At 41.1% G+C, this 115,343-nt stretch carries 113 protein-coding genes and 2 riboswitches (1 of these 115 only partly in view); of the genes, 46 read left to right on the top strand and 67 right to left on the bottom strand.

All coding sequences use genetic code 11. From position 1 onward, the window contains the following. The first annotated feature begins 68 nt into the window (after positions 1 to 68). Positions 69 to 437: a DUF779 domain-containing protein gene (locus tag IEV27_RS09695; RefSeq protein ID WP_188377257.1), complete on the top strand. Its 369-nt coding sequence runs from the start codon at positions 69 to 71 to the stop codon at positions 435 to 437. A gap of 387 nt (positions 438 to 824) precedes the next feature. Here IEV27_RS09695 and IEV27_RS09690 read toward each other — a convergent pair whose 3' ends face one another. Next, complete coding sequence (locus IEV27_RS09690; RefSeq protein ID WP_188377256.1) at positions 825 to 1,607, bottom strand: DUF4037 domain-containing protein; 783 nt, start codon at positions 1,605 to 1,607, stop codon at positions 825 to 827. 108 nt (positions 1,608 to 1,715) lie between these two features. Further along, positions 1,716 to 2,432: a GNAT family N-acetyltransferase gene (locus tag IEV27_RS09685; protein WP_188377255.1), complete on the bottom strand. Its 717-nt coding sequence runs from the start codon at positions 2,430 to 2,432 to the stop codon at positions 1,716 to 1,718. Positions 2,433 to 2,551: 119 nt separating this feature from the next. Between IEV27_RS09685 and IEV27_RS09680 the strand changes: the two genes are divergently transcribed. Then, positions 2,552 to 3,553, top strand: coding sequence for an NADP-dependent oxidoreductase (locus IEV27_RS09680; RefSeq protein WP_188377254.1), 1,002 nt, complete (start codon positions 2,552 to 2,554; stop codon positions 3,551 to 3,553). 22 nt (positions 3,554 to 3,575) lie between these two features. Here IEV27_RS09680 and IEV27_RS09675 read toward each other — a convergent pair whose 3' ends face one another. The 4 genes from IEV27_RS09675 to IEV27_RS09660 all read right to left on the bottom strand — a co-directional run bounded on the left by IEV27_RS09675 (position 3,576) and on the right by IEV27_RS09660 (position 7,192). Further along, entirely contained in the window at positions 3,576 to 4,418 is an 843-nt protein-coding gene (locus IEV27_RS09675) for an STAS domain-containing protein (protein ID WP_188377253.1), read from the bottom strand. A gap of 63 nt (positions 4,419 to 4,481) precedes the next feature. Then, positions 4,482 to 4,853, bottom strand: coding sequence for a thiol-disulfide oxidoreductase DCC family protein (locus IEV27_RS09670; protein WP_229735083.1), 372 nt, complete (start codon positions 4,851 to 4,853; stop codon positions 4,482 to 4,484). Between the two features lie 9 nt (positions 4,854 to 4,862). Continuing rightward, the gene (gene pabB / locus IEV27_RS09665) at positions 4,863 to 6,590 is read right to left on the bottom strand and encodes an aminodeoxychorismate synthase component I (protein WP_188377251.1); all 1,728 of its coding nucleotides are present in this window, start codon (positions 6,588 to 6,590) and stop codon (positions 4,863 to 4,865) included. After that, positions 6,587 to 7,192, bottom strand: a complete 606-nt coding sequence (locus IEV27_RS09660; protein ID WP_188377250.1) for an anthranilate synthase component II — start codon at positions 7,190 to 7,192, stop codon at positions 6,587 to 6,589. The genes pabB and IEV27_RS09660 overlap by 4 nt, the downstream gene beginning before the upstream one ends. Before the next feature lie 240 nt (positions 7,193 to 7,432). On the opposite strand from IEV27_RS09660, the gene IEV27_RS09655 reads away from it, so the two are divergent. From IEV27_RS09655 to IEV27_RS09620, 8 genes are all read left to right on the top strand, one after another. Next, the gene (locus tag IEV27_RS09655; RefSeq protein WP_188377249.1) at positions 7,433 to 9,169 is read left to right on the top strand and encodes a carbon starvation CstA family protein; all 1,737 of its coding nucleotides are present in this window, start codon (positions 7,433 to 7,435) and stop codon (positions 9,167 to 9,169) included. 89 nt (positions 9,170 to 9,258) lie between these two features. Continuing rightward, on the top strand, positions 9,259 to 9,642 hold the full coding sequence (locus IEV27_RS09650) for a hypothetical protein (protein ID WP_188377248.1): 384 nt from the start codon (positions 9,259 to 9,261) through the stop codon (positions 9,640 to 9,642). A gap of 28 nt (positions 9,643 to 9,670) precedes the next feature. Next, a complete protein-coding gene (locus tag IEV27_RS09645; protein WP_188377247.1) occupies positions 9,671 to 9,937 on the top strand; it encodes a cory-CC-star protein in 267 nt (88 codons plus the stop codon). 16 nt (positions 9,938 to 9,953) lie between these two features. Then, positions 9,954 to 10,904: an ArsA family ATPase gene (locus tag IEV27_RS09640; RefSeq protein ID WP_229735080.1), complete on the top strand. Its 951-nt coding sequence runs from the start codon at positions 9,954 to 9,956 to the stop codon at positions 10,902 to 10,904. 2 nt (positions 10,905 to 10,906) lie between these two features. Continuing rightward, entirely contained in the window at positions 10,907 to 11,899 is a 993-nt protein-coding gene (locus tag IEV27_RS09635) for a zinc-binding dehydrogenase (protein ID WP_188377245.1), read from the top strand. A gap of 171 nt (positions 11,900 to 12,070) precedes the next feature. Next, on the top strand, positions 12,071 to 12,691 hold the full coding sequence (locus IEV27_RS09630; protein ID WP_188377244.1) for a response regulator: 621 nt from the start codon (positions 12,071 to 12,073) through the stop codon (positions 12,689 to 12,691). Between the two features lie 264 nt (positions 12,692 to 12,955). Continuing rightward, positions 12,956 to 14,077: a S8 family peptidase gene (locus IEV27_RS09625; RefSeq protein WP_188377243.1), complete on the top strand. Its 1,122-nt coding sequence runs from the start codon at positions 12,956 to 12,958 to the stop codon at positions 14,075 to 14,077. Between the two features lie 120 nt (positions 14,078 to 14,197). Next, entirely contained in the window at positions 14,198 to 14,959 is a 762-nt protein-coding gene (locus tag IEV27_RS09620; RefSeq protein WP_188377242.1) for a class I SAM-dependent methyltransferase, read from the top strand. Between the two features lie 471 nt (positions 14,960 to 15,430). On the opposite strand, the gene IEV27_RS09615 is transcribed toward IEV27_RS09620, so the two are convergent. The 3 genes from IEV27_RS09615 to IEV27_RS09605 all read right to left on the bottom strand — a co-directional run bounded on the left by IEV27_RS09615 (position 15,431) and on the right by IEV27_RS09605 (position 18,074). Continuing rightward, on the bottom strand, positions 15,431 to 15,574 hold the full coding sequence (locus IEV27_RS09615) for a hypothetical protein (protein ID WP_188377241.1): 144 nt from the start codon (positions 15,572 to 15,574) through the stop codon (positions 15,431 to 15,433). Between the two features lie 77 nt (positions 15,575 to 15,651). Then, entirely contained in the window at positions 15,652 to 17,073 is a 1,422-nt protein-coding gene (locus tag IEV27_RS09610) for an amidase (RefSeq protein ID WP_188377240.1), read from the bottom strand. Positions 17,074 to 17,111: 38 nt separating this feature from the next. Further along, positions 17,112 to 18,074 carry a Gfo/Idh/MocA family protein gene (locus IEV27_RS09605; protein WP_188377239.1) on the bottom strand — a complete coding sequence of 321 codons (963 nt, stop codon included), beginning with the start codon at positions 18,072 to 18,074 and terminating at the stop codon, positions 17,112 to 17,114. A gap of 256 nt (positions 18,075 to 18,330) precedes the next feature. Here IEV27_RS09605 and IEV27_RS09600 point away from each other — a divergent pair, with 256 nt between their 5' ends. Continuing rightward, positions 18,331 to 18,951, top strand: a complete 621-nt coding sequence (locus IEV27_RS09600; protein ID WP_188377238.1) for a hypothetical protein — start codon at positions 18,331 to 18,333, stop codon at positions 18,949 to 18,951. Between the two features lie 37 nt (positions 18,952 to 18,988). Here IEV27_RS09600 and IEV27_RS09595 read toward each other — a convergent pair whose 3' ends face one another. The 4 genes from IEV27_RS09595 to IEV27_RS09580 form a co-directional block, all read right to left on the bottom strand. Beyond that, on the bottom strand, positions 18,989 to 19,720 hold the full coding sequence (locus IEV27_RS09595) for a CAP domain-containing protein (RefSeq protein WP_229735072.1): 732 nt from the start codon (positions 19,718 to 19,720) through the stop codon (positions 18,989 to 18,991). A gap of 426 nt (positions 19,721 to 20,146) precedes the next feature. Beyond that, the gene (locus IEV27_RS09590) at positions 20,147 to 21,286 is read right to left on the bottom strand and encodes a DEAD/DEAH box helicase (RefSeq protein ID WP_188377236.1); all 1,140 of its coding nucleotides are present in this window, start codon (positions 21,284 to 21,286) and stop codon (positions 20,147 to 20,149) included. Positions 21,287 to 21,407: 121 nt separating this feature from the next. Beyond that, entirely contained in the window at positions 21,408 to 21,863 is a 456-nt protein-coding gene (locus IEV27_RS09585) for an SRPBCC family protein (protein ID WP_188377235.1), read from the bottom strand. A 68-nt stretch (positions 21,864 to 21,931) separates the two neighbouring features. Continuing rightward, positions 21,932 to 22,321 (bottom strand): hypothetical protein, encoded by a 390-nt coding sequence (locus tag IEV27_RS09580; RefSeq protein ID WP_188377234.1) that lies wholly within the window; start codon positions 22,319 to 22,321, stop codon positions 21,932 to 21,934. Positions 22,322 to 22,439: 118 nt separating this feature from the next. Between IEV27_RS09580 and IEV27_RS09575 the strand changes: the two genes are divergently transcribed. The 4 genes from IEV27_RS09575 to IEV27_RS09560 all read left to right on the top strand — a co-directional run bounded on the left by IEV27_RS09575 (position 22,440) and on the right by IEV27_RS09560 (position 26,463). Further along, entirely contained in the window at positions 22,440 to 22,856 is a 417-nt protein-coding gene (locus tag IEV27_RS09575) for a VOC family protein (RefSeq protein ID WP_188377233.1), read from the top strand. A gap of 99 nt (positions 22,857 to 22,955) precedes the next feature. Continuing rightward, the gene (locus IEV27_RS09570) at positions 22,956 to 24,368 is read left to right on the top strand and encodes a Na+/H+ antiporter NhaC family protein (RefSeq protein WP_188377232.1); all 1,413 of its coding nucleotides are present in this window, start codon (positions 22,956 to 22,958) and stop codon (positions 24,366 to 24,368) included. 144 nt (positions 24,369 to 24,512) lie between these two features. Beyond that, positions 24,513 to 25,427 (top strand): hypothetical protein, encoded by a 915-nt coding sequence (locus tag IEV27_RS09565; RefSeq protein WP_188377231.1) that lies wholly within the window; start codon positions 24,513 to 24,515, stop codon positions 25,425 to 25,427. A gap of 505 nt (positions 25,428 to 25,932) precedes the next feature. Beyond that, positions 25,933 to 26,463, top strand: a complete 531-nt coding sequence (locus tag IEV27_RS09560) for a hypothetical protein (protein WP_188377230.1) — start codon at positions 25,933 to 25,935, stop codon at positions 26,461 to 26,463. 97 nt (positions 26,464 to 26,560) lie between these two features. Here IEV27_RS09560 and IEV27_RS09555 read toward each other — a convergent pair whose 3' ends face one another. Next, entirely contained in the window at positions 26,561 to 27,634 is a 1,074-nt protein-coding gene (locus IEV27_RS09555) for a glycosyltransferase family 2 protein (RefSeq protein WP_188377229.1), read from the bottom strand. Between the two features lie 159 nt (positions 27,635 to 27,793). Here IEV27_RS09555 and IEV27_RS09550 point away from each other — a divergent pair, with 159 nt between their 5' ends. Next, positions 27,794 to 28,672, top strand: a complete 879-nt coding sequence (locus tag IEV27_RS09550) for an alpha/beta hydrolase (protein WP_188377228.1) — start codon at positions 27,794 to 27,796, stop codon at positions 28,670 to 28,672. Positions 28,673 to 28,973: 301 nt separating this feature from the next. On the opposite strand, the gene IEV27_RS09545 is transcribed toward IEV27_RS09550, so the two are convergent. The 6 genes from IEV27_RS09545 to IEV27_RS09520 form a co-directional block, all read right to left on the bottom strand. Next, positions 28,974 to 30,077, bottom strand: coding sequence for an NADH:flavin oxidoreductase (locus tag IEV27_RS09545; protein WP_188377227.1), 1,104 nt, complete (start codon positions 30,075 to 30,077; stop codon positions 28,974 to 28,976). A 583-nt stretch (positions 30,078 to 30,660) separates the two neighbouring features. After that, positions 30,661 to 31,446, bottom strand: coding sequence for an SDR family oxidoreductase (locus IEV27_RS09540; RefSeq protein ID WP_188377226.1), 786 nt, complete (start codon positions 31,444 to 31,446; stop codon positions 30,661 to 30,663). Positions 31,447 to 31,606: 160 nt separating this feature from the next. Continuing rightward, positions 31,607 to 33,073, bottom strand: a complete 1,467-nt coding sequence (locus IEV27_RS09535) for a protein adenylyltransferase SelO (protein WP_188377225.1) — start codon at positions 33,071 to 33,073, stop codon at positions 31,607 to 31,609. A gap of 297 nt (positions 33,074 to 33,370) precedes the next feature. Then, a complete protein-coding gene (gene purT / locus IEV27_RS09530; RefSeq protein WP_188377224.1) occupies positions 33,371 to 34,567 on the bottom strand; it encodes a formate-dependent phosphoribosylglycinamide formyltransferase in 1,197 nt (398 codons plus the stop codon). Between the two features lie 179 nt (positions 34,568 to 34,746). Next, complete coding sequence (tenA, locus tag IEV27_RS09525) at positions 34,747 to 35,424, bottom strand: thiaminase II (protein ID WP_188377223.1); 678 nt, start codon at positions 35,422 to 35,424, stop codon at positions 34,747 to 34,749. Then, entirely contained in the window at positions 35,424 to 36,713 is a 1,290-nt protein-coding gene (locus IEV27_RS09520; protein ID WP_188377222.1) for an acetylornithine deacetylase, read from the bottom strand. The genes tenA (IEV27_RS09525) and IEV27_RS09520 overlap by 1 nt, the downstream gene beginning before the upstream one ends. A gap of 85 nt (positions 36,714 to 36,798) precedes the next feature. After that, positions 36,799 to 36,903: riboswitch (TPP riboswitch) on the bottom strand. A 341-nt stretch (positions 36,904 to 37,244) separates the two neighbouring features. On the opposite strand from IEV27_RS09520, the gene IEV27_RS09515 reads away from it, so the two are divergent. Continuing rightward, the gene (locus tag IEV27_RS09515; RefSeq protein ID WP_229735070.1) at positions 37,245 to 38,291 is read left to right on the top strand and encodes a metallophosphoesterase; all 1,047 of its coding nucleotides are present in this window, start codon (positions 37,245 to 37,247) and stop codon (positions 38,289 to 38,291) included. Positions 38,292 to 38,406: 115 nt separating this feature from the next. Here IEV27_RS09515 and IEV27_RS09510 read toward each other — a convergent pair whose 3' ends face one another. Then, the gene (locus tag IEV27_RS09510) at positions 38,407 to 39,111 is read right to left on the bottom strand and encodes a Type 1 glutamine amidotransferase-like domain-containing protein (RefSeq protein ID WP_188377221.1); all 705 of its coding nucleotides are present in this window, start codon (positions 39,109 to 39,111) and stop codon (positions 38,407 to 38,409) included. Between the two features lie 367 nt (positions 39,112 to 39,478). Here IEV27_RS09510 and IEV27_RS09505 point away from each other — a divergent pair, with 367 nt between their 5' ends. Beyond that, positions 39,479 to 42,271, top strand: coding sequence for a gamma-glutamyltransferase (locus IEV27_RS09505; protein WP_188377220.1), 2,793 nt, complete (start codon positions 39,479 to 39,481; stop codon positions 42,269 to 42,271). 40 nt (positions 42,272 to 42,311) lie between these two features. Here the strand turns inward: IEV27_RS09505 and IEV27_RS09500 are convergent, their stop codons facing one another. From IEV27_RS09500 to IEV27_RS09445, 12 genes are all read right to left on the bottom strand, one after another. Further along, on the bottom strand, positions 42,312 to 43,211 hold the full coding sequence (locus tag IEV27_RS09500) for a LysR family transcriptional regulator (protein ID WP_188377219.1): 900 nt from the start codon (positions 43,209 to 43,211) through the stop codon (positions 42,312 to 42,314). Positions 43,212 to 43,443: 232 nt separating this feature from the next. Further along, positions 43,444 to 43,896 carry a hypothetical protein gene (locus tag IEV27_RS09495; RefSeq protein WP_188377218.1) on the bottom strand — a complete coding sequence of 151 codons (453 nt, stop codon included), beginning with the start codon at positions 43,894 to 43,896 and terminating at the stop codon, positions 43,444 to 43,446. Between the two features lie 351 nt (positions 43,897 to 44,247). Next, positions 44,248 to 45,195 carry an ornithine carbamoyltransferase gene (gene argF / locus IEV27_RS09490; protein ID WP_188377581.1) on the bottom strand — a complete coding sequence of 316 codons (948 nt, stop codon included), beginning with the start codon at positions 45,193 to 45,195 and terminating at the stop codon, positions 44,248 to 44,250. Positions 45,196 to 45,209: 14 nt separating this feature from the next. After that, positions 45,210 to 48,233 carry a carbamoyl-phosphate synthase (glutamine-hydrolyzing) large subunit gene (gene carB / locus IEV27_RS09485; RefSeq protein WP_188377217.1) on the bottom strand — a complete coding sequence of 1,008 codons (3,024 nt, stop codon included), beginning with the start codon at positions 48,231 to 48,233 and terminating at the stop codon, positions 45,210 to 45,212. Beyond that, positions 48,226 to 49,290: a carbamoyl phosphate synthase small subunit gene (locus IEV27_RS09480; RefSeq protein ID WP_188377216.1), complete on the bottom strand. Its 1,065-nt coding sequence runs from the start codon at positions 49,288 to 49,290 to the stop codon at positions 48,226 to 48,228. The genes carB and IEV27_RS09480 overlap by 8 nt, the downstream gene beginning before the upstream one ends. Positions 49,291 to 49,397: 107 nt before the next feature. Next, a complete protein-coding gene (argD, locus tag IEV27_RS09475) occupies positions 49,398 to 50,552 on the bottom strand; it encodes an acetylornithine transaminase (RefSeq protein WP_188377215.1) in 1,155 nt (384 codons plus the stop codon). Further along, the gene (gene argB / locus IEV27_RS09470; RefSeq protein ID WP_229735057.1) at positions 50,549 to 51,367 is read right to left on the bottom strand and encodes an acetylglutamate kinase; all 819 of its coding nucleotides are present in this window, start codon (positions 51,365 to 51,367) and stop codon (positions 50,549 to 50,551) included. Before argB ends, argD begins: the two co-directional genes overlap by 4 nt. Continuing rightward, on the bottom strand, positions 51,330 to 52,556 hold the full coding sequence (gene argJ / locus IEV27_RS09465) for a bifunctional ornithine acetyltransferase/N-acetylglutamate synthase (RefSeq protein WP_188377214.1): 1,227 nt from the start codon (positions 52,554 to 52,556) through the stop codon (positions 51,330 to 51,332). The genes argB and argJ overlap by 38 nt, the downstream gene beginning before the upstream one ends. Positions 52,557 to 52,580: 24 nt before the next feature. After that, positions 52,581 to 53,615 carry an N-acetyl-gamma-glutamyl-phosphate reductase gene (gene argC, locus IEV27_RS09460; protein WP_188377213.1) on the bottom strand — a complete coding sequence of 345 codons (1,035 nt, stop codon included), beginning with the start codon at positions 53,613 to 53,615 and terminating at the stop codon, positions 52,581 to 52,583. A gap of 358 nt (positions 53,616 to 53,973) precedes the next feature. Beyond that, positions 53,974 to 55,287 (bottom strand): lysine N(6)-hydroxylase/L-ornithine N(5)-oxygenase family protein, encoded by a 1,314-nt coding sequence (locus IEV27_RS09455; RefSeq protein ID WP_188377212.1) that lies wholly within the window; start codon positions 55,285 to 55,287, stop codon positions 53,974 to 53,976. A gap of 413 nt (positions 55,288 to 55,700) precedes the next feature. Beyond that, complete coding sequence (locus IEV27_RS09450; RefSeq protein WP_229735055.1) at positions 55,701 to 56,147, bottom strand: hypothetical protein; 447 nt, start codon at positions 56,145 to 56,147, stop codon at positions 55,701 to 55,703. Positions 56,148 to 56,431: 284 nt separating this feature from the next. Then, on the bottom strand, positions 56,432 to 56,602 hold the full coding sequence (locus IEV27_RS09445; RefSeq protein ID WP_188377211.1) for a hypothetical protein: 171 nt from the start codon (positions 56,600 to 56,602) through the stop codon (positions 56,432 to 56,434). A 113-nt stretch (positions 56,603 to 56,715) separates the two neighbouring features. Here IEV27_RS09445 and IEV27_RS09440 point away from each other — a divergent pair, with 113 nt between their 5' ends. Together IEV27_RS09440 and IEV27_RS09435 are read left to right on the top strand one after the other, a co-directional pair. Beyond that, on the top strand, positions 56,716 to 57,168 hold the full coding sequence (locus tag IEV27_RS09440; protein WP_229735053.1) for a GNAT family N-acetyltransferase: 453 nt from the start codon (positions 56,716 to 56,718) through the stop codon (positions 57,166 to 57,168). Positions 57,169 to 57,182: 14 nt separating this feature from the next. Then, on the top strand, positions 57,183 to 57,389 hold the full coding sequence (locus IEV27_RS09435) for a PspC domain-containing protein (protein WP_373868087.1): 207 nt from the start codon (positions 57,183 to 57,185) through the stop codon (positions 57,387 to 57,389). A 37-nt stretch (positions 57,390 to 57,426) separates the two neighbouring features. Here the strand turns inward: IEV27_RS09435 and IEV27_RS09430 are convergent, their stop codons facing one another. Genes IEV27_RS09430 through IEV27_RS09420 form a run of 3 tightly spaced genes read right to left on the bottom strand, consistent with a single transcriptional unit; the run spans position 57,427 to position 60,970 of the window. Beyond that, a complete protein-coding gene (locus tag IEV27_RS09430; protein ID WP_188377209.1) occupies positions 57,427 to 58,827 on the bottom strand; it encodes a PTS transporter subunit EIIC in 1,401 nt (466 codons plus the stop codon). Positions 58,828 to 58,855: 28 nt separating this feature from the next. After that, positions 58,856 to 59,602, bottom strand: a complete 747-nt coding sequence (chbG, locus tag IEV27_RS09425; RefSeq protein WP_188377208.1) for a chitin disaccharide deacetylase — start codon at positions 59,600 to 59,602, stop codon at positions 58,856 to 58,858. Between the two features lie 42 nt (positions 59,603 to 59,644). After that, positions 59,645 to 60,970, bottom strand: a complete 1,326-nt coding sequence (locus tag IEV27_RS09420; RefSeq protein ID WP_188377207.1) for a 6-phospho-alpha-glucosidase — start codon at positions 60,968 to 60,970, stop codon at positions 59,645 to 59,647. A gap of 234 nt (positions 60,971 to 61,204) precedes the next feature. Here IEV27_RS09420 and IEV27_RS09415 point away from each other — a divergent pair, with 234 nt between their 5' ends. Both IEV27_RS09415 and nagB read left to right on the top strand, forming a co-directional pair. Next, complete coding sequence (locus IEV27_RS09415) at positions 61,205 to 61,921, top strand: GntR family transcriptional regulator (RefSeq protein WP_229735051.1); 717 nt, start codon at positions 61,205 to 61,207, stop codon at positions 61,919 to 61,921. Positions 61,922 to 61,939: 18 nt separating this feature from the next. Continuing rightward, positions 61,940 to 62,671, top strand: a complete 732-nt coding sequence (nagB, locus tag IEV27_RS09410; RefSeq protein WP_188377206.1) for a glucosamine-6-phosphate deaminase — start codon at positions 61,940 to 61,942, stop codon at positions 62,669 to 62,671. Between the two features lie 109 nt (positions 62,672 to 62,780). On the opposite strand, the gene IEV27_RS09405 is transcribed toward nagB, so the two are convergent. Next, complete coding sequence (locus IEV27_RS09405; protein WP_188377205.1) at positions 62,781 to 63,491, bottom strand: GntR family transcriptional regulator; 711 nt, start codon at positions 63,489 to 63,491, stop codon at positions 62,781 to 62,783. 145 nt (positions 63,492 to 63,636) lie between these two features. Here IEV27_RS09405 and IEV27_RS09400 point away from each other — a divergent pair, with 145 nt between their 5' ends. Further along, entirely contained in the window at positions 63,637 to 64,986 is a 1,350-nt protein-coding gene (locus IEV27_RS09400) for a 6-phospho-alpha-glucosidase (protein ID WP_188377204.1), read from the top strand. An 83-nt stretch (positions 64,987 to 65,069) separates the two neighbouring features. Continuing rightward, complete coding sequence (locus IEV27_RS09395) at positions 65,070 to 66,626, top strand: PTS transporter subunit EIIC (protein WP_188377203.1); 1,557 nt, start codon at positions 65,070 to 65,072, stop codon at positions 66,624 to 66,626. Positions 66,627 to 67,597: 971 nt separating this feature from the next. On the opposite strand, the gene IEV27_RS09390 is transcribed toward IEV27_RS09395, so the two are convergent. Next, positions 67,598 to 68,056, bottom strand: a complete 459-nt coding sequence (locus IEV27_RS09390) for a cupredoxin domain-containing protein (RefSeq protein WP_188377202.1) — start codon at positions 68,054 to 68,056, stop codon at positions 67,598 to 67,600. Positions 68,057 to 68,219: 163 nt separating this feature from the next. Here IEV27_RS09390 and IEV27_RS09385 point away from each other — a divergent pair, with 163 nt between their 5' ends. Genes IEV27_RS09385 through IEV27_RS09375 form a run of 3 tightly spaced genes read left to right on the top strand, consistent with a single transcriptional unit; the run spans position 68,220 to position 70,644 of the window. Continuing rightward, positions 68,220 to 68,942 (top strand): ABC transporter ATP-binding protein, encoded by a 723-nt coding sequence (locus tag IEV27_RS09385; protein ID WP_188377201.1) that lies wholly within the window; start codon positions 68,220 to 68,222, stop codon positions 68,940 to 68,942. Continuing rightward, entirely contained in the window at positions 68,939 to 69,955 is a 1,017-nt protein-coding gene (locus IEV27_RS09380) for an ABC transporter permease (protein WP_188377200.1), read from the top strand. The genes IEV27_RS09385 and IEV27_RS09380 overlap by 4 nt, the downstream gene beginning before the upstream one ends. 32 nt (positions 69,956 to 69,987) lie before the next feature. Continuing rightward, positions 69,988 to 70,644 carry a TetR/AcrR family transcriptional regulator gene (locus tag IEV27_RS09375; protein WP_188377199.1) on the top strand — a complete coding sequence of 219 codons (657 nt, stop codon included), beginning with the start codon at positions 69,988 to 69,990 and terminating at the stop codon, positions 70,642 to 70,644. A gap of 26 nt (positions 70,645 to 70,670) precedes the next feature. Here IEV27_RS09375 and IEV27_RS09370 read toward each other — a convergent pair whose 3' ends face one another. After that, positions 70,671 to 72,491, bottom strand: coding sequence for an ABC transporter ATP-binding protein (locus IEV27_RS09370; protein ID WP_188377198.1), 1,821 nt, complete (start codon positions 72,489 to 72,491; stop codon positions 70,671 to 70,673). Beyond that, positions 72,491 to 74,200 (bottom strand): ABC transporter ATP-binding protein, encoded by a 1,710-nt coding sequence (locus IEV27_RS09365; RefSeq protein WP_188377197.1) that lies wholly within the window; start codon positions 74,198 to 74,200, stop codon positions 72,491 to 72,493. Before IEV27_RS09365 ends, IEV27_RS09370 begins: the two co-directional genes overlap by 1 nt. A 240-nt stretch (positions 74,201 to 74,440) precedes the next feature. Here IEV27_RS09365 and IEV27_RS09360 point away from each other — a divergent pair, with 240 nt between their 5' ends. Together IEV27_RS09360 and IEV27_RS09355 are read left to right on the top strand one after the other, a co-directional pair. Then, complete coding sequence (locus tag IEV27_RS09360; protein ID WP_188377196.1) at positions 74,441 to 74,644, top strand: hypothetical protein; 204 nt, start codon at positions 74,441 to 74,443, stop codon at positions 74,642 to 74,644. Positions 74,645 to 74,654: 10 nt separating this feature from the next. Continuing rightward, positions 74,655 to 75,050: a winged helix-turn-helix transcriptional regulator gene (locus tag IEV27_RS09355; RefSeq protein WP_188377195.1), complete on the top strand. Its 396-nt coding sequence runs from the start codon at positions 74,655 to 74,657 to the stop codon at positions 75,048 to 75,050. Positions 75,051 to 75,077: 27 nt separating this feature from the next. Here the strand turns inward: IEV27_RS09355 and IEV27_RS09350 are convergent, their stop codons facing one another. The 10 genes from IEV27_RS09350 to IEV27_RS09305 form a co-directional block, all read right to left on the bottom strand. Continuing rightward, positions 75,078 to 76,061, bottom strand: a complete 984-nt coding sequence (locus IEV27_RS09350) for a Gfo/Idh/MocA family protein (RefSeq protein ID WP_188377194.1) — start codon at positions 76,059 to 76,061, stop codon at positions 75,078 to 75,080. 94 nt (positions 76,062 to 76,155) lie between these two features. Next, positions 76,156 to 76,857, bottom strand: coding sequence for an SGNH/GDSL hydrolase family protein (locus IEV27_RS09345; protein ID WP_229735048.1), 702 nt, complete (start codon positions 76,855 to 76,857; stop codon positions 76,156 to 76,158). Between the two features lie 287 nt (positions 76,858 to 77,144). Next, positions 77,145 to 77,855: a CAP domain-containing protein gene (locus tag IEV27_RS09340; RefSeq protein ID WP_308808310.1), complete on the bottom strand. Its 711-nt coding sequence runs from the start codon at positions 77,853 to 77,855 to the stop codon at positions 77,145 to 77,147. A 112-nt stretch (positions 77,856 to 77,967) separates the two neighbouring features. Further along, positions 77,968 to 79,416 carry an aldehyde dehydrogenase family protein gene (locus IEV27_RS09335; RefSeq protein ID WP_188377192.1) on the bottom strand — a complete coding sequence of 483 codons (1,449 nt, stop codon included), beginning with the start codon at positions 79,414 to 79,416 and terminating at the stop codon, positions 77,968 to 77,970. A gap of 15 nt (positions 79,417 to 79,431) precedes the next feature. Then, positions 79,432 to 80,484 carry a homoserine dehydrogenase gene (locus tag IEV27_RS09330; protein WP_188377191.1) on the bottom strand — a complete coding sequence of 351 codons (1,053 nt, stop codon included), beginning with the start codon at positions 80,482 to 80,484 and terminating at the stop codon, positions 79,432 to 79,434. A gap of 11 nt (positions 80,485 to 80,495) precedes the next feature. Beyond that, the gene (locus IEV27_RS09325; RefSeq protein WP_188377190.1) at positions 80,496 to 81,665 is read right to left on the bottom strand and encodes a M20 metallopeptidase family protein; all 1,170 of its coding nucleotides are present in this window, start codon (positions 81,663 to 81,665) and stop codon (positions 80,496 to 80,498) included. Between the two features lie 19 nt (positions 81,666 to 81,684). Beyond that, the gene (locus IEV27_RS09320) at positions 81,685 to 82,884 is read right to left on the bottom strand and encodes a cystathionine gamma-synthase family protein (protein WP_188377189.1); all 1,200 of its coding nucleotides are present in this window, start codon (positions 82,882 to 82,884) and stop codon (positions 81,685 to 81,687) included. Then, a complete protein-coding gene (locus IEV27_RS09315; RefSeq protein WP_188377188.1) occupies positions 82,871 to 83,854 on the bottom strand; it encodes a cyclodeaminase in 984 nt (327 codons plus the stop codon). The genes IEV27_RS09320 and IEV27_RS09315 overlap by 14 nt, the downstream gene beginning before the upstream one ends. 4 nt (positions 83,855 to 83,858) lie before the next feature. Continuing rightward, positions 83,859 to 85,073, bottom strand: a complete 1,215-nt coding sequence (locus IEV27_RS09310) for a M24 family metallopeptidase (RefSeq protein WP_188377187.1) — start codon at positions 85,071 to 85,073, stop codon at positions 83,859 to 83,861. A gap of 805 nt (positions 85,074 to 85,878) precedes the next feature. Next, positions 85,879 to 87,036, bottom strand: a complete 1,158-nt coding sequence (locus IEV27_RS09305) for an FtsW/RodA/SpoVE family cell cycle protein (RefSeq protein WP_188377186.1) — start codon at positions 87,034 to 87,036, stop codon at positions 85,879 to 85,881. Between the two features lie 244 nt (positions 87,037 to 87,280). On the opposite strand from IEV27_RS09305, the gene IEV27_RS09300 reads away from it, so the two are divergent. The 4 genes from IEV27_RS09300 to IEV27_RS09285 all read left to right on the top strand — a co-directional run bounded on the left by IEV27_RS09300 (position 87,281) and on the right by IEV27_RS09285 (position 89,408). After that, positions 87,281 to 88,309: a DUF2332 domain-containing protein gene (locus IEV27_RS09300; protein WP_373868086.1), complete on the top strand. Its 1,029-nt coding sequence runs from the start codon at positions 87,281 to 87,283 to the stop codon at positions 88,307 to 88,309. A gap of 25 nt (positions 88,310 to 88,334) precedes the next feature. After that, positions 88,335 to 88,532 (top strand): hypothetical protein, encoded by a 198-nt coding sequence (locus tag IEV27_RS09295; RefSeq protein WP_188377184.1) that lies wholly within the window; start codon positions 88,335 to 88,337, stop codon positions 88,530 to 88,532. Positions 88,533 to 88,826: 294 nt separating this feature from the next. Next, the gene (locus IEV27_RS09290; RefSeq protein WP_188377183.1) at positions 88,827 to 89,057 is read left to right on the top strand and encodes a hypothetical protein; all 231 of its coding nucleotides are present in this window, start codon (positions 88,827 to 88,829) and stop codon (positions 89,055 to 89,057) included. 30 nt (positions 89,058 to 89,087) lie between these two features. Further along, positions 89,088 to 89,408: a CHY zinc finger protein gene (locus tag IEV27_RS09285; RefSeq protein ID WP_188377182.1), complete on the top strand. Its 321-nt coding sequence runs from the start codon at positions 89,088 to 89,090 to the stop codon at positions 89,406 to 89,408. A 74-nt stretch (positions 89,409 to 89,482) separates the two neighbouring features. On the opposite strand, the gene thiE is transcribed toward IEV27_RS09285, so the two are convergent. The 5 genes from thiE to thiW are packed head-to-tail and all read right to left on the bottom strand — an operon-like array spanning position 89,483 to position 92,890. After that, positions 89,483 to 90,100 (bottom strand): thiamine phosphate synthase, encoded by a 618-nt coding sequence (gene thiE, locus IEV27_RS09280; RefSeq protein ID WP_188377181.1) that lies wholly within the window; start codon positions 90,098 to 90,100, stop codon positions 89,483 to 89,485. A gap of 3 nt (positions 90,101 to 90,103) precedes the next feature. Continuing rightward, positions 90,104 to 90,874 carry a hydroxyethylthiazole kinase gene (thiM, locus tag IEV27_RS09275; protein WP_188377180.1) on the bottom strand — a complete coding sequence of 257 codons (771 nt, stop codon included), beginning with the start codon at positions 90,872 to 90,874 and terminating at the stop codon, positions 90,104 to 90,106. Continuing rightward, complete coding sequence (thiD, locus tag IEV27_RS09270; RefSeq protein WP_188377179.1) at positions 90,859 to 91,677, bottom strand: bifunctional hydroxymethylpyrimidine kinase/phosphomethylpyrimidine kinase; 819 nt, start codon at positions 91,675 to 91,677, stop codon at positions 90,859 to 90,861. The genes thiM and thiD overlap by 16 nt, the downstream gene beginning before the upstream one ends. Beyond that, positions 91,674 to 92,363 (bottom strand): thiaminase II, encoded by a 690-nt coding sequence (tenA, locus tag IEV27_RS09265; protein ID WP_188377178.1) that lies wholly within the window; start codon positions 92,361 to 92,363, stop codon positions 91,674 to 91,676. The genes thiD and tenA (IEV27_RS09265) overlap by 4 nt, the downstream gene beginning before the upstream one ends. 32 nt (positions 92,364 to 92,395) lie before the next feature. Then, positions 92,396 to 92,890, bottom strand: coding sequence for an energy coupling factor transporter S component ThiW (gene thiW, locus IEV27_RS09260; RefSeq protein ID WP_188377177.1), 495 nt, complete (start codon positions 92,888 to 92,890; stop codon positions 92,396 to 92,398). Positions 92,891 to 92,978: 88 nt separating this feature from the next. Next, positions 92,979 to 93,087, bottom strand: a riboswitch (TPP riboswitch). 112 nt (positions 93,088 to 93,199) lie between these two features. Between thiW and IEV27_RS09255 the strand changes: the two genes are divergently transcribed. Next, positions 93,200 to 93,733, top strand: a complete 534-nt coding sequence (locus tag IEV27_RS09255; protein ID WP_188377176.1) for a DUF3221 domain-containing protein — start codon at positions 93,200 to 93,202, stop codon at positions 93,731 to 93,733. 439 nt (positions 93,734 to 94,172) lie between these two features. Here the strand turns inward: IEV27_RS09255 and IEV27_RS09250 are convergent, their stop codons facing one another. From IEV27_RS09250 to ku, 5 genes are all read right to left on the bottom strand, one after another. After that, a complete protein-coding gene (locus IEV27_RS09250; protein ID WP_188377175.1) occupies positions 94,173 to 95,861 on the bottom strand; it encodes a PucR family transcriptional regulator in 1,689 nt (562 codons plus the stop codon). A gap of 26 nt (positions 95,862 to 95,887) precedes the next feature. Then, positions 95,888 to 96,847, bottom strand: coding sequence for a pyridoxal-phosphate dependent enzyme (locus IEV27_RS09245; protein WP_188377174.1), 960 nt, complete (start codon positions 96,845 to 96,847; stop codon positions 95,888 to 95,890). 87 nt (positions 96,848 to 96,934) lie between these two features. Continuing rightward, a complete protein-coding gene (locus IEV27_RS09240; protein WP_188377173.1) occupies positions 96,935 to 97,534 on the bottom strand; it encodes a Fic/DOC family protein in 600 nt (199 codons plus the stop codon). After that, positions 97,527 to 97,706: a hypothetical protein gene (locus IEV27_RS09235; protein ID WP_188377172.1), complete on the bottom strand. Its 180-nt coding sequence runs from the start codon at positions 97,704 to 97,706 to the stop codon at positions 97,527 to 97,529. The genes IEV27_RS09240 and IEV27_RS09235 overlap by 8 nt, the downstream gene beginning before the upstream one ends. A gap of 104 nt (positions 97,707 to 97,810) precedes the next feature. Continuing rightward, positions 97,811 to 98,653, bottom strand: coding sequence for a non-homologous end joining protein Ku (gene ku / locus IEV27_RS09230; protein WP_188377171.1), 843 nt, complete (start codon positions 98,651 to 98,653; stop codon positions 97,811 to 97,813). Positions 98,654 to 98,753: 100 nt separating this feature from the next. Here ku and ligD point away from each other — a divergent pair, with 100 nt between their 5' ends. Further along, positions 98,754 to 100,520: a DNA ligase D gene (ligD, locus tag IEV27_RS09225; protein ID WP_188377170.1), complete on the top strand. Its 1,767-nt coding sequence runs from the start codon at positions 98,754 to 98,756 to the stop codon at positions 100,518 to 100,520. Positions 100,521 to 100,679: 159 nt separating this feature from the next. Here ligD and IEV27_RS09220 read toward each other — a convergent pair whose 3' ends face one another. The 5 genes from IEV27_RS09220 to IEV27_RS09200 form a co-directional block, all read right to left on the bottom strand. Then, positions 100,680 to 102,233 (bottom strand): fatty acid--CoA ligase, encoded by a 1,554-nt coding sequence (locus tag IEV27_RS09220; RefSeq protein ID WP_188377169.1) that lies wholly within the window; start codon positions 102,231 to 102,233, stop codon positions 100,680 to 100,682. Between the two features lie 42 nt (positions 102,234 to 102,275). Beyond that, positions 102,276 to 103,043, bottom strand: coding sequence for a 3-hydroxyacyl-CoA dehydrogenase (locus IEV27_RS09215; RefSeq protein ID WP_188377168.1), 768 nt, complete (start codon positions 103,041 to 103,043; stop codon positions 102,276 to 102,278). 3 nt (positions 103,044 to 103,046) lie between these two features. After that, a complete protein-coding gene (locus tag IEV27_RS09210; protein ID WP_188377167.1) occupies positions 103,047 to 104,201 on the bottom strand; it encodes a thiolase family protein in 1,155 nt (384 codons plus the stop codon). 19 nt (positions 104,202 to 104,220) lie between these two features. Next, positions 104,221 to 105,372 (bottom strand): acyl-CoA dehydrogenase family protein, encoded by a 1,152-nt coding sequence (locus tag IEV27_RS09205; protein ID WP_188377166.1) that lies wholly within the window; start codon positions 105,370 to 105,372, stop codon positions 104,221 to 104,223. A gap of 232 nt (positions 105,373 to 105,604) precedes the next feature. Next, on the bottom strand, positions 105,605 to 106,342 hold the full coding sequence (locus IEV27_RS09200) for a Cof-type HAD-IIB family hydrolase (RefSeq protein ID WP_188377165.1): 738 nt from the start codon (positions 106,340 to 106,342) through the stop codon (positions 105,605 to 105,607). 181 nt (positions 106,343 to 106,523) lie between these two features. Between IEV27_RS09200 and IEV27_RS09195 the strand changes: the two genes are divergently transcribed. Further along, positions 106,524 to 106,907 (top strand): DUF302 domain-containing protein, encoded by a 384-nt coding sequence (locus IEV27_RS09195; RefSeq protein ID WP_188377164.1) that lies wholly within the window; start codon positions 106,524 to 106,526, stop codon positions 106,905 to 106,907. Between the two features lie 28 nt (positions 106,908 to 106,935). Here the strand turns inward: IEV27_RS09195 and IEV27_RS09190 are convergent, their stop codons facing one another. After that, the gene (locus IEV27_RS09190) at positions 106,936 to 107,658 is read right to left on the bottom strand and encodes a DUF421 domain-containing protein (RefSeq protein WP_229735046.1); all 723 of its coding nucleotides are present in this window, start codon (positions 107,656 to 107,658) and stop codon (positions 106,936 to 106,938) included. 137 nt (positions 107,659 to 107,795) lie between these two features. Between IEV27_RS09190 and IEV27_RS09185 the strand changes: the two genes are divergently transcribed. The 7 genes from IEV27_RS09185 to IEV27_RS09155 are packed head-to-tail and all read left to right on the top strand — an operon-like array spanning position 107,796 to position 111,736. After that, entirely contained in the window at positions 107,796 to 108,053 is a 258-nt protein-coding gene (locus IEV27_RS09185; RefSeq protein WP_188377163.1) for a metal-sensitive transcriptional regulator, read from the top strand. 57 nt (positions 108,054 to 108,110) lie between these two features. Beyond that, positions 108,111 to 108,590 carry a DsrE/DsrF/DrsH-like family protein gene (locus IEV27_RS09180; protein ID WP_188377162.1) on the top strand — a complete coding sequence of 160 codons (480 nt, stop codon included), beginning with the start codon at positions 108,111 to 108,113 and terminating at the stop codon, positions 108,588 to 108,590. Between the two features lie 17 nt (positions 108,591 to 108,607). After that, positions 108,608 to 108,895 carry a rhodanese-like domain-containing protein gene (locus IEV27_RS09175; RefSeq protein WP_188377161.1) on the top strand — a complete coding sequence of 96 codons (288 nt, stop codon included), beginning with the start codon at positions 108,608 to 108,610 and terminating at the stop codon, positions 108,893 to 108,895. 19 nt (positions 108,896 to 108,914) lie between these two features. After that, positions 108,915 to 109,475: a sulfurtransferase TusA family protein gene (locus IEV27_RS09170; RefSeq protein ID WP_188377160.1), complete on the top strand. Its 561-nt coding sequence runs from the start codon at positions 108,915 to 108,917 to the stop codon at positions 109,473 to 109,475. 39 nt (positions 109,476 to 109,514) lie between these two features. Next, the gene (locus tag IEV27_RS09165; protein WP_188377159.1) at positions 109,515 to 110,642 is read left to right on the top strand and encodes an MBL fold metallo-hydrolase; all 1,128 of its coding nucleotides are present in this window, start codon (positions 109,515 to 109,517) and stop codon (positions 110,640 to 110,642) included. 37 nt (positions 110,643 to 110,679) lie between these two features. Further along, positions 110,680 to 110,907, top strand: coding sequence for a sulfurtransferase TusA family protein (locus IEV27_RS09160; protein WP_188377158.1), 228 nt, complete (start codon positions 110,680 to 110,682; stop codon positions 110,905 to 110,907). A 52-nt stretch (positions 110,908 to 110,959) separates the two neighbouring features. Beyond that, positions 110,960 to 111,736 (top strand): sulfite exporter TauE/SafE family protein, encoded by a 777-nt coding sequence (locus IEV27_RS09155; RefSeq protein WP_188377157.1) that lies wholly within the window; start codon positions 110,960 to 110,962, stop codon positions 111,734 to 111,736. Positions 111,737 to 111,785: 49 nt separating this feature from the next. On the opposite strand, the gene IEV27_RS09150 is transcribed toward IEV27_RS09155, so the two are convergent. After that, on the bottom strand, positions 111,786 to 113,690 hold the full coding sequence (locus IEV27_RS09150) for an LTA synthase family protein (RefSeq protein ID WP_188377156.1): 1,905 nt from the start codon (positions 113,688 to 113,690) through the stop codon (positions 111,786 to 111,788). A gap of 270 nt (positions 113,691 to 113,960) precedes the next feature. On the opposite strand from IEV27_RS09150, the gene IEV27_RS09145 reads away from it, so the two are divergent. The 3 genes from IEV27_RS09145 to IEV27_RS09135 form a co-directional block, all read left to right on the top strand. After that, positions 113,961 to 114,419, top strand: coding sequence for a DinB family protein (locus IEV27_RS09145; protein ID WP_188377155.1), 459 nt, complete (start codon positions 113,961 to 113,963; stop codon positions 114,417 to 114,419). Between the two features lie 95 nt (positions 114,420 to 114,514). Then, complete coding sequence (locus IEV27_RS09140; RefSeq protein ID WP_188377154.1) at positions 114,515 to 115,084, top strand: biotin transporter BioY; 570 nt, start codon at positions 114,515 to 114,517, stop codon at positions 115,082 to 115,084. 115 nt (positions 115,085 to 115,199) lie between these two features. Then, positions 115,200 to 115,343, top strand: partial view of a CapA family protein gene (locus tag IEV27_RS09135; protein WP_229735038.1) — the beginning only. It continues 981 nt past the right edge of the window; the window shows 144 of its 1,125 coding nt (coding positions 1-144); its start codon is at positions 115,200 to 115,202; its stop codon lies beyond the right edge, outside the window.

Here is a 115,343-nt window from a genome sequence, read left to right as displayed (position 1 = left end):
TGAAAGGGGGATTATTTATACCGCCCCCTTTCAATGCTTCTAAAACTAAAATCGGAGGTGAATAGCTGATGGTTGAACGTGTTATTGCAACTGACGCTGCCCTCGAACTTTTGTCCACGCTTAAGGAAAAGCACGGACCGCTGATGTTTCACCAATCGGGTGGATGCTGTGATGGGAGCTCCCCTATGTGTTATCAGCAGGGAGACTTACTCATTGGAAGTCAGGATGTAAATTTAGGCGAAATTGGAGACACACCTTTTTATATGAATAAAAAGCAATATGATTATTGGAAACACACCCAATTAATCATTGATGTGGTCGATGGCCGAGGTGGGATGTTTTCGTTAGAAGGAGTAGAGGGAAAACGGTTCTTGTCCCGGTCACGTGCTTTTACGGATGAAGAATATAAGCAATTGAAAGAGGAAGAAGCCTTTTAGAAAATGCACCTCTCCAAAGGCGAGGTGCAGACTGTCGAGAAAGTCTCGACAGTCTTTATTTTTTCTGGAACTTTCATTTTTCACCGTGTGCATTTGATACACCATAGGTAATAACTTTCTAAGGCGGTGTTAGTTGTGTTTCACTCTAGAAAAGAACGCCAAGGTGAAGGAGAGTCTTTTTCGGTTAGGGACGGGCGAATACCGCGAGACTCCTGCGGAAAAACGGGCGATCCGAGACCCCGCAGTGTGGGTTTTCACGAGGAGACTCGGGCGTTCGTCCGTGGAAAACGAGTGGTATTCACCCGCCCCGTGCGCACAAAAAACTTGTAGAAAAACAAGAGGTTTCTCTACAAGCTGCACCTCGCCAAAGTCATGGTGCTTTTTTCATCATAAGGAAGTATCCTTCTCATCAATCAATCGCTCCACGTCTTCAATCACTAACTCTAATTCTTGAAGACCTTTAGCAGGACTCGATAAGAATACACTTTCTAAACGTTCATTTATACGATCGGGCTTAATATTCATCAAATCTAAGCTCTGTTTTTGCCATTTGTAGGCGGGGTGGTGGACATACATACAATTGAGTCCAAATAAGAGCCCCATCACCTTTTCCTGGGTACTCGTTAACAAAGCATAAAACATAAGCCAATCTTCTCTTTCCAGCAGGGTGTGGCGGTGCTTCCATCTCGGTCCAAAGTCTAAATGGGCGTTGATCATGTTGATGCTTAGAGATTCAGGGTAAACAAGTACTTTTGCTTTAAGTCCATCCAGGACTTCTTCGCCGTATAATGGAATACCATAATGAATAGAAGCCGCGATACTCTGATCCTCTATATCAATTCGGAATTCTTTAGTCACTCGTTGAATCTTCTTAAGTATTGTTTCTGTCAAAAAGCTGCTGATTTCAATTTTAGCTCCATCCACTTTATACGATTCGGACCATTCTTCCTCTTCGTAATCGTGAAAATCAATGATGCTGCCGTTCAGTTCGTCAATGACGCACTTACGATCTTCATCACTAGGAGGCTCACTCCAACAAATATTTAACTCAATATCAGAGTATTCATCTTCCCACTCCCTGGATAGGGAACCAGCAATGTAAATCGCTTCAACTTTTGAGTTGTCTTTATAAGCATTGGCCACCTTAACAGCTATCTCTTTTAGGATCATTGCCTCTCTCCAAACTTTTATATTCTATCGATGCTGTTCTTTTTTACTAACACCCTTACACCTTATCAAATATTTACCAAAATTTCTATATGTCTACCTTTTTTCTCTCTATTTAAGTTTTCTACTTTTCATGAATGCATTTTTTTTCTCTTTTACTTCACAACCATTGGCGGAAAACACCTTTAACATTGGTTCATTATTTTGACTGGTTGCTCCAATATAAGTAGTGGCTCCAAAATCATTTCTTAATCTAGTTAAAGCAAGGTGATGGAGTTCTCTTCCTTTATGACTCCCCCGGAACTTTGGGAGTAATCCGAAGTAAAACAACCGCCCTTCTTCCTTCGTCCCTTGTTCTATATGAGGCATCATCACTCCGATCGGTTCTTCATTTTCAAAGGCAGTGATACACGTCTTCCCATAGCTTGTACCAATCTCTTTTTTAACACTTTTCATTTGTTCTTCCATGTTCAATCGCGACCCACCATTTAGAGAACCGATCATGGACTCTTTCCACACGTCTAGAAAAGCAGCTTCAGAGTATGTTTCTAAATCTTTTAACTTTATCGAACAGGGATGATCTTCTAGTTGAATAAGATTTTTATGTACATAAACTGTTGTTTCTGCCCATTGATAGCCTTTTTCAAACAGCACCCCTTTGACTTGTTCTGTTTGAAACTCACTTAACAGAACAGTGAAGTGTTCAACCTTCTTAAAGTTTGCTTCGATCTCATCTAAGAGCACTTTCATCTTTACGGGGTCAAGTTGATCTGCTTCTTCGACAGTAACAAAATTCTCTCCTTCTACTATTTTTACTTCCTTGTTCATTTCCTTTTCCCCTTTTTCTACTACTCTATCATGAATGGGCAATTTTAGAGCTGATTATTTTATGAACATTGATTCCACCGTTACAATGAAAAGACCTTAACATAAAGGAGTGGAAAATATTGAACCGTGAAATACATTTAGTTAAAAGACCAGAAGCTACACCAACGCATGAACACTTAAATATAGTCGAACAAAGTAATCCCAAGCCTGAGGAAGGAGAAGTATTGTTAAGAACTCTATACGTCTCCGTTGACCCTTACATGAGAGGCCGTATGAGCGATGCTAAATCATATATTGAACCTTTCCAATTAAATGAACCCATATCCGGCGGCGCGATCGCTCAAGTGACAGAATCCCGCTCCGAACAATTTAATCAAGGAGATATCGTAACAGGGGCACTGGAATGGAAAGAGTACTCGGTTGCGGATGAAAAATCCTTAAGAAAAGTCGATCCCTCTCTAGGCCCTGTCACTACCTCGTTAGGTATTCTTGGGATGCCGGGCTTGACTGCCTACTTTGGCCTTATCGATATTGGGGCGCCTAAAGAAGGCGAAACCCTTGTCGTATCCGGGGCAGCAGGTGCCGTTGGTTCAGCCGTTGTTCAAATTGGAAAAATTTACGGGTGTCGAGTGGTTGGTATTGCAGGCACTAAGGAAAAGACGCGTTATCTTACTGATGAATTAGGGGTCGATGTCGTCATTAATTATAAAAATGAGAATGTCGCTCAAGCATTAGAGGAAGCTTGTCCTAACGGCGTGGATGTCTATTTCGACAACGTAGGCGGGGATATTTCTGACTCTGTTTATCCATTACTCAATAAATTCGCGCGCATTGTACAATGTGGAGCCATCTCCTCTTACAATACACCGAACGATCAAGGACCAAGAATTCATATGCAGCTCATTAAATCAAGTGCTCTTGTAAAGGGGTTCACAGTTGGTGATTATCAGGAACGTTTTAGCGAGGGCTTCCAGCACCTTTCTAAATGGCTGCAAGAAGGAAAGCTTACGTATGAAGAAACAATTGTCGAAGGATTTGATCAAATTCCAGATGCTTTCTTTGGTCTCTTCAAAGGGGAAAACTTAGGGAAGCAGCTTGTAAAAGTAGCAGATCCAGAATAAACAAAAAGCGTAGGAGTTCCTCCTACGCTTTTTCCACACTAATTCCAATTTCATTTAAGGCTTGTTTTAAATTTGCTCTTGTTTTGACTTGAGTAAAGTCAACCCCTCTTTCTACAACAGAGCGGGCAATTTCCGGACGGATTCCTGTTAACGTAGTGTCCACTCCTACTAACTCCAACGAATGGCTTACCTGAAAAAGAAAATGGGCTAACGTTGCATCAATTTCTGGCACGCCGGAAATATCGATAAGTAAGTATTGAAGCTGGTATTTAGAACTTTTCTCCAGTGACTTTTCCATGATAAGCTGAGCCCGCTCTGGATCCAGTTCGCCAATGACGGGCAGCACAGCTACACGATCTGCAATAGGAACCACAGGAACAGATAATTGAGTTAATTTATCTTGCGCCTTCTCGTAGGCCTCGTTATTATGGCGGATATAAATTTGACTAAATTGAAAAATCACTTGGTCTAATAATGGATTGATAAATTTATTCACATCTAAAACTGTGATGGCTGCAAATTGATTTTCCTGCAGTTCTTTATCAAACGTTTTCCAAATCAACGTTCGATAATATCCCATGGTGGCAATGGTTTCATTAAGAGGAATCCCTTTATCCACTGCTTTCTCACCAATTTCATTCGCCCAGTTCGTGACTTTTTCTTTCACTTCTTCGTAATTTTCGAACAACGATTCACCAAGCAGCTGAAAAAAATAAGAACGCCACTCTCTAATTTGTTCCCTCGTTAAATCAGATTGGTTAATACTTGATACATAGGATTCTTGTTCATAATTCTCAATTTCTAAAGTAAGCTCATGTCTAAATTCAATAATACGGTTTCCTATATACTTCAATTCTTCCTTCATAAGTAAAGAAGCTCCTTCGTTCTTTTTTTATTATAAGTATTTTTCAAAGAGATTGTAAAAAAATCAGTCATACCTCGGTTGATCATATTGACCAAACCACTCATAACGTCTGCTGGAGAACCATTTATATAAACGTACTCCCCATACTTTCATGCCAGGTAAGTATAATAATAAACCAGGCATAAAGAAAAGAGGGAGCTGTAACAAGATGAATCGGATCGAATGAAACCCTTCGACTACTTTTCCTTGATCGGTTAAAAGGTGAATCTCATCAAGCAGCGGCCGACCCTCCAAGTAAGGATACCGCCCGTTCTTATATACTTCCTGAACGGAAACCCATTTCATATTAGCGTTCCAATCCAAGCGTTGAACCCACTTCTTAACATAATAGCAAAAAGGACACTGCGCATCGTAAAAAACGATATGTTTCACCATTCGGCCTCCTTACACTAGATCGACTTTAATCCACCCCCGTACCCCATTAATCATCCACACCTCTTCACAAGTGTCCAAGTCACTTTTATAAATCTTTTTTTCTTTTATCTTTCTTTCTGACAGCAATAATTCCCGAAACGCCCCCCTTAATAAACCTGAATTTACTTGCGGAGTGAAATATTCTCCACCTTGCTTGACGACTACATTAGCCATCGTAAACTCGGTCAATTCATCCTTTGAATTCCATAACAATACGGCAAAAACACCTTCTTGCTTGTGAGCTTCATAAACAGCACGATGTGTCGTTTTGTGATATAAGAAAGGGTTGTTTTCGTCCACAGGGTGTTTCGCAAGAGCACAAATTACCCGTTCGGGAGGTGGTTGGATGGATTGCACTTCCCCTCCCACTGTTCCACTTTCATCGAGAAGCAGCCTGACTTTAAAAAGGCCTCGGGGATTTTCTTTTCTCCATTTATTAAGAATGTCATATACAGAATTTTCATCGTAGCTAAAATTAAAATATTGAGCGGATTGTTTAAGTCGGTCAATGTGATAAGGGAGAAGCGGATATTCTCCTCCCTCTAATTTCATCGATTCCAGCAATTGAAATTCGGGACGTTTCTCCACCAGCAACTGCGCTTTTGCCTTTATTTCTTCAAACTCGTTCATTGGAGTTGAGTCCCACGTTACGCCTCCTCCTGTACCGTAAGAAGCTTCGTCTCTATCCAGCATTACGGTTCTTATCGGAACATTAAACACAGCTTCTCCTTGAGGGGTCATAAATCCGACGGCTCCACAGTATACCTCTCGAGGTGAAGTCTCTAAATCAGCTATGTATTCCATCGTTCTCACCTTTGGAGCTCCTGTAATAGAACCGCACGGAAATAACGCTTTAAAAATACCCCACATGGAATGATGGTCTTCAAGCACTGCTTCAATCGTAGATGTCATTTGATGGACCGTAGGGTACGTTTCAATCTCAAACAACTTAGAAACGTTTACGGATCCAGAGACAGCCACCTTCCCAATATCGTTTCGTAATAAATCTACAATCATAACGTTCTCGGCTCTCTCTTTATCTGACTCTAAGAGGTACTGCTTTTGTTTTTCATCGTCTTGCAGCGTGCAGCCTCGTCGCGCTGTTCCTTTCATCGGTTTAGTTTTAATTTTTCTTCCATTTTTTCGAAAGAACAATTCCGGAGAAGCAGAAACTATCCGGCGTCCGTTACCGAAGTTCAAATAAGCACTATAGCCGGATTTTTGATTATTGGTAAGCTGTTTATAAAAGGAGAGATCATGTCCTTTAAAAGAAGTTCGGAGCTGCGTTGTATAATTAATTTGATACGTATCTCCGCGTTTAATGGCTCTTTTAATTTGATTGATGCCCTTCGTATAGCTTTCTAAGCTACCTTCCATCTTCCATTCCGAAACCGCATAATCACTCACGCCGATCTCTGACTCTTCAGTCACCGGCTTTTCAAATACTCCAAACCAGGCAAGCGGCCACTTGGAGCCATTTTTTACTTTATAAGACGAGTCAAAAGCTGGTGCCGCTTCATAGGAAACGTACCCCGCAACATAACAACCTTCTGACAGAGCTTGTTCAACCTTTGTGAAAGCAGCTTCTACTTCATCTATTTTATAAGCCTCGATCACAAAAATAGGGTGAGAAAATTGCTTGGGTTGAATCTCTCCATTATCTTCTTCAAATTCAAACATCATGTGAACGTTACTCATACTGATGTCCCCTTTGTCTTTTGGTTCATAAACTCAACCGCGTGATTGTAGAAATTTTCCAGCATTTCAAACCCACGCTCCGTTAAAATAGCTTCCGGGTGAAATTGAAGCCCTTCAATGGGATGCAAGTGATGGCGTACCGCCATCACAACTGAATCTTCAGACATCGCACTAATTTCTAAACAAATGGGCATGTCTTCTAAAGGTGTATGCAGGGAATGGTAACGAGCCACTTGAACAGGAGTTGCCAATTTTTGAAACACTGTTCTTCCGTCATGAGTAATTTTAGTTACTTTTCCATGCATGGGCTGTACGCCCTCTTCCGTTCTTCCACCGAAATGCTCGACAATTAATTGATGCCCCAAACAAACCCCCAATATGGGAACGGAGCCTGCAAAGTGTTGAAGTACTTTTCTACAAACCCCGGTCTCATCAGGCCGGCCTGGTCCAGGAGAAAGAACGAGAAGTGTCGGCTTCTGTAAAATCAATTGTGCTAACGTGACTTCATCATTCCGAAAAACAACAACATCACTTTCCAATTGTTTGAAATATTGAACCAAGTTGTATGTAAATGAATCATAGTTATCAATGATTACAATCATAGTAAACACCTTCACTTTAAAAATTATACCGCTTTCTATTATATCTATCCTGTCCATACATTTCACGCTAGATCTTTTTTCCTATTTAATCCAATTTAACTATAATTCCACATAATTGTATATAATATTTTGATAAATCAGTTATATATATTGAAAGATTTTTAAAAAACATAGTATAATGAACTATGTGTAAGCGTATACAAAAATAATTTACACATACCAATTATAGGAGGGGTTAATATGAGTGCGATCTGGCTGGCTGTAGCTGGAGGTATCATCTTCATTCTAGGTTATAAGTACTACTCAAAATTTATCGCAGAGAAAATTTATCGATTAGATCCAAACTATACAACTCCTGCCCATCAATATAAGGATGGTGTAGATTTTGTTCCTACGAACAAATTTGTATTGTGGGGGCACCACTTTACCTCCGTTGCCGGCGCGGCTCCCATTGTAGGACCTGCCATCGCAGTATATTGGGGCTGGCTCCCTGCACTACTATGGGTCTTGCTCGGTACTGTCTTTGCGGCTGGTGTCCATGACTTTGGAACACTTGTTTTATCCGTACGAAACAAAGGTCAATCCGTCGGGACTTTAGCTAATAAATTAATTGGCCAACGAGCTAAAATACTGTTCTTATTCATTATCTTACTACTCGTACTCATGGTAAACGCTGTTTTTGCCTGGGTTATTGCTAACTTGTTTATTTCATTCCCTGCTAGTGTTCTATCCGTGTTTATTCAGATTCCTCTAGCGATTTGGATTGGCTATAGTGTATACAAGCGGAAGAAGAGTATGCTGCTCCCTTCCATTGTAGCTTTAGGTGTCATGTATCTTGCAGCTATCGTCGCAAGCTATGTACCCGCAATGCAAATTGATTTAGTTCGCTATTTCGGCGGAGAAGAAGCTGCAGGAATATTTGGTTTAAGTGCTACGGCCTCAGCATTCTTTGTATGGATTATAGTGCTGATGGTTTATGTATATATTGCTTCTACTCTACCCGTTTGGAAGCTGTTGCAGCCTCGTGATTATATTAACTCTCACCAGTTAATTGTAGGTTTAGGATTGCTTTATTTAGGTTTATTATTTACAAACCCAGAAATTACGGCACCAGTCAGCAACACTTCTGCAGATACTTCATGGTTTCCGCTTCTCTTTATTACCATTGCGTGCGGCGCCATTTCCGGGTTCCACGGCCTCGTTGCTTCTGGTACATCTTCCAAGCAGTTAAATAAAGAAACGGATGCTCGATTTGTTGGATATTTAGGTGCTGTCGGTGAAGGGGCGTTAGCTCTAATCGCCATCATTGCCGTAATTACGTTTTTCCCTAGTACTGCTGAATTCTCTGCCACATACAGCGGATTTACGGCTGCAAATGGCGAAGGTTTAGGCGTATTCATTCAAGGTGCAGGAGCTCTAGCTGCCGGCTTAGGTATCCCTGCCTCTGTAGCATCGACGATTGTTTCTGTTATTGTTGTTAGTTTTGCAGCAACGACACTCGATTCATCTGTACGACTCATGCGCTATATTATTGCTGAGCTTGGTACAGAATACAAGGTAACTCCATTAACAAAGACTCATGTTGCCACTACAGTTGCTGTTGTATCTAGTGCAGCTCTCACTCTTATCCCAGAAGGTCCAAATGGCTTTGGTTCCGGTGGATACTTGCTGTGGCCATTGTTTGGTACGTCCAACCAATTACTAGCTGGAATTAGTTTACTGTTAATCGCGATCTGGCTGAAACGTCAAGGTAGAAATTATTGGCCGGCTGTGATTCCAATGGCTTTCCTTATGTTCATGACCCTTTATGCCATGTTCCTTCAAGTTATGACGGAATGGGCACCATGGGCCAACCAAAGTGACTGGCTGCTCTTCACGTTCGGGGCGATTATCTTCGTATTTGCTTTGTGGATTATGTTCACAGCTGCTTCTGCTTTAATGAGCAGCAATAAAGATCGTATAGAAAAAAGTGCCTAATGATATGTAGAGAGTCGCGCATTTGAATGTGCGGCTTTCTCTATTTAACTTGTCCTAATTCTTATGTTACGAGAAAGGAGTACGTGGTTATGGTAGAGGTTGTAATTATACGTCCTGAAAAAGAAATAGGAATGGGTTGTTGTGGAGGCATATGTGGAGAAGGATTCATTGAAATGAAAGACGAATTTAACCACCATGATGAAGATCGTCAACGGATGGGAGAGTTGTACCGATCACTAACTAACCAGTTTGGTGAGCAAATTGAGATTACGTATTTAGATCCAAGAAATTTGTTTGCCATTACCCTCTACTTTATAAAACAATTAAAATATCGTCACATTCCTTTAATAGAGGCTGGTCAAAACTTAAGTCGTCACATTAAATACAATGCCGTTTTCGTAAATGGCAAATACTCTGAAGGTACCAAGGATTGTGATACACTTATTAAACAAATGTTAACTCCCGCTCAATAACGAACCTTTTTAAGAAGAGGTGAACGAGATGGCTGATCGTAAATTTTCATTAAAACGTCTATTCCAATTCTATGATGAAGTTTTAAGTCTCCCCCATAAGAATGAAGTAGCTCGAGAATTAAGAGATGAAGATGATCTTTTTCTTCTGCTCGTATACTCTGACATGCTCGGCATTCCTAACCCAGCCTTTTATTATACGTTAGAGCTTTATCCTTTTATTATTGAAAGGTTCCATGACTGGCACTTACGAATGGGAATGGAGAAATCACCATTGGACGGAATTAGATGCTGCTAAGGAAGGAGTGTCTAACGTGACTGACTTACCATCAAACAAAATTCTTTTTGTCGGCGGCAAGGGCGGCGTAGGAAAATCCACATCTTCTGCCGCTTTAGCTGTCGCCTTTGCAAGAGCAGGTCATAAAACGTTAGTGGTCTCCACTGACCCTGCCCATAACTTAGGAGACATTTTCCACAAAAAAATAAAACATGAGAAAACCTCGCTGGAAGAAAATTTGTGGGGGATTGAAGTTGACCCTTCGCGAGAGTCTAAACGTTACATTCAAGGTGTGAAGGATAACTTGCAAGGATTAGTAAAATCTCGAATGGTCGAAGAAGTTCACCGGCAAATTGATATGGCCAGCGCTTCTCCTGGAGCAGATGAGGCAGCGTTATTTGACCGGCTCATCTCCATTATTCTAGAAGAGTCCGATCAATTTGATAAAATCGTATTTGACACCGCGCCCACAGGTCACACCATTCGACTGCTTACGCTTCCGGAACTGATGAGTGTTTGGATCGATGGAATGCTTGAAAGAAGACAGAAAATCACGGACAATTATACTCAGCTGCTGAATGACGGAGAACCTATCGATGACCCCATTTATGATGTGTTACGAAAAAGGAAAGAAAAATTCGCCGCTGTGCGTGATATCATTTTAGATCGTAAACAGACGGGATTCATTTTTGTACTTATTCCCGAACGTCTCCCTATTTTAGAGACACAGCAAGCGATTAAACAGCTCGATCAGCACCATCTGCACATTAAAACGTTAATCGTCAATAAGGTGCTTCCTGAGCATGCGGATGGCGCTTTTTTAGAAAAGCGCAGAAAGCAGGAAAAAAATTATTTAGATGAGATTGATCGAGTCTTTAAAAAGCAGAGGCTCATTAAAGTACCTCTTTTTGAAGAGGATGTTTCCGATATGGACAAGCTATCCATTTTTGCAGACCATTTAAGCAATCTAATGAAGGAGGACACGTAATAATGAAAGCCATCAACCACTCAAAACTTGAAGGGCTAAACGGATTATCCTATGAAGAAATGGACCTCCCCCCTGTTGAATCAAATAAAGTGAGGGTGAAACTGAAAACGGCCGGGATGAACCGTAGAGATGTAGCCGTTACGAGCCGACACAAAACGGATGAGCCACCGCTTATCTTAGGATCGGATGGAGCGGGTATTATTGATGAGGTCGGAGCTGAAGTCGAACATGTGCAAAAAGGAGAAGAAGTCATTATCAACCCTGGTCTAGGCTGGAAACAAAACAGCGATGCTCCCCCAGCCGGCTTTGAAATTGTTGGACTGCCAGATCACGGCACATTCGCTGAGTACATTACGATCCCGGCTGATAATGTAGAACCGAAACCAAACCATTTAAACTGGGAAGAAGCAGGTGTACTTTCTCTTGCTGCCCTTACTGCTTACCGCGTATTGTTCACTCGTGCAAAGATTAAACAAGGGGATACCGTCATGCTGCCTGGCATCGGAAGCGGCGTACTTACATTCGCCTTAAAATTTGCGAAAGCTGCTGGAGCACGTGTTATCGTCACCTCTCGAAGCGAAGAAAAACTTGAAAAAGCAAAAGAACTCGGAGCGGACGCAGCGATTTTAACGCAATCGGATTGGAATGAAGAATTAAAAGACGAGCAAGTCGATGTATTGGTTGAAAGCATCGGGCGTGCTACTTTTGATAAATCATTACAAATCATTCGTAAAGGCGGGACGATCGTTACGTTTGGAGCGACAACAGAAGATGAGGTTACAATTGATATTCGGAAGTTTTTCTACGGTCAATACAACCTCCTTGGCTCAACGATGGGAAGTGCCGAAGAATTTAAAGCGTTACTTCAGTTTATTGAACAGCATGACATTAAACCAGAAGTCGATCGCATGTTTGAGCTTTCTGAATACAAGGAAGCTTTTGAATACCTTCGCGATTCCAAGAACTTTGGAAAAATCGGTTTCTCTATCAGCTAACCTGAACCCTATGACGCGACTCGTCATGGGGTTTTTCATCATCTCTCTCACTTACCCATAAATCTTCTAATTTTCTCTACATAAACCATTGCCAACCCAAGCTTTAAATTATAATATTAGTAGTATTGACATTGTGAATCGGTAAAGGATACAAAAAAGGAGGGTTCTGCAGTGAGGTTATTAATTGTCGATGACGATGAAGCGATGAGAGAAATGATGAAGGATTTATGCGAAAGAGATGGTTTAACCGCTGACACTGCCGTGGATGGACGAGATGGTTTATACTTATTTAACAAAAATCACTATGATATCTTAATCGTTGATTACCATATGCCTATTTTGGATGGACTAGAGATGGTCAAACAAGTACGCTATGAAAATCAACAAATACCCATTCTCGTTTTAACAGAAGATGATCGTTATGAAACGGCGGAAGAATTCCTCCAGGAAGGGGCGACAGACTTTGCTTTAAAGCCGATTAAAGCTCTCGACATCATCTCTCGCATTCACCTCCACATTCAAATTGTAAATATGAGAAACCGATTAAAGATTGAAGAGGACGTGTACACGGCTAAAGGGATAAGTAAAGGGACACTGGATTCAATTGCTGCTTACTTAAAGGAGCATCACACGCCTAAATCAGTGGATGAAATCTCTTCAAGTGTTGGTTTGGCCTACCCCACGGTTTACCGTTATCTTATGCATTTGCTAGAGGATGGAAAAGTGAAACAAGTCGTGCGTCACCAAAAAATTGGTCGTCCTAAAAAGTTATATGAATGGTATACCCATTAAAAAATCGCCCTCCGTTAGGGCGATTTTTTAATGAACATTTTGAGCGAAATATGAACATTTGCGAGATATTACGAACATTTCACTCCTTGATTACCAAATACTTGAACAAGTGGTGTCGAAATATCATCCTTTACGCCTCTAAAACCCCCTCCTCTTTCCCAATAACAATTCGTCTGAAACCATGTTATCATAAAATTGTAACAATTTAGATATTACATAATTTTTGCCCGGGCTTTTATGTAATCAACACAAGGAGGACATTTAATGAAGAAGCAATGGAAGTGGATAGGATACATCCTATTATTAGCGCTTGCTTTATCCGCAGCACTAGGAAGCGCCGTAAGTGCCGATTCTAAAGAATCTCCAGTTAACGATTACTTAATTGGTTTTAAAAATGATGTTCAATCTAATGCTGTTAAGAATGTAGGAGGAGAAGTCGAACATCAGTATAAACATATGAATGTAGTCAAAGCAAAACTGCCTGAACAGGCAGTTGACGCTCTTTCCAACAATCCTAATGTAGATTTTGTTGAAAAAGACCAAGAAGCAAAAGCTTTGGCACAAACGACACCAGAAGGCATTGAGCAAGTTAATGCAGATGATGTCCAAGACAGCGGAAACACAGGATCTGGTGTAAAAGTAGCTGTTTTGGATTCTGGAATCGAAGCTGCTCATGAAGATCTAAATGTTGCAGGCGGCGAAAGCTTTATTAGCGAAGAGCCGGATCCATTTAATGATCAAAATGGGCATGGTACACATGTTGCCGGCACAGTAGCTGGCGTCGATAACGACCTTGGTGTTCTAGGTGTAGCTCCCGAAACTGACCTTTATGCTGTTAAAGTACTTGACGGCGAAGGAAGCGGTTCTTACAGCGCTATTGCTGAAGGGATAGAATGGGCCATTGACAATGATATGGATGTTATTAATATGAGCCTTGGAGGGTCAATCGGATCTTCTGCCCTTGAGCAAGCGGTCAATAACGCGGATGACAGTGGTGTACTTGTTGTAGCTGCAGCAGGTAACGAAGGATCATTCGGTCCATTCAACACGATTGGATACCCTGCAAAATATGATGCAGCTATGGCTGTTGGAGCTGTAGACAGTGATAATAATGTTGCTTCTTTCTCCAGCCGTGGAAATGAATTAGAAGTTATGGCTCCAGGAGTAGATGTATTAAGTTCGATCCCTGAAAACTCTTATGATGAGTTTAATGGAACATCTATGGCCAGCCCGCACGTAGCTGGTGTGGCGGCTCTCGTTTTTGCTGATGATTCAAGCTTAAGCAATGATGAGGTTCGCACAATTTTAAACGAAACCGCTACCCCACTTGGCGATTCCTTTGACTATGGCAATGGACTCGTCAATGCTGAGGCAGCTGTTCAATAAATTACCCCCCCTTTTATTCCTAAAAACTTTGTCCAGTAACCTTTGATGGTTACTGGTCTTTTTTTTGAGTGATCATGTTATGATAAATAGAATAGAAGTTGGAGAAAGAGAGGGACAAGGATGCTGAACTTTTATAACCGAATGTCTTCTGAGATTTATGACATCGATAAACCTATTGGTCATTCATTTGGCGATGTAGAGTTTTATAAAGAATGTTTGAGTGGAGTCTCAGGGCCTATTCTAGAACCTGCTGTAGGGACAGGAAGAATACTCATTCCATTACTTGATGCAGGATTAGACGTGGAAGGGTTTGATCTATCTGATGAAATGCTGGCCATTTGTCGTAAAAATTGCAAAGAGCGTGATCTTTCGCCTCGCTTATATCAAGGAAGGATGGAGAGTTTTCCTACGGATCGAAGCTATGATGCGATCATTATCCCAACAGGTACCTTCTTACTTCTGCACAAGCGCAAAGAATCCATTCAAGTTCTAGAACAATGTTACTCCCACTTAAACAAAGGCGGTAAGCTCATTCTTGATCTCTTTGTGCCAAAAGAATTCTCTATAGGAAGAGCTTCTACAAGAACATGGCATTTAGCCAATGGAGATATTATTACATTGGAAGACAAGCTGGTTGAAGTAGATTTCATTAACCAATACACGATTTCTCACAATCGCTATGAGCGCTGGAGAGAAGGAAAGCTCGTTGCAACCGAATTGGAACAGTTCCCACTGCGATGGTATGGGGTAGAAGAGTTTCGCCTTTTGCTAAACAGCCTTGGCTTTAAGGAAATCACTATTTCTAGTGATTACTCACGTCACAAGTTCCCTGATCCATCCACTGAGATCATTACTTTTGAGGCTACAGCCGTGCATAAATAAAAAAGAAGGTGAACTTTAGTTCACCTTGAGGCTGTCGAAAAAGCTAAGACGTACTTATGGAGAAAGGAACAGGAAAAAGCGCCGCTTTCCGCGGGGCATGACGGAAAATCTCCTCGGTCTGCGACCTGCGGAGCTTCTCCTGTCTGCTCGTCCCACAGGAGTCGGCACTTTTTCCGTTCCTTTGACCAGAATGGAATCTTGAAACCCTCGTAGAGTGAATGCCCTTTCGCAAACGCTGTTTTCATAAGGGCACAGCTTGAGTAAATGATTTTGCCAGTTATTTCGAAAAAGGATTGTAGAAAACGGCGAGACTCCTGCGGGAAAAGTGAATAAGGTGTGACCCCGGAGGGCTGATAAAGCCATCAGGGGTCACACCATTCGCCCGCTGAAAGGGAGTCGTTTCCTTCAACCCTTTACTCTCTCTAACGTACTCTCTACAAGCTGAAGGTGAACTCCAGTTCACCTACTTTATTATCTGCGTCGAAAAAATTCAAAAAACTCTATAAATGCATGAAACATTGCCATGGATTGAAAAGTGATAAGGCTCAACGCTGTTAACGAGAAAAACCCAATAAATAGAAATCTAGCAGCATGGATTCCATGTAACCAAGCCATATTAATTCCCCCTTATGGATACACCCTCTTCTAGCGGATATACTTATTCTACTCCTCTTTCGTTAATTTTCAAGTACTTAATTTGTCGAGCGCCGCTCGTCAATTTCTTGGTACCTCTGAAACCAGGGGCGTGCACGCTCAAGCTGGCCAGCTAACTGAAATAACGTGGCTTCATCTCCAAAACGCCCCATAAAATGAGAACCAATCGGCAAATGGTGTTCCCCCCAATACAACGGCACACTCATCGCTGGTTGTCCGGTTACATTAGCTATTGGAGTTAAATGTGCGTAATTTGCGGAAACTTGTAATATCTCATCGACTGTTTTTTCATTTCCATTGTACTCCCCTAGTGGTAAAGGGGGTTTTAAATTAACGGGATGAAGCAACACATCATACTTTTCAAAAAAGTGATGAACTTTCACACTTTCATCAAATAGAAACTGTCGGGCTTCTTCGTATTCAAAAACCGTATATCGACTGCTTTTGTCGATAAGAGTATGCAGCAGCTTCTCCAAGGTATGCGAGTTAGCTTCTCTTCCGTTTAATCGAGCTGCATTCTTTACAGCTATCGCCCCGCCTACTACCCATACGATCACGTAAGCTTCCATAAAGCGGTGGATATCAAAATCTGGATAAGCAATTTCTACGTGATGCCCCAGCTCTTCACATAATGTCGCTGTTGATTCGACCGCTTTTTGAACTTCCGGTTCGATCTTCATAACATCTCCAAAATCAGCCATATACGCGATTCGCAAAGGGTTGGGATCTCTTTCTACGAATTTTTCAAAAGGTGCTTCTTCGTTTGGTGTGGAAAACGAATCACCAACTTGCGGTCCTTCCAATACGTTTAATAAAGCAGCACTATCCCTGACCGAGCGAGTTACAGCATGGTGAACAGCGACACTATTAATGCGCATAGATAAAGGAGTTCTGCCCCGCGTCGGCTTCATGCCAAACACACCGCAACATGAAGCTGGAATTCGGATAGAACCTCCCCCATCGCTTGCGTGGGCAAATGGAATCATCCCGGAAGCTACGGCCGCTGCTGCTCCTCCGCTAGATCCACCTGGTGAAAAGTCAGCGTTCCAAGGATTTTTAGTAAACCCTAAAAAGCTAGACTCCGTAGCTGGTGTAAACCCAAACTCTGGCGTGTTCGTTTTCCCAATGATCGACAGCCCTGCACGTTTGTAGCGTTTCACTACTTCATCGTCCCACGAAGCTATAAACCCTTCCATTACTTTGGACCCGTACGAGACAGGCGCCCCTTTCACTGCATTTAAATCTTTAATTAAAAAAGGGAAGCCTCCAAATCGACCAGCATTTGGATTAAATTCTTTAGGGAGATCTTCAAAAATGGTATGAACAACTGCATTCAGGTGAGGATTACGTTCCTTTATTTTTTGTTGATAATAGTGCGTCAGTTCACTAAGTTTAATCTCTTTCTTTTGTAGGAGTGCGAGCTGAGCTAATCCATCAAGCTTCCGAAGTTCATTGAGCATTAATTCACACTTCCTTTAAAAAGTTCGTGGTACGTAACTTATTTCTTTATTTTTTCTTGAATAGCTTCCATAGCCCCTAAATACCTTATTGTTTCTTTGTGGTACGTTTCCAGAGACTTTTTGTTCACAATAGCTTTCATGAAATTCTCAACTTGGAGACTGTATTGATCCCCTTGTTCAACAAATTCTTTAACGCCTTGCTCATTTTCTACCGTTATTTTTCCTTCATGATTCTTTTTATCAGGTCGGTAGGCATCGTGAACCGTAATGACTCCCTCTGATCCAATTACTTCATATGTGTTTCTTGCCGCAGCATCGAAACTACAGTCGACCTGTACAATGACACCATTTTCTAATAATAATGAAGCAGACGAAGTGGTATCTACGTGATACTCTTCATCCAATTTGGCCGTCGCTGTCACACGACTCACCTCTTGATCGATGAGGTGAAGAGCAGAGTGGACTCCATAACACCCAACGTCCCAGAGCGCTCCTCCCCCTTTACCCGCATCAAGTCGAATGTTGTAATTTGACCGATAAAAGTAAAAGGAAAAACTTGCCCGAACTAAACTAACATCTCCGATTACCCCTGAATCTATCAGTTCTTTTACTTTTTGATGCTGTGGGTGGAACTGGTACATAAATGCTTCTAGAAAATATACACCGTTCTGATTGCATGCTTCAATCATTTCATTAACATCCGATTGATGGATAGCTGCAGGCTTCTCACAAAGGACATGTTTTCCCGCTTCCGCTGCTTTAATGGTCCATTCTTTATGTAAGTGGTTGGGTAAGGGAATGTAAACCGCCTCTACGTTTGGATCGGCTAAAAGAGATTCATAGCTTTCATAAGTTTGAGGAATCTCAAACTGCTCCGCAAACTCCCTTGCTTTGCCGCTCTGGCTTGCAATGGCAAAAGCTTCTGCACCTTCTGTCCGTTGAATCGCTGGAATTAAAGCCTTTTTTGCTATATTGGCTGCACTCAATATGCCCCATTTCATCAATATCTTCCTCCCTGTTAGCTTTTCATAAGATTATAACATTCCTGTTTTTAATTTGTTATTAATTACCTTATTTCAACATGGACAATGGAACGAGTTGTATAACTTCGTTTAATATCGTTCGATCTTTAGCCAGGATGTTTATCCCCTCCCGCACTATACTACCTATTATTTTTATTTCAAACTACTCAAAATGCTCGGTTTATTTCGTGTCCAATCGGGAAACTTATAAGCAAAGCGTTAGGAGATGATAATTGTGAATGGCACCTCACTTCGTTCCTCCCCTGTTTTTATTGCAATCGTCTGTGTAGGTACAATGACCTTCTTTTACACAAACGGATTCTTCATCGAAAATTTCATCCGCAGTTTGATCGCATTTTTTTTAGTTCCGCTTGCTATTCTCTTCGCGAATTCCCGTCACTTATGGTTTTTGCACTCCTTCCGTTGGATGGTTTATTTTAGTCATAAGCTTCTTTTAAGTATGAGTATTTTTATAGTTGGTGTTCTGCTGAGCTATGAGCTCTTAAACCTAATGTCTTCTTCTATTGGTTTTATCATTCATGGCTTCCTCTTGACCATTAGCTCTATGATTTACTGGGCTCCTTTACTCGTAAAATGTCCTTTTCGCAAACCTAGAGAGTATTCGGACAAAGTCGCTTATTTTTCTGTCACTTGTTCCCTGTTTTTTATCTACCACCAAGGGGCGTTTCTTTACTACGACAGCACACCTACTCTCAGCTTTATGATTGCCGGGTTAACGGTTATGCTCATCACCTTGCTCTACTTATTTATTGCGTGGTATCAATCGGAAGAACAGATCGATCGTCCAACGGTAGAAGGTTACATCCGTTCCATCCCAACTGAAAAAAAATCATAAAAAAAGACAGACATAGACGTCTGTCTTTTTTATGAATTTAGCCTCGCGGAGTCATGAACATTTGGGTCCAATACGTGCCATATCGGTCGCCGCTCTCTTCTACATATCCGACTCCAATATGAGTGAAGTCTTCTTTCATTATGTTTTCGCGGTGACCAGGGCTATTCATCCAACCTTCAACGACTTGCTCAGGACTACGCTGCCCGGCTGCAATATTTTCTCCTGCTGACCAATAGGTGAAGTCATACTGATCCATCATTTCAAAAGGAGATCCGTAGGTAGGGGACGTATGATCAAAGTAATCATTATCCGCCATGTCTTGTGATTTAAGTCGAGCTAAATCGCTTAATCGATCGTACATTTCTAGAGGCTCTAGATCCTCTTTTGCGCGTTCTTCATTGACTAACTCAACCACTTCTTCTTCAAATTGTGAAGGGTCTTCAGCCTCTAATGAACTTTCCGAAGCTTCTTCTTGATCATCCTGAATATTTTCTTCCTCTTTCAACTGTTCATGCAGCTCTCTTTGCTTCGGCTGCCCATCTTCAGTTGCAGGAAGCTCTTGAGGATTAAATAAATTCTTCAGGTTGGATTCGAACTCTTCCACTGTCACATCTCTTTCGGCTAACCAATCCTTTATTTGCATCGACCATTTCTCGAAAGTCGCTGTTCCCTCATTTTCTTTCTTCCACATTTGCTCAGCTAATGCGGGAGTGGCAACAGATACCATAAACAACACACCAATAAAGACAAGTACATATTTTTTAAGCATACAAGTCCACTCCTTCATGCTTGTTACCATTCAGTATTTCATTTCCAATGATTGACGTCTAGAGGATTTCCATTCATTTTATGATAAAAACTTATGGTATTGTCACCAATTATTTCTACTATTCCCTTTCGACCCTATATCTAAAACAAATAAGCTCCCTATAAAATAGGGAGCTCAGCTTGTAGAGAAGCTTCTTTCTGCAGAAATCCATCAGTTTCTTTCAAAAATATAGCAAAAAGCTGCGGGAAATAGATCGCTTTCCATGGGCGTACGGTGAGCTTCCTAGGGCTTTGCCCTCGGTGATCTCACCTGTACGTTCTTCCCATAGGAGTTTCACCATTTCCCTTCGCCTTCTCCTCAGTCTTGTTTTCTTCCAAGGCGAAGTTTAACCACAGCAGAGTTCCATATAAAATAGCGAGATACATTTTAGCGGTACTGTAATTTCCCTTTAATTATTTCACTCCGCATTAATGGAAAATCATGATCACGTGCTATTTTCTTTAATCTTTTTTCTTCCACAGGATTAACAAGGGAGATCACGACTCCTGAAGATGAACCGACTCTTGCGGTTCTGCCTGCCCGATGAACATAAGATGAAAAGTCTTTAGGCACATCAAAGTTAACAATGTGGGTAATGTCCTGGATATCTATTCCCCTTGCAGCTACATCTGTAGCAAGAAGAAGGTGGTATTCCCCGTTTCGATATCCTCTTAAAGCTTTCGCTCGCTGTTCTTTTTTAGCATCGCTGTGGAGAACTCCGAGATCAATTCCTTTATATCGCAGCTTTTCCGCATATACGTTTAAGTTACCGATATCGCGCATAAACGCCAGTCCTTTAAAATGATCGGTGTGCGCTAATTTCCTTAATACTTCAACCTTATCACGATCTTCACAAGGTATATACAAATGCTCGACATCCGGCTTTTGTGCTTCTTCCTTCACCCGTACAATTTTCGGCGACTTCATAAACTCTGAAGCTGTCTTCTCTACTTCTTCAGGCAAAGTTGCGGAGTACAGCAAAATCTGGCGTTCCTTCAAGGTACTTTTAATAATATTTTGCACCATTTTTATGTGCTCCGGTACGAGGAGCTGATCCGCCTCATCTAAGACGATCGTTTTGATTTCATGAGCTTTTAATTTTTTCTTTTGCATCAGCTCAAAAACTCTTCCTGGAGTACCAATGACCAGCTGAGGTTTCTTTTTCAATTTTTCTATTTGCCGTTTTACATTCGCTCCGCCAATTAGTGTGGCACTTTGAACCCCACTGTTCTTCGACCAAGTTTGTACTTCCTGATGAATCTGCATGACGAGTTCATGAGAAGAAGCGAGAATAAGTACCTGCGTATGTTTTTTGTTTGTATCAATGCTCTGAAGCATAGGCAGCAGATAAGCAAGGGTTTTACCGCTTCCTGTGGGTGCTTCAGCGATGACATCTTTCCCCTCTAAAACAAGAGGAATGCTTTCATTTTGAATCGTTGTAGGCTGTGAGAATTGCGATTGTTTCCAAGCCGCTTTAGCAAATGGCAGCATTTCTTGCAGCCATACAGGTGTAGTGGTGTTAGTCATTATTTTCAATCTCCTTTTCGTAAGGTGACACTTGTGACGATTATTAATAAAAAAGAGGCCCCCCTTACAAAGCGAGACCTGTTTCCGTACATTATCGTCCTTCGATTATAACATTTCCTATTTAGTGGTTTCCACTATCACTCTCTTGCTCTATAAACTCTTTTAAATTATCTAAATGATTTTCATCTTCTTTTTTAATGATTTTCTTGATCAGTGGCTGAGCTAGCTTGTTGCGAATCCCTTTCGTAAACAATTCTCCTACAAATTCGATCTTCGTACCTTCTGTCGTTTCTACGAACGTGTAGTGGTAACGGAGATCAAGGCCGTTCTGCTCACTGCTTGCGGTGTAGGATTTATTTTGCTCGAAATCGGTTATTTCAATCGTGGAGGCTGCCTTTCTCCCTCGAATTTCCCGTACTTCTCTAAATTGATAGCCTTTACGTACAGGCCCTTCTGTTAAAGGTTTTACTTCGACAACCGCATCCATGATTTCGGGACTTTTTGTAAAATCTGTTGCGATTTGAAAAACTTCTTCTAACGGTTTCTTAATAATAACTGTACTTTCAAGGAAAGCCATAACGTTTCCTCCAATCTTCGGATATACTCTCTAACTAATTCGTCACGATTAAACAAATTCCTTTTCTTTTACGGTGCGAACCCATAAAAAGCAAGGATAAAGATGAATAAGGAAACATAGCCGCACCCAGCAATCGTAATCGCGATTGCCCCTTTAATGAGAAAAAGATTTTTTATATCTGGTTTCCACTTATAAAGTTTATAAAACAATAAAAGGATCGTTGGGATTAAAAAAGCATAACCAAAACTCATCACCCACTCGAAGAGAGCCGCAAAACAACCTTCTATCGGACGATCATATAATTGGTAGCTGGAAGAAATATAAAAGAGCCCTGTCATAAATACAATCGACAGCGAGAGAAAGTAAATGTAAGTTGGATACTTCAGCTTTGGCGTCTCCCGTTTAAATAAACTATAAACCCCTGCGAGCAACACTATGAATAAGAGAATTTTAAACAAATCAGCCACTCCTCAAAAACTGGAAAACATCTCCTTAAAGGTTACCATAGTTGCTCACGTAGCAAAAAAAGAATTTACTATGATAAAATGAGGCCATTCTAAATGAAGGAGAATCTTAATGAAAAAGACGCTTGACCACATTGGTGTAGCCGTTCGTCAGATCGATGAGGCGATCGACTTTTATATACACGTTTTAGGCGCCACTATGATTGACCGTTACCGCAGCGAAGCACCGGGGGTAGAAAGTGAGATTGCGATTATGGACGTGGAAGGTGATCGCACAGAATTATTATGTCCGACCAATAATACAACCTCCCCTATTGCCCGCTTTATTAAGCAAAAAGGCAAGGGGGTGCACCATATTGCCTACCGGGTAGACGATTTAGATGCTGCCATTAATGAAGTAAAAGAACAAGGCATGCGAGTAATGGAGGATACGCGGCGGACGAATAAGCACGGAAGACGATTGATTTATTTAAACCCTGCGGATACAGAAGGTACTATTATTGAATACTGTGACTATCCGAACGGCTAGAAGGAACGCTCCTTCTAGCTTTTTTATTATTAAAATGCATACTATTCCTGCTCTTCACTCAAGCTAATGAGGTACAAGAGCTATGGAAGAGGTGGCAACATGGACTTTATATCAATCATTCCTTTTATTGTTGTAATTATTGCTGCAATTTGGACAAAACAGGTTATCCCCAGTCTATTATTTGGAGTGGTTGTCGCTGGATACCTTGTGGACCCCCACTGGCTTAACGGAATGATCAAAACGCTGCAGTTCATTATGGAAGGGTTATCGGACGAAAGTAACTTAAAAATTATTATTTTCTTATACGCCTTTTCTGCTTTAATCGGACTCGTGCGGATGTCAGGCGGTATTAAAGGCTTTGTCAAAGCTGCCACAGAACGAATTGAAAATAAACGCGGTGCTTTTATATTGACATGGGTTTCTTCCGTAGGTACTTTTGCTGCTCCCAGCTTTCGAATTGTGACAATCGGACCCGTCATGAAGGCCATGCGCAAGAAAATCCCGATGGCTAAACAAGAGCTTGCTTTCGTCATTGAAACCACAGCTACTCCACTAGTCGTATTAATTCCTGTCGCTACAGCATTTGTCGGGTACATGACTTCGGTTGTAGATTTATCCTTACACCAAGCTGATGCAACAGGAGATGCTTATACTCTTTTTCTTCAGAGCATTCCGTTTAACTTTTTTGCTTTTGCTATGCTGATCCTTGGATTTTATTTGAGTTTTTTCCATAAGAGTAAAAAGCCAGCGAATGATAAAGAAAAAACACCAGAAGAAAAACAAGAGGAAGAGGACGATCAATGGGAGGACTGCCACCCTGCCGTGATGCGAGATCTACCTGCTAAACCATGGAACTTAATCATTCCTCTCTTTAGTGTCATTGCTCTCACCTTCCTCTTTATGTATGCGGTAGGGGTGGAAAATGGCAAGTCTGGTTTTGGTGCTTTAATTAATGATGGTGTATTAGACGCTATGGTTTTAGCGGTTGTAGTAACGATCGTTTGGTTTGTCGTCTATTTAAAGTTCAAAAAAGAACATTTAAAACGCATGATGGATGGTTTAATAGACGGTGGAAACGACATGATGAACGTCATTCTCTTACTCGCGATGGTATGGGGGCTGAGTAAGGGAACCGAAGCCCTTGAATTTGCGGATACCATCTCTGAGTGGTTCGATTGGATTCCCGGAAACTTCGTAGCTGTCGTTATTTTTGTCGTGGGTTGTGGGTTATCTTATTTCATTGGCTCAGCCTGGGGAACATGGGGGATTCTCATGCCGGTTGCCCTGTCCATTGCTGTTACAGCTGGAAGCTCGCTTCCAATTACGATCGGAGCCGTGTTTGCAAGCGGTACATTCGGTGCCTTTTCCTCTCCTTTAAGTGATGACACGAATACATCTGCAGGTATTTTAAATTTAAATACGATAGAATATGCAAAATTCAAGTTAAAGCCGGCATTAATTGCTGCGGGTGTTGCTGCCGCAGGATATCTCGTATTATCTTTCTTTGTTTAGGTTTTAGTACAAATCACACCCTCTTAATTCGTTTGTAAGTGTCGTATAGTCTAATTAGCTTTCACATCTAGGAATTTTGGCCGATATAGACCATAGAGCTTACATTCAGACGAAGACCTCATATTAATAGTTGGAGGGTGAACGATGAAGTTATTATTAGGAAAATGTAAGAAGTCGCTTATCATGATGACAGCGTTCCTCATAATTGGAACAGGGGGTTCAATATCCACAGTTCCTATTGAAGTACAGGCGGCAAGCTGGAAGCATGAGCTAGCACAAGAGAATGCGGAAGACCTTAAGTATCCAAAAGAGATTGTAGAAGGTGTATATAAGGACTTAAGAAAAGAGACACGAGGTCCGCTTTCTTTCTCTGAAGCACTAGGGAAGATCGATACGATGAGTAAGGTCGATGTGATGGACAGTTACTTAGGTCATTACGGAAAAAAAATCTCACCTGAAGAAGTCCGCCGTATCGTCAATCAAATCTACGGTATTGATTTGGATGCCGTGTCTGACCTAGGGGCTGGTAATGCTAACGGGTACCCGGATGAAATTGTGAAAGGTGTTAAAGAGGCGCTGGATTTACACAAAGTGAATGAGGATTACATCATGAACCTGTCAAAAGTAGAAGTGATGGATTTGTATGTTCAATCGTTCAGAAAAAAGATGTCGGGACCAGATATACGAACAATAATCAATGGGATCTTCGGAATTAATTTAGACGGGATCTCTGGTTTGGAAGGCACCGGCGTATCCCTCTTTTCTAAAGAACAGTGGATCTCTCAATATGAGCGTGATCTTTTCGTCGTTCATACAGGGATAACCGACGTTGATGTTTGGGTGTATCCAACTGACTACTTTACGCAGCATACTGGTTTAACTGAACTGCCTTTGGAGCTCCAAGAAGCACTTAAGAACATAGGTTTTAGTTATAACGAAGAGGTGGAGGCCTTTTATTACAGCCACCCGACTGGTGAGTCTGTACCAGACGATTTTAAAGGCCAGACGCTTGGAACGATCATTGCTGTCGTGCATACTTATTATGAAGAGTTGAAATAAAGCATCCTCTCCCATGAAAAGAATAGGCTGGGACAAAACTGAATAAAGCATAAATTAATCCGAACGCTTCTGAAGAAATCCGTTCGGATGATTTATGTGAAAGAGAATTTACACCATCGCTTCGTCAAAATACTTCGCTAATGATCTGCGTATATACAAAGGAAGTTCGATTACGTTCGGCACATCACGTGCCAACATTAAACGCCCCCACGTCGTGTAGGGCCTGGAAAGAGATTCGTTTCCTACAACCCTTTCCTTTCCCTCATGCAAGTAATGTTTATACTGTTGAGATAAAAAAGAGAACTAAAGTTTCTCTACAAGCTGAAGATCAGAGCTCAAGCAGCTCTGATCTTTTTATTTGGCCAAAGGTCGAATCATGGTTCATTTTGTAAAAAAATATCAGTAATTGTAAAACGATTAAAACAGGGTTTTTATTTATTTTGTAGAAGTCATTAGTATAAGGTTACGCCCTCACATTAGTCACAAAAATAGGAAGGTGAATATTATGTTTAAAAAAGGTATGTTTAAGAACGTTTTATACAAGTGGATGCCGCACAAAGAACAATATATTTGCGAAAGAAAGCTTATAAGGGTGATCAAGCGTTTAAAAATTGAGGATTTTAATTTTAATTGGGATCGCAGCAGCTGCTTTATTGAATTTCATTATCAGGACACGCCTTACAGGTTGGAACACTCTATTGAGAAAGCCAAAGAAAGAGGTATTATCTTAAGGAATGGATTGGATTGTTTAACGGAATTGACCTTATCCCTAGAAGATCTGTGTGAAATTATTGATAGAGGGACTTATAATTTCGAGACATGGATATCTGGCATGAAACAGGCGTCTTCACCCCATGAGGTCCCTGAATTTCAAGAAGAGTTTCATATAAGATATAAGTCCTCAGGGAAACACACCCATCCCGAATTAAAAAGGGATGAGGAGTTTATGCCCTTTCCACCTGAATCATCCTCTCTAAAGGAGTTTGATCCGGAGAAGATTAAAGAGCAGGTTAACGAACGCCCTCAACTTAAATAGAGAACATGATCAGGAGGATAAGCTGTAGAGAAACCATCTGTTTTTCTACAGCTTTTTTTATTAACGAAAAAAGAACCCTTGTCTTTTTACTTCGTCTCTATTTCTTTTTTCCTGTAATATTACGTCCTTTCCACGTCGTTTGTTTAAACAAAAATGTCTTCAAGAGCGAATAGGCAAATAAAATAACAAAAAAGATAAAATGCAAAGGAAAAAGAAGAGCATCATACCAGCGGAAATTCCCAATATCCTGCAGGACTCGATACAGCCAAAAAGCAAGAAGAAGATAGCCAACTACACTCCACCAGCCCATTTCAGGTATATTAATAAGGTAAGAAACAATAGCTGTAATCCATACAATATTCGCTACTGTCATCCACGGCGATGCGGTTTTCGCTCCAGAGGCAAAGCTTTTCGACCATCCTTCTATGACTGCTTTCAGGCTTGCTTCATACATACGCATATTGACAACCCTTTTGCCACTAAACGCATACGTTCTAATGCCTTTTGATTCAGCCCGCCTAGCCAGTGCAAGGTGTTCCACAATTTCACTACGAATAGCGTGGTGCCCTTCCAGTTCCCAATAGGTGTCGGCTTTAATGAGTAAGCAAGGACCGAACCCTCCCCTTGTACCGATTTGATCTCTAAAGATTGTAGTAATTCCTGATGAAGCAAACACAACTAAGTGAAAGACAGCAGAAAGCTTTTCCCAAAAAGATTTCATGTAATGGTAAGGATGAACCGTAATTAAAACGTCCTGTCCCTTTGTTTCTAAGTATTGAATGAGCTTATTTGTACCGTCGGGAGAAAACCACGTGTCCGCATCAAGAAACACCAAAGATGTACCTTTGGCTTCTTTGGCACCGTTATAGCAGGCCCACGATTTCCCCATCCAGTCTTCAGGCAAAGGAGGATTGCTTATGACTTTTACTCCATAGGCTTCAGCAGTTTCTCGCGTTCGATCTTCTGAATGATCATCAACTACGATCACTTCTCTATCTTCATTTTCATCGTCAAGAATGGACGTAAGCAGCCGCTTCAAATTCTTTTCTTCATTTCGGGCAGGGATAATAATTGAATACGACGATGTGCTTTTCTGTTTTTGGATAGGGAAAGAAACCCTCTTCCCAAAAAGTAAAAGTGTAGCTGCGACAGCCGTAATCATAAACCACATGGCGACTCACCTCATACTTTTTCAGTTTAGTCATGAAATCTATGTATTTGTTATTCGTGTACCCTTTTTTCTGTTCCCTTACTCAAAAAACTAAAGGAGCATTTCCGATTACATCGGCAGGATAGTGGGTACAAGTAAAAATAAAAAAGAGGGATGTACATGCTTACTCATATTGTTGCAAGATCGCTTCGCCTTTTACCCAATCAGGAAAAAAAAGCCCCTATGGTTCCTTGCCAAGAGGTGAAAGAAATAAGAGAAATCATGATCGAAACAAGCGTAAAAGATACATATGTTTCCTGCTATTATCCGTTAGGAACATCAGTTAAAAAACTGCCCGTATATATGAATTTTCACGGCGGAGCTTTTATTATGAACGATAAAGAAATGGATGATCCCTATTGCCGGCAGCTAGCTAACCACACTGGCAGCATGGTTGTAAATGTTGATTACGCAAAGGCCCCGGAACATCCTTTTCCAGAGCCTGTTGAGCAGGCTTATGAACTCATTCAATGGATCAGAGCAAATGCCGGCTCTCTCGGCATCGATCCTGAAAGAATAGCCATCGGCGGGCAAAGTTCTGGAGCCAATATTGCAGCTGCGCTCTGCTTATTATTAAAAGAGCGCCAGGCTCCTCAACCCACCCTTCAGGTTCTTTGCTACCCGATGCTCGATTTCGTCACTCCACATGCAGACAAACCAGAGCCCGACCCGAGGCGAGCGAAATTTCCTCAGGTGGCAAACTTTCTAAACAAATGTTATGTACCAGGTCAAGAGCAGGCTGAGCATCCGTTCGCATCTCCCGTATTAGCTGAAAATGTTGAAGGTATAGCAAATGCTCTAGTCATTGTGGGAGAGTATGATGCTTTTAACCCAGAGGCCGGAAGATATGCAGAGAAATTGAAGAATGCAGGCGTACCAGTCCGGCATGAAGTGTTCGAAAACTGCACCCATGCCTTTACACATTTAGGACCAAAACAAAAGGCTGAAGAAGCATGGGCGTTGATTGAAGAGGAAGTAAGAAAAGCGTATCGATCTTAGGTAAAACTACCTTTACACAATGGATGCGTTAAAAGTTGGTGTTGATATTTCGAGAACAGTGTAGTGAGGTTCCGTTACTTTTGCGAAAAAAAAGAGGTGCTTTCCGCTGCCTTGCACGACGCAGGGTCTTTCGATGTCGGCACTCTAGAACTACTTCGGCTTTTTTGAGGACGTGCCGAACTTAATTGAACGTCCAACCAATACTGAAATTTAACAAACAAAAAAGCAGGTATCCCACCAATAACATTCACTGGAGGAGTACCTGCTTTTTTATAGATGGCCGGTGTTCAACTATTGAAGACTAGTATAACTTTTGAAGTGCTTCTTTATTAAAAGACAATAAATCATTTGCTCGGCCCTCATACACTTTCTTTACCCACTCGGGATCCATTAATAGAGAACGTCCAATAGCTACCAGATCAAACTCTTCTTTATCTAGTTTTTTAATAAGACCATCTAAACTAGTTGTGTTGGCACCGGAAAAGCTTGTAAATTCTCCATCAAGTCCTACGGAGCCAACAGAAATCACGGGTTTACCCGTTAGTTTCTTTGTCCACCCTGCTAAATTCAAATCAGAACCTTCAAATTCCGGCTCCCAAAATCGACGGGTAGAACAGTGGAAAATGTCTACCCCCTCTTCTACCAGAGGCTGTAGGAAACGCTCCAATTCATCCGGTGTTTCAGCAAGCTTAGCTTTGAAATCATTCATTTTCCATTGGGAAAATCGGAAAATGATTGGAAAATCAGGGCCTACTTCCCGACGGCACGCTTCGATCACTTCAACTGCAAATTGCGTTCGTCCAACGAGATCTCCGCCATAACGATCCTTACGCTGATTTGTCTTTTCCCAGAAGAATTGATCAATTAAATAACCATGTGCTCCGTGAATTTCAATCCCGTCGAAACCGAGTCGTTTTGCATCAGCCGCTGCTTGAGCATAAGCTTCTACCAATTCGACAACCTCTTTTTCTGTCATTGGCTCCGTTACTTTTTCGCCGTCCAAGCTCAGACCTGATGGTCCAACAGGTAAGGCTTCTTGATTTGGAAGGTCTCCCTTTTCACGGGTCATCCCCACATGCCAAAGCTGTGGCACAATTTTTCCGCCAGCCTTATGAACTTGCTTCACCACATTGGCCCAACCATTCAATGAGTCTTCTCCATAAAAAACCGGAATACTAGCACCTGACACAGAAGCCGGGTGATTAATCCCTGTCCCTTCTGTAACGATAAGGCCTACTCCATTTTCAGCTCGGCGCCGGTAATAGGCTGCCACATCTTCTCCAGGTACTCCCTCAGGTGAGAATCCACGTGTCATTGGGGCCATTACTGTTCGATTTGATAATTTTATTTTTTCATTCGCAAATGTTTGAAATAACGGTTCAATAGATCTATTTGTATTACTCATTTTAGGTCCTCCTCTTTATTGGTCCAATACGTATTATTTCAAACACCCTCGAGGAAGAAAAGATATCTGTTTATCAATTGTTTTCATTCATTATAAAAAAATTTAGTAAAAGGACGTATCATCGTCCTCAGGCTGTCGAAAAACATAGACGGATTTAATATGAAATTATAGAGTGGTTCCTTCCTATGGTATGGAGAAAAGGAACAGGAAAAAGCGCCGCTTTCTGCGAGGCATGACGGAAAATCTCCTCGGTCTGCGACCTGCGGGGCTTCTCCTGTCTGCTCGTCCCGCAGGAGTCGGCACTTTGTCCGTTCCTTTCAATATGATGAGGCTAAACGGAACCATTGCTACTAGTGAATTTTATTGAAAAAGGGTTCTAGGTAACGATGACACTCCTAGAGGAGATACGAATAAGGTGTGACCCCGGAAGGCTGATAAAGCCTGAGGAGGCACACCATTCGCCCCTGGAAAGGGAGTCGTTTCCTAGAACCCTTCTCTCTTCATAATGCAAGAAAAGTCTACACTGTTGAGATTAAAAAGAGCAACTAAGGTTTCTTTACAAGCTGACGTGTTAGTCACTAGCTTACACTTTTTCTTCCCAGTTTTTCTTCTCTTCCTCTTTCATCATATCCTCTGCTTCCTGAGGATAAGCTGTACGGAAAGCATGATGATCGGCTTCGATAACTTCTACCATCTTATCGATCATGTCTTGTGGGTCATACTGCTGGTCAAGAATCTGCTCTGTTTCTGCAATCGACTCTCTAGGCGTGAAGTTTTTATCTTCGTCGTACCATTTATGTTTCTCCTCAAACATCCGATCATTAAAGCCGGTTTCGAACGGTCCCGGATTAATCGTAGCGACCTGCACACCAAATTCTTCAAGCTCGGCTTTCATCGTTTTCGCAATTGCTTCAATCGCATGCTTAGAAGATACATAAGCGCCCAAGTAAGGCATACCAACGATGCCAACGATTGAGCTTAGAAAAATAATTTTGCCTTGTTTCTTGTCTACGAATTTCTTCGCAGCAATTTGTGCATTTTCAAGCGTACTAAATACATTTGTTTCATAAACGTCTCGTACACGGTCTACTGGAATTTCAGCAATCGGTCCGCCTTCGCCTATAGCCGCATTGGCTACAAATACATCATAATCGTACTCAGCAATCAATTGTTGGTCACGCTTGCTCTTAATATCTAATTTAATGACCTCTAATTCAACGCCCGCTTCTGAAGCCGCTTCACGTAAACTTGTAATTTGAGAAATTATTTCAACAGCTGCAATCACACGGTGGCCTTTTTCAGCTAAGACGATCGCTGTTCCTTTGCCTAAACCGGTGCCTGCACCAGTAATAAAGATCGTTTTGCTCATTTCATTTTTCCTCCTTCATAAAATAGCAACGTGTTAAAGGATTACCCGCCTCCGTTTTTTCTAAAACTTCCCAATAGTATGGACCCCTTTGCTGTAAACAGGATCCTTAAACAAAAAAGTACTTGCTTCCTAAACGGAAACAAGCACTACCCTTCTCTTATCATGTTCCACAAAACGTTCGGTACGGCTGGCGGGACGTCTCGGGTAATTTAGCGTACTCCTCTTGTTCAGGCGAATACGCATAGGGATCTGAAAGCACATCCATTAACCGCTCCATCACGCTGTAGTCTTCTTTTGCTACGGCAGCTTCAAGTGCTTCCTCTACTCGATGATTACGGGGAATAACCGCCGGGTTCGATTTCTTCATCAATTGAGAAACCGCAGCCTTCGATGCCTCTTGACGGCTCAGTCTCGCCTGCCACTGCTTATACCAATGACTAAATTCAGTCGTGTCATTCATTGCCGTGTTCTCTGGCTTATCTAACGTTAAAGCACGAAATGTGTTTGTAAAGTCAGCACGATGCTTTTCCATAATGCGAAGAAGGTCTTCAATTAATGGTTCGTCCTGTTCTTCTTCGTTATGAAACCCTAGCTTGTCTCTCATCCCTGACAGCCAATGAGCATGGTAGAGCCTCTCATACTTCGAATGGACCTCTACAGCCAGCTCAACCGCTTTTTCTTGGTCATCATGAAGAAGCGGCAATAGAGCTTCTGCAAAGCGAGCAAGATTCCACTGACCAATCGGCGGCTGGTTTTGATAAGCGTATCGGCCTTGCACATCAATGGAACTGAATACCGTTTTTGGATCATATTCATCCATAAAAGCACACGGGCCGTAATCAATGGTTTCACCACTGATCGTCATGTTATCCGTATTCATCACCCCATGGATAAAGCCGACAAGCTCCCATTTTGCAATCAGTGCGGCCTGACGCTTAATCACTTCTTCAAACAGAGCAAGATAGCGATCATCGTTATCTTCAATATCAGGATAATGGCGATGGATCGCATAATCAGCAAGCATTCGGAGCTCTTCTACACTGCCCCACCTTGCCGCATATTCAAAGGTACCGATACGCAGATGACTGGCCGCCACACGAGTCAGGACGGCCCCCGGCAGCTCGGTTTCGCGCCGAACAGACTCTCCAGTTGTAACCACCGAGAGACTGCGATTCGTAGGAATACGAAGCCCATGCATGGCTTCACTAATTATATATTCACGAAGCATTGGTCCAAGGGAGGCTCGACCATCTCCCCCGCGCGAGAATGGCGTTCTCCCTGAACCCTTAAGCTGAATATCGAAACGTTCACCAGAGGGCGTGATCTGCTCGCCAAGCAGCACAGCACGTCCGTCCCCGAGCATCGTAAAGTTCCCAAATTGATGGCCGGCGTAGGCCTGAGCAATCGGTTGGGTGCCTTCAGGAACCTCATTGCCAGCTAGAACATTTACTCCTTCTTCACTTTGCAGATTCTTAGAATTCAACCCTAAAGATTCGGCCAATGATTGATTAAAAATGACCAGATTTGGTGAATCTACAGGGGCTGGCTCAATACTTTCAAATAAAGTCTCTGGAAGACGGGAATAGCTATTATCATAATTCCAACCTATTTCTTTATTCTGTATCATCGTATCTCCTTTGTTTGGTTTGTCATATTTATATCCACTTCTATTCTTCTACAAAAAACAAAATATCATCGCACAGTAAAGAAAAATATATCTGTTAGGATTAACTTTTCCATATAGAAAACACCTAAACCACTTAAACAACATCCATTCTTTCAGTCATAAAATCATAGTTGAAAAGGGAATTGTTCTTCTATTATCATTTACCCTTCCAGGGATATTTTATAACTAAAGTGCAAAGATATAAAAACGGGCACCATCTGTCTACTCAGATGTGCCCTGTTTATACGAACCATTCAACTAATTTTGATTTACATATTCTCTGCTCACCACATCCATACGGGATGCCGCATCCTTCGCCTGATCACATGCATTTTCAATTCGATCACCTTTACTAAGTACCACGGCCATACGGCGGCCTAATTTTGCAGAAGGCTTCCCAAATAAGCGTAACTGAGTGTGTGGAACTTTTAAGGCATTTTCAACACCGGTAATTTGATAATCACTTGACTCCACCGATGATTTGACCGCGTAACTTGATCCCGCAGAAACGAGCTGAACATCTTCGACCGGAAATCCTAAAATCGCCCGCACATGAAGCGCGAATTCCGATAGATCTTGAGTTACTAATGTAACCATCCCTGTATCATGCGGCCTTGGGGACACTTCACTAAAGTAAACTCCATCTGAAGTAATAAAGAGTTCTACTCCAAAAACCCCGTAACCACCAATTTCATCGGTAACTTTTTTGGCAATGGCCTCTGCTTGTTTTATGTGTTCCTCACTCATTGGATGGGGCTGCCATGATTGGATATAATCTCCGTCCTGCTGAAGATGGCCAATCGGAGGGCAGTAAAACGTACCCGTAGAAGAGCGTACAGTTAACAGCGTAATTTCCGAATCAAAATGAATAAATTCCTCTACAATCACTCGGGTGCTATTCCCCCGTCCGCTATTGATGGCTTCCTGCCAAGAACTCTCAATATCTGCTTCTGTTCGGCATAGGCTTTGCCCCTTTCCCGAAGAACTCATAATCGGTTTAATTACACACGGAGTACCAATGGTCGCAACCGCCTCTTTTAGCTCACCTAAAGAGTTGGCAAACTCATATTTAGCTGTCGGAAGTTCTAATTTTTCACTTGCCAACCGTCGAATACCTTCGCGATCCATCGTCAATTGGGTAGCGTAAGCAGTGGGAATAATATTATATCCTTCCTGCTCTAACTCTAGAAGTGTCGCTGTCGCAATGGCTTCTATTTCAGGAACGATTAAATCCGGTTTCTCCTGTTCGATCACCGTGCGCAATTTTTCACCGTCAAGCATATCAGTCACATGAAAACGATGAGCCACCTGCATGGCAGGCGCACCTTCATATCGATCAACTGCAATGGTTTCTATCCCTAGACGCTGAGCCTCTATAACTACTTCTTTTCCTAACTCCCCTGCCCCTAACAGCATCATTGTTTTTGCATAATTCTGATTCGGTGCTCCAAACATGTTGCAACCCCTCCTGAATATTTTGATTTACAGTTATTTTAGCGTCTTCTGTCAGCCTAAATCAAGGGTACTAAGGTTAATTTACGAACATTTTTAAAAAAATAGTTAAAAATGTTCACCTTTATCTTGCGCTAGCCTCAACTAACGCCCTTTAGGTATGTTCACTCCGGAGATAGATTCTACAGGTTCGAATCCTCCACCCACATTTTCTTCTTGTCAGCCATCTCCCAAAATAAGTATTCCAGTTTACTCGTATGAAGGAAGATTTCTTCTAGATGAGCTTTTTCTCGTTCTGGCTTATCATCGGCAAGCTGGTTCATAAGCTGTTTCATGTCTTCAGCAAGATTGGTAAATTCATCTGACGCGTACATCTTGATCCAATCCCCGTAGAATTCATGTTCACTTGCTCCCTCTTTTTTATTCAATGCTAAGCCTATTTCATTGTAGCTCCACGCACAGGCAAGTACACAGGCAACGACCTCCGCTTCCGACCCCTGCTGCGCCTTGTTAAGCATGTAGCTTGTATAAGCAAGAAGCGTAGCAGATGGTTTTGTGTTTTCCAATTCTTCTTTGCTGATACCAATTCTTTCGGCATATTTTCGATGAAGATCCATTTCTTCGTTCAATGTTGAATGCAGCATATCAGCAAACATAGTCATCGTTTCTAATTGATTTGCTTTTACACTTCCTAAAGCAAATACGCGGCAATAGTCGATTAAATATAAATAATCCTGTTCCATAAAAAACTTAAACTTCTCAAGTTCTAAACTTCCATCACCAATCCCTCTGACAAAAGGGTGTTCGAGGTACTGATCCCATATAGGCTTAGCCTTTTCATAGAGTCGATCTGTAAACATTACCTATCATCCTTTCTTTCTGAATGTTGAAACCAGTCAAATAAAAAAGCGACCATCGTTTTCGTGAATTGCAGAAGCTGCTCCCTTTCAAGTGACTCATTAACAGCGTGTGCTTGTTCGAGCGTACCGGGACCGTATAAGACCGTCGGGATGTTGGCCTCCGCTAACCAGCCACCATCTGTTACGGTAGGAGACATTGAATAGTCTACAGGTGTCTCGTGAATAAGTTGATGCGCACGAGCTAACTTTTGAATACCGGAGTGACTGGAGTCCACGGAAAAGGCAGGAAATATTTCTCCCTGGTCCTCAATCATAGACGTCCCGCCCCATGAAAAATGAGGTGGGTGGACTTTTAACCATGGATCAGCCTTTGCTGCATAATTGATATGTTCTTCGATCTCCCTGATCACTTCCTCATAATGTTCTTCAGGATAATAATGCACCGTTATCCATAGCTTGCAGCGATCTGCGATGAAAGCAGCATGCCTGCCGCCTTCAATGACGGCAGGATTGATTGTATTTGAGCCAGGGGTAAAGCCAGGACTCGATTTAGTTATGGCCCATTGCCGTTCCAGTTCTTGTAAGGCGCTTATGATTTTCATCATTTTCTCTATCGCGCTGGCACCATGCAGTCCGCCACCAGCGTGGATCATGGAACGTCTGCTGGCATCATGGAAAGTTTGAGGGCTTTCGATTGTTATCCAGCCGGTAATTACACCACCCTGCCCTTGAATACTACAATCACTTGTATCCACGACTAAAGCTAAGTCAGCACGATATCCTTTTTCACAACAGGACTTCGTACCCGCTTCTCCAACCTCCTCGCCGACCACGGATTGGAAATAGATGTTTCCGCCAGGTTCTATCCCAGCCTTATGCAGCACTTTCATGGCAAACAGTACCCCGGCTATTCCGCCTTTCATATCGGCTACCCCGCGCCCAAATACTTTATCTTCCGTTACCGTACATACAAAAGGATTATAATCCCACCGCTCATTCTGCTCTATAGCAGCTACATCAAGATGACCGTTGATGATGAGACTTTTTGGTTGATTCTCTTGTTTCCCCCTTTTTGTACCCACCACTACAGGATCTCCTGGATAAAGCTCCCATGAATCAATAGTAAAATTGAGTTCTTTTAGTTGATGAACAACATATTCTTGAGCACTCTTTGCATTACGAGCAGGTGGACTCATGGTCGGATAGGCTACTAAATCAGACAATAGATCAAGAAGCTCCCCTTCTCTTTCGTCCACTTCATACAATAATTTGGTTAACTCATGATTCATATAAAATCTCCTCTTCAATAAAAAAAGCTCGCTCCTAGTGAGAAGGAGCGAGCTTTTTCATAAGAATTTAAAATGATATGTAGAGTGACCACTCGCTTCACTTCCCTACGCTAGTATGATCTAGATCAGGTCATAAGGGTCAAAGCTTCCTGCTTTTCTCAGCCGAATGACGGCTCCCCTAGTGAAGAGTCTTATATATTTTGTTAACCATAATTAGAACATACTAATACAAAAATAACAAGAAGCCCTTTATTTGGAAAAGGCTTTCTTGTGATTTTGCATGAACCTCTATAAATAATGACCTGCATCATTCTTTTTCCCAAGGAATTACAGCTTTAATAGTCGTTTGCTCTATTCCCCTCTTATTAATTAAGTCGACTTCGCATAATAAACCCACGACAAGAAAAACTATAGGTTAAGCACCTCTACCCATCAGCATGATGCGGATTAAGGCGTTTTCTAACAAATTTATACATAACTAAATCCACCATTTCACATAAAGGAACTTACTTCATACAGGGGGGGATATCAGTGGATAAGAAAACCCGACGAATGATGACCGTTGCATTGTGTTCCGTTGTCCTTATCATCAATTTCTTACAGGTAAACGTTGCCTCCGCTCCTTCTATCACTCAAACTACTAATAAACCCTTAGACGAGAGTTATCAGACGGTTTATAAGGCACTTGAAACCGAAGCACCATTTGATTACACATTTATTTGGATGTCCGATACCCAGTATTATTCCAAACGTCACCCAAACATTTATAAAAGCATGGTCGAATGGATTGCCAAGAATAAAGAAGAACTATCTATCCCTTATGTCATCCATACTGGCGATATCGTCCACAACTGGGATGACGAGCGACAATGGCAGTACGCTGATGAATCCACGAAAGTATTAGAAAACGCCGAGATCCCCTATGGAGTTTTGGCAGGAAATCATGATATCGACTTAAAAAATAAAGATTACACTCCATTCTCTAAGTATTATGGTCACTCAAAATTTAAAAATCAGCTATACTATGGCAGTTCGTATAAAGACAATCGAGGTCATTATGATTTGGTAAGTGTGAATGGCAATAACTTTATTATGATTTACATGAGCTGGGGAATTGGGCAGGAAGAAATTGATTGGGTTAACGAAGTATTAGAGAACCACCCTGATCATATGGCCTTTATAAACCTCCATCAATATTTATTACCTACTGGAAAGCGAAGTCGACTTGGTGAAGACCTATACGAACAAGTCATTGAGCCTAACGAAAATGTGGTAGCAACCCTTAGCGGGCACTACTACGGCACGGCAACAAAGGTGGATGCCATTGATGATAACGGCGATGGGAAGCCCGATCGCAAAGTTCATCAGATGTTCGCCAATTACCAGGGCGGTCCTGAAGGCGGACAAGGTTATATGCGCTTATTACATGTAAATCAAGAAGAAAACAAAATTCATGTAAAGACCTACTCTCCCTATCTGAATGACTATAATTATTACGATATCGAAAAATATCCCGGAAAGGATGAGTTTGTTATTGAGCTTCCATTGAAATCAAAAGTAAAAACTAATCCAACATAGACAAGTGAATCTCAAGATAGGTTTCAGTATCTTACAGCTTATACATTTCCCCCCCTCTTGAACCATAGTAAGAGAGGGTGTTTTCGTTTATTATTCAATTTTTTGCTACTTAAGATCATAGAAAATTAGCACCTAAATATTTTACTGGAAGTACTTCTTCTTTCATTTCCTTATTAAAAGAGACACGATAAGCTTTAGCTGTGGGGTGTGAACTTACGATATCCTTTATCTCTTGATTTATATAATGAATGGCCACACCATCATCTGCTGCAATACCGGGCTTTATTTTTCTTGAACGAACAAAATCCGTATAAGCAGGCCGTCTCTCGGCTTCTCCATCGTAATGTGGACAGTTACTTCCTTTTAAAAAACCTAAGCATGGTAAAGGTTCAAGACCATCACCATATGAGTCAGTAACTCCTTCTTCAAACCAGCAAATCGAACCTGCGCTTATACCAGCTAGAATGATTCCTTGATTCCATGCCTTTTTCAATATAGAATCTAGTCCCCAATCCTTCCACAACACTAAGAGATTTTTGGTGTTTCCTCCCCCCACATAAATGATGTCTTTTTCTAATACAAACCCCTCTAAGTCACGTGTAGGTGGTTTAAATAATGATAAATGGGAGGGCTCACAGTCTTGTTTTTGAAAAAAATCATAGAACCTTGATATGAAGTCTTCTGAGTCCCCGCTTGCTGTAGGAATAAAGCATATTTTGGGGTGGGGCTTGTTCGACTGATTGAGTATATATTCGTCTAAATAAAGATTCTCTGGCTCCATTAAGAATCCTCCGCCTCCAAGAGCAATGATTTGCCTCATGTCTAAAAACTTCCCTTCTTCCTAATGAGGTTATTTTCGCCATCTGAACGATCGAGAAAACCGGTGACTGATTATCATTTCTGTTGTACTCCGAAGAAAACTCTCCTTCTATCATATCACGCCACTTTTTTTCCATGCCTTCAGGACATTTTTCATTAAACAACAACGCTCTCGTAGCACCTTAGTTACACTAACAAGAATTATAGTAAGTTTAGATCTACTAAACGCCTAGAAAACAGTTTAAATAGACTCAAGACTTTTGGATTATATAAGCTCAGTGAATAACTGTATAACTTTTTCGTATTTAATCTAATTTCAACTAGAATATAAAATGTAAGAATATTACGAAAAAAGGAGGTCGCATTATTTGAAATATAAAAAATGGTTTTCATCCTCTGCGGCTATTCTGCTGCTAGCCTCTACTTTTGCTTCTCCACAGCAAGCATATGCGACAGAGATAAAAGAACAGGACTCTTCTGTTACAGGATATGGCGGTGCCGTTGCATCAGAAGACCCAGATGCCTCAGCTGCAGGCATGGAGATTCTTGAACAAGGAGGCAACGCAGTAGATGCTGCAGTGGCCGTCGCAGCTGTTCAAGGAGTGACGCGTCCGTTTTCTGGCGGCATCGGCGGTGGCGGCATGATGCTTATTCATATGGAAGATGAAGAAGAACCGATTGCCATTGACAGTCGTTCGATTTCACCACAGGCTTTTGACGATGAATCCTACATGGATGAGGAGACTGGCCTGATCGCTCCTTCCGCTCAACGTATCTCAAGTGGTGCAGCATTTTCCATACCTGGGACGGTAAAAAATTGGGAGGAAGCTTTAGAGTCATATGGCACGATGTCTCTCAAAGAAGTGTTGGCCCCTGCCATAAAGGTGGCTGAAGAAGGTTTTGAAGTGGACGCTAACTTTTCTAGGGAAGTTGAAGAAAATGTGGAACGATTCCGGCTTTTCACTTCTACTAAAGAACTATTCTTAGACGAAGAAAGCAATCCTCCTAAGCCAGGAGATATTTTAACGAATGAAGATTTGGCTCATACATACCGAATGATCGGTGAAGGCGGCAGTGAAGCTTTTTATGAAGGAGGAATAGCGGATGAAGTAATTACCACCATCAATACCCCTCCTCTTGTAGATGATCCTGATTTCTCTGCAGTCAGCTCCCTTTGGGATGAGGAAGAAATAATTGAAGGTGATTTAACACGAGAAGATCTGGCAGATTATGAAACTAATACGTACGATGCCACAAAATCTGATTATAAAGGATACGATATATACGGTGTACCTCCATCATCAAGCGGCGGCATTACGATAGGCGAAACGTTTAACATCTTAGACCAATATGATCTCAGTGAAATGTCTAAAACCGATGCCTACCATTATTTTATGGAGGCCACTCGACTTGCCATTGCAGATCGCCGCGAATATATAGGTGATCCGGAAAAGGGTTACGTTCCAACGACAGGTATGCTTTCTAAAGGATATGCAGAGGAAAGAAATCATCAGATCAAAGACGATCGGGCTGCTCATGGACAAATCGCTCCAGGAAATCCATGGCCCTATGAAGAAAATCCCGACCTAAAACCGGATGCACCTATTCAGGAAACGGAATTCTCTTATGATTTTGATGGAGATGACGGCGATGCGTGGAGTAAGGAGAAGTTTCACCGTCTTGATACCGGCCCGCAAAGCAGTCCATATGATTCTTCCCTTGTTATTGAAAATAACACAGGAAAACTATCTTTAAATGAAAAAAAGGAAGGCAGAGGCAGTGCCTATGGTCGTGCTACCGCGAACATGGATACATTTGACAACCCAGAACTCACAATGTCATTTCGAGCTTCCGAGGTAGGAAATGACCAGCGTCTCAGAATTTGGCTGCAAGGAGATGTCTGGAGATCGGGCAGCTCTATTCCTGAGAATGGATATGGACTTGAAATTAATACAGAAACGGAAGAAGCTGTGCTTCTGCGTTCGAAGAATTCAAGATTTTCCACGCTCGAACGTTTTGATTACCCGCTTACTACAGAATGGTATAATCTTCGCTTCTTAGTGGACCAGAATGTATTGAAAGTCGGTATTTGGGAGAATGGTGAAGAAGAACCAGAAGAATGGCTTGCAGTTCATACCTTAGAAGAGGAAGACCAGCTTCCGTATTCTGAAGGGAAATTTTTATTGAGCGGTATTAATTTTGAGTCGGACTCTGATATTGATTTCTTTATGGATGATGTTCGCGTTGAAGAGTGGAAAGAAGGTGATGAGCCGGAAGAACCGGCTACAGCTGATGCTAAAATGTTTGAATCACCTTCTTTAAATACCTCTACTTCCATTGAAGAAGAAGAAGCATTTATTGAAGAAGAACAACAGAGATTAGAAGAAGCAGGAGAACAAAACTTAGAAGCAGATGAATCCACCATACATGCCTCTGTTTCGGATCGTGAAGGAAATATTGCCAGCTATACAACAACGATTGTCTCCATCGGTGGGAACGGTATGGTCGTTCCAGGGCACGGTTTCTTATTAAATAACGCTCTTTATGGGCGAATCCCAACGGAAGACCGCTCTCATCCAAACTATCCACGGCCGGGTATGCGTTCATTAAGCAGCATGTCTCCGACCTTAGTAATGGAAGATGGAAATCCGGTCCTGACGCTGGGAGCGCCAGGAAGTGACACGATACTCACGACTGTCTCACAAATTATGATGAGTCATTTAGATTTTGGTATGTCTCTTCCTGAAGCGTTTGCTGAACCAAGAGTCAGTCAACGTAACAATTTTAACAGCAGAGCCGATTACGAAGAGAATTACTGGAATGGCGAATTTGATGCGATGAAAGACGAATGGGAAGCAATGGGTCACCGATTTTCAGCCGTTACGGCCGAACAGGGAATTGGTGCTGCTACAGGCATAGAATTTCTTGAAAATGGCCAGGTGACTCCAACTGCCGAAGAAGTAAGACGCGGTGGAGGTAGTGCTGTCGTCGAATCGGATGAACCAATCGCAGAAAACGAGAAACCAGGAAATGGTCCGCCTGACGATATTCCAGGTAAAGGTCCCGATGGAAATCCCGGCCAAGGACCTCCAGATGAGACGCCTGGTAACGGTCCGCCAGATGATCTACCTGGGCAAGACCATCAAAAGAATAACAAATAAAGAAAGAACCGTTGCACCTTTTTTGAGGCAACGGTTCTTTTTACACTTCCACCATATCCAGAATCGAAACAGCTGCCTCTGTGATCTGACGATAGTTCTCTTCATGCCAAATGAGGGAAAGAGAACTGAACAGATGGATATCTTTTAGGTCAAGTCCAATGACATCCCGGTCGTTCATTAATTCGATCATATCTTCCGGAAGAAGCGTAATTCCGATGTCCTCTTTAATTAAGTTTGCGATCGTTAAGATTTCCGGACCAGTTCCCACAGTTTTTGGAACAAATCCTGCGGATAGACAAGCGTGCTCCACAAGCGAATATAAGGCTGGTGAATGATCAGGGTCAAAATGAAAAAAAAGTTCTTCTGCAAAATCTTCTAAATTAACAGTGCTGTTCAAAGCAGAAGGATGCTTACTAGAAACGGCCAACTTTAGCTCATGCCGTTTAAATTCCTTCCACTGCAATGGTGAGCGAATTGTTCGTTTTACATCAATCGGTGTGCGAATAAAGGCAAGGTGATACTCTCCACTGTGAACCAGTTTTACCGCGTGAACCGAAGTTGTTTCTTTAATAAAAAAACTAATTTTGGGGTATCTTCTTTTTAACTCCTTGAGTAAATTTGGAACAATATGGCTAGCAGCTGAAGGCACCGTTGCAATTTTAATAGTCATATGAGCAGTCGCACCGATTTGTTTTAATTCATTTACACTATTTTGAATGCTCTCAAAAGACGGTGTTAACTGCTGGTAAAGAAACTCCCCCTCTTCCGTTAAGGAAACTTGTCTGGTCGAGCGTTTTAATAGTTTTACATCAAGTTCTTTTTCTAATATGGCAATTTGCTGACTCAGCCCGGGTTGTGAAATATGTAAAGCTTCAGCAGCCTTGCTGAAATTTAGATGGTAAGCAATGCTCAAGAAATAATGCAAGGACAAATAATTCATTACAGACTCCTCCTTTCTACTAAAAACCTCCATTGTTAAATGTATATATTTGTATTATTCAACAACAATAGGAAAAAACCTTTTTAAAGCTCAATCATCTTTTCATTGAATTTTTCTAACTGACATATATAAGGTTTCATTATCTGCCAACGCATATATAAATAAAGCCATCCCCCATCTAGTAAGGGGATGACTCTTTGTTAAAGAAGTGACATTCTCCGCTCTCTTGGTTTTATAAAATCAGAGTGCTCTTTAAAGCTGCAATCAATAGCTCAAAATCTTCGTGCATTTGGTTGGAGATTTCTGGGTCTTTATAATTTTTATCGTGTAAGAGTGAAAGACGGGGTTCAATTTCCAGCACACGACCTCCCATAAACACAACTTCTATTTTTCCAGGAGCTGTATTGTCTACCAGGCTGTAGTCTTCAAAATATTCCTTCATAGAGATGATTCGTTCCGTAAACAACGTTTCTTTTGTCACGTTCATTTTCGAATCAATACTAAGAATCGTCAGTGTGCGGTCATTTCTATTCACGATGAATAGTTGATGCTGTTCTGAGGTGAGAACTTCTAAAGATCGGTAGTTCCCTGACTCGAACACTTCCTCTGTGAACTCTAGGACAGCTGCCGTACGCAAATTTTCCAAGCCAGAAGTAGTTAACCTTTCACTAACCGTAATACCCATTATTTTAAAAACCTCCTCAAAATTATCTTACATTGTCAAAATTCCCGTCCTCAGGCTCACGAAACCTAAATAATGGTAAATGAATGGATATATCTATTCCCCGTTTCACGCTAACACGACCAAAGATATACACACGATTTTTCTCGACAATATTATGTAAAACTAAGTAATCAGTTCACCTTAAAAGTAATGAAAAAACGAACGATAAAAACTGAATCGCATAAACACAAATCATCCGAACTGATTTCAATAGAATCGTTCGGATGATTTTATGATTTATTCAGTTTTGTTCCAGCCTCGTTCAGTCATTACTTTACTATTTAACTAGCATACACAAGCATCCCATTCTTTCTATGAATTAGGGTTTCCAATCACTGATTGCAAGATCGCTTTCTGAACGTGCAGTCTGTTTTCCGCTTGCTGGAATACTGCTGAATGAGCCCCATCGATCACGGATGCCGTCACTTCTTCTTCTCTGTGAGCAGGAAGGCAATGTAAAAAGTGAACATCGTCTTTTGCGATTTTAAGCAGGTCGTCATTCACTTGATAATCAGCAAGAGCTTTTAAACGTTCTTCCGCTTCCGCTTCTTGCCCCATACTGGTCCAAACATCTGTATAAATGACGTCTGCTCCATGTACAGCTTTGGCTGGATCATTCTCAACTTTAACAGAACCGCTGTTTTCTTTGGCAACCTCTTCTGCTTTTTTCACGATCGCGGGGTCGGGTTCGTATCCTTTCGGAGAAGCGACAACGACCTCCATGCCCATCATGGCAGATAAGATCATTAATGAATGAGCGACGTTATTGCCATCGCCGATATAAACGACTTTAACGCCGCATAAACGGCCTTTTAACTCAAGGATCGTAAATACATCGGCTAGTGCCTGACACGGATGATAAATATCGCACAGTCCGTTAATGACTGGAATCGAAGCGTGTTCAGCCAGCTCAGCTAGCTTTTCATGCGAAGTTGTACGGTACATAATAGCGTCTACGTAGCCTGATAGCACTTGGGCAGTATCGGCGATGGTTTCACCGCGTCCGATTTGAATATCACGGCTGTTTAAATAAAGGGCATGCCCTCCCATCTGCACCATCCCCACTTCAAAGGAGACACGTGTGCGGGTAGAGGATTTTTCAAAAATCATCCCTAAGGTTTTTCCACTTAACATACTGTTGTGCGGGTTCTCTTTTAGATCCTGTGCTTGCGCGAGCAGCTGTGATACATCGGTTTGAGTGAAATCCAACCAGGTTAATACGTCTTTACCTTTTAAGGTGTGGTTAGAAGTTGTCATCATTTCCATTAAGTTCATTACACGCACTCCTTTTCTTTACTCCCAGGCAATGGGGTTGGTTGATAAGGGTTGTGGGCTAGTGAATCGACGTAAGCATTAAATGTTGTGGCTTGCGTAAATACAGTCACCCCAGCTTTTAATGCTTGAATTCTTTTTATTGAATCTTCCTCTGTATTTCCATTGTTCATATAAACCTTAGCTTCTTTCAATTCAAGCCATTCAGCAAAATCCCAATCGCTCGACTTTCCTTTTAAAAAGCTATCAGATTCGATTAAGCATACGTTCTCCTTCTCATACAGGTTAGGAAGATGCTCAAATACTTTAGCCATCGCTTCTTCTGCTGTATCGGCAAGGCACATTCCTTCACCCGTGGAAAGCATGTTGGCGCCGAGCTTATGATCAAGCTCAGGCAGCGCGTGAGAAGAAAATAACGGGTATTTCACGGCTGCTTTTAGAATGGACGGCTGTGGTGTGTCCTTAAGAGAGTTTCCTGACTCATGCACCAGAACTTTTACAGCGAGATCGACCATCGACACGTCAGATACTTTGCTAATAATCGGAACAGTACGGCTGGCACGCGGGTTCACTTCTAAGACGTATACGGTTCCTTCTGAAATTAAAAATTGAATGTTCATTAATCCTTTATAGTTCACCTTTTGCACAATTTTTTGCGCATAATCTTTAAGAGTAGCTTTAACGGCAAGTGATAGGTTTTGAGCTGGGAAGAGTGCCATGCTGTCACCTGAGTGAACGCCTGCCGGCTCCACATGCTCCATGATTTCTGGAATAAATGTGTTCTCTCCATCCGCAACTAGATCAATCTCCGCTTCGCTTCCCGTCATAAACTGATCGAGTACAATTGGATAGTGCCGATCATCTGTTTCCTCTAAAGCTGCTTTTAATTGCTGTTCATTTTCTACCTTCACCATACCTTGGCCGCCAATGACGTACGATGGACGGCAAAGCAGCGGATATTCGTATGAACTTGCCGCTTCAAGCGCTTCGCTCATCGTATGGCACATCTCTCCTGGAATATGCGGCACATCTATGCTTTGCAATACAGAATAAAATTGTTCCCGATCTTCAAGTTGAGCAATGGTATCTACATTAACTCCAGCGAGAGGGATCCCTGCTTCACTTAATTCATCTGCAATATTAATGGCTGTTTGCCCTCCAAATTGAGTAAAGACGAGATCAATACCTTCATGCTCAACAATGGATTCAATGACCTCTTTATTAATCGGATCAAAATATAGACGGTCTGCTGTCGTATAGTCGGTGCTGACGGTTTCTGGGTTGTTGTTAATCATCACCGTTGTCCAGCCCAGCTTCTGCAAGCTTTGTATTGCTTTTACTGCACTATAATCGAACTCGACACCCTGACCTATTCGAATGGGTCCGGAGCCAACTATTAATGCTTTTTTATTTGCAGAAAGCGGCTCGATTTCGTTCGTGCCTGCATAAGTGGTATACACATAGTTCGTAGCCGCTTCAAATTCAGCTGCACATGTATCTACCATTTTATAGCTTGGCGTAACTTCGAATTGAGTACGAATCTGCTTCACTTCAGTTTCACTTATACCTTTAAGCTCGGCAATCTTCTTATCAGTGAAACCTTGAACTTTAGCAGTTTTCAATACTTTTGCATCTAGATCCTGCGTTTTGATTTGCTGCTCCATCTGCACGAGATTCGCAACAACCTGCAAGAAAAATAAATCAATCGCCGTTTTTTCATGAATTTCTTTTATCGTATACCCCTGCTTCAACATTTCTACAATCGTGAAATATCTTAAATCTGTTGGCTTGGTTAAATGTTCTTCAAATTGCTCTTCAGGGATTTCAGGAATGGTTTGATCAAGTGAGGCTACAGCCTTTTGGAAAGCTCCTTCGAGTGTGCGATCAATCGCCATGACTTCACCTGTGGCTTTCATTTTCGTACCTAGTTTACGATCAGCATTGGAGAACTTGTCAAACGGCCACCTCGGGAACTTTACGACAACGTAGTCCAGGGCTGGCTCGAAGCTCGCATATGTTGTTCCTGTTAATGGATTGATTAGTTCATCTAATTTAAAGCCAAGCGCCAGTTTCGTTGCCATTTTAGCGATCGGATATCCTGTTGCTTTAGATGCCAGCGCGGAAGACCGGCTGACACGTGGGTTTACTTCAATGACGTAATATTTTTTACTATAAGGATCGATCGCAAGTTGCACGTTACAGCCACCGATAACATCGAGAGCTGAAATGATCGTAAAGGCCGCGGTTCTTAGCATTTGATATTCCTGATCCGTAAGCGTCTGAGACGGAGCGACTACGATTGAATCTCCTGTGTGCACCCCAACGGGATCAAAGTTTTCCATATTACAAACACTGATGCATGTGCCATTCACATCTCGCATTACTTCGTACTCTACTTCTTTAAAGCCGGCGATGCTTTTCTCAATGATGACCTGGCCAATTGGACTTGCCTTAAGTCCGTTCGCAACCAATTCTGTTAACTCTTCCTCATTATCAACAATACCGCCTCCACGGCCCCCTAATGTATAAGCCGGACGGCTGATGACGGGATAACCATATTGAGCGGTAAAGTTCAGTGCTTCTTCCACACTGGCAATGACTTCACTTTCTGGTACCGGCTGCTGCAGTTCATCCATTAGTTCACGGAACAGCTCTCGATCTTCTCCTTGTTGGATCGATTGGACACTCGTTCCAAGGAGCTCAAGATCATATTTTGCAAACAAATCATGCTTATTCATTTCTACGGCTAAGTTCAGCCCCGTCTGACCGCCAAGACCAGCCAAAACAGAATCTGGCTTTTCTTTTTTTATAATGGCTTCGACGCTTTGAACCGTTAATGGTTCACAGTACACCTTATCGGCAATTTCATTATCTGTCATGATGGTCGCAGGATTGTTATTAACGAGTACTACTTCATGGCCTTCTTCTTTGAGTGCAAGACAGCCTTGTGTGCCCGAATAATCAAATTCTGCTGCTTGACCAATAACAATTGGTCCTGATCCTATAACAAGAACTTTCTTAGGCATACATCTGCACTCCTTTCTTTTTGTTCACACTTGTGAAAAATTCATCAAATAACCACAAGGCATCTTCTGGTCCTGGATTGGCTTCAGGGTGGAACTGAGCCGATAGAATTGGTTTAGACGGATGCATCAATCCTTCTACTGACCCGTCATTCACGTGACTAAAACTTACTTCCAGCACGGTATTTTCTATACTCGCATCATCTACGACATAGTTATGATTTTGGGAGGTGATAAACACACGTCCTGTTTGAACATCTTTTACAGGATGGTTTGCCCCGCGATGTCCAAAAGCAAGCTTCTTCGTATCTGCTCCATAGGCTAAAGCAATCACTTGATGACCAAAGCAAATACCTAACGACGGATACTGCTCGAGTACTCCTTTTATCTCTGATAAGAATTTTGTCGCGTCTTTAGGATCGCCTGGTCCATTCGATAAAACGACCCCATCTGGATTTAGCTCGTGAACCTTATGCACATTCGTAAAAGGAACGACTGAAACCCGCACCCCTTTTTCTACGAGCTGATCCACAATTGACCCTTTATAACCAAAATCGATCACTACAATATGCTGAGATCCCTCACCATAAGCAGCCACTTCCTGTTTTGACGCTTGAAAGATTTGACCAACTGTTTTTGTATCTGAAGGTTTTAGCGATTGGTGATCCATTACGGCCTGACACGTACCTTCACTGCGAATAGATTTCGTAACTTCTCTCGTATCCACTTCCGTTAAGAACGGGACGTTCCATTTATTCAAATAATCTTTTAAAGAAGTGGTCGCCTGGTAATGATAAACTGCCTCCGCACATTGCATCATGACAACTCCGCTTACTTGCGGCTTTTCACTTTCAAAGTCATCTTCATTGATTCCGTAGTTACCGATCAACGGATAGGTAAACACAACGATTTGCCCTTTATAGGAAGGGTCTGTTAAAACCTCTTGATAGCCTGTCATACCAGTAAAGAAAACAACCTCTCCCTCTACCGGTGTCTCCCAATGGCCAGAAGCCTCTCCTTGAAAGCTCTGACCTTCTTGTAATGTTAAGAACCCCTGCATCTTCTACACCTCGCTGTATTTTTATTAATTACTCAGTATTATTATACATTCATTTGCGTAAAAATACTTTGCAGGGTCGAGTACTCTTCCCTGACAAAGCATTTGAATTACGAATGATTCGCTTTCTCTAATTGAAGTACACCTTCAAGAATCGATGCTGCTTTGTCTAATTCTTCAATCGTTACGTTTAAGGGAGGAAGCAGTCGAATAACATGAGGGCCTGCAAGTACAGCTAACAAGCCTTTTCCACGGAGCTTATGAATAAAGTGTATCGCTTCCTGATCCACCTCAATACCTATCATAAGTCCTCTTCCTCTAATTTCTTTAACTCCCTCCAAAGGCAGCAGCTTTGACTCAAGCAATTCGTTTAAATAGTCACTTTTCTCTTGTACTGATTGTAAGAACTGCTGAGGGAAAATCGTTTGAAGAGTCGCTTTCACCGCTGCAGAAGCTAACGGATTCCCACCAAATGTAGATCCGTGAGAACCAGCTGTAAATGTCTCAGCGAATTCAGCTTTTCCAAGCATGGCACCGACAGGAAAACCGCTTCCCAATCCTTTAGCTGAAGTTACGATATCCGGATCTAACTCATAATGCTGATAGCCAAATGGTTTTCCCGTTCGGCCGATGCCTGTTTGCACTTCATCAATAATCAACAAAGCACCTAGCTCCTTACATTTATTTTGAACAGCCTGTAAGAAAAGCTCTGTTCCTTCGATGACGCCGCCTTCTCCTTGAATCACTTCTACCATAATAGCCGCTATGTCTTGATCATGAATTTGGGAAACTTCCTCAGCATCGTTATAAGGCAAATATTCAAAAGTAGGAAGCAGTGTGCCAAACCCTTGATGGACTTTTTCCTGCCCCGTCGCGCTCATCGTTGCAAAGGTTCGACCGTGGAACGACTGCTTAAACGTAAGGATTTTTTCTTTACCTGTATGCTTGCGGGCAAGCTTTATTGCCGCTTCGTTTGCTTCAGCCCCGCTATTACAAAAGAAAGCATAATCTAGATTTGTCACTCCTGTAAGAAGTTTGGCAGCTTCTTGTTGAAGAGGGATCTCGTATAAATTCGAGACATGCCACACCTTGCCCAGCTGTTCTTTGACAGCTTCTTCTACTGCGGGTGGGCGGTGGCCCAAGTTACATACTGCGATACCTGAGACAAAGTCTAAATACTGATTTCCTTCATTATCGGTAACGGCTGTACCTTCTCCCGACTCAATGGTGAGGGGAAAACGATTATAGGTTGGAAAAACACTCATTTGACGACACCTTCCTTAACATCCTGGTAGATCGTAGTCCCTTTTATAACGTTTCCTTGGACTAATGATTGTTCTCCGCTTACAATGAGCACTTCATGTAAGTGTTCAGATAGCGCATTGACAGCGGATTTTACTTTCGGAATCATTCCTCCGTAAATCACATCATCTGCGATCAGCTGCTGAATTTCTTCAGGCGTCGTTTGGGGAATAACCTCGCCTTGATTTAAAATTCCAGGCACATCGGTGACAAACAGCAGCTTTTCTGCTTTAAGTGCGCTTGCTACCGCAGCAGCAGCGACGTCGGCGTTCACATTAACCATTTGCCCTTCCGCTGTCGTTGCCAACGGAGCAATGACTGGAATATAATTTTGTTGAATAATTTGCTGAATAAGGCTTACATTTACTTCTTCAATGTCTCCAACAAAGCCAAGCTTCTCTTTATTAATGAAACGAGCCTTCAGCAGGCCGCCGTCGGATCCCTTTAGCCCTACACAAGGAACACCCTGCTTTGTAAAAGCCGAGGTAACTTGAGCGCTTACCGTACCGCCTAACGTCATCGTTACGACTTCAAGTGTCTCAGCTGTCGTTTTCCTAAGTCCTTCGAAAAATTCTCCCTTTATATTTAAGTCCTCCAGCAAGGAGGTGATGGCCGGACCGCCACCATGAACCACTACACATTGATAATGCTTCGTTAATTCACAGAAACTCTTATAAAAGCTTTCAGAAATCTTATCAATCATGCTGCCCCCAAGCTTAATGACAAGAACAGGTTTATGATTACGTTCGGTAGCTTGCATTGATTTTGACATAGTCATATGTTAAATCACACCCCCATGCTGTTCCTGATCCGGTTCCTTCATGAAGCTCAATATGGATCATAACGGTCTCTTTACTCATATCGGCTATCGCTTGATCTTCAGAAAAAGAGCAAGGCGTTCCATTACTGAATACGAGCTGGCTTTCAATATAAATGTCACAGTTTTCAGCGTTCACTTGAGCATCACTATGACCAATAGCCCCAACAATCCTACCCCAGTTCGCATCCACACCATAAACTGCTGTTTTCACTAAGTTTGAGCCTACAACTTTCTTAGCTACAGCTCGCGCATCTTCATCAGATAATGCACCAGTTACGTTGACTTCAATTAACTTTGTAGCACCTTCACCGTCTTTAGCAATTTGCTTTGCTAAATCTTCACATACAAGCTGAAGCGTTTTTTGAAAAGCTTCCCATTGTGAATGTTGAGGTGTTAAATCCTGGTGATCTATCGTTCCATTAGCCATAGTTAACACCATGTCATTTGTAGAAGTTTCACCATCTACAGTTATTTGGTTAAATGATTTATCTATGGACTGGCTTAATGCGTATTGCAAATGTTCAGACTCAATCTTTGCATCAGTCGTAATAAAACCAAGCATTGTGGCCATATTCGGATGGATCATTCCCGATCCTTTAGCCGCTCCAGCGATCGTTACGGTTTTTCCATCGACTTCAAGCTGATAGCATGCTGACTTTTCACATGTATCTGTTGTTAATATGGCTTTCTGGAAATCATGATCGCCCTCTTTTGATGGCTGTACATTCATAGATCCATGCTCTATTTTATCCATTTCCAGCTGTTGGCCGATGACTCCCGTTGAAGCAACGGCTACATAGTCTTCAGGTACGACGTAACGTTCTGCAATTAATGACCTCATTTTATAGGCATTTACTAAACCCTCTTTACCTGTGCAAGCATTAGCAATAGCACTATTAACTGCTAATGCCTGTATCTTTTGAGAAGAAGCTATACTTTCCTGGGTAACTTTTAATGGAGGTGCTTGAAAATGACTTTGTGTGTAAACGGCCGCGACTGAGGCGGGCTGAACACTCATTAATAATCCATAATCTTTTTTTGAACGTCGCAGACCGCAATGCAGTCCTCCTGCTACAAAACCTTTAGGCGACGTAATGGTTCCATCCTCTACCTTCACTACCTTGTGCGCGTCCGTTATTTGAATCAATCGCTCTCTCCCTTTCTTCTCTAATTATGGATATAGTGAAATATGGGTTAGTCCTGTTGTTTCATTTAAACCAAGTACTAGATTCATATTTTGTACCGCTTGGCTTGCTGCACCCTTCATTAAGTTATCGATCACAGCGACAATCGTAAGTCGTCCGGTTCTTTCATCAAGTGCTAAGCCAATATCGCAGTAATTCGATGCATACACATCTCTTGTGCATGGAAATTCTCCTGCTTTTCGTACTCTTACGAACGGTTCATCTTGGTAAGTCTGTTGATATAAATCAACCAATTCATCTAATGAATGAGATGCTTTTAAATCAACATAAATCGTCGACATAATTCCGCGCGTCATAGGTACAAGGTGCGTAGAAAAAGTAACAGGCTCTGCGTCTGCATCCCAACGGAGCAGCTGCTGTTCAATTTCCGGGATATGCTGGTGCTGATTCACTTTATAAATGCGGAAATTCTCTTGGGTGTTGGCAAAGTGTGTCACCGGGCTTGCCTTTTTCCCTGCGCCGGAAACACCTGATTTCGCATCGATAATAATTCGTGATGGATCAGCCAATTGCTTATTCAATACAGGTCCTAAGCCTATGAGCGTAGCTGTAGGATAGCACCCGGGATTAGCAATAATCTCTGCCGATTGAATCTCTTCCTTATTCCACTCAGGCAGGCCGTACACCGATTGTTCGATGATTTCTTCTGTCGCGGCCTCATTTTTGTACCAGTTCGTGTACGCCTCACGATCCTTTAAACGAAGGTCACCTGAAAGGTCGATGACTTTCCCTTTTCCTCCTGTAAGTTGAGGAGTGAGTTCGCTGGATACCCCTGCGGGCGTTGCAAGGAAAATGATATCCAGCTGCTCTTTCATTTGCTCTGGTGCAAGCTCTTGTAGTACATATTCTTCATTATTCACATGACTGTATATTTCCTGAAAGAATTCTCCACTTTGCGTAGAAGAATATAGTTTAATAGTTTTTACTTCCGGGTGGCCGTTAAGCAGTCGAAACAGCTCAACACCGCCATACCCAGTGGCTCCTACAATTCCAATTTCCAACCTTCATTCACCTCATTTATGTGTATGTATATTTATTATATATAACGTATATTTATGCTATTATTACTCTTGTAATAAAATCTGTCAACAGCTAAGGGAAAGTTTTAATATATATTTTTATATATATAGGAGGATTTAAAATATAGAAGTATTATTAAACACGGTTAGTAAGCGTTTACAAAAACGAACGGAATTTTTTCATTAAAATTTGTGAGGGTGATACGGACGAATCTCAGTCATTCACCTGCGAATATGGATTGTTTACCGACGATAAACCTTCATTTACCACTAATTTACAGTCGGATTACACCTTTATACATACAAAAAGACCAGCTCACTAAGAGCTGGTCTTTTACATTTACTCGATATCGAAAGATTGAAAAATACTTTTTTCAGGAAGCTTGTATACTTCACGTCCAAGTAGATGATTGATAATTACCTTATTGCGGTGAACGGCTAATCCTAAATTCGTTGAACCTACGCCATGTGTGTGGGAAATTCCACTATGCACATAGATTTCATTTTCAACGTTTTCGGTTTTTTTCAATCGATAATCTGCTTCTACCTTATATCGCCCTTCTTCATCCCACTCGAGAAATTCACTGAGGTAATGGATGAATTCTGGAACGTACGGCTTATAACCCGTAGCTGTAATAACCACTTCAGACTCATGCTGGTATGATTCTTTTTTCTGCCAATGGAAACAATCAAGCACATAACCTGTTCCATCGCTTTTCGGCTCAATGCCTCGCACTTCACTGAGCACCTGAAGGCCAACGTTTAACTGATCGTTTCCCACGGAATATTCATAAAGCAAGTTATAGATATCTTCAATGGTATGGTTGCTAATTCCTTTGTAATACAATCCTTGATTGGCGAAAATCTCGTCCTTATCTTTCTGTGGAAGCTGATAGAAATACTTTACGTAGTCTGGAGAGAAGTGTTCAAGACTTAGCTTTGACTCCTCCATGGATTCAAAGCTCGCCGATCGTGTGATCCAATCGAGTCTAAAACCGCATTCCCGTTGTTCTTTTAACAGCTCTCGAAACGCTTCGGCAGCACTCTGACCAGAACCGACAACAGTCACTGATTTAGCGTTGCGGCAGCGATCTTGTTTGGGGACGTAATCAGCGGTATGGAAGACATCCTCGTCTGATAAGTTTTGAAAAGACTTAGGCATAACGGGAACGCTCCCTGTTCCCATCACCATATGCTTGGTTTTATAAACGTTTGTTTCGTTTGTTTTTACGTTCTCCACCGTCACTTCAAAATAAGTCTCTTCTTCTTTCACGTGGCGAATGTTTGAAACTCGATGACCAAATTGACAGCTGCTTAACTGTTTAGACACCCATTGACAGTAGTCATTGTATTCACGACGGGGAATATCGAGCCTCTGCAGAAAATAGAACTGATACATTCGGTCGTTTTTACTAATGTAATTTAAAAAACTATGCTTATTTGTAGGATCCGCCATCGTTACTAGGTCTGCTAAAAAAGGGACCTGCAGCTTCGTTCCTTCAATTAGCATCCCTGGATGCCAGTCAAATTGTTCCTTTTGTTCAAAAAACAGAGTGTTGACTTCGTCGATCTCGTCTAATAAAGCGGCGAGGCTTAAATTAAAAGGTCCTACTCCCACGCCAATCAAATCATATATTTCTTCCTGCTGTACCATTTCGATTTCACTTCTCCTTTTTCTAAAAACACCGGCCATTTTAAATAATCTTAATCCTCCTCATATTATCATAATCCCTTTAAAAACTATAATAAGCTTTTGTTTATTCTTTATATAAGAAAGCGAGAATTGTTACCTTTAGCGTTTCCGAAATACAAAAGGTTATCATTCAATAAGCACAGGAAGAAATAACTATTTTTTATTAAACGCATAAATAGCTTAACTTTTGCTTTTTTCACTTGTTAATATTCGCAACTTTTAAACACTTATCGGTGAAATCTCTGCCGATACCGTTATCTAACCGTGCCGCTCGTTATTATGATTTTATTCCAGCCGGACTTACGGCTGGAGCTGTTAAAGAATAACAAAAAGCGTGAAACGGACGCCCCTTCATTGGACCGTTTCACGCTTTTTTATATGGAAGTCGATAACGCTTGTAAAATGGCAGCCTTTAACTTCGGAGTTGAGGCTCGTAAATCTTCCACCTTGTACATTCCTGCATAATACTGAATGATAAACCCATCAACAAATGAAACTAAAAGAGAAGCTCCAAACCGATTATGAAGGGCAGGGTAACGATTATCTGTATCAAGAGAAGAAAGTTTCTCCTGTAAATGATCCACCATCCCAGTAAACGAGCCAGCAAAAGTCGATTGATAAATGCCGCCTTGGGTGTAACGGCTCATCACAACCTTAATAAGGTCAATGTTTCTGTCATTATATTGCCAAGAGTCGTATAGAAACTGCTCGACAAACTCTTCTACTGTAGAAGCTTCATTCTCATCTAACGATTGAATGTAATCCTCTTCTAATTTCTTTAAAATTTTATCCATTTCTTGTTTTGAGGGTGTATGACTCATATTCTCACTTCCTTAACTCAAATTAATTTTCAAAAAATACCCTTCCCTTCTATTTAAACCTTAAACATTCTTACTTCAACCAACATTTGACACTCGCTTCGTATAATTACTTATCGATTATTCTTCTGGTTGCTTTTTATGTGCGATAGTGTCGAATTTATGCATATGGAACATCAAGTAGATGCTTCTGATTGCCAAGCTTTTCTAGAACAAAAACAAGGATGAGCTTTATTCCAAGCTCATCCCTGTGTCATTAGACCGTTTTTATTTTATGAAAAGGAGATTTAAGATTGTTGATCTTTAAACTTCATTATTCCTGAGAATAAAAGAAGGATGGCGCCTAACCCAATTAAAACGGAGTCAGCTTCTTCAAAAGCAACTTCGATATTCAATAGCCACAAACCTACCCCTATTAGAAATAAAATCCATCCAGCAATCGATAATTTGCGTTGCATGGAAACTCTCCTCTCCACTCAAACTTATAAAAATTGTAACATGAACGAAACGTTTTTGAATGAATGACCGTAAAAAGAGTAAAATGAAAAGTAAGCAAAGGAGCCTCAATGCTATGGCGTATATGAACCTCATTCATAATCGAAACGACTATCTCCCGTTACTTCTGCTAGCGGATGAAAATGAAACGATTGTTTCAGAATATATAAATGAAGGGGAAATGTATGCGATCATCGATCAAGATCAATTAGCAGGTGTCTGTTTATTTGTGTTTCCCCAAAATGATGTCGTTGAAATTAAAAATATCGCGATTTATCCAGAAAAACAAGGGAAAGGTCTAGGTAGGAAAGTTCTTTCTGAAGCATTTACGATGTTTCAGAAACGGGAATTACGTGAAATTATAGTAGGAACAGCGAATTCCAGCTTAGAAAATATAGCGTTTTATCAAAAATGCGGTTTTCGAATGAATGCCATACGAAAAGGTTTTTTCTCACGTTACCCTGAGCCTATTTATGAAAATGGTATTCAAGCACTTGATATGATTGTTTTTTCAAAACACCTTAATTAAAGGAGATGAACGGATTGAAAAAGAAACTGTACAAATCAACAAGTAACAAAATGCTGACAGGTACGTTAGGCGGAATTAGTGAGCTGTATGATATTGATTCAAGTTTGTTAAGAATATTGTATGCGGTAGGAATATTTTTAAGCAGTGGATTTCTATTGCTCGTTTATATCGTCGCGGCATTTATTATGCCGACAGACAAAGAATTAAATAACGAAGGCTAAAAAATCCCCCACAACTCCTTCAGTTGTGGGGGGAATCTTATTCACCTAAAAATTTATCTAATTCTTTCTTCACAGTAGTAGCTTCAGAACCAATAATGATTTGAATGTTGTGCTTATCGATTTTAATAACTCCGTGAGCACCTGTTTGTTTAATCTTTTCCATATCTACAATCGAGGTATCTTTCAACTCTAACCGCAGTCTCGTCATACAGTGATCATTCGTTGTCACATTGTCTTTTCCTCCAATATACTGAAGGATTTTCTTAGCCATATACTCATGGTTGGAATGAGAAAGCTTTAATTCTTTCTCTTCTTCGCCAGCTTCCTGATCGAAATCAACTTCTTCTTCCCTACCAATTAGAGGAATGTCCTTTTTCACGATAATGAAATAGAACGTAAAGTAGTAGAGCGCGAAGAATGCAAGTCCGACTGGAATGATGAGGAGTCCTCCATCCGACAGATTTAAATTCACGACATAGTCGATGACTCCTGCTCCCCATGAGAAGCCATGTCTTATATGCAATAGATAAAGCACGGCGCCGGCTAATCCTGTATAGATAGAGTGTAAGAAGTAAAGTAAAGGAGAAGTGAATAGGAACGTAAATTCAATTGGTTCAGTAATTCCCGTCACAAAAGATGTTGCCGCTCCTGAAGACATCAATGTTTTTGTCTCTTGTTTTTTCCTTTTAGCGGCTTTAGTAATCGCTAAAGCAATGGCTGGAATACCAAACAACATGGTTATAAAGAAACCGCCTATAAAATAACCAGCTGTCGGGTCTCCGCTTAAAAAGCGTGTGATTTCCCCAGTGACCACTTCCCCTGAGGCCGTTTCATACTCCCCTAGTCCAAAGTAGGCATACGTATTAAGAACGTGGTGTAATCCAAATGGCAGTAAGAATCGATTTAAGAAACCGAAAATGAATACACCAAATGCACCTAAACCTACCAACGTTTGACTAAAGGCATTAATTCCCGCTTCTGCATACGGCCATATAAGAGCCATTAAGCCAGATACAGGGATCATCGTAAAAATAATCATCGTAATTGGGAATTTTTCTCCGCTGAAGAAGGCAAACATACTTGGCAGCTTAGCATCCTTAAACTTGTTGTAAATATAAGCAGCCAGCAGACCTGCCATGACACCTCCAAACACACTCATGTCTAGATCAGAATTTATAATTCCAAGCCCTTCTTTTAAAACAATGATGGAGAGAAATCCAGTAAGTGCAGGTATTCCTTTATCTTTTGTTTTAGCTAGTCCCATTGCAATCCCAATCGCAATAAGAGCATCCATTTGGGCTAAAATAACGCCCGCAGCCTGATAGAGAGGAATATCGAGCATATCTTCAGCCGTCAAGCGCAGTAAGAGACCAGCAATTGGCAAAGCAACAATTGGAATGAGTAATGACTTTCCTAACTTCTGCAAAAAGCTTTTCATGTTTCTTCCCCCTCAAAATTAGTTATAGTTAGAGATCCTGAAACGTGGAAGTTCTTATATCCTTTCTTGAACGAATGAGTTCTACTCTCCCCTGATCAGTAAGAAACTCGACTTCGTCTACCCTTGGATACGTAAATGACGAGGTAGAAAGTAACTTCTTATCTAAATAGGCTGGATGAGCCATAACTTCTACCGTGTCATGTTGATCAAATAATTCATCAAGAGACTCTCCATTTTTTAAAGCGGTTTCAATTAAATATGAAAAAGAACTTGTCGTTTTAACCCCGTTATTTTTAAACTTTTCCATTACGTCATCGCTCATATTATTACGGACAGGCAAGTCATATTCCTTAGCAAGTCTCATAAATACCTTAGGCATCTCTCCAAATGAATTAATATGATGGTGACTGTCTAAATGGGTAGGGTTTAATCCATAGGAAAGAAATTTCTCAATTTGTGCTTTCCACTCGTCATAAACTTCCTCATAATCAATCGTGAAGGCCCCTTGATAAAAACGCAGGTTTCGAAAATCCCCTTGAGCGTCCACAATCGTTCGGTGAGTATCTAACAAGGGACGACCACAAGTTAATACTAAATGGACGCCAACTCCTAAAGACGGGTTATCTTTGGCTAGCTTTGCTGCTTGATCTCTTCCAGGCATATTGGTCATAAAAGTCGTTGATGTTAATACACCTAATTGAAAAGAATCGATAATACCAAAGTTGACGCCTCGCGAATAACCAAAGTCATCTGCATTTATAATTAGCTTTTTCATCACCACTCCACCTTTTTAAGTCTCCTTAAGAAAGAAGACATTCTATTCATAATTCGGCCAGTACCCTTTATTAGCAACTATTAAGTCTTCAACAATAGCCTTTGCTTTTTTCACGTTTACTACTGTGCGATTTAACGTTAGCGCTTGAATAAGTTTTTGTTTATTATTTTCAAAGTATGATTCCACCACTAACTTTTCATAAGCTAGTTGACCTTCAATAAGACCTTTGTAGAAAGTTGGAATTTCTCCAACAACCAACGGTTTGGCTCCCTGACTTGTTAATAAGCAAGGTACTTCTACCATCGCATCGTCTGGCAGGTTAGTAATAACACCGTTATTTTCTACAATCACAATAAAACGCTGGCCCGAATTATAAGCAAGAGACGCTGCTGCTTTTATCATAAAAACACCATGAATATCAACGTGAAGGTCAGCACCTTTCGCTGTTCCTTTTTCTATCATTTGATCACACGTATCATGAACACGCTTTTGTCTTCCCTCGATCACTTGTCTTGCTCTTGTATGGTTAGGATCTTCTTTTTCTACCATATCTTCCGGGTATAAATAGTATTGCAAGTAAGTGTTTGGCAAGAATTCCGGGAAATCGATCAGCATTTGCCGGGCTTGTTCGAACGTTTTTTGCCAGGATACGTCGTTTGCAATTTCCGTATCTTCCGGAGTAAAGCCTGTTTCTATAATTAATTGCTTCAAGCGTTCCGTATGATCATTACCTTCTTTATCATAAATCTTTGTAAACCATCCGAAATGGTTCAGCCCAAAGTATTCAGGTACGAGGTCCCACACGTCTACATCAAGGATCTTTGCGTAACTAATCATAATAGCAATCGGCATGTCACAAATATTTAGAAGACGGTAATCATGTGGGAATTCTCTCTTTAAGGCATCCGCAACAATAGCAGCTGGATTGGTGTAATTAAGAATCCATGCCTCTGGAGCATATTGGCGAATATCATAAACGAGTTGAATCATATCTCTGATAGACCTTAAACCATATGCCATTCCTCCAGGTCCGCATGTTTCTTGTCCGACCACTCCATGCTTCAAAGCAATTTGTTCATCTTGCTCCCGCATCGCCAGCCCACCCGTACGAATCTGTACAAATACAAAATCAGCTTCTTTAAAGGCTTCTTCTTTATTGGTAGTGTAAGAAAAAGACTCTAATTCAGGGTACTGTTCTTGAAATAGAATTTGCGTAGCTTTCGCATTCCTTTCTTGACGTTGCTCATCTATGTCATAGAAGACAACCTCCTTTAATGGAAAACGTTCTTTTTCTTCTATTAGACTCATCATCATCCCCATCGTGTAAGTGCTTCCACTTCCAGCGACGACTAAGCGCTGCTTTTTCATGATGTGTCTCCTCTCTTTAAATTATCTGTTAATTTATTTATAACACTAATTTAATACAAGTACAATACCAAACATGAATTAAATATGTATTATAAATAATAAATAATTTGCTTTAATGGAAGTTTTTACATAATTGAAAGTGTAAATTATAAAAATGGATGAAAATTATCTTTATATGATTTATAGTTGTATTATGTATTAATACAAGTTAACTTTTAAAACAGGATGGTGACCATGTTGAATACCGGCTCCCCTTTATATAAACAAGTAGCAGAGCAAATAAAAAAAGATATTATTAAAGCCAAATTAAATAAAGATGAGGCCATTCCCTCAGAAAATAAACTTGTTACAAAGTATCAAGTTAGTCGTGTAACAATAAGACAAGCCATACAACTACTAGTACAAGAAGATATTCTCTATAAAGTTAGAGGAAGCGGAACCTATGTAAAAAATGTAAAGATTGAACACGATATCTATCGTTTACAAAGTTTTACTGAAGAAATGACTCATTTAAACCAAACGCCTACCAATCAAATTTTAGATTTTAATATGCAAAACCCTAGTGAAACCATCAAAGAAACATTACAACTCAAGGATGGAGAGAAAGTCTTCTTTATAAGGAGATTGAGATGTGTGGATGACGAACCTATGATCTTAGAGGAAACGTATATGCCAGTTTCTTTATTTCCTGACCTATCAGTCGAAGTGATGACAAAATCTAAATACGATTATGTGGAAAAAAAAGGATACGTAATTAAAGAAAGACAAGGAGAAATTTTACCTTTATCGCCAAATGAAGAGTTAAAGAAAACACTGCAGCTTGAAAATGATTCATCTATACTATCTATGAATTTATGGGCTTACTTTGAAGATGATACGATCTTTGAATTTACTAAGCTTTACTATAGAAGTGAAAAATACACCTTTAAATTCACCTCTAAGCGCTTTTAACGAAGGAGAGTGTATTCAATGAAAATCATAAAAGTGGCATCCTACGAAGAAATGAGTGCTCATGCAGGTCAAATCATCATTAATAAAGTTAAAGACCATCCTTCTTCTATTTTAGGTCTAGCGACGGGCGGAACTCCTTTAGGAACTTATAGAAGAATAATAGAAGACCATGAAAGAAACCATACTTCTTATCGAGATGTTTCTACAATAAACCTTGATGAATATGTGGGGTTGAACGAAGATCATCCTCAAAGTTACCACATGTACATGAAAGAACACTTATTCAGTCAAATTGATGTTCAACCTCAACACACCTATCTGCCTGACGGTACAGCTAAAGACCTGTCAAAAGAGTGTCAACATTATGATCAATTGATAGAAAAATTAGGAGGCATTGACCTTCAACTATTGGGCATTGGTCAAAACGGGCACATTGGCTTTAATGAACCAGGAACGTCGTTTGAGAGTCGAACTCATGTCATCGACCTTATGGAATCCACTCGAAAGGCCAATGCCAGATATTTTTCAAATGTAAATGAAGTCCCCCACCACGCTATTACAATGGGGATCCGATCCATTGTTGAAAGTAAAGAAATTCTACTACTGGCTTCCGGTAAAAAAAAATCTAGCGCGCTTAGCAGATTATTAGAAGGAAATGTAACAGAAGAGTTTCCAGCCTCTATTTTAACTAGACACCCCCAAGTAACGCTTATTGCTGATGAAGCAGCTTTATCTAAATCCCAAATATAATAAAAGCCGCCACCCAACCGATAACGGCTCTTACTAAAATATCCGAGCACAAAGTGCTCGGATATTGTTATTATAGATCCATTTTCCTATTAAGAAGCTGCGCCATCCTTTAAGGTCTTGTCGCACGAAGAGTAAACTTGTACTCATCACTCTTAAAATGGTTTTCACTATATTCGAAAATCGTTCCATCCTCAAAAATACTGTAGGACTCCATTTTTAAAATAGGTGTTGTTTCCTCTACTGTTAGAGCTTGGGCAATATCCTCACTCGGTAAAATAGGGATCACTTCTTGAAAGCTTTCCTTTATTCTTTTGCCGACTTGCTTTTCAATATAATCGTATTTAGAACCAGTCATGATGCTATAAGATAAGTGCGGAAACATATCGACAGGTAAAAATGTGTCTTCTACAACATAAGGAACGTCATCCACTAGTCGCTGCCTTCTTACATAAAACACCTTATCCCCTTCTGAAAGCTGAAGCCTTCTTCTTACGTGATCTTCCGGCTCAATCAACTGAAAATCTAAAATTTTATTAATAGGCTCTTTATTTAACTTTCTCATTTCTTCGGTGAAGCTTAACAATTCAAAAATATTATGTTCAATTTTTTGTTCCTTCACGTATGTGCCGCTTCCCTGGACTTTTTCTAGCAATCCTTCTTCAACTAATAATTTAATCGCTTGCCGGACAGTTACCCGAGAAGCTTGATATTGCTCTGACAGATGAAGTTCTGTGGGGATCGCTTCCCCCTCTTTCCAAACTCCTTTCGCAATATCCTCTTTTATTTTTTGAGCAATTCTTCGATATAAAGGCGCAGCCATCGTAATCCTCCTGTTCTTCATTACCCACATTATAACGAAAACCTAACTTTTTTTCGATCTATATGTTGACGCTTTCAATAATATGTATTATATTCATATTAAATAGTTATTAATACAAATACAATACCTTTTAGGAGGCCATCATATGAAAAAGCAAAACCTTGTAGTAGTAGGCGGAGGAAGCACGTATACGATCGGAATGATTATGAGCCTAGTTGCGGAAAAAGAACAATTCCCATTAAGAACGATAACGTTTTACGACACAAATGCTGATCGTCAAGAGAAGATTGCCAAAGCTACAGAGATCATCCTGAGAGAAAAATATCCTGAACTAGAAGGTTTCTATTATACAACGGATAAAGAAGAAGCACTTACGAACGCTGATTTTGTATTCGTTCAAATTCGTACGGGTGGTTTAGCCATGCGTGAAAAGGACGAACAAATCCCTCTTCGTCACGAAGCCGTGGGCCAAGAAACATGCGGTCCTGGCGGAATGGCCTACGGATTACGCTCAATTGGAGATATGATTGATCTTGTAAACGATATACGTCACTACTCACCTGATGCCTGGATTCTAAATTACACGAACCCGGCAGCGATTGTCGCAGAAGCTCTTCGCCGCGAATTCCCTGACGATCAGAAGCTTCTAAACATTTGTGATATGCCTGCTGCTATTATGGTAAGTTACGCCGGAATCTTAGGAAAAGATGTATTTGACCTTGTTCCTGAATACTTCGGTTTGAATCATTTTGGCTGGTTCACAAAAATTCTAGACAAAGACGGCAAGGATCATACAGATACTATTAAACGCGCCATTACAGAGGATGGATTTATCCCTGAAGATGCTGAGATTGCAAATGATCCTTCTTGGATCAAAACATTCAAGCAAGTTGAACAAATGGTAACGGACTTCCCGGAATACTTGCCAAACACGTATCTGCAATACTACCTCTATCCTTCTCAAATGGTTGAGAAAGAAGATGAAAATAATACACGTGCTCGTCAGGTCATTAACGGAAGAGAGAAACGTGTACACACGCTTGCTGATCAAATCATTGCGGATAACTCCACAGAAAATGTAGAGCTTGAAGTTGATATTCACGGGCGCTATATGATTCGTGTCGCTGCTTCAATGGCTTACAATAATGGAGATATTTTCATCGTCATGGTTGAGAATAACGGAACCATCGCCAACCTTCCTGATGATGCAATGGTTGAAGTACCATCACTGATAACGAACCGTGGTCCTAAGCCATTAGCTGTTGGTCACATTTCTACTTTCTATAAAGGATTAATTGAAGGCCAACTAGCTTATGAAAAATTAGTCGTAGATGCTTACTATGAAAACAGCTATGAAAAAGCCCTTCAAGCTTTAACATTAAATCGTACAGTAGTCGATGCGCCTAGAGCACGAAAAATACTAGATGACATGATTGATGCAAACAAAGAGTATTGGCCAAAGCTGCATGCCAATAAGAAAGCTGTCACGGTTTAAGAACAAAACAGACCCGTTTAATTTTATTCGGGTCTCTTCCATTCCACTTCAAGAAAGCGTTTCCTTAAAGGAGGATCAATCAAGTGAAAAAGCATTTTGGTAGTTTACAGAAGTTTGGTAAATCACTCATGGTGCCTGTCGCTTTACTTCCCGCGGCGGGTATCCTGCTAGGGTTTGGAGCCGCTTTAACCGGTCCATTAGCAGACTCGTTAACCTTTTTACAAAATGAGACGATTCAATTCATCGGTGAGGGCATGTCTGATATTGGGATAAGCATTTTTGATAACCTAGCCATCATCTTTGCCATTGGAGTAGCCATCGGACTTACGAATGGCTCAGGTATTGCCGCATTAGCTGCTTTACTCGGATACGTCATCATGAACAAGACCATCTCTTTTGCTCTCGGTATTACCCCTGAAATGGTAGAAGAAAGCGGTGAGTATGGGATGGCAGTTGGTATCCCTACCCTTGAAACCGGGGTTCTCGGTGGTATTATTGTCGGTCTGTTAGCCGTATGGATCTACAATAAGTTTCATGAGTTCGACCCTCCAGAAGTGCTCGGCTTCTTTGCAGGTGATCGTTCAGTAGGGATTGCGATGGTTTTCTCTTCTATCTTTTTAGCTCTTGCTATGATGGTGGTATGGCCGCCTATTCAATTGGGAATTAATGCCGCGGCAAACGTAATTGCCAATGGAGCTACAAACCCGCTATATATTGGTTTGTATGGATTTCTTGAACGTGTATTAATTCCAACAGGCCTTCACCACATTTGGTATGCACCATTCTTATGGACATCCTTAGGAGGAACGGCAGAAGTTGCTGGAAGTGCTGTGTCCGGGGACCAATATATTTTCCTCGCCCAAATAGCCGAAGGTGTGGAAGTCACTGCAGGACGCTTTATGGCCGGAAAATTCCCTGTCATTATGTTTGGACTGCTAGGAGCAGCGCTTGCTATGTATCGTCAAGCGGATAAAAAGAATCGTCCTGTCGTTAAAGGAATGTTAATTGCTGCAGCAGGTACAGCTTTCTTAACAGGTATTACGGAACCAATTGAGTTTACTTTCCTATTCGTTGCTCCATTGTTGTTTGTATTTCACGCCGTATTGGCCGGTATATCATTTGCAGTCATGTACATGCTAAACGCCAATGTAGGCTGGGCCGGAGGTTCTGGCTTAATCGATTATGTACTTGTTAATGCTATTCCTGGTACAAATAACTGGTGGATGAATATAGTCGTTGGTGCTGTATTCTTCGTGATTTATTACTTCTCATTTTCTTTTGCGATTAAGAAATGGGACCTTGCTACGCCTGGAAGAGGCGGACAAGAAAATAAACTGTACACTCGCCAGGATTTCAACGAAAAGAAAAAAGGAAGTAAATCTCAGCAAACGAAAGAAACAGCCGCATCTATTATGGAAGCTTTAGGTGGAGAAGAAAACTTGAAACATGTAGATGCCTGCTTCACGAGACTCCGTGTTGAAGTTGATAAAGTTGATAAAATTGACGAAGACCGGCTGAAGAGTCTCGGTGCGGCTGGAGTTGTAAAAGTTGATCACAACATCCAAGCGATCTTTGGAGGACGTTCAGACCTTTATAAAAACGAAATCAATCGAATTCTAAATGAAACAAACGCTTCTTAACAGGAAAAGCCCTCTAACTCTGCGGAGGTCACTGAAAAAGTCCTTTCTAATGTAAGTTGGTTGTTGATTCTCACGATTCGTTTGTCGGTGGATGCTTGCCGCGGGCACGGCCTCAGCTAACTTGGTCAAGAAGCTCACTTGACCAAGTGGATCTTCGGCTCGCGCTGTTCCCGCGACGCACCGGACGTGTTAGTGTCGATGTTGGCCACAGGACGTGGCCGGTTTTAATCGACCAGGCGTCACCACCGATCGCTCATCGTGGAATCCACAGAGGTCAATTTGAAAAGAGTGGTTTTTCTTTGATTTATAAAAGAAAGATCACTCTTTTTTCTTGTACAATGAAAATAATATATAAAAGTGAAGGATTAAATGGTAGACCGTCAACCATCCATGAATTTAAGTCAGTACAAAGGACTCTGCGATATAATAGTCCCTTGTTCAACTAACCCCTTGAAATGGCTCCAGAAAATGACGTCATTGCTCCCAGCTTATTAGCTTACTGCCGTCGCAAACATCTTACAGACAAAAACATTTTAGATCTCTTGATCGGAAAAACCATGGAGGGCGGTCTTGAGAAGGGCGTCATTCAATTGAGGTCTCTCTGAACTGGACGATTCGGAACGTCTTGTCGAAGTCATTAAAAAGGGAACCGAATCTCGTCTTTACCCCCAAATCAAAGAACCTTTGAACTTCTTAAAGATACGATTACAGATGACCAACTGGAATTACAAGAATACCCAGATCCTGATGCCCGTTTAGGGCATAAATCATCTGCCTCTGCTTTCTTTAGATATAAGACACAATTCGGTGAACACAGGGACTACCGGAAAAAAACGGCCAATAAGCAATTTACTGAGTTAGTGAAAAAAGCGGTCTGTTTGGAAGTTAAATTCCAAACAGACCGCTTTTTTAAATTTATAAACCTTTAGTTTTTCAGTGATCTCACCTCTGCTAGAGGGCTGTTTTCTTTGTTAGTCCCCTACTACAATATAGGCGATCATCGGACCATCCGTTTCAAAATCTGTATGTGTTGTGCAAATCAACCGATATACTCCTTTTTTATCAAACTGCAGATCTACAACAGTTTCCTTCCCCTGGTGAACAATGCCTTGTTGATCCGTCCCTTCAATCACGAAAGGGTGCTGTTCACCATTGACCCCATAAATACTTAATTTAAAAGGCTCCCCCTTTTCCGCAAAAATTGTACCCGGATCCCAGCGATAGGCTTCAATTTCTTCCCCATCTGCCGTCTCCGCTTTAAATTCGCCCGTCACTAAGTTTACGGTTCTTACTTCTTCATCTGCATCTTCTCCAGAAAATGTAGGGATCGACCCGCCAAATGAATTAAATACAAATAATAATGCCGCAAATAGCACACATCCACTGACAACCCACATTATTTTCTTTCCTGATAATACTAAAGCGTTCAACTTATTCCCTCCTTAAGACATGGTTAATTCATGTATATGCGTACATGCCTACGAAACTTGTCTGCTTTTTTATTTATATTATGAGTGATTACTCACTTTACTTTCTGTAGTTAGAGTTTTATAATGTATGTGAGTAATCACTCATCATTTAAGGGGGATCCTTATGAAAAGTGTCGTTGACCTTCAAATGGTTTCACATCAATTCGGGAAAAAAATTGTTTTATCTAACATAACGCTCAGCATTAATAAGGGAGAGATTTTTGGTTTACTCGGCCCTTCAGGGTCTGGCAAAACGACCGTTGTTAAATTAATTACGGGTTTGTTAAAACCTTCCGATGGTTCTGTTTATATTAACGGAGAAAAAATGCCGTCCTTAGCTCAAATGAAACGCTATGGATTCATGGCTCAATCCGATGCCCTTTACCTAGAACTTACAGGTAAAGAAAACCTTGATTTCTTCGCCTCTATTTATCGCTTAAATAAACAAGAAAAAAAGCAGCGGATTAGAAAAGTAATGGAGATGGTGGATTTAACCGATCATATCGATCAAATCGTTGAAACCTACTCTGGGGGTATGAAAAGAAGACTGTCTTTGGCGGCAGCTCTTCTACACGATCCAGAATTGATCATACTTGATGAGCCTACAGTAGGTATTGATCCGGTGTTGCGCAAATCTATATGGGATGAACTGCGCCAGCTTAAAGATAAAGGGGTCACCATCATCTTGACAACGCATGTGATGGATGAAGCAGAAAAGTGTGATCGTTTAGCGATGCTTCGTGAGGGGCAGGTTATCGCAATGAATACACCTGAGAAGCTTAAATCCGATTGTCATGCAACTACTATAGAGGACGTTTTTCTTCACTATGGAGGTGCGGCTCAATGAATACTTGGACGATAACCCGAAGAATTTTCACCCAGTTCCGAAGAGATAAACGCAGCATGGCGCTTATGATCTTAGCTCCTATCTTTGTTTTCACTCTCATGTGGCTCGTACTAGATAGTGACGAAAACACATTAGAAATTGCCACGATAGGTGTCCCTAGTTCTTTTACGGAACATCTTTCTGCGGAAGAAGACGTAAACGTAACTAGTCTGTCAGAAGCGGAGGCCAAGGAAGAAATAGCGGAAGCAACAATCGATGCTTTTATTCTCTGGAAGGATGGTCAGCCAGCTGTCACCATTGAAGGCAGTGATCCGAATATCACTTCCTCTATAAAGGATTTGCTTCAAAATGCTAATAGGGAGGTCTCATCCGATCCTTTTGAAGTTTATTTCTGGCATGGATCTGACGATTTGGAATTATTTGATTATATTGGACCTGTTTTAATCGGCTTCTTTGTATTTTTCTTCGTTTTCATCGTAGGTGGAGTTTCTTTCTTACGCGAGCGGACACAAGGAACGTTAGAACGCATTCTTTCCACTCCTCTAAAGCGGAGCGAATTAGTTTTTGGCTATTTATTAGGCTTTGGCTTATTTACGATCTTACAATCCTTTTTAATTGCCGCTTACTCTATTTATGTACTTGATGTATATATGGAGGGTTATTTCCTTTACGTTTTACTCGTGACCTTTTTATTAGCGTTAACTGCTTTATGTTTAGGAACACTCTTATCGGCATTTGCTAAAAATGAGTTTCAAATGATTCAATTTATTCCACTCGTGATCGTACCGCAGGTTTTCTTTTCGGGACTCTTTCCTATAGAAGGAATGGCCTACTGGCTGCAAGCTATCGGGAAAGTCATGCCATTAACATATGGGGCTGAAGCTTTACGTGGAATTATGCTAAGAAGCGAAGGGTTTGCTGACTTTCAGTCTCCGTTGTACATTTTATTAGGATTCATCATTTTGTTCACTGTCCTTAATATATTCGCCTTGAAGAGACATCGTAGTTTATAGTACGATTAATCCAATTATGAGAGGTGGATTTAATGACTAAAGACTTTAACGACTTATTACAACTTCTCGAAGAAGACGAGCAGAAAAAAACGCCAAAGCAAGCTCAGATTCTAAAAGCAGCTGTAGAAATTTTTGCAGAAAAAGGCTACGCCTCCTCGTCTACAAGCGAAATTGCTGCAAGAGCAGGAGTGGCTGAAGGGACAATTTTTCGGCATTATAAAACAAAGAAAGATTTGCTGATCTCCATTGTTACTCCAGTAATGGTGAAGTTTACGCTTCCTATATTCGCTTCTCACTTTACGAATCAAGTATTTGAAGAACATCCGGACAACTTCGAAGAATTTCTTTCTAATATTATGAAAAACCGCTATAATTTTGTGAAAGAAAATCGCCCCTTAGTTCAAATCATGCTTCAAGAGATGGCCTTTCATGAAGAACTAAAAGAACAATTTCAGAAAGTCTTTATTGAGGAAGTCTATCCTCGGTTTGACCGTGTGATTCATCATTACAAAAAAGAAGACAAACTGGTTGACTTTCCCGCTCCATCAATTATTAGAATGGTAATGACGACCATGATTGGCTTTATCTTAACACGTTTTATTATATCGCCCCAGCTTGACTGGGATGATGAAAAAGAAATGGAGAGAACCATTCATTTTATCATGCATGGTCTCTCTCCAAAGACATGATGCATCTGCTTAGATGCATCATTTTTTTATACGGATGCCCGGCTTTCTGCTTGCTGTGCTTTCACTAAATCAGAATAGAAACCGCCAAGCCCCTGTAATTCATGATGATTTCCTTTTTCGATAATCTCTCCGTGTTGAAGGACTAGAATTTGATCAGCTGCCCGAATCGTGTTCAGCCTGTGAGCGATGACGAAGCTAGTCCTTCCTTTCATCAGCTTCGCCAGTGCATCATTAATTTTAATCTCGGTCACCGTATCAATACTGCTTGTCGCCTCATCTAAAATTAGTAAGGCTGGGTCTGCAAGCATGGCGCGCGCGATAGATAATAGTTGACGCTGTCCATGACTCACTCCTCCCCCATCGGAATCGAGGACGGTATCATAGCCGTCAGGGAGCTGGGAAATAAAATCATGCGCATGTGCCGCTTTAGCGACCTCCTCAACCTCATGATCCGATGCATCCAAGCGTCCGTAGCGCAAGTTTTCTCTAATGGTGGTATGAAACATTGTGGAATCCTGCAGTACTACCCCCATTTGACTTCGTAAACTATCCCTCGTAATCGTATTAATTTCTTTGCCATCCATGAGAATGGATCCTTCATCAATTTCATAAAAGCGTGACAGCAACGAAATGATGGTTGTTTTTCCAGCACCTGTGGGACCAACTAACGCAATCGTTTCGCCAGGAGCGGCGTGAAAATTAATATGAGACAGCGTCTGCTCTTCTTCATAGGAAAATTGAACGTCCCGAAATTCAATATCTCCTCGCATATTTTTAATATCTTGCGCTTGTTTTTCATCTTGCTTTTCTTCATTTTCGTCAATAACCTGGAACACGCGCTCTGCTCCAGCGACAGCAGATAAAATCATGTTATATTGATTAGCCAGATCATTTAAAGGACGAGTGAACTGTCTAGAGTAGGTAGTAAAAGTTACAATCACCCCAATAGATATGCTTCCGTTTAAAGCAAGCCACCCGCCTGCCCCGACAATGATCGCAAAACTAACGTTATTTAGCATATTCATAAGTTTAGGAATGAACCCTGAATATGTCTGAGCCCAGTATCCCGAGTGTTTTAAGGCTTCATTTTTCTCCTCAAAGTCTTTGATTACCCGTTCTTCTCTTGAGAACATAGAGATAATCGTCTGACCAGAAAACATTTCTTCTACATAGCCGTTCACATCACCCAAATGCTTCTGCTGGTCTTTAAAATACCTCCCTGTCCGCTTCGTAATCCATTTCATGCCGAAATACATGACGGGCACAATTGTTAAGGTCAGTAAAGTTAACACTGGACTCAGCCATAACATAATAACAAGAGTTCCTAGAATCGTCAGCACACTTGTCACGAATTGAATAATCGCTGTATTCAACGTACGGCTTACGTTTTCCATATCATTCGTCAGCCGGCTCATCAGCTCCCCTTGCTGGCGTCTTTGGAAAAACAGGATCGGTAGCCGCTGCAAATGAGAAAACAAATGATTACGCATCCTAAATACCGTGTTTTGAGATATGTCGATCATCCAGTAGTTTTGCATCCAAAGAAAAAGAGAATGAAATGCATACACGCCAAGTAATAAACTCAGCATCGTCCAAAGTGTATTCGCATTAGGTTGCGCGATCACCTGGTCCACGGCCACCCCCAGCAAATAAGGGCCCAGCAAGGACAAAGCAGAGCTTAACACGAGAATGGCAAGCACAACTTTGAATCGTTTCTTTTCATGCGCCATATAGCTCCAAATCCGCTTCAATGTAGACTTGATGTCATCTACTTTAGGTGGAGCGGTTCCTATTCCATGATGATGCCTTCTTATAGGAGTTTGGTTTCGTGACTGTGGTTCTGCCATTACATCACGTCCTCTTGCTGGGATTGATAAACTTCTTGGTAATAAGGACTTATCCGCAATAATTGTTGATGATCCCCTTGGGCAATTACTTCACCTCTGTGTAAAACTAAAATATGGTCGGCAGCTTTTAATGAACTAATTTTTTGGGCCACCATAAAAATCGTACATTCTTGCTCTTTTAATGTTTGTAATAAGCGAGTCTCTGTATGAGCATCCAACGCACTCGTACTATCATCTAAAATTAACACCTTAGGTTTGCGTACAAGGGCTCTGGCAATAGACAAGCGCTGCTTTTGCCCCCCAGAAAATGTAACCCCTTTTTGACCCAGTACAGTATCATACCCATTCGGTAACGTCGTAATAAAAGAATGAATCTCAGCCTGTTTCGCCGCCTCGATAATCTCCTGTTCCTCAGCTTTTTCTTTCCCCCAGGCAATGTTATCTCTCACCGTACCAGAGAATAAGTGAACTTCTTGTGGAACGAGGCTGATTTGTTCTCGCAAGCTTTTTACATCCATTTCATTTATTTCCATACGATCAAATAAAATGTTTCCTTTTTCTTTTTCATGCAGTCGAGGCAGTAAATGAAGCAATGAAGTTTTCCCTGACCCTGTTTCGCCGAGAATGCCAACCATTTGACCTGCCTTCACTTGGAAGCTGATGTCTCTTAATATTTCCACACGGTCACGGGAAAATGAGACATTATTAAACGTGATATTACCTAATAGTGTGGCTTGTTCACCCTCCGTATTGGTAACAAATTCAGGTAATTTCTCATCTAACACCTCAGTTACCCTGTTAGCAGATGCATTGCCTCGAGAAAATACCATAATCAGAAAAGAGAAGATCGAAAAAGTAAACATGATTCGTGTCGCATAATTAATGATGGCGACGACTTCTCCCGCTTGAGCTCCGCCAATATTTAACTGGATAGCTCCTGCGAACAGCAAAACAAGAATAATCACATTCATGCCAAGCATAACCACCGGCATAGCAATTTCCATAAGCCATAAGGCGCGCTTATTTTTAACCATTAGCTCCTGATTTACACCGTGAAATCGTTCTTCTTCATATTCTCCTCGATTAAAGCCCTTAACTAAACGTACTCCAGCTAAGTTTTCTCGAATCACGGTATTAACACCGTCTAAGCGAGTTTGGACACTCTTAAAAAGCTTGACTCCTTTTATCAGTACCCAGAACAAGAAACCACCTAGTAGAGGAACAGCCACGACGAGAATAAAGGCTAAAGTTACATTCACTGTAAAAGCCATAACTAAAGCGAAGATAATAAAAAGCGGAGCACGCAGAGCAATTCTCATCAACATGAGCACGAGGTTTTGAATCTGAATCACATCGTTCGTCATACGTGTGACTAAGTTCGGTGTTGAATAGGATTGGAAGTTTTCATTAGTAAAGCTTTGGACTTTCTTAAATAAATCCCTACGAAGATCAAACCCTACTCCTTGACTTACATTCGCAGCGAAGAACGAGTTTGTAATGCCTGCTGCAAAAGCTAGTAATGACAGCCCTACCAGTACCCCTCCCCATATAGAAACTACAGTATAATTCTCCTTCATAATTCCTTCATCGATAATATGAGCCATTAATAAAGGTTGAACAAGCTCGACAGCCAATTCAATCAACATAAGTAATATAGCTATGATAGCCGATGCTTTGTACGCTGATGCATATGAAAAAACTTTTCGCATAACTTGTCCTCCACTAAATCTGAAAGTTTCTATAATTATACAGGATTTTAATCTATGATAGAACTGATTAGATCAGGGTAAAGTTAGGCCGTGTTTTTGGAGTCTCACCCAGCCCCTCATCTTACAGTTGCCTGCTTACCAATAATGAACAGTAACAAAATTGTAAGTACTTGTAGAGATTTGGAAAACCGCATAAAATATCATCATATAGGTTTTATAGTTGATGAGGAAGGTGATATTATGAGGGATAATGTGAAGCCCATCTTCCCGGTTACTGAAGAATTTCTAGAATTAGTGGACTTATTGAATAAAGTTTCAGATTCCTCTGAAGATCAAGTCATTCCTCATACCATGACTGTACTAAATCGAGTATATGCTCAGGGAATAATGGAAGGTTATCAAAAAGCAATTAAGAAACAAAATAATAACAATGAGTCAAGATGAGGTGAAACGGGTGAAAGATAGGGAAGCTGGCATTGACATTACACTCGAAGTCGTTTGTGGGAAGTGGAAAGGCATTATTCTATGGGAATTACTCCATGAAGAGAAGCTTCGCTTTAATGAATTACGACGTTCGATTGATGGGAAGATTTCTTCCCGCATTCTTTCTAGAGAGCTTAGAAAGCTTATAGACGATGGACTAGTGGAACGGATAGACTATAAGACCGTGCCTCCGAGAGTGGAGTATCGATTAACGTCCTACGGCCATACGACATCTTCTTTTTTAGAATCCATGAATAAATGGGGGCTGGCGCACAAGCAAATGAATGCCTCTAAATCAGAAATGGCAGAGATCATAAATAGCGAAAAAACCGAATTAAATATGAGCAATTCCAAAAAAGCGGACTGAGCAATAACAGTCCGCTTCTTTATATACCTAGTGATCAGCTGGAAATGAAATACCCATTTGGCTTCTTGCTTCTTGTAATACTTCTGCGACCAATAAACTATTTTCATTTGAATTGTTGCAGGAAGGTCGATCATGATCTTTCACCTGCTTGTAGAATTCTTCAATTTCATAATACATAGGCGGATATTGATCAGGAAGGTCAAGGCTCTCCACTTCCCCACTATTGTATTGAATGTAAACGTCTTTTGGCTCTGAAATATTAGGAATGATGATCACACCTTCTTCGCCTTGGATTTCCGAAGCGGCGTGAGAATGACTTATTTTTGAATGCATGATGACGGCTTCCATTTCTTTATACTGTGCAATTATGCTTCCTTTTCCGTCCACCCCGGATTCCAAGGCTACCCCATTCGCTTGAATACGGTCAGGCTTTCCAAATAATACGACCATCGGATAGATGCCATACACACCTAAATCCATGAGCGATCCATTCGAGAACTTTGGATTAAAGGCATTAAGGACCGTGCCTTGGCGATAAGCATCATAGCGAGAGGAATATTTGCAGAAGTTGCCAACATAACGGCGTACTTTTCCAATTTTATGAAGGTTGGATTGTATGGATAGAAAGGAAGGCATAAGTGTCGATTTGACAGCTTCCATTAAAACGACATTATTGTCTTTTGCTGCCTCTGTCATACGACGTACTTCCTTTTCATTTGATGCCATTGGTTTTTCACATAATATATGTTTTCCGTGCTCCATAGCTAGAATAGCTTGCTCAGCATGAAACGAATTCGGGCTGGCAACGTAAACAGCATCTACTTCATCACTTTCCACCATATCTTTAACAGAAGTAAAGGTAAGCGGAGCATTATAAGTCTGAGCAAACTCTTTCGCTCGTTCTTCAGTTCTTGAATAAACGCCTTGGACTTTAAAGCCCTCAAGATGCTCGCCTGCTTCAATCATAAGCTTAGTAATAAAATTGGTACCAATAATGCCAAAACGAATCATATGTAAAGTCCCCTTATGTGTGTGATTACTTTTATTATAACAAGTTCTCCCAACAAATCATAAAAGAGTAAAGACACCGATATAAACCAGTGCCTCATTCCTTTATTTCTTTTAATCCAATGTTTGCGAGAACAATCTGACCCTCAACCGTTGGATGGACGTCATTCTCCAAAATATATTCAGGGTGGCCTTTGAAAGCCTGATAAGCATCCACCAGCTTTACTTCAGTAAAGTGACTTAACAATTCAATTAACGAACTATATTGAACGTTAATGTAGTGAAGAGGCTGACTTAATGACTTCCCTTTTTCTGGATAGGGGTTATAGATATTGTAGACGAGGATCTGACCATTTGTTAATTTATCTAATTCCATCACCGTTGAATAAACGTTAAATAAAAGATTACGAACGACAATGGCTACTTCATCCATTTCAATTCCTTTAATTCCCTTGTGCTTTTTCAATAAATTTAAAAGATCATTTCCGCCAATATAGAGAACTACATAATCAGCGTCACGAATGGTTGATCGAAAAACCTCATTTTCATGAACGGCAGCCACTAATTCCTGCGAGGTTAAACCAGGGACACCTAAGTTTGTTACCTCGAGACCAGCTTTTTCCCCTACCATATAAGGAAATGCTTTTCCGGAGGGGTATTGATTATCTTTGCTTAAATTATAACCATATGGAATCGAATCACCAATAGCAACGAGTTGTTTAGATGAAGCGTATATGGAATATGGCTGAACCATTTGTAGGATAAAAAGGAAGCAGAGCATATATATTATTTTTTTCACCTAAACGACTCCCTTTCTTTATTCATATCAAGACTCTTTATTAGCATTCCTGAGTCCATAAGATATCAGTCAATGTTAATTCTTCCAATCCATTAAGAAGGGATCCTGGTTCTGTCATTTATATGGAGAAATAGGACGGTTTCCGCAGGGCATGACGGAAAGGGAGTCGTTTCCCAATCCTTTACTTCTTCAGCACAATGAAATTTTTTCATGGCATAAAAAACGCTTGTAGAGAATATAAAAGTTTCTCTACAAGCTGATAAGACGCGATAAATGGAAGGTTTTTATTACTTTCCAATGAACATCTGAGTCCAATAATTACCGTTCTCTTCATAACCTACGCCAATTTCAGTCATATTGGCGTTCATAATGTTCTTACGGTGACTTGAACTATTCAGCCAGCCATCAACTACTTCTTCTGGCGATTGCTGTCCAGCTGCAATGTTTTCAGCAGCTGTATTAAAATCTACGTCATACTCTTGAAGCATATCGAAAGGACTTCCATAGGTAGGGGACGTGTGTGAAAAATAATCATTTTCTGACATGTCCTCAGACTTTTCTTGTGCCACCTCAGATACTTCTTCACTTAGTTCTAACGGTTCCAAGCCTTGTTCTTCACGAGCTTCATTCGTTAGTTGAACCACTTGTTCATGAATGTCACCTGTAACTTGCTGTCCGTCATCTTGACCCTCATTGTCTTCTTCTCCACCTCGTTCAATATCCTCACCACCGTATGGGTATGGACCATCATTATCTTGGGCTCGGTCTTCCATATTTCGGTCATACGGATAAAACGGCGTTTTATTATCAAACGGGAAGTTTTCGTCAAAGCGATTTAAATCATTCATACGACCGTCTTCATCTTGAGCCCCTGGACCATATGTGACTTGATTATAATCAGAAGCGGCATTATCCGCTGGATCATTATTATTTGCACCACATGCAGCTAGTGTAGTTACGCACAATGCCATGCATGAAGTGTAGATTAGTTTTTTCATCATGTTGCCTCCTTAAGGAAATTCCTCTCCTTTACTATGTGCACGAGAAGAGAAACTATCCTTATGAAAGCAAAGGAAAAAGCAACTAATTCATAGTGACTTTTCCTAAATGTTAAAGTAATTTTTCTTGTAGTCTAAACGATACAACCTTTGCTTCTGTCATAGCTTCAATCGCAAATTGAATACCTTCACGTCCGATTCCTGAACCCTTCGTACCTCCAAATGGCATCGCATCAATGCGATAGTCACTGCTGTCATTGATCATAATGCCGCCTACATTCATATGTTTTATGGCATAGAAGGCTTGATTGATATTGCTTGTGAAAATGCCGGCTTGAAGACCATAGTTTACATCATTTGCTTGTTCTACCGCTTCATATAAAGAATCAACTGGATAGACCAAAACAACGGGACCAAATATCTCTTCCTTAGCAATAGTGGCTTCGTCAGAGACATTCGTTAAAATCGTTGGCGTGTAATAAGCGCCCTCACGCTTTCCTCCAAATTCCACTGTTGCTCCTTTAGCAACAGCTTCATTCACCCAATTTTCCACGCGCTTCGCTTCTTTTTCGTTGATTAATGGACCCATATCAGTTAATTCATCCATTTTATCGCCAACGTTTAACTCCGATGTTCGATTAACGAAGGTATCCAAGAACGTTTGATAAATCCCTTTTTCAACATATACCCTTTGTACACCGATACAGTTCTGCCCTACAGCTGAGAAAGCTCCTGAAACCGTAGATTGAACCGCATCGTGTAAATCCGCATCTTCAAGAACGATGACTGGTGAGTTGGACCCAAGCTCCATGCTCAACTTTTTCGTTCCAGCTTTCTGGGTAATTTTTTCACCTGCTTCTGTACCGCCTGTAAAAGAGACCATTTGAACGGCAGGATGAGTGACCAGCGTATCACCAATTTCTCGTCCAGATCCCGTTACAACTGATAGAAAACCTTCAGGTAAGCCGGCATTCATAAAAGCTTCAGCCAATTTCAATGCACTGAGTGGTGTGACTGAAGCGGGTTTAAGAACAATGGCATTTCCCGCAGCAATGGCTGGACCAATTTTATGAGCGACCATATTTAAAGGGTCATTAAAAGGAGTAATGGCTCCTACAACACCAATTGGAAAGCGGTAGTAATAGCCTACACGATTCTCGCTGCCTTCATTCTGATCAAAGTTCAGCGTCTCCCCGTTGATGCGGCGGGCTTCTTCAGCACTGATTTGAATGGTTTGGGCGGCTCGCTTTACTTCTCCGCGCGCTTCGTTGATTGTCTTACTCCCTTCGCTGGCAATGACCTTAGCGAACTCTTCTGCATGCTCTTTCATATAATTAGATACCTTCGTTAAAATGGCTATGCGTTCATGAGTGGGCCAAACCGTTGTCGTTCGATACGTGCGTTCTGCCGTTTCAATCGCTTCCACCATTTGCTCTTTAGAGGCTAAAGGAACCCTTGCAATCGGTTCATTATTTTGAGGATTTACGACTTCAAACGTATCCTTGCCTTCTACCCATTTGCCACCGACCAACATTTTCATGGCTTTCACCTTCGTATGCATATTAATCACCACCCATTAAATTTTGGCTAGCTTTTTCTCCTTTTGGTAATGAATTAAATCAATTAACAGCGAAAATCCTGTTTCCTGCAAACCTGCGCCTGCACCTGTTAATAAAATAGGTCCGGATAAGTCACATTCGTAAAGAATACCGTTCGTCGCACCTGTGACACTTGAAAGGGGATCACTATTTTCAATACATTCAGGTTTTACGGAAGCTTTTACTTTTCCGTTTTCTCGTGTAATGCGAGCAAGAAGCTTCCACCTTTTCCCTTCCTGCAAAGCAGATTGAACCTGTTCTAACGTAAGATCACTGATGCCTTTACACTCTACGTCTGTATGAGAAATAGGAGTGTCCATAATATAATTGGATAAAATAGCAGCTTTATATCGTGCATCGTATCCTTCTACATCACTCGTAGGATCTGCCTCTGCATACCCAAGGTTTTGGGCTTTTTCTAAAGAATCTTTATACGATTGACCCTTTTCCATTTCAGTCAAAATATAATTCGTGGTTCCATTTAATATGCCTCGGATTTCAGTAATCTGATTCCCTGCTAATGTTTCCTTCGGCATTCGCAAGGCTGGCGTTCCACTCATGACTGTACCCTCAAAGCCAAAGAATGCGTGATTTCGCTCAGCCAACTCAGCTAATTCACGGTAAGCTAAAGCCACAGGTCCTTTGTTTGTGGTGACGACACTTTTCCCATGTTCAAATGCTGTGCGACAATGAGTTATCGCAGGTTCACCAGTGTTTACATCCGTAAATGTTACCTCAACAATCACGTCAGCATTTGTTTTTGTAATAGTCTCCATGCTGCTTAACCCTGTGGTCACCTGAGAAGCACCTTCATACGCTTCTACGGTTCCTTTTTCCCGTACAGCGGTTAAAAGCTCATCAATTTTTAAACCATCAGGATGATAAACCGATCCTTTCATCACGTCTGCCACGGCCACCACTTTAGCATCTAAACCATAGGTAGTAAGCAAGCTTTTTTTTCTATCCCGCAAAATTTCAGCGAGCGCTTGGCCGACACCGCCAAAACCGATAAATGCAATATTTGTCGTCATTGTCCTCCTCCTTACTTTTTTAACAAATGCTGAACGCAGCCTAAGAAAATCGCAACTCCATCAATCAAAGCTTTTTCATCGATATCAAATTGTGGGTGGTGTAAACTGCGTTCTTCATTCAATCCACAACCTAGGAAAAACATAGCTGCCGGTATTTTTTCCGTGAAATAGCTGAAGTCTTCGCTCCCCATTCCAAAAGGTTTTCTAACCACTTGAAACCCTTGTGATGCCTGTTCGATGACCTGATTGATATAAGGGTGATTTTGTAAAGCAGGCTCCCCTTGGTTAACGCTTAGTTGGTAATCTCCCCCTAAAGCTTTCGCAATGGATGCTGCATTCTCAAGTTCTTCGGTTAACTTCGCTCGAACGCTTTTTTCATAAGTGCGGATCGTTCCTTTTATTTCTACATGATTAGGGATCACATTATGAGCTTCTCCACCATGGATTTGCCCAACACTTATCGTGCCTACGTGTAATGGATCCACCTTTCTTCCATTTACGCTGTAAAGGGCTTGAAGCACATAGGAGGATAACCATAATGGGTCAATTGTATCTTGCGGATAACCCCCATGGCCTCCGCGGCCTTTAATCAATAAATCAAATTCATCGTTGTTTGCCATACTTGGACCATCATGCAATTGAATCGTTTTTCTTTTCTGCCAAGGACACATGTGCAAAGCAATAGCACGGTCGATATCATCAAGCAGTCCGGACTGCAGCATCTTTACTGCACCCGATTCCCCGCTCTCATCACAAGCTTCTTCAGCAGGCTGAAAGATAAGCTTAACCGTTCCTTGAATTTGATCTTTTATTTCACTTAAAATTTGAGCAGTGCCAAGCAATATAGCTGTGTGGGCATCATGACCACAGGCATGCATAACACCTTCATGTTCAGAGACATAGTCGTGCTCACCCTGCTCTTGAATGGGTAAGGCATCCATGTCTGCACGTAAGGCAACCGTAGGACCTTCTCCATTGGAGAGGGTGGCTACTACGCCATAACCACCCACGTGTGACTGAATATGGTACGCATGGAAGCTTTTCAAGATTTCAACCACTTTTTTGCTCGTTTGTTTTTCTTTAAAGCTCAATTCGGGGTATTTATGAAAATCACGTCTCCATGCTACCAATTGAGGATAAATTTCTTCAGCTAAAGTGATGTGTTTTAGTTGGTTTGCCATCATCTAAACCCGCCTCAATTTAGCTTTGAACTGCCAAATCCCTTGGCAGAGCTTGAAAAGCTTGCTCCAGATCTTGCTTTAAATCCTCTATATCCTCAATTCCAGCTGAGTAACGGATTAACCCTTCTGGAATTCCCATTGCTGCACGTTCTGCAGGCGTACATTCCACGTGACTTGTGGTACGCGCAGGTCCAACAACTGTTTCTACGCTGCCCAGGTTCGCTGCACGGTTTGCGTACTTCAGCTTAGGAAGTAAGTGACGGACGGTATCAACGCCTCCTTTAACAGCAAAGCTTAACATTCCTCCAAAGCCTTTCATTTGTTGTTTCGCAATGTCATGGCCAGCATGTTCGGCTAACCCAGGGTAATAGACATCCTCTACTACCTCAAATTGCTTTAAGAACTCAGCGATCTCTTGCGCATTTTGGTTTTGTTTATCAATGCGCAGCTTCAACGTTTTCATTCCTCTTAATAAAAGGTAAGCAGCCATAGGGTCTAACGTAGCTCCGTTAATTTCACGATAGTGGTATATTTTTTCAACTAATTCCTTACTGCCGCATACTGCTCCACCCAGCGCATCTGCATGACCTCCGAGAAACTTAGTGGCACTATGAATGACTAGATCTACACCAAGTTCAATCGGGTTTTGGTTGACTGGCGTCGCAAACGTATTATCAACAATCACCGTTGCTCCTACGGCTTTACCTGCTTGAGCCATTCTTTTAATATCCGTAATTTTCACGGTTGGATTCGTTGGGCTTTCTAGATAGAGCACTTTACAGCCTTTTTCAATTTCCTGTTCAATGGCCTCGTGATCGCCTGTATCACAAAGCATCACATCTATATTCAGCTGAGGAAGAAACTCAGTGAAAATTTTATTCGTTCCGCCATACGTGTCTTTAATAGATACAATTCTGTCTCCAGGATGCAGCAATGTTCCAAGCGTATTACTAATGGCTGCCATACCTGTTGAAAAGCTAGTCGCAGCTTCAGCTCCTTCAAGAATACGAATTTTCTCTTCAAAGGCTTCAACCGTAGGGTTGGTATTGCGGCCGTAGATGTGACCTTTTTTGTTGCCAATAGCTACCTCATACCAGTCGTCCATGTCATCGTAGCCAAAGGAAACACTATGCACCACCGGCACCTGCGTTGCTCCAAAAGCTAGTGAATCCTTTTCCCCTGCCCAAATTGATTTTGTACCAAATTTAGCTTCTTTCATGACCTTCGTCCTCCTTAGTATCCAATAATTGATAAACGTAACGCGCAATCGCAGTATCTTGGGCTCCTGTACCCGTCAAATCGCAGATTGTAATTTGATTAGGGTCACTGCGTCCATTCTTTCTTTCACTCGTGATCTCACCAAGCTCAATGGCCGAACTTCTCACTTGGTCGTTTGCACAAGATCTTAACTCTCCAAGGCGCAGCGACTGCTCCACTACATCACATACAAACAGGTCGGCTGCTTCTAGTACTTTGGCGTCAAGCTCCTGTTTATGCTCAGCATCGGATCCCATCGCCGTTATATGCAAACCCGGATGAATCCAATCCTGGTGGATGACAGGGTCCGTCGCAGGGGTGGTTGTAATCACCAGATCACTCCCCTGCACGACTTCCTTAGCCGTTTGTTTTACTTCTACAGGGATAGTAAATCGACTTTCTATATCCCTTTTATATTGGTCGGCTTTTTCTATTGAACGCCCGTATACATAAACCTTTTGAATATCACGTACATTCATAAGAGCCTCGATTTGGTATCGAGCTTGAGAACCTGTACCAATCACGCCTGCTACTCTACTGTCTTCTCGACTTAAGGATCGGGCAGCTACAGCTCCCGCAGCAGCTGTCCGTAAGTCTGTTAAAAGCCCGTTATCTGCAAAAATAGCCAGAGGCTCTCCTGTAACAGCACTTAACAAAATCATCATGCCATTCGCACTTGGAAGACCTCGCTTTGGATTATCAAAAAAACCAGAGGAAAGTTTTACCGCGAAACTGTCCAACCCCTCAATATAAGCGGATTTAATATCAACTTCCCCGTTATTTTGGGGCACATCGATTCGCATAATAGGCGGCATCATGACTTGCTTCGTCGTTAAATCAGTAAAGGCGCCCTCTACTTCATTAATCAAATTTGTATCTAGTCGAATCACTCGATCTATTCGATCTCGCTTATATAAACGAATCGTCCCCACCCCCTTAGCTGATTTGATCGCTGCTATTTAAAAGAATCGATGATTCACGCTTCACAATAAGTTCTTGAGGATAAGTGGTAAAACGTTCACACCCTTTTTCTGTTACACGAAATGTTTCGCTAATTTCAATTCCGTCATAATCAAACCACAAACCCGGAATTAAATGGAATGTCATATTCGGCTGAAGTACTGTCATATCGCCTTTTCTTATACTCGCTGTATGCTCTCCCCAATCTGGCGGATAGTTAAGGCCTACGGAGTATCCCAGCCTCGATTCTTTTTCAAAACCGTACTTTTTAATACTCTTCGCCCATATAGCCTCAAGATCACTACACGTCATTCCAGGCTTTGCCGCTTCTAAAACATTTTGAATTCCCTCGAGTACCACAGGTGCCAGGAATTCTAGTTTTTGGCTCGGTTCACCAATCGCCACCGTTCTTGCTAGAGGCACATGATAGCGTTTATAACAACCTGCTAGCTCCACTATGACTGGACTTCCATCTACAAACGGGCGGTCCGACCATGTAAGATGAGGAATGGAGGTATGATCCCCTGTTGGCAGCAGCGGAACGATCGCTGGATATTCTCCGCCATGCTCAGGGGTCCCTTTGATCAACTGATAGTAAATCTCCGCAGCCGTATCACATTCCCTTCGTCCGGCACATATACTTTCAACGCCTCTAGTCATCGCTAAATCGGCAATTGTTGCAGCACGGTTCATATATTCGATTTCCTGATCTGATTTCACCATTCTTACTCGGTTTACTAGCAGGGAGGCATCCTTAAATTGAGCATTTGGCATGCCTTTTTTCAACCGTTCTAGGGCCATACCTGTAAAATAGTAATGATCCATCTCTACTCCAATACTTCTTCGTCCTTGCCCGATTTGTGTAAGAATTTCAGCAATAAAATCCATGGGGTGGTAGGTGTCTGAATGAACATAATAGTCAGGGTAAGCGATCACATTTTCTTCATAAATCCATGTTGTCGCCCGCGCCCCATTTGCATCTTGATAGCGTCCAATCCAAATCGGCTGCGGCTCATCAATGATAACGACAAGCATTTGATGAACATAAAAGGACCAAGCATCATATCCAGATAAATAATTCATATTCGCTGGATCCGTAATCAGAAGCACATCAATTCCCTTCTCAGCCATGCGCTCCTTTGTCCCCTTAATTCGTTGATGATATTCTAAAATATCAAATGGAAGCACCATAAACTATCCCCCCTATTATCTGAATATTTAATATATTATATATTCATTGTATTCATTGGGTTTTTGTTATGTAATGTAAAAATTGTATGAAATTTTATGATGTTTTTTTATACAGAAATTTTATTAGACAGCAATCGACTCAGTTCTTTCATGTCGTACATAGAAGAGTGTTGGAGAAACAGGGCAGGGGGATACCTCGCTTCAGCTGAATAGGGCATGGTTTAATTTGCACACAAAAAAGTGCGTTTCTCTCCAAAGAGATAAACGCACTCAGGCTGTCAAGAAAGCTTGGATGGAGGTTGAAGACAAAGTATCACTCGGTTCGTATGGAGAAAAGGAAAGCCTTGCCGTCACTTGTTCTAGTGAGATACGAATAAGGTGTGACCCCAGATGGCTGATCATGCCCGTGGAGATTATAAAAAGGTAGTTCATTTACATTCGGCATGTTCTGTGGGGCTATGGAAAGGGAATCGTTTCTTAATCCCCTTCCCTCTTAGTTCTGCGAAAAAAGTTTTTCTACAAGCTGAAGGGCTGGGTCAAAGCGATAATTGTCATCTGAAAAGACAAATAATTAACGATCATTCAAAAATGAGTACCATGCAGCGTAGTCAACATGCGAAGACTCCTGCGAGAACAGCACGAGTCCAAAGACCCCACAGGAACGCGGTCTTTGCTTTCCGAGAAGTCTGAGGCCCGTACCCGCTTAAAAGCGAAGGATGTTGACGAAGGGGTGACTGCTAAATACAGAAAGACCCGATCCAATTCGAATGAATGGTTCGGGTCTTTCTTGGATGAATATCGTTTTTTAATTTTCTCCAAACATAAATGTTCGATGGTGATAGGAAACCGAAAAGGCGAGCCCGATGGCGATTAAGAAAGCTAGCAGTGAGCTTCCTCCATAACTAATGTATGGAAGGGGAATCCCTGTAATCGGCAATAGTTGAATGGACATGCCTATATTCTGAAACACGTGAAAAGCAACCATACAAATGAGCCCTACCATAACATACGTACTGAATTTATGATTAGCTCTAGTCGCAATTGTTGTTAAACGATAAATAAACAAAAAGAAAGCTAACAAGACAACACAGCTTCCTATGAAACCATATTCTTCTCCAATAATACTAAAGATAAAATCAGTATGGGCTTCAGGCAGGTAGAGTTCTCTTTCTCCAAGCCCCTTTCCATACATTTGACCAGACCCTATGGATCGCATCGCTCTAATCAGTTGAAACCCTTCAGACGAACCATATTGCTGAGGGTTTAACCAAGCATAGATCCTTCCGAGCTGGTATTGCTTAACACCTAAGTATTGATCTAATAACTGTGGAAACTTGATCGCCAGCCATATGATTCCTACCCCTGCTACAGCAATCGAACCAAAAATAGGGGTGATAATTTTCCAGCTGACTCCTGATATCAACGTCATTCCGGCCATAATTGCTAAAAAGACTAACGCTGTACCTAAGTCGGGCTGCTGCATAATCAAAACCAAAGGAAGCGCCGTCAACCCTACGATCTTTCCTAAAAGTATGAAATCATCTTTAATCGTTACGGATCTTACTTTTTCGTGATGATTCGAGATCACATTCGCTAAGATAAGAATCGTAAAAACCTTCATAAATTCAGAAGGCTGAATAGACCCAAGACCTGGTAAGATAAACCAGCTTTTCTGTCCTTTTACAACGGGTGCAATAGAAGCTGGTGCTACAACTAACGCTAATAACACTACAAGACCTGCTATGTAGAGAGGCCAGCTGATTTTTTTGTAAAAATCAGGCTCAAAATAGAGCATAATACCGATAATGACGCCGCCTACTCCGAACCAGACAAGCTGTTTAAGCATGAAGTTTTCATTATATTGAGGACTTTGCTGCGCACTATATAAGGCCACACAGCTAATCGTAATAAACATACATAGAATAAAACAAAGCTTCCAATCAAATCGTTCTTCAAAATTCAATGGATCCCGCTTCCCCCTTTCTAAGGGACGTTAAATCATTCAACGCAATCTATTTAACCATATATTAGGTACAAAGAGAAGAAAGAACGCAAAAACACTACATAATCTTCACATCTCTAAAACTATATTTTATCACATAACTGCCGCTTTAAGGTATATCGATAGGCTACATTTTATTAAATACTAGCCCCTATTAGATCTTATTGTTACGCTTAAGGTATAAAATTCCATATTTAAAAATGAGGTGGAAACAATGGAGCACTTGGTCAAAACGTTTAAAGATTTTTCTCAGGAAGCAAAAAGTGGATCAAGTCCTTTATATAGCTATTTGTCTTCTCAAATCGCAAAGGACCACTTTATTCTATCTCTCGCCTCCTACACCAGAAAAGAACAACCTGCGGCAAACTTACTTTTAGCCAGTGTGCACTGTCTTTTACTAAATGGGGGGAGTCATCCATTAAGAAACTATTACCCCAGCATCATGGCTCAACCTTCAGAAGAAGATGCTTTTCCAGCATTTAAACACTTCTGTCGAGCTCATGAAAAAGAGATTAAGATGCTCTTAAAAACAAAACTCGTGCAAACGAACGAAGTGCGACGCTGCGCTTATTTGTACCCTTGTTTCTCCTATGTATATCAAAAAACCAAACAGCCGCTCACGCTAATAGAAATAGGAACAAGCGCCGGCTTCCAACTCAATTGGGACCGCTATAATTACAGCTATAACAGTGAGAGAATGATTCTAAATGGAAGAACAAACGTTCATATAAGATCTACTATTAAAGGAGAGAACATACCTACACTGCCACTTCATGCTCCACCCATCAACGACCGATATGGCATCGACCTGCACATTAACGATATGAATAACCGAGAAGATTTGGCATGGCTGAACGCTTTGATTTGGCCTGAGCATTCTGAACGAAGAGAGCTTTTCTTAAAAACAGCAGAAACCGTCAAGCAATCACCGATGCAGCTAATTGAAGGAGATGGTGTTGAGCTGCTCCCTTCCATAGCACGTAAAATACCTAAGGGCTCCACTTTATGTGTTTTTCATACCCATGTAGCCAATCAAATGAAGGACTCGGCAAAGGAAAAACTACTTGATCACATAGAAGCGATTGGACGTGAAAGGAATGTGGTTCATTTGTACAATAATATCGCGGATACGAAACTTCATTTAGATTTATTCGTAAATAAAGGGCGAGAGGAATACGTCGTTGGAGAAACAGACGGCCATGGAAGGTGGTTTACTTGGGAAATCACCCAATAAAGAAGATAGTAAGGAGGAGAGAATCATGAAAAATGCAGGATTATTCTTTGGACTGCTGCTAACAGGATTGTTTGGTGGACAGTTTATCATCCGCTTGCTTAGGGACGGGGATTTCTACTATATTGAATTTGGAATAGGTTTAGTCGGACTGATTCTTCTTATCTCATCTTTATTCAGTAAAAGAACTATGAAAGAGGTATACAGGAATGAGCGCAACTTCTAAATCCGTTCATTGTTAGAAATGCCTTAAAGAAATTCATGTTAGAGATGAAGACTGTTATGCCAAAGATTTAAAAGGCGCAAAAACATTCATAGTAAGTATCCAGCCTATCAACGGTTTTTCAGGGAATTTCATTTCTATCCTAGCTTTATTCTTTTGCACCATTTGGCCATTCCTTGCAGAAGGTTTAAAAATTTTTCTTCTTGTACTTGCTGTGATCCCATTAGCTTATAAAGGTTTTTCCTACATAAGACTAGAAAGACACTTACCCAAATAACTGCAGAAAGGATCAATCAAATGAAAAAATACATAACTTTTCTCATTAGCTTTTCCTTGCTTTATATCATTTTAGACCTCACGTCAGGGTTGATCTTAACAATGAATCATCAGACGAACTTCACTGTAAATACCGCCCTTGCCTCAACGGAGAACTTTGGGCAAGCATCATTGGTGCCTTTCCTCATTTCTTTACTATCCGCTATCCTGGCTTATATTTTTTCGCAAGCTTTAGAAAAGCGCGTATCATAATGGCCCATGAACCGATTAGGAGGAATACCCATGACCCCATCAAAAGTTAAAGGCATTCAGCTCGATTCGCAAACCCGCTGTGCCCATTACCATAGCGAAGTGGATATTATCGCCATTAAATTTCACTGCTGCAATAATTACTATGCCTGCTACTACTGCCACAAAGAAATGGTCAACCATTCCGCTACAAAATGGCCTAAGGAAGAACAAGGTGAACACGCCATCTTGTGCGGCAGCTGCCAACACGAGCTCACGATACACGACTATATGAATAGCCGATCATGTCCTACCTGCAGCCACCCCTTCAATGAGAAATGCAGCCTTCACTTTCCTCTTTACTTTGAAACATAAGAAGGTCCCTGGCCAGGGACCTTCTACAGCTTATAGAAAATTCTTATTCTATAAGCATTTTTTATATCTTCTGCTTAAAGCTTCTCCACCGCCTTAGGTACATCCTCTGCATCCGTAATGGCAGAAATCACCGATACACCATCTGCCCCCGCCTCTATCACCTCAGAGGCATTCTCTACTGTAATACCACCAATTCCAACAAGCGGCACTTCAGGGTGGAGACGCTTAACTCTCTCAATCCATCCCACACCTACAGCCTCCTTTGCATCCACCTTCGTAGATGTATCAAAGACCGGACCCGCTCCCAAATAGTCCACTGCCTCAATCGAACTTCCCAGTAACTCTTCTTCATTCGAAATAGACAGCCCAATGAGTTTCTCTGGGAAAAGGGTTCTCAGCTCTTCCACATCAACATCGTCCTGACCTACATGAATGCCATCTGCATCGAGAGGCTCCACCAATGCGCTGTCATCATTTACAATAAACAACACATTATACTTCCGGCAAAGCTCGCGAAATTTCTTGCCAAGTTCTAACTTTGCTTCGCCTTCTAGTGATCCTGGCCCTTTTTCCCGGTATTGAAATGCTGTAATGCCACCATATATAGCTTCTTTTAGAATCTCGATTGGATCTCGGGGGCAGTTTTGACTGCCCATAATTAAATATTTTCTTAATTTCTTGCTAAGGTCCATGACTTAGCCCTCCTCCAACTTCGTTAGATCCATGGATAAAGCATCAATAAATCGCACAGCAAATGTACCAGGGCCATTCACGTTTGTATGACGAGAGGCTTTTTCAGCAGCTAATCCATAAAACCTCACTGCGGCGTAGGCTTGCTCAAGAGGAGTGCCTGAAGTTGACAGACAAGCTGCCACTATCGACCCTAACAAGCAGCCAGATCCCGTCACTTTTGCCAGCCATTCATGGCCTGCTTCATTTGTCATAATCTCCTCTCCATCACTAACTACATCCACTTCACCAGTAACAATCGCAATGGTAGTATACTTAGCAGCAACTTCTCTGGCGATTTCCTGAGGGTCTCCTTCTCCAATTGAATCCACACCTTTTGTTTCTAAAGAAATCCCCACAAGGTGAGCCATTTCTCCTACGTTTCCTTTAATTGCTGTGGGTTGAACCTCTGACACAATACGTTCAAATGCTTCCGTACGATAGGCGGTTGCTGCTACACCCACTGGATCAATCACAACTGGAACGCCATTTTCGTTGGCCGCTTTTCCCGCAAGAATCATGGCACGAAGATGAGGTTCTGTTAACGTGCCAATGTTAATTAACACCCCATTGGAAATCTTGGCGATATCTGCCGAATCTTCTTCAGCCACTGCCATGATAGGAGACCCACCAAAAGCCAGCAATCCATTAGCACTGAAATTCATAACCACCTCATTTGTTAAATTATGAATCAACGGTTTCTTCTCACGCACTTCATTCACTAGCTTGATAGCCATTGTTTCGTTTCCTCCTCACGTAGTGCAAAGTGATTGGTCGGTCCACTTCCTTCTCCAAGATCAAAAGAATGACGAATGGCTTCCGTCACAAAATATTTCGCTTGTTCTACAGCTTTATCTAAAGGGATACCCTGGCTTAAATAAGCCGTAATAGCGGCTGCATACGTACAGCCTGTCCCGTGGGTATTTGTGGTATCTATACGTTCATTTTTAAACTCGTGCAGAGTGGATCCGTCGTATAAATAGTCAATGGCATCCCCTTTTAAATGCCCTCCTTTTACTAGTACTGCCCCGGCACCAAATCTCGTGCAAATTTGCTTGGCTGCTTCCTTCATATCTTCTTCATTACTAATTTTCTCATCTAGTATAAATTCAGCTTCAGGGATATTTGGTGTAACGATGGCTGCCAAAGGAAGAAGATGATCACGTAAAAATCCTCGTGATTCTTTTTCAATTAATGCGTCACCGCTTGTGGCGACCATAACAGGATCCATAACGTAAGGGGCTGAAACATTCGGAATCCACTCAGCGATCACTTTCATCATATCCATATTTGAGATCATTCCTGTTTTCACCGCATGAATAGGCATATCTGACGACACCGCTTCTAATTGACTTTTAATGAAATCTACAGGCAGATGATGAACATCTTTTACCCCTGTCGTATTTTGAGAAACTACAGAAGTAATCACACTCATTCCATAACTTTTTAATTCTTGAAATGTTTTTAAGTCGGCCTGTATCCCTGCACCTCCGCTGGGATCTGTGCCAGCAATGGTTAACGCCGTATTAACCTTGTTCATCTTTGATTCACTCCTTCCCCTTGAGGCCACTCTTCACAAATGTACGCCATTTCCCAGAACTTCAGTTCGAGCTGACAGCTTTTTCGAAAAGCATCTTTCATACGTTGACGCTCAGTTTCTGACGCACGGTCGGCCAGATCATCTAGTCGCTTTCGCATAGCTTCTGACAGCGTTTCAAATTCCTCATCTGCATAAAACTTGATCCATGGGTAGAACGTATCATCTGGAGTGGGCTGATACTTTTTCATTAAATGTTGACCAATTTCAAGGTACGTCCATGGACAAGGCAGCATAGCAGCTAAAATTTCACCTAAACCTCCCATCTGGGCGTGGTACATCATGTGTTTTACATAATGATCAGCTGTAGGCGGTAATGGATAACCGTGCAGTTCATCGTACCCCACGCCGATGACATCGCAAAAGTTCTGATGAGGATGTGTTTCACTGTTTAAAATGAAACCTACTTGTTCGTTAAAGTATTCAATATCTTTGCGGTTGGTTGATTTTGAAATTCCAATTCCGTAGATGTGCATAAATGCATTTAAATATTCATAATCAGCTTTAATGTAGTGAGCAATTGAATCGTGAGGCACTTCCCCTTTACCGATCCCATCAACAAATGGATGATTAAATATAGCTTCGAATATATTTGTGTTTTCCCGTCTTAAAGTTTCTGTGAAACTCATACGTTCGTCCTCCTTTTTGGAATCTTGCATGGTTAATAGTCTAATTGAGTAATTGGTTTAGCCTGTTTCAAGCGCGTCACAACGAACCACCCAAGCAATGATCCACTGATACTGCTCACAAAAAAAGAAGGTAAAAATGCAAAGGCTCCAGCTGAACTTCCCATTAAAATATGGGCGAATGGTACGGCGAATAATGCACCGATCATACCGGATCCTGCCATTTCTCCTGAAACCGCAGCCATTGATTTTTTCGTCCACTTGTATAAATATCCAGCAAGCAAGGCTCCGATCATACCTCCAGGAAAAGCGAGCAGCGTCCCTAAACCTAGCAAGTTTCGAAGCAGGCCAATCATAAATGCAATCGCAACAGCTGGAATGGGACCTAATGTAATGGCTGCCATCACATTGACGGCATGTTGGACAGGGTAAGCTTTAGCCACTCCTGCAGGAAACCATAACAGCTGAGCTCCTATGGTTCCTATGGCTACAAACACAGCCATTGTCGTAAGTAAACGCGTTCGATTCATTTGTTTCCTCCCTTCCTAAGTTAGAGGGCCGAACACAAAAAAGTCAGATCCTCTAAGAGGACCTGACTTGTATAGGTAGAGTAATAGACGAATCGTCTGACTACTTCCCTCCGCTGGTGCTAACCAGATCAGGTGCATAAGAGTCGGAAAGCTTTATGCTCTCCTCTCAGCCCATTCGGGCCCCCCTAGTAGTTACTGTAAATATTTGCTTGGTTCCCTTCATCATAACAAAGCTTCTTGTTTTTGTCATGGAGAAGGGTGTAATATTTGAATTAACTACATCTTGTACATGCGAGGGAGACAAAATCAATGAGAAAAAAATGGTGGGTACTCATTTTAATCGTTATGGTCGCCTGTGGAACGACTGACGTGGAAGAAAGTGACGAATCTAGCAGTGATTCTACTGACGAGACACAAGAAGAAACCACAACCTATTCAGGTTATGTAATGGATCAAAATGAAACGAGTATTTTAGTGGTCGATACAATTGAACCAAATGGCGGAGAGCCGATATGGGTTTCAGGAGTAGACAAAGACATGTGGTTAGGTAAAAAGGTGCAGGTAACCATTGACGGTCCTGTAGCTGAATCTACTCCCATGCAGGGAGAAGCTGGAGAAGTAACAGTAGTAGATACAGATCAGCCTGATGGTGCTGATATGAATGAAGCCCAAGCTTTAGCAACAGCCTTAACCGAGGTAGACCGTGGAAATGCTCTAGCTGTAGAGTCATTAACCTATGAAGAGGAATCAGATGAGTGGGTAGTGAAAATGCGTTCAACCGTTACTGAAAGCGGAAGCGAGAAAGTCATTGTTCCAGATGAAAATTTTGAAGAACAACAATAAATAAGAACTCTTCTCTTTAGGCTGTCGAAAATAGCTTGGAGAACTGTAGATATCGTATCTCATGGTTCAACCATTAGAATCGGGAGAAAAGGAACAGGAAAAAGTGGCGCTTTCCGCGGGGCAAGACGGAAAGTCTCCCCGATGCGATCTCCGGGGCCTCTCCTGCCTGCTCATCCCGCAGGAGTCATCACTTTGTCCGTTCCTTTTTTTATTATCAGGCGCACGGAACCCTCGTATAACGAATGTCCTGAAAGTCTTGAAGCCATTAGGACAAGACTTATCCGTTATTTTCACTAATGGCCTTTATCGAAAAAGGGCTTTAGGTAACGGCGACACTCCAATGGGAGAGACGAATAAGGTGTGACCCCGGAGGGCTAAGATAGGAAGTTTGATTAATTTTCGGCACGTCATATATTTACCTTTATAGTGTAGATTAATTTTATTCTCCGTCTACTTTCTTTAACATCCAGAGCCGCACACTTAATTCAAGCAAAAACATATCATCAGCATTTAATAAAGACAAGCCTGTCAATTGCTCAATATTACGCAATCTGTGGAGTAAGGATTGACGATGTAAATTTAAAGCCCGGGCTGTTTGACTGACATTACTATTGTATTTGTTATAGACAATAAAGGTATGAATTAAGTCAGTTTGTCGTTTTTGATCGTATTCAATCAGTTTATGCAATGTATTTTTAACAATTTGCTCTATTTCTTTCTCATGAGAAAGGGCCATTAACAGCCGATTCATCCGCGTATCACTAAAAAATGTCCGCTCTCCTATTTCATGCTGTTGACGCCCGATATTATAGGCTGTGACTGCTTCATTGTAGCTTTTATGAAAGGTATAAATTCCATCTTTATGCATGGATATTCCCCAGGAAATATTTATCCCCGCCAGTAATTCATTTAAGCGTCGTTCGACTAAATCGAGAAACTGATTGGCGGTCTCCATATATGGTCGTTTATCTGCCTCAAGGAAAACAATAACTTCTCCATCTTCAAAAGTTGCCATCGTTCGCCTTTTTAAGACATCTCCAGCATGCGCCACTTCTTTCTGAATGTAGTAATTTCGACTATGCATAGAGGAAGACATAACCGCTTGGTCCGGCGTTCCGATATGATCATCGACTTTTTTCGTAAACCGAATTTCCCCAACGAGACAAATGTACGGTTTTGTTAAATCATATCCAAGTAATTGGGCCTTCGATTGAAGTTGTTTATCCATTTCCATATCGGTTTTGGCTAAATCAAGCAGGAAATTATCCTTCAAACGAATTTCCGTCATTTCAATTGCATTTTCTTTTACAAAATAAAGGGCACATGCTGTAAGAGCATGCTCCAGAATATTTAAGTTGGACCATGTAAGCTCGTCTTCTGATTCGGGTTTAAACAGTAAATACCCTTGTTTCTTATAATTGGACAAAATCGTAAGTTGATAGCAGTAATTCGCCCCGATTTGATACTCTTCGATATAGTGATACAGTGGATGGTCTTTAAAAGGTGTTTCATGAGATGGAATGAGCTGGTAGTCTCCTTCGACCTCTCCATTTAATACTTGAATCATATGTTGGTCAAAATAGTAATTCGCACGTACGAGTTTATTATGATCGCTAATCGCAACAGGAATGGCAGTATTTTCATAAACGATCTTCATAATCTCTTGCAGACCTTTTCCATTAAGCACGCAGTTAATTAGCTCTTGTCTAATCTCCTCTGTCCGTTGCTGCTCGGCTTGCTTTTGTCTGCTTATTTCCTGAAGGACGTCATGGAGCACATCACCAAATCTGACTTCCCATGGGAGCTCTAATAAAACAAAGTCATGCTTGGAAGCAGCTTTAATCACTCGATCCGGAATCTTATAAATATGTCGGCCTGTTGCAAAAGCAAGAACAGAAGCCCCCGAGTTAATCACATCTTGAACATAGCTCTCTAATGCGACAGGGTCTTCACTGCAGCCAATTCCTGTACTTAAAACGAATTCGTTCTTCCTTACAAAGTTTTCCACTGGAGTTTCGATAACGGAGATCCATTCAATTTCCCTATTCTCCATTTGGGGTTCCCCCGCCAGTACTCTCGCTGGCTTTAATACAGATAATTGCAAAACGTCTTTTACAGGTATGCCCATCCTACCACCCCATTACATTCTAATCTCTACATTAAATTCTTAATCGTTTGATGATCGACATTGTTTCCAGTAACCACAATGACAACATAGCGACCATCTCCATTCCTTTCTTGCATAACCCTGCCAATTCCAGCTGCAGCTGCACCTTCTATAATCATTTTATGATATTCCATCATAAAAACGATTCCTTTTTCAATCATTTTTTCAGAGATCAGAACGCTCTCATCCATATATTTTTTTGTTAAAGAGAATGTATATTTGTTATCGGGACCAAGACCGCCTAGTAGACTATCTGCTAAGGTGTCCGATTCATTTAACACGACAGGTGCTCCTCGTTTGAGGCTTTCATGCATAACCGCAGACTTTTCCATCGTCACACCTTGAATGGTTATGTCAGGAGCTATTGATTTTAACGTGTAAGCTATACCTGATAGTAACCCTCCTCCTGACAAAGGAATGACAAGATCCTGCACCTCTGGGAGCTGATGAAGAATTTCCAGGCCAATGGTTCCCTGCCCAGCAATCACATGTAAATCATCAAATGGTTTTATGACACTTAAGCCTTTTGTTTTTTCAAGCTCGTAACAAAAAACTTCTGCATCATCCTGATTTTCACCGACTATCTCAACGGTTGCGTCTAATCGTTCTAGACGGTTTACTTTCTCTTTCGGGACACGATTGGAGATACAAACTGTAGCATGAATACCAAGCTGTTTCGCTACATAGGCTACGGCAATCCCATGGTTGCCTGTAGAGAAGGTGGTGATCCCTTTCTGTTTCTCTTCTGAGGTAAGCGAGAGTATCTTATTTGCCGCCCCTCTTAATTTGAACGCTCCTGTCGGTTGAAGGTTTTCTAGCTTAAGGTAGACCTCATCTCCAGTTTCTTTTGATAGTTGCTCTGAATAGATAAGCGGTGTTTCTGTAATGATGTCTTGAATGCGTTGTTTTGCTTTAAATACGGAACGTAAGCTTATCGAATTCTCCATACTTCCCCCTCCTCTACTCCATTTCATTTGGTTTCAGATTTTTCTGATAATATATCATAAAAAATAAGATCGTACGACCGTACGACCTCATTCTTTAATTTTGCTTAGTGATTCAAAAATAACATTCTTTAATGAAGCAGGATCTCTTACAGATTCTATAGACGCTTTAAGTACTTGTTCTTTAGGTACTGCTGCCCAATCTATGAAATATCCCGCTTCTAGGGCGAGACAGCGTATAAATTCACGCAGACTCCGCCCATTTCCCTCACGAAAAGGATGAAGTACATTTATTTCTGCCATATAGTGGGCTACCCGAGCAGCAAGTTGTTCCTTATTCATACCATCCCAATCTTCTTCTAAAAGCTGGGAGAAGAGTTCTAAAGCGGCTTCACGTATAAATTGCGCCTGTGCAAAGGTGAACCCATCTTTTGTGATATTTTCACTTCTTAATTCTCCGGCAAATGGATATAAATCTTTAAAGATGTTCTCATGGATCTTTTGCAAATGCCGTAAATCAAAATCTCCTTGCACCGGGGTGGCCTGCATCTCAGACAATCGTTGAGTAGCTAATATGTTTTCCATACTTTGAAGCTGACGGTCATCCATAATATCGTAATGGTTAATAAGGACCGACGTGCCTGGATAACAATAGCGGGAGGATCCGCTCCCATACCTTGAACTAGGCATGGCGCGACAATTCCAGAGCCCGCTTTAAAAATTCTTTATGCGTAATCGAGCCTGTTAAACATTTTTTAACGAGGCTTTCTTCACGTTGACTTAAATCCAATCCTTCTATAGCCATGGAAGCCTTAGCAGACTGCATAAGACTTTCTGCTTGCTCATCCGTACGAACGCTCATCTAAACAACCCTCCGACCGAAATGATCTATTATTATTATACTACAAAACGTTGGATAAATACAGGGTTATAGTTCGACAAATCGCTACACAGCAAGGTCTTTGTTTAGGATGTCTTCTTTTTGCGAGTTGATTTTTTGGCTGCCGTTTTTCTTTTCGGAGAGATCTTTTTCGATTCCTTTGTACTTTCTAATGATTGTTCTAATGCCTCCATTAAATTCGAAACATTTTCTTGTGGAGATTTCGGTTTAGACGTTGTTACTTCTTCATTATTCCGTTTCGCTTCAATGAGCTCCATCAATGCTGTTCTATAGTCATCCGTATACTTCTCAGGTTCAAATTCAGCCGTGAGCTGATCAATGAGCGTAATCGCCGTACTTACTTCTTTTTTACTTAGCTCCGTCTGCTCAGGTACGTTAGGAACATCTGCTACGTTACGAACTTCGTCCGGGAAGTGAATCGTTTCCATAACTAGTGTGTTTTGATACACTCTCACGATGGCTAACTGTTCCTTTGACCGGATGATAATTTTAGCGATCCCAATTTTACCTGTATCACTTAGCGCTTGGCGCAGAAGCCCATAGGCTTTTGTTCCGCCATCATTAGGCGACATAAAATAACTGCGTTCAAAATAAATAGGATCAATTTCTTCTAGTTTTACAAAATCCAATATTTCTACAGATTTATCTTCCTGTTCCTTCTTTAAGTTCTCTAAATCTTCCGCATCTAGTACGACGAATTTGTTCTTCGTATACTCATAAGCTTTGACGATTTCCTCATTAGCTACTTCTTTATCACAAACAGGACAGCGCTTTTTATATTCAATAGGCGACTTACATTCTTCATGCAACTGCCTTAGCTTAATGTCTTTATTTTCTGTCGCAGCATGCAATTTAATGGGGATATTGACAAGCCCGAAACTAATGGTCCCTTTCCACATCGTGTGCATTGTTCCCACTCCTTTTTTCATAGCATGCACCTCGAATAAGAAATTATGATTAAGCTCTCTCATATCGCTTAAACTATTGAGTATAAAGCAGGTGATAAAGATGAATAGACCAATGCTCCCCACCCTATCTGAAAAAATCCCTGAAGGTAGTAAGTGGGTCTATGAAATAAAATATGATGGCTTTCGTGCGTTTCTCATAGGGACTGAGGACGATCTTCAGTTAATCAGTCGAAACGGGAAGAATTTATCTGAGCAATTCCCAGAAATCATTGATGACTTTAAACGACAGCGCCCTCCTATAAAGGATTTTATTTTAGATGGGGAGATCGTGATTTTAAACAACCCTTATCAAGGCAATTTTGATTTATTGCAGACTCGCGGGCGACTAAAAAACAAAGAGAAGATTAAGGAGCATTCTTCTACGCGCCCTGTCACATTCATGGCTTTTGATTTGATCAAGCATGAAAAAGAGACTACAGGCGACTCTTATCTAGCGAGAAGGAAAAAGCTTAAAGAATTCATCAAAAGAATGAACCTATCAAGGATAAAGGTTGTAGAAGCATTTCAAGACTGGAATACTGCTCATAAGATTGTTTTTGATTACCTTGGAGAAGGAATAGTAGCTAAACGTAAAAGTAGCCTCTATACGTATAGCAAACGTTCTAAAGAATGGTTGAAAATTAAATTATGGCGTACCATTTCTGGCTTTCTTACGGAATACAACCCAGAAAACGACTACTTTACAGCTGAAGTCTATAACGAAGAACAGCGCTCAAAGCTCGGCCATGTTAAACACGGACTAGATGATGAACAATTTAAAACACTGCGTACGTTTTTTAAAGAAAAAGGACAAAACTGGAGAATTGATTCAGGAGTATGTGTAGATATTGATTGTTTACAAGCTCAAAATGGAGAATTAAGAGAACCTATGTTTAAAGATTTCCGTTTTGACTTAGAGGCGTCAGATTGTACAGTAAAGAAACTGCAATGGAGCCTCTCCCTTTTTCCTGACGAAGTTGAATTTACTAATACGAACAAGCAACTATGGCCTAATGGACTTCGTAAGGAAGATTACTTAGTTTACTTGCGGCACATTTCCCCTTATATGCTGCCCTTCTTTTCTAACAAAAAAGTTACCGTTATCCGTTATCCTGATGGTATTGCTCAGACGTCCTTTTTCCAAAAACATAAACCTGACTATGCGCCTGACTATATTACAGGTTGGTCTGAGGAGGATGGAGAAATCTCATTAAGGGCAGACCAGCTTTCGCCATTATTATGGCTGGGAAACCAAGGAGCGTTAGAGTTCCACCTCCCTTTTCAAAAAGCATTATCAAGTGTTCCGGATGAAATCATATTTGATTTAGACCCTCCTTCTCGTGAGGAGTTTCAATCAGCTGTTTTAGCAGCACAGCTATTAAAACATTTACTCGACAAGCTAGAGGTATACAGCTTCGTGAAGACCTCGGGAAACAAAGGCCTTCAAATCCACATTCCCATTGTAGAAGGTGAAATGAATTATGATGAAACTAGACAATTCACTGAACGGTTAGCCCGGCTCCTTGTAAAAGAAAAGCCTGATCTATTTACCGTCGAACGCTTAAAGAAAAAGCGTGGTCACCGTCTCTATATCGACTACGTACAGCACGCAGAAGGAAAAACGATCATCGCCCCTTATTCTGCTCGCGCTACTAAGGAAGCCAGCGTGGCTACTCCTTTATACTGGAAAGAACTAACTGAAAGCTTGACTCCTTACTCTTTTACGATTACGAATGTGATCAATCGTGTACAAACTCTTGGTTGTCCATTTCAAACGTACGATGAAGTAAGACCTTTGCAGCCAATTCAAACAATGAAGAAGCTCTAACTTCTTCACAGCTTGTAGAGAAACCTTAAAGAGTATAAGTTTCCTTGCGGAGCGATGGTAACTTCCTTTCTTGACAAATAAATAATCCGAACTGATTTTAATAAAATCGTTCGGATTATATTATGCCTTATTCAGTTTTGTCGCAGCCTGCTTCTTTTCCTATGTTCGAGTGCCCTGGCTTTCTCTCAGTTTAAATTTCTGCAGCTTGCCGCTAGCGTTCCGCGGAAGCTCATCTACAAATTCATAGCGTCTTGGCCGCTTATACCTAGCCAACCGATTGGTGGATGTACAGAATTCTTCTAAGTCTGCCTCTGTTAAGCTTTTTTCCTTAGGGACAACGTAAGCAACTACTCGTTCCCCCCACATTTCATCAGGCTCTCCAATGACTGCCGCATCGACGACAAGAGGGTGATCAAATAATACATCTTCTACTTCCCTTGAGTAAATGTTTTCTCCACCTGATATAATCATATCTTTCACTCGATCACTTACCCATAAATACCCTTCTTCATCGAATGACCCTATATCGCCGGAGTGATACCATCCTTTGAACATAACCTCTTCGGTTGCTTCAGGCCGCTTGTAGTATCCCTTCATCGTACTTGGGCCTCGTACCACAATTTCTCCAAGCTCTCTAGGCTCACAAACATCCTCAGGATCTGCAGGTCCATCTTCCCTTGTTCTTACTACGCGCACCTCATGATTAATAAGGGCTCTCCCCGCCGATCCTGCTTTTGAAATCTGTTCATCTTCTAGCAGCGCCGTTATTGCAGGCCCCATTTCAGTCATTCCGTAAGCTTGGAGCAGTTGAACACCTAATGCCTCATGCAAACGAGTGGTTAATGCAGGTGCCATTGGTGCACCTCCATACAACCCTTGGCGCAGTGTAGCAAAATCATCTTGGTTGAATTCTTCCTGGAGCACCATGTTCCACATCGTAGGAGCGGCAAACATCGTAGATATTTGTTCTTCGCGAACGGTATCAATCATAGCTTTAGGGTCAAAATGATGGAGAATTATATTTGTTGCTCCTACCATAATCCTTGGAAAGAACGTACAGTGGAGTTCAGCGCAATGGAACAAAGGAGCGACACTCAACCCACGATCTTCAGGGGTTAATCTTAAGGTGGCGGTTAAAATAAGCGCCTGATCTACCATATCTCTATGCGTGTGAAGAACCCCTTTAGGTGCCCCTGTTGTACCCGAAGTATACATAATGGCATAAAGGTCATCTTCGTCCACCTCAACATTTGGCCTTATTGCTTGAGCCCCTTCAATCGCACGGTAATAATGTTCAGCATATTCCAGCTCTCTCTCGTCAATCGACCAGAACGTAATATGAGGAAGGGAAGCAGCAATACCTTTAACGGAGGCTGCCGTAGCCTTTTCAAAGATAACGACTTTAGGGTCAGCGTCATTGATGATGTAATCAATTTCTTGAGCAGTTAAACGAAAATTAATGGGATTAAAGACGGCCCCAATCTTCATACAAGCAAACAACGTCGTTGCAAATTCTGCAGTATTAAATAGTACAGTGGAGACTCGATCCCCTTTTTCTACCCCTTCGGCAAGAAGCGTGTTGGCCAGCCTATTTACCTCTTCATCCCATTCGCTGTATGTCCACCTTGTTCCTAAACGCAGATCAACTAACCCTTCTTTATTTGGATACTTGGCTACGGTTTGTTCAAACATACTCGTTAATGTTGGTCCCATACCTAAACCTCTCCCTTTTTATTTTTTAGTCGTCTCCCTCTCCTACTTCGGCTGCAACCTTATCGCTCCGTCAAGCCGGATCACCTCCCCGTTTAACATAGGGTTTTCTATTATGCTTAACGCAAGTTTGCCATACTCCCGAGGCTGGCCAAGGCGATTTGGGAAAGGGGTAGACTTTCCTAAAGCCTCTTTAGCTGCAGCAGGAAGGACGTCAAACATCGGAGTTTCAAATAATCCAGGGGCTATCGTCATTACTCGTATACCAAAGCGCGCTAATTCCCTTGATATAGGAAGCGTCATACTAGCAACTCCACCCTTAGACGCACTATAAGCGGCTTGTCCTATCTGACCATCAAAGGCCGCAATTGATGCCGTATTAATAATAATTCCCCGTTCTCCTTCTTCATTCGATTGGTTCCCTATCATTTTTTCGGCAGTCAGTCGTATCATATTAAAGGTTCCTGTGAGGTTAACTTCAATGACTTTCTGAAAAGAATCTAAACGATGAGATCCTTCCTTTCCCGAAACTTTCTCTGCAATAACGATGCCTGCACAATTTACAAGGGCATTGATATATCCGAAATGGTGAGCAGCTTTGGTAAGCCCTTCTTTAATTTGCTCTTCATTTGTAACGTCTAAAGGGTAAAATACAGCTGATTCATTAAGCTCTTCTGATAGTGCCTCACCTTTCTCAGCGTTCACATCTGCTATGATTGCTTTACCTCCCTGTTCGACAATGCTTCGAACCGCTGCCTCCCCTAGACCTGAGGCACCGCCTGTCACCACTGCCACAATATCTTTTGGATCCACCCTCTATCCCTCCAGTCGCTCAATAATTGTTGCATTGGCCATCCCCATTCCTTCACAGACAGCCTGAAGACCATAACGACCTTTACTTCTTTCTAATTCGTGAACTAAGGTTGTCAGTAATTTAGTTCCTGTCGCGCCTAAAGGATGGCCTAATGCGATAGCGCCTCCGTTTACGTTCAGTTTGGTCCGTTCAGCACCTGTCTCTTTCAGCCAAAATAAAGGAACAGGAGCAAAAGCTTCATTTACTTCAAATAAGTCAATATCAGCAAGGTTAAGACCAGCTTTTTGTAATACTTTGTGAGTAGCTGGCACGGGACCCGTAAGCATAAATGTTGGATCAGAGCCAACTACAGAACGAGCAACTACTCGGCATCTTGGTTGAAGCCCTAATTCTTCCGCTTTATTGTGAGACATTAAAAGAACCGCTGACGCACCATCACTAATTTGACTTGCATTTCCTGCTGTAATTACCCCATGCTCGTTAAAAACAGGCTTAAGCTCGGCTAATGTATCAGCCGTTGTACCTGGACGCGGCCCCTCATCGTGCTGCATCATAATCGGCAAACCTTGTTTATCTTTAGCTTCTACTGCCATTATTTCTTTATCAAAACGCTCTTCTTCCCTTGCACGTAAAGCTCGTTCATGACTGCTGGCCGCATATTCATCAAGATCACGACGGCTCAGCTTCCAATGATCAGCAATCCTTTCAGCTGATAGTCCCTGATTTATAATTTCATACCGATCGGTGAGTTTATCACTGTACTCTGACCCTTTCATATTTGAGAACATAGGAACCCTGGACATGCTTTCTACTCCTCCAGCAATGACAATGTCCATATCCCCGCTTGCTATGGCTTGAGAAGCAAAATGAAGGGCTTGTTGACTTGAGCCGCATTGTCGATCAATCGTCACTCCAGGGACCTCCTTAGGAAAGCCTGCAATTAGAGCTGCTACACGAGCCACATCCCCTGCTTGTTCCCCTACTTGAGAGACGCATCCAGCAATGACATCGTCTACTTGACTTGGGTCTAAAGAAACACGATCCACTATTTCCCGTAACACTTTTGCTAACAATTCATCTGCCCTAATATCACTTAATAAACCGTTTCTTTTTCCTACAGGAGTGCGCACGGCCTCTACGATAACTACTTCATTCACTACTATTCCTCCTAACTATTCACTTACCTAGTCCCATCTTCTTTGCTATAATTGACTTCATGATTTCATTCGACCCTGCATAAATGGCTGTAACAGGTGCATCTCGGAACCTTCTGGCAATTTCATACTCCTCCATATATCCATAGCCTCCGTGTAAATGCATACAAGAGCTGGCTACCTTTTTGACAAGGTCGGTTATCCACCATTTAGCCATCGATACTTCTTTCTCTACACCTTCACCGTTCATATGGGACTGAATGGTCCGGTCTAAAAAAGTCCTTCCGATTTCCACTTCCGTCTGTAGCTCAGCTAACTTAAATTGCGTGTTTTGAAAAGAAGCTATAGACTGCCCAAAAGCTTTTCTATTTTTTACATAATCAATGGTAAGCTCAAGCATCCGCTCACTCGCTGCGATTCCTCCTATCGCAACAATTAACCGTTCTTGCTGAAGCTGATCCATTAAGTAATAAAAGCCCTTCCCTTCTTCACCTATTAAATTTTCTTGTGGTATTCTGGCATCTTCAAAAATTAATTCTGCTGTGTCTTGGCTATACAATCCTACTTTTTTTAATTTCTTCCCTCTTGAAAACCCCTTCGTCCCTCTCTCAACGACTAAAAGACTTATCCCGCGGTGAGAAGGTTGAACGTTTGTATCTGTTTTACAAACCACAAGAATTAAATCGGCGTGCACACCATTCGTAATGAAAGTTTTCTCTCCGTTTAACACATAGTGGTCCCCATCAAGATGGGCACTCGTTCGTATGCTCGCTAAATCAGATCCCGCTCCAGGCTCAGTCATGGCCACTGCTGTAATCAACTCACCAGTTACACACTTAGGCAGCCATTTCTTTTTCTGCTCAACTGTTCCATAATGAGATAAGTAAGGCACAACGATATCGCTATGTAACCCTATTCCAATAAGACCTGTCCCTACTTTTTCTAATTCTTCGTTAATAACAACCGAATATCCGAAGTCTGCTCCAAAGCCTCCAAATTCATCTTCAAGCCAAGGACACAGATACCCTTGCTCTCCAAGCTTCTTCCAGAACGAGCGTGGAACCTCCCCTTTTTCTTCCCACTCATTGAAAAAAGGATAGGCTTCTTTTTCAAGAAATTTCTTTAAGGAGGTACGAAGCATCTCATGTTCTTCCTTTAAGTAAGCAGCTTTCATAACGAACCACCTTTTACAGAATTTTCAGATATATAAAAGCTCAAAATATCTCACTTACTATTAATTCGTGCCTCCAACTCAAATTCCTGCTTAAATTTGGTAAGCGTTTTCAATAAGAAAAAAACACGGACCTCATCATAGGATGAAGGTCCGTGTTTTTTGTATAGGAGGAGACTTTAGGTAGGGTAGTACTATATTATGCTGGAGCTCAAGAACTTATGCCCCAGATGAATTATAATACGATCTCAATCGCTTTAGCTACTCCGCTTTCATCATTCGTATTTGTGACCCACGCTGCAGCTTTCTTGACATCTTCTTGAGCATTGCCCATGGCTACACCAATTCCTGCCTCTTTAATCATCGCTAAATCATTCAAACTGTCACCGACCGCCATCACATTTTCCATCTTCATGTCCAGGCGTTCACACACTTTTAGAAGGGCAGCTGCTTTATTAACTCCCGCCGGGTTTACTTCGATATTCGTTGGACTGGAGTTTGAAATCTCTAACGCTTCATTATTTAAAAGCTCATCTAAAATAACTTTTCTAATTTCATCATCTTCAATATCAAAGCCAAACTTCAACCAGTCATAGTCGCTTACCTCTTTGTCAAAGTTCTGTGTACTATTGAATTGTCCTTGTACGGTCGTCGACCAATAATGCACTTCATGTTCCTGACGAAGCTCCCATAGACGTTCGACCAACTTCGAATCCAATAGTGTCTGATCGACTAATTCAAATTGATGATTATATATTTCTCCCCCGTTGATCGTCACAATAAATGAAGAGCGTCCAAGTGATTCTGCGATTTCTCTGCAGCGGTCAAGGGAACGACCCGTGCTTAGCACTACATGAATTCCTTTTTCCTTTGCTTTTTGAATAGCTTTAAAGTTTTCTTCTGATACTTCTTCTTCTGTATTTAATAAAGTGCCATCCATATCTAGTGCGATTAGTTTTATATCTTTTTTCATGATTGTCTCACGTCCTCTCATTTGCTCCCCTTATTCTAATATAAATGAATGAAATGATACAGGCTTATGATTAATCTTTTTCATAGATAACAGAAAACAAAAGTTCTACCATTTTACTGATTAATTGAATACTTATGAGGGTATATTACGTATGGAACCCTAAACTATAAGGAGGATGATTATGTTTGATTACACAGTTTCGACAAATAAAGGAGTCGAAGAAGCTGTTGAAAGTCTTGAAGCCAGCCTGAAAGAGGAACAGTTCGGTGTACTTTGGACATTTGATATTAAGGATAAACTCCAAGAAAAAGGTCTAGATTTTAATAAAGAATATAAAGTATTAGAAGTTTGTAACCCTAAAGAAGCTCAACGAGTCTTAAGTGAAAACCAAATGGCTGGTTATTTTTTACCGTGTAAAATGGTTGTATATGATGATGAGGGGACAACCAAAATTGGTATGCCTAAGCCTACGGCACTCATCAGTATGGTAAATGATGAAACGATTGAATCACTGGCTAAGGATATTGAAGAACGTTTAATCACTTGCATGGATAAGAGCGTGTAATAGAGAGGGGTTATGCAGCCCCTCTTTTTTAATGTTCAATTGGGGGAATTACATCATCCTTTTCTACTTTAGTCGAATATACAAACTTTCCTGATGGCGTTAGAGCTCCATAGAAAACCTCTTTTATATCCTTAATTGTATGCTTTGCTAATTGTTCTTGAATCCAACCCTCATCTTTGTTTAACCTTTTTAACATCTCCTCCTGAAGTTCTCCATCTAAGATAATGGGAACATCATACTCACCTCGTGAGATCTTCCCACCCACGTCTCCCTTTGTAGCCCACTCTTTTTCTCCTTTTAATTTTACGGATAGTTGTCCATTCGCTTCTACAACGGCAATTTCAACATCCTGGATCGTGAATACACTCTTCTCCCTTAGCATTTGAGCAATATTATCAATGGCATAGTGCACTTTTTTCATATTTTTATAAAGGAACTTCCCATTATATATAACTACTGTAGGCTCAAACGTAAGTAATTTACCAACCTTTCGGCTCTTCAGCTTCAAATAAATAATGAATTGATGCAATAAAGCAATCGCAACCATAGCTACTACGGTATGAATATGATCAATACTTGGGTCTGCAATATCTGCTCCCACAACGGAACCAAGAACTAATACGACTAGAAAATCAAAAACAGGAAGTTCTCCTATGGAACGCTTGCCCATATACAATCCGACTACTAGAAGAAGTGGAAGGATGGTTACTATTCTACCTAGCACTTTTAGAGCATCGATAAATATATCCACTAAATATCACCTCAGCTTTAGGCTTTCCAAAAAAGTTTGTTTTAACTGTTGACATTATACCTAACGGGGTATATTATAAGTCATGTACTGTTATTCATTAGAAAAAATTAAACTCCAAACACAAGGAGGTTTACCATATGGAATACAACAGCTCAGTAAAAAACCGAGTAAAACGAATGGAAGGCCAGCTGCGAGGTGTGCTAAAAATGATGGAAGAGGGTAAAGATTGCAAAGATGTCATCACCCAGCTTTCAGCTACACGCAGTGGACTTGACCGCACGATCGGATTAGTCGTAAGTTCCAATCTGGTTGAATGCATTCAAGATGCTCAAGATGAAGAGACAAAAGAAGAATCCATTAACGAAGCTGTACAATTATTAGTAAAAAGCCGCTAATTTTTTTGAAACAAATAATACCCTTAGGTGTATAAGTATATTAGGAGGATGATGAATATGTCAGAAACAAAGAAAACGAACATTATTTTATTCAGTGGAGATTACGATAAAGCGATGGCTGCTTACATTATTGCTAATGGAGCAGCAGCGTATGATCATGAAGTAACTATTTTTCATACGTTCTGGGGATTAAATGCATTACGTAAAGATGGTCACGTAGCCGTGAAGAAAAACTTTATGGAAAAGATGTTTGGCAAAATGATGCCTCGCGGAGCAGATAAGATGGGGCTCTCTAAAATGAATTACGCCGGTTTTGGACCGAAGATGATTAAAGATGTCATGAAAAAGCATAATGCCATGCCTTTGCCTGATTTAATTGAAATGGCTCAAGAGCAAGAAGTGAACTTAGTCGCTTGTACGATGACGATGGATTTACTTGGACTTCGCAAAGAAGAGTTACTCGAAGATATTGAGTATGCAGGAGTTGCCGCCTATCTAGGAGAAGCAGAAGACGGTAACGTAAACCTATTCATTTAAGGAGGATTATGACTAGTATGAAAACAATGACAGCAAAACAAGTAGAAAATCAGCATAAAGAGTTAAACATTATAGACGTAAGAGAAACGGATGAAGTGGCAGCTGGCAAGATACCTGGAGCGCAAAATATACCTCTAGGGCTTCTAGAATTTCGTATGAACGAGTTAGACAAATCAAAAGAATACGTTATGGTTTGTCGTTCTGGGGGACGCAGCGGTCAGGCTACACAGTTCCTTGAAGGTCAAGGCTATCATGTCATTAACGTGGATGGCGGAATGATGAATTACGAAGGAACAACCGAATAAATCTAAGGAGGAATTAGATATGGATATTAAAACAAATGAAGTTTTGGACGCAAAGGGACTCGCTTGCCCAATGCCAATTGTGAAGACAAAGAAGACCATTAAAAATCTCGAAGCAGGTCAAGTGCTTAAAGTAGAAGCTACAGACAAAGGCTCTACCGCTGATATTAAAGCTTGGGCTGAAAAAACAGGACATCAATACCTTGGTACTACTGAAGAAAATGATGTGCTAAGCCATTATATTCGCAAATCAAGTGACGAAGATTCACAAGAAAAGCAGCACCCTCACGTGGTGGATAATGATGCTCTTCAATCTCTAGGTGAGGATGCAATTGTTTTAGATGTGCGTGAATCTGCGGAGTACGCTTTCGGCCATATTCCAGGTTCAAAGTCTATTCCTCTTGGTGAACTAGATGAACGTATGAGTGAAATTGATGATACGAAGAATATTTATGTGGTTTGCCGCACAGGAAACCGCAGCGACATGGCAGCGCAAAAGTTAGCAGCTAAAGGTTATAACCATGTCTACAATGTTGTACCAGGAATGAGCGGTTGGTCAGGAGAAACCACAAAATCCAACTAATTTTTTTAAACAAAATAATACCTTAGGGGGTAATAAATAATGACTGTAAATGCTATGACTGCTCAGCAAGTCACTAAAAAAATAGTAAACAATGAACCACTATTTATTTTAGATGTTAGAAATGAAGATGCTTTTCAAGACTGGAAAATTGAAGGGAAAAGCTTAACGTATTTAAATATCCCTTATTTTGATCTACTAGACGGTGTTGAGGAGATCCTTGATCAACTGCCTGCCGACCAAGATGTAATTGTAGTTTGTGCAAAAGAAGGATCTTCTGTGATGGTTGCAGAAATGATTTCTGAAGAAGGAAGAAATGTTTCCTATTTACAAGGTGGAATGAAAGCTTGGAGTGAATATCTAGAGCCCGTTAAAGTTGCTGACTTAAACGATGGCGGAGAGCTCTTCCAATTTGTACGAATCGGTAAAGGATGTCTTTCTTATATGGTCATCTCTAATGGAGAAGCTGCGATCATAGATGCTACGCGTATGACTAACATTTATACTCGTTTTGCAGGAGGAAAAGGAGCTAAAATCTCTCACGCTTTCGACACTCACTTGCATGCCGATCACATTTCAGGTGGTCGTAAATTAGCTGAACAAACAGGAGCCACCTATTGGCTTCCGCCGAAAGATGCTGGTGAAGTAACGTTTAACTACGCACCATTAGAAGATAATAAAACCGTGAAGGTTGGAGATGCGGAGATCGCAATTCACGCATTATATTCACCAGGACACACAATTGGTTCTACTTCATTTGTCATCGATGATCAATACCTTCTTTCAGGCGACATTCTATTCATTGATTCGATTGGACGTCCCGACCTAGCTGGTAAAGCAGAAGACTGGGTAAAAGATCTACGTGAGACACTCTACGCTCGTTACAAAGAGCTTTCTGACGAACTGATTGTACTACCTGCTCACTTTATGATTATGGATGAACTTAACGAGGATGGAACAGTAGCAGAAAAGCTAGGAACATTGTTTTCTAACAACCATGGTTTAAACATTGAAGATGAAACAGAATTTCGCAAAATGGTAACGGAGAATCTTCCGCCTCAACCAAATGCTTATCAAGAAATTAGAGAAACAAACATGGGGAAAATCTCTCCAGATGAAGAAGAACAGCGCGAAATGGAGATTGGACCTAACCGTTGTGCGGTTAGATAAAACAATAAACGCAAATAAAAGTTGGAGGTTTTAAATTATGAATTCTACTAAAATATTAGACGCAAAAGGACTCGCTTGCCCAATGCCGATTGTAAAAACAAAAAAGGCAATGAAAGAACTTGAAACAGGAGATGTGCTTGAAATTCACGCGACAGATCAAGGGGCTAAAGGAGACTTAACTGCCTGGGCAAAATCTGGCGGACACGAATTACTAAAGAGCGACGAAGAAAATGAAGTCCTAAAATTCTGGATTCAAAAAGGATAAAAAAGAAAAAGGGAACCTCAAATGGTTCCCTTTTTTAAGGAGTGTTTTGGTTATGGAGTTTGGCCTTATTGTTACCGTATTCTTAATTGGTTTTGTTGGATCCTATATCTCAGGGATGCTCGGCATTGGAGGATCTATTATAAAATACCCAATGCTTCTTTATATTCCTTCTCTTGTAGGTTTTACTGCTTTTACAGCTCATGAAGTTTCCGGAATCAGTGCCGTGCAAGTATTCTTTGCAACCATTGGTGGTGTATGGGCCTATCGCAAAGGCGGGTATTTAAATAAAACGCTAATCCTTTACATGGGTGTAAGTATACTAATCGGAAGCTTTATTGGTGGTTATGGATCACGATTCATGCCAGAGGATGGCATAAATGTAGTCTATGGGATTTTAGCCTTAACGGCTGCAATTATGATGTTTGTCCCAAAGAAAGGCATTGATGACATTCCATTTGACCAAGTGAGCTTTAATAAATGGTTAGCCGCTATACTGGCCCTCATCGTGGGAATTGGTGCTGGTATTGTTGGAGCAGCTGGTGCCTTCTTATTAGTACCGATTATGCTAGTTGTACTAAAAATACCTACGAGAATGACGATTGCTTCTTCTCTAGCCATTACATTAATATCATCCATCGGCGCTACGGTAGGCAAGGTCTCTACAGGACAAGTCGATTATATCGCTGCAGGCATAATGATTGTAGCTAGTTTAATCGCTGCGCCTCTAGGAGCTAGAGCAGGCAAAACAATGAACACTAAAGTGTTACAAACGATATTAGCTGTTCTAATTGTAGCTACAACTATAAAAATATGGTTAGATATTATTTAATTTATAAATAATAAAAGCCTTCACCCGTTAAGGTGAAGGCTTTTATCATTTATTCTTCGTCTTGATCAGACTCTTCTTCCTCAATCAATTCAGTCTCATCCAGATAGCGTAACAAATCACCATAGACGATAGAATCTGACATTTGCAACTCTTCTTCAGCTTCCGCAAATAATGGCTCACACGCTTCACTATCTACTTCTTCTCCCGTTTCACGATCATAACAAGCATCTTTCACGCCTACATAATCTTCATTAGCAAAGTCTCCATCACGAGTAATCATCATTTCCCGACGGTCTTCACTAAATAAGTCATGTCCAAACTGAATCGGATTGTCATCTTCGACTCCAAGCATATTCATTAATGTCGGTCGTAAATCAATTTGCCCTCCAACTGTGTCACTTTCCTGAGGTTCAATTCCTTCACCAATCATTAATAATGGTACACGTTGCAGCTGGAACTGTTCATAATCGTTAATATCTTTATCCAAATACTCACCCATGGCTTCCTGGTGGTTTTCAGAGATACCGAAGTGGTCACCATAAATGACAAGTACAGTATCATCATATAAATCAGATTGCTTAAACTCTTCTACAAATTGCTTTAATGCCTCGTCTTGATAACGAATGGTTTGGAAGAATCGATTTAATGTTCCACTAGAAGTATCGCCTTCATCGATATACTTTTTATCTTCCGGTAGTGTGAATGGGTGGTGGTTCGTCAGCGTAATCATCTTGTTATAGAAAGGCTGCTCCATTTCTTCCATCTTATCTAGGGATTCTTCAAAGAAGTATTCGTCTAGATAGCCCCATCCGTACGACTTTTCCTCCGTGACATCATAATCTTGCTTTCCGTAAAACTCATCATAACCTAATGAATCGTACATAACATTACGATTCCAGAACGTCTTGTCATTGGCATGCATATTGGAAGTTGTATAACCATTCTCCCCTAGTATTTCAGGAGTGGCTTCGTATTCATTACTTGAATGGGTAAAGAATGCTGCTCCACGGTTAAGACCATACATCGAATTATCAAGGATAAATTCAGAGTCTGACGTACGACCTTGCTTAACTTGATGATAGAAGTTACTGAAGTAAGCTCCTTCTTCTTTCAAGTCATTAAAATATGGCGTCAACTCTTCTCCATTTACTTCATTGTCTACAACAAATGTCTGGGTACTTTCAAGTGAAAGTAGAATGACGTTTTTCCCTTCAGCCACACCGGTCATTTCACTATTGGGTTCCGTTTTCTTTTCATTCAAATAGTTTAAAGCAGGTACAAGTTCGTTACTATCAGCAAAAGTCTTTTTCATTTCTGTTTGACCTTGAAGCACAACATCATACACGTGATAGTTAATTACCCCAATGTATTTCACTAACATATTACGGTCAAAGGCTCTCTCAAGAAGATCGGTACGCTCTGTTTCCGCCCATGCAAGGTTGACCAAGAAAAGCGGAATAGCGATAACTGCCATAATCGCACCTTCTCTACGCTTAGGCATAAACCTAGGGAAACGACTAGATTTCAAATAGAATAATAGAAAAATCGCAGCAAAAACATCAACAAATAATAGGATATCCGCCACAGATAGAATATTTGTGATACTTCCGCCTAATCCAGCCAGGTTAGCTACTTGACCAAGCATTGGTACTGTTATAAAGTCGTTGTACTCTCGATAGAAAAGTACATTTACATACAAAAGAATTGAACCAATTATATAGGTTACTAACAAACCTTTGCGTCCGGCTAATAGGATCCCCAGTCCAAACAATAAGAAAATACTGCTTAGAGGGTTAAAAGCCAGGATAGCAGCTTCGTTTGCATTCTCAACACCAAGGGTAAATATACTCCCCTGAATAAAGTACATTTTCATCCAAAAAATAGCGATAACGATAGCGTATACGGCCCATTTATTCAGTTTTTCTTTGGTGAAATATTTATTATTTGTAAACATCGTAAAACCTCCGTTAATTTCGCACTCACTTATTTTACCTTATATCCCCCAATTTTTGAACTTAAAACCGTCTCATTTTAACAAATTGAAATATTTGTAACGAAGTGTTCGTTTTTTTGACACACAAAAATAGTCCTTTATCCTCGTGACAGGCTGTTTTACCTATCTATTATGATTACAAGATATTACAAGCAAGACTTTATCGTTGACCTGTTTCATATAGAATAATACCTTTGTATTGAGACGTTTAATTTCAAAAGGAGGACAAAAATGAGTAAAAGTGCCCGTTTTATCGACTATTTTTTATCGCATAGAGAAGTGACCAAAGATTTGGTAGCTAAAATTGAAGAAAACCAATACACTTTTAAACCAACCCCATCTTCAATGGAAACCGAAAAATTGGTTCAGCACATATTGCAAACAACTTATATGTTTGCTCGATTAGCTCATCAGCAGGAACCCGACCAACTCATACAAGGTGATGAAAATGTAAGCCTGGAAAAGCAAGCCGATTTATACACTGAAAAAACTTTACAATTAATAAGCTCTTTGTCTGAAGAAGATTTTGAAAAGCAAATTGATGTCACTAGAATATTTGGCCAAGAGCTTACTGTTGCTGAACTGCTCAACGTAGCCATTGATCACGAAATTCATCATAAAGGAAACCTTTTTGTCTATGTACGAGAAATGGGACACACAGACCTTCCTTTGTATGTGAAAATGAATTAATTGTCTGTCATCCTTTTATAAAATAAAACTATAAATATTCTCTCTAATATGTTAACTTTATTTTTATATAGTTTACATATTAGGAGTGTGAAGAAATGCCCCCTCAAAGTAAAAGACTACGAATAATTATAAATGGCGCTATATTTGCAGCCATAACAGCCATTCTAGCTCAAGTGGAGATCCCCCTCCCATTAGTCCCTATTAGCGGCCAGACATTAGCAGTCGGTCTTACAGCTACTATTTTAGGAAGCCGCCAGGGAGCGATTGCCATGGTCTGCTATGCGGCATTAGGAGCTGCAGGTCTTCCTGTGTTTGCAGGCTTCAGCGGCGGTGCACAAGTGTTAGTCGGACCTACAGGAGGCTATATCTTTGGTTTTATAGCTGCGGCATATGTAACAGGACTTGTACTGGAGAAAACGAGATTTACTGTTAGTTGGGCAATGGTTGCTAACACAATCGGAATGGTGATTACTTTATTGTTCGGTATGCTTCAGCTTAAATTTGTCATGGATCTGACCTGGACTCAAGCCCTGGCTGGTGGCGTTTATCCATTTTTAGTGGTAGGTGTTATAAAAGCTTTCTTAGCCAGTTGGATTGGAATTGTAGTTAGACGCAGACTCATTCAGGCTCGATTGTTACCTGAACGAAATAAAGAAGCCGCCTAAAACCATCCTTCTTGGGGTGGTTTTTCTAATTTCAATAGAATACTCCGTCCTTTCTTTTGTTATAATAGGGAAAAAGGTCCGGTATAATTTTCTCTATTAAAGGAGTTTGATTTACGTGAAGGCATTACTCGCTCTCACATTGTGTCTATTTATGACAGCATGCAGCGAAGCCCCTGTTCCCAACCAATCAATTACTCATCCGAACAAAGAAATTTCTTTACAAAAAAAAGATCCCCTCCGTTTTCATGAGAAAATTAGT

Origin of the sequence: Halobacillus andaensis (assembly GCF_014636475.1) — a bacterium.
GTDB classification, from domain to species: Bacteria; Bacillota; Bacilli; order Bacillales; family Halobacillaceae; genus Halobacillus_A; species Halobacillus_A andaensis.
The sequence above is the reverse complement of the archived record's forward strand: the minus strand, read 5'-3'. Positions and strand labels throughout refer to the sequence as shown.

Excerpts from the sequence above, each read along its gene's own strand:
- IEV27_RS09695 (WP_188377257.1), top strand. The coding sequence starts at position 69 with ATGGTTGAACGTGTTATTGCAACTGACGCTGCCCTCGAACTTTTGTCC.
- IEV27_RS09690 (WP_188377256.1), bottom strand. The coding sequence starts at position 1,607 with ATGATCCTAAAAGAGATAGCTGTTAAGGTGGCCAATGCTTATAAAGAC.
- IEV27_RS09685 (WP_188377255.1), bottom strand. The coding sequence starts at position 2,432 with ATGAACAAGGAAGTAAAAATAGTAGAAGGAGAGAATTTTGTTACTGTC.
- IEV27_RS09675 (WP_188377253.1), bottom strand. The coding sequence starts at position 4,418 with ATGAAGGAAGAATTGAAGTATATAGGAAACCGTATTATTGAATTTAGA.
- IEV27_RS09670 (WP_229735083.1), bottom strand. The coding sequence starts at position 4,853 with ATGGTGAAACATATCGTTTTTTACGATGCGCAGTGTCCTTTTTGCTAT.
- pabB (WP_188377251.1), bottom strand. The coding sequence starts at position 6,590 with ATGAGTAACGTTCACATGATGTTTGAATTTGAAGAAGATAATGGAGAG.
- IEV27_RS09660 (WP_188377250.1), bottom strand. The coding sequence starts at position 7,192 with ATGATTGTAATCATTGATAACTATGATTCATTTACATACAACTTGGTT.
- IEV27_RS09655 (WP_188377249.1), top strand. The coding sequence starts at position 7,433 with ATGAGTGCGATCTGGCTGGCTGTAGCTGGAGGTATCATCTTCATTCTA.
- IEV27_RS09650 (WP_188377248.1), top strand. The coding sequence starts at position 9,259 with ATGGTAGAGGTTGTAATTATACGTCCTGAAAAAGAAATAGGAATGGGT.
- IEV27_RS09645 (WP_188377247.1), top strand. The coding sequence starts at position 9,671 with ATGGCTGATCGTAAATTTTCATTAAAACGTCTATTCCAATTCTATGAT.
- IEV27_RS09635 (WP_188377245.1), top strand. The coding sequence starts at position 10,907 with ATGAAAGCCATCAACCACTCAAAACTTGAAGGGCTAAACGGATTATCC.
- IEV27_RS09625 (WP_188377243.1), top strand. The coding sequence starts at position 12,956 with ATGAAGAAGCAATGGAAGTGGATAGGATACATCCTATTATTAGCGCTT.
- IEV27_RS09620 (WP_188377242.1), top strand. The coding sequence starts at position 14,198 with ATGCTGAACTTTTATAACCGAATGTCTTCTGAGATTTATGACATCGAT.
- IEV27_RS09615 (WP_188377241.1), bottom strand. The coding sequence starts at position 15,574 with ATGGCTTGGTTACATGGAATCCATGCTGCTAGATTTCTATTTATTGGG.
- IEV27_RS09610 (WP_188377240.1), bottom strand. The coding sequence starts at position 17,073 with ATGCTCAATGAACTTCGGAAGCTTGATGGATTAGCTCAGCTCGCACTC.
- IEV27_RS09605 (WP_188377239.1), bottom strand. The coding sequence starts at position 18,074 with ATGAAATGGGGCATATTGAGTGCAGCCAATATAGCAAAAAAGGCTTTA.
- IEV27_RS09595 (WP_229735072.1), bottom strand. The coding sequence starts at position 19,720 with ATGCTTAAAAAATATGTACTTGTCTTTATTGGTGTGTTGTTTATGGTA.
- IEV27_RS09590 (WP_188377236.1), bottom strand. The coding sequence starts at position 21,286 with ATGACTAACACCACTACACCTGTATGGCTGCAAGAAATGCTGCCATTT.
- IEV27_RS09585 (WP_188377235.1), bottom strand. The coding sequence starts at position 21,863 with ATGGCTTTCCTTGAAAGTACAGTTATTATTAAGAAACCGTTAGAAGAA.
- IEV27_RS09575 (WP_188377233.1), top strand. The coding sequence starts at position 22,440 with ATGAAAAAGACGCTTGACCACATTGGTGTAGCCGTTCGTCAGATCGAT.
- IEV27_RS09570 (WP_188377232.1), top strand. The coding sequence starts at position 22,956 with ATGGACTTTATATCAATCATTCCTTTTATTGTTGTAATTATTGCTGCA.
- IEV27_RS09565 (WP_188377231.1), top strand. The coding sequence starts at position 24,513 with ATGAAGTTATTATTAGGAAAATGTAAGAAGTCGCTTATCATGATGACA.
- IEV27_RS09560 (WP_188377230.1), top strand. The coding sequence starts at position 25,933 with ATGTTTAAAAAAGGTATGTTTAAGAACGTTTTATACAAGTGGATGCCG.
- IEV27_RS09555 (WP_188377229.1), bottom strand. The coding sequence starts at position 27,634 with ATGTGGTTTATGATTACGGCTGTCGCAGCTACACTTTTACTTTTTGGG.
- IEV27_RS09550 (WP_188377228.1), top strand. The coding sequence starts at position 27,794 with ATGCTTACTCATATTGTTGCAAGATCGCTTCGCCTTTTACCCAATCAG.
- IEV27_RS09545 (WP_188377227.1), bottom strand. The coding sequence starts at position 30,077 with ATGAGTAATACAAATAGATCTATTGAACCGTTATTTCAAACATTTGCG.
- IEV27_RS09540 (WP_188377226.1), bottom strand. The coding sequence starts at position 31,446 with ATGAGCAAAACGATCTTTATTACTGGTGCAGGCACCGGTTTAGGCAAA.
- IEV27_RS09535 (WP_188377225.1), bottom strand. The coding sequence starts at position 33,073 with ATGATACAGAATAAAGAAATAGGTTGGAATTATGATAATAGCTATTCC.
- purT (WP_188377224.1), bottom strand. The coding sequence starts at position 34,567 with ATGTTTGGAGCACCGAATCAGAATTATGCAAAAACAATGATGCTGTTA.
- tenA (WP_188377223.1), bottom strand. The coding sequence starts at position 35,424 with ATGTTTACAGATCGACTCTATGAAAAGGCTAAGCCTATATGGGATCAG.
- IEV27_RS09520 (WP_188377222.1), bottom strand. The coding sequence starts at position 36,713 with ATGAATCATGAGTTAACCAAATTATTGTATGAAGTGGACGAAAGAGAA.
- IEV27_RS09510 (WP_188377221.1), bottom strand. The coding sequence starts at position 39,111 with ATGAGGCAAATCATTGCTCTTGGAGGCGGAGGATTCTTAATGGAGCCA.
- IEV27_RS09500 (WP_188377219.1), bottom strand. The coding sequence starts at position 43,211 with ATGAATTATTTGTCCTTGCATTATTTCTTGAGCATTGCTTACCATCTA.
- IEV27_RS09495 (WP_188377218.1), bottom strand. The coding sequence starts at position 43,896 with ATGGGTATTACGGTTAGTGAAAGGTTAACTACTTCTGGCTTGGAAAAT.
- argF (WP_188377581.1), bottom strand. The coding sequence starts at position 45,195 with ATGATGACAACTTCTAACCACACCTTAAAAGGTAAAGACGTATTAACC.
- carB (WP_188377217.1), bottom strand. The coding sequence starts at position 48,233 with ATGCCTAAGAAAGTTCTTGTTATAGGATCAGGACCAATTGTTATTGGT.
- IEV27_RS09480 (WP_188377216.1), bottom strand. The coding sequence starts at position 49,290 with ATGCAGGGGTTCTTAACATTACAAGAAGGTCAGAGCTTTCAAGGAGAG.
- argD (WP_188377215.1), bottom strand. The coding sequence starts at position 50,552 with ATGAGTGTTTTTCCAACCTATAATCGTTTTCCCCTCACCATTGAGTCG.
- argB (WP_229735057.1), bottom strand. The coding sequence starts at position 51,367 with ATGACTATGTCAAAATCAATGCAAGCTACCGAACGTAATCATAAACCT.
- IEV27_RS09455 (WP_188377212.1), bottom strand. The coding sequence starts at position 55,287 with ATGGTACAGCAGGAAGAAATATATGATTTGATTGGCGTGGGAGTAGGA.
- IEV27_RS09450 (WP_229735055.1), bottom strand. The coding sequence starts at position 56,147 with ATGAGTCATACACCCTCAAAACAAGAAATGGATAAAATTTTAAAGAAA.
- IEV27_RS09445 (WP_188377211.1), bottom strand. The coding sequence starts at position 56,602 with ATGCAACGCAAATTATCGATTGCTGGATGGATTTTATTTCTAATAGGG.
- IEV27_RS09440 (WP_229735053.1), top strand. The coding sequence starts at position 56,716 with ATGGCGTATATGAACCTCATTCATAATCGAAACGACTATCTCCCGTTA.
- IEV27_RS09430 (WP_188377209.1), bottom strand. The coding sequence starts at position 58,827 with ATGAAAAGCTTTTTGCAGAAGTTAGGAAAGTCATTACTCATTCCAATT.
- chbG (WP_188377208.1), bottom strand. The coding sequence starts at position 59,602 with ATGAAAAAGCTAATTATAAATGCAGATGACTTTGGTTATTCGCGAGGC.
- IEV27_RS09420 (WP_188377207.1), bottom strand. The coding sequence starts at position 60,970 with ATGAAAAAGCAGCGCTTAGTCGTCGCTGGAAGTGGAAGCACTTACACG.
- IEV27_RS09415 (WP_229735051.1), top strand. The coding sequence starts at position 61,205 with ATGTTGAATACCGGCTCCCCTTTATATAAACAAGTAGCAGAGCAAATA.
- nagB (WP_188377206.1), top strand. The coding sequence starts at position 61,940 with ATGAAAATCATAAAAGTGGCATCCTACGAAGAAATGAGTGCTCATGCA.
- IEV27_RS09405 (WP_188377205.1), bottom strand. The coding sequence starts at position 63,491 with ATGGCTGCGCCTTTATATCGAAGAATTGCTCAAAAAATAAAAGAGGAT.
- IEV27_RS09400 (WP_188377204.1), top strand. The coding sequence starts at position 63,637 with ATGAAAAAGCAAAACCTTGTAGTAGTAGGCGGAGGAAGCACGTATACG.
- IEV27_RS09385 (WP_188377201.1), top strand. The coding sequence starts at position 68,220 with ATGAAAAGTGTCGTTGACCTTCAAATGGTTTCACATCAATTCGGGAAA.
- IEV27_RS09380 (WP_188377200.1), top strand. The coding sequence starts at position 68,939 with ATGAATACTTGGACGATAACCCGAAGAATTTTCACCCAGTTCCGAAGA.
- IEV27_RS09375 (WP_188377199.1), top strand. The coding sequence starts at position 69,988 with ATGACTAAAGACTTTAACGACTTATTACAACTTCTCGAAGAAGACGAG.
- IEV27_RS09370 (WP_188377198.1), bottom strand. The coding sequence starts at position 72,491 with ATGGCAGAACCACAGTCACGAAACCAAACTCCTATAAGAAGGCATCAT.
- IEV27_RS09365 (WP_188377197.1), bottom strand. The coding sequence starts at position 74,200 with ATGCGAAAAGTTTTTTCATATGCATCAGCGTACAAAGCATCGGCTATC.
- IEV27_RS09360 (WP_188377196.1), top strand. The coding sequence starts at position 74,441 with ATGAGGGATAATGTGAAGCCCATCTTCCCGGTTACTGAAGAATTTCTA.
- IEV27_RS09350 (WP_188377194.1), bottom strand. The coding sequence starts at position 76,061 with ATGATTCGTTTTGGCATTATTGGTACCAATTTTATTACTAAGCTTATG.
- IEV27_RS09340 (WP_308808310.1), bottom strand. The coding sequence starts at position 77,855 with ATGAAAAAACTAATCTACACTTCATGCATGGCATTGTGCGTAACTACA.
- IEV27_RS09335 (WP_188377192.1), bottom strand. The coding sequence starts at position 79,416 with ATGCATACGAAGGTGAAAGCCATGAAAATGTTGGTCGGTGGCAAATGG.
- IEV27_RS09330 (WP_188377191.1), bottom strand. The coding sequence starts at position 80,484 with ATGACGACAAATATTGCATTTATCGGTTTTGGCGGTGTCGGCCAAGCG.
- IEV27_RS09325 (WP_188377190.1), bottom strand. The coding sequence starts at position 81,665 with ATGGCAAACCAACTAAAACACATCACTTTAGCTGAAGAAATTTATCCT.
- IEV27_RS09320 (WP_188377189.1), bottom strand. The coding sequence starts at position 82,884 with ATGAAAGAAGCTAAATTTGGTACAAAATCAATTTGGGCAGGGGAAAAG.
- IEV27_RS09310 (WP_188377187.1), bottom strand. The coding sequence starts at position 85,073 with ATGGTGCTTCCATTTGATATTTTAGAATATCATCAACGAATTAAGGGG.
- IEV27_RS09295 (WP_188377184.1), top strand. The coding sequence starts at position 88,335 with ATGAAAAATGCAGGATTATTCTTTGGACTGCTGCTAACAGGATTGTTT.
- IEV27_RS09290 (WP_188377183.1), top strand. The coding sequence starts at position 88,827 with ATGAAAAAATACATAACTTTTCTCATTAGCTTTTCCTTGCTTTATATC.
- IEV27_RS09285 (WP_188377182.1), top strand. The coding sequence starts at position 89,088 with ATGACCCCATCAAAAGTTAAAGGCATTCAGCTCGATTCGCAAACCCGC.
- thiE (WP_188377181.1), bottom strand. The coding sequence starts at position 90,100 with ATGGACCTTAGCAAGAAATTAAGAAAATATTTAATTATGGGCAGTCAA.
- thiM (WP_188377180.1), bottom strand. The coding sequence starts at position 90,874 with ATGGCTATCAAGCTAGTGAATGAAGTGCGTGAGAAGAAACCGTTGATT.
- thiD (WP_188377179.1), bottom strand. The coding sequence starts at position 91,677 with ATGAACAAGGTTAATACGGCGTTAACCATTGCTGGCACAGATCCCAGC.
- tenA (WP_188377178.1), bottom strand. The coding sequence starts at position 92,363 with ATGAGTTTCACAGAAACTTTAAGACGGGAAAACACAAATATATTCGAA.
- thiW (WP_188377177.1), bottom strand. The coding sequence starts at position 92,890 with ATGAATCGAACGCGTTTACTTACGACAATGGCTGTGTTTGTAGCCATA.
- IEV27_RS09255 (WP_188377176.1), top strand. The coding sequence starts at position 93,200 with ATGAGAAAAAAATGGTGGGTACTCATTTTAATCGTTATGGTCGCCTGT.
- IEV27_RS09250 (WP_188377175.1), bottom strand. The coding sequence starts at position 95,861 with ATGGGCATACCTGTAAAAGACGTTTTGCAATTATCTGTATTAAAGCCA.
- IEV27_RS09245 (WP_188377174.1), bottom strand. The coding sequence starts at position 96,847 with ATGGAGAATTCGATAAGCTTACGTTCCGTATTTAAAGCAAAACAACGC.
- IEV27_RS09240 (WP_188377173.1), bottom strand. The coding sequence starts at position 97,534 with ATGCCTAGTTCAAGGTATGGGAGCGGATCCTCCCGCTATTGTTATCCA.
- IEV27_RS09235 (WP_188377172.1), bottom strand. The coding sequence starts at position 97,706 with ATGAGCGTTCGTACGGATGAGCAAGCAGAAAGTCTTATGCAGTCTGCT.
- ku (WP_188377171.1), bottom strand. The coding sequence starts at position 98,653 with ATGCACACGATGTGGAAAGGGACCATTAGTTTCGGGCTTGTCAATATC.
- ligD (WP_188377170.1), top strand. The coding sequence starts at position 98,754 with ATGAATAGACCAATGCTCCCCACCCTATCTGAAAAAATCCCTGAAGGT.
- IEV27_RS09220 (WP_188377169.1), bottom strand. The coding sequence starts at position 102,233 with ATGGGACCAACATTAACGAGTATGTTTGAACAAACCGTAGCCAAGTAT.
- IEV27_RS09205 (WP_188377166.1), bottom strand. The coding sequence starts at position 105,372 with ATGAAAGCTGCTTACTTAAAGGAAGAACATGAGATGCTTCGTACCTCC.
- IEV27_RS09200 (WP_188377165.1), bottom strand. The coding sequence starts at position 106,342 with ATGAAAAAAGATATAAAACTAATCGCACTAGATATGGATGGCACTTTA.
- IEV27_RS09195 (WP_188377164.1), top strand. The coding sequence starts at position 106,524 with ATGTTTGATTACACAGTTTCGACAAATAAAGGAGTCGAAGAAGCTGTT.
- IEV27_RS09185 (WP_188377163.1), top strand. The coding sequence starts at position 107,796 with ATGGAATACAACAGCTCAGTAAAAAACCGAGTAAAACGAATGGAAGGC.
- IEV27_RS09180 (WP_188377162.1), top strand. The coding sequence starts at position 108,111 with ATGTCAGAAACAAAGAAAACGAACATTATTTTATTCAGTGGAGATTAC.
- IEV27_RS09175 (WP_188377161.1), top strand. The coding sequence starts at position 108,608 with ATGAAAACAATGACAGCAAAACAAGTAGAAAATCAGCATAAAGAGTTA.
- IEV27_RS09170 (WP_188377160.1), top strand. The coding sequence starts at position 108,915 with ATGGATATTAAAACAAATGAAGTTTTGGACGCAAAGGGACTCGCTTGC.
- IEV27_RS09165 (WP_188377159.1), top strand. The coding sequence starts at position 109,515 with ATGACTGTAAATGCTATGACTGCTCAGCAAGTCACTAAAAAAATAGTA.
- IEV27_RS09160 (WP_188377158.1), top strand. The coding sequence starts at position 110,680 with ATGAATTCTACTAAAATATTAGACGCAAAAGGACTCGCTTGCCCAATG.
- IEV27_RS09155 (WP_188377157.1), top strand. The coding sequence starts at position 110,960 with ATGGAGTTTGGCCTTATTGTTACCGTATTCTTAATTGGTTTTGTTGGA.
- IEV27_RS09150 (WP_188377156.1), bottom strand. The coding sequence starts at position 113,690 with ATGTTTACAAATAATAAATATTTCACCAAAGAAAAACTGAATAAATGG.
- IEV27_RS09145 (WP_188377155.1), top strand. The coding sequence starts at position 113,961 with ATGAGTAAAAGTGCCCGTTTTATCGACTATTTTTTATCGCATAGAGAA.
- IEV27_RS09140 (WP_188377154.1), top strand. The coding sequence starts at position 114,515 with ATGCCCCCTCAAAGTAAAAGACTACGAATAATTATAAATGGCGCTATA.